This is a genomic window from Streptomyces sp. NPDC048484, assembly GCF_040651415.1.
Lineage (GTDB): Bacteria > Actinomycetota > Actinomycetes > Streptomycetales > Streptomycetaceae > Streptomyces.
In genome coordinates, this window is record NZ_JBEZJY010000006.1 from 1 (window position 1) to 115343 (window position 115343).

General features: G+C 71.0%; 96 protein-coding genes, 1 rRNA gene and 4 pseudogenes (1 of these 101 running past the window's edge). 60 read left to right on the top strand and 41 right to left on the bottom strand.

Translation table 11 applies throughout. From position 1 onward, the window contains the following. The 3 genes and pseudogenes from rrf to AB0D14_RS07570 all read left to right on the top strand — a co-directional run. Positions 1-93 (top strand): 5S ribosomal RNA (gene rrf / locus AB0D14_RS07560); the annotation flags it as partial. Between the two features lie 170 nt (positions 94-263). After that, positions 264-962, top strand: a pseudogene (locus AB0D14_RS07565) (tetratricopeptide repeat protein); the annotation flags it as partial. 750 nt (positions 963-1712) lie between these two features. Next, positions 1713-2558, top strand: a complete 846-nt coding sequence (locus AB0D14_RS07570; protein WP_362776186.1) for a hypothetical protein — start codon at positions 1713-1715, stop codon at positions 2556-2558. A gap of 99 nt (positions 2559-2657) precedes the next feature. On the opposite strand, the gene AB0D14_RS07575 is transcribed toward AB0D14_RS07570, so the two are convergent. Together AB0D14_RS07575 and AB0D14_RS07580 are read right to left on the bottom strand one after the other, a co-directional pair. Next, positions 2658-3335: a response regulator transcription factor gene (locus AB0D14_RS07575; RefSeq protein ID WP_362775828.1), complete on the bottom strand. Its 678-nt coding sequence runs from the start codon at positions 3333-3335 to the stop codon at positions 2658-2660. Continuing rightward, the gene (locus tag AB0D14_RS07580; protein ID WP_362775829.1) at positions 3332-4609 is read right to left on the bottom strand and encodes a histidine kinase; all 1278 of its coding nucleotides are present in this window, start codon (positions 4607-4609) and stop codon (positions 3332-3334) included. Before AB0D14_RS07580 ends, AB0D14_RS07575 begins: the two co-directional genes overlap by 4 nt. Positions 4610-4831: 222 nt before the next feature. Here AB0D14_RS07580 and AB0D14_RS07585 point away from each other — a divergent pair, with 222 nt between their 5' ends. Then, positions 4832-5524 carry an ABC transporter ATP-binding protein gene (locus AB0D14_RS07585; protein ID WP_362775831.1) on the top strand — a complete coding sequence of 231 codons (693 nt, stop codon included), beginning with the start codon at positions 4832-4834 and terminating at the stop codon, positions 5522-5524. Continuing rightward, positions 5521-7869 carry an FtsX-like permease family protein gene (locus tag AB0D14_RS07590; RefSeq protein ID WP_362775833.1) on the top strand — a complete coding sequence of 783 codons (2349 nt, stop codon included), beginning with the start codon at positions 5521-5523 and terminating at the stop codon, positions 7867-7869. Before AB0D14_RS07585 ends, AB0D14_RS07590 begins: the two co-directional genes overlap by 4 nt. Positions 7870-8103: 234 nt before the next feature. Here AB0D14_RS07590 and AB0D14_RS07595 read toward each other — a convergent pair whose 3' ends face one another. Further along, complete coding sequence (locus AB0D14_RS07595; protein ID WP_362775835.1) at positions 8104-9393, bottom strand: DUF1015 domain-containing protein; 1290 nt, start codon at positions 9391-9393, stop codon at positions 8104-8106. Between the two features lie 71 nt (positions 9394-9464). Here AB0D14_RS07595 and AB0D14_RS07600 point away from each other — a divergent pair, with 71 nt between their 5' ends. From AB0D14_RS07600 to AB0D14_RS07615, 4 genes are all read left to right on the top strand, one after another. Next, a complete protein-coding gene (locus AB0D14_RS07600) occupies positions 9465-10493 on the top strand; it encodes an HAD hydrolase-like protein (protein ID WP_362775836.1) in 1029 nt (342 codons plus the stop codon). 164 nt (positions 10494-10657) lie between these two features. After that, complete coding sequence (locus AB0D14_RS07605; RefSeq protein ID WP_362775838.1) at positions 10658-11701, top strand: iron chelate uptake ABC transporter family permease subunit; 1044 nt, start codon at positions 10658-10660, stop codon at positions 11699-11701. A gap of 128 nt (positions 11702-11829) precedes the next feature. After that, positions 11830-12831 (top strand): iron chelate uptake ABC transporter family permease subunit, encoded by a 1002-nt coding sequence (locus tag AB0D14_RS07610; RefSeq protein WP_362776188.1) that lies wholly within the window; start codon positions 11830-11832, stop codon positions 12829-12831. A gap of 56 nt (positions 12832-12887) precedes the next feature. Then, positions 12888-13736 (top strand): ABC transporter ATP-binding protein, encoded by an 849-nt coding sequence (locus AB0D14_RS07615; protein ID WP_362776190.1) that lies wholly within the window; start codon positions 12888-12890, stop codon positions 13734-13736. 75 nt (positions 13737-13811) lie between these two features. Here AB0D14_RS07615 and AB0D14_RS07620 read toward each other — a convergent pair whose 3' ends face one another. Then, on the bottom strand, positions 13812-14159 hold the full coding sequence (locus tag AB0D14_RS07620) for an SCP2 sterol-binding domain-containing protein (RefSeq protein WP_362775840.1): 348 nt from the start codon (positions 14157-14159) through the stop codon (positions 13812-13814). Between the two features lie 42 nt (positions 14160-14201). Here AB0D14_RS07620 and AB0D14_RS07625 point away from each other — a divergent pair, with 42 nt between their 5' ends. From AB0D14_RS07625 to AB0D14_RS07645, 5 genes are all read left to right on the top strand, one after another. Further along, positions 14202-14522, top strand: a complete 321-nt coding sequence (locus tag AB0D14_RS07625) for a hypothetical protein (RefSeq protein ID WP_362775842.1) — start codon at positions 14202-14204, stop codon at positions 14520-14522. 7 nt (positions 14523-14529) lie between these two features. Beyond that, the gene (locus AB0D14_RS07630) at positions 14530-15345 is read left to right on the top strand and encodes a TlyA family RNA methyltransferase (RefSeq protein ID WP_362775844.1); all 816 of its coding nucleotides are present in this window, start codon (positions 14530-14532) and stop codon (positions 15343-15345) included. Beyond that, entirely contained in the window at positions 15342-16247 is a 906-nt protein-coding gene (locus tag AB0D14_RS07635; protein ID WP_362775846.1) for an NAD kinase, read from the top strand. The genes AB0D14_RS07630 and AB0D14_RS07635 overlap by 4 nt, the downstream gene beginning before the upstream one ends. A 171-nt stretch (positions 16248-16418) precedes the next feature. Next, positions 16419-18170 carry a DNA repair protein RecN gene (recN, locus tag AB0D14_RS07640; RefSeq protein ID WP_362775847.1) on the top strand — a complete coding sequence of 584 codons (1752 nt, stop codon included), beginning with the start codon at positions 16419-16421 and terminating at the stop codon, positions 18168-18170. Positions 18171-18483: 313 nt separating this feature from the next. Then, positions 18484-19614: a glycosyltransferase family 4 protein gene (locus AB0D14_RS07645; RefSeq protein ID WP_362775849.1), complete on the top strand. Its 1131-nt coding sequence runs from the start codon at positions 18484-18486 to the stop codon at positions 19612-19614. A gap of 61 nt (positions 19615-19675) precedes the next feature. On the opposite strand, the gene AB0D14_RS07650 is transcribed toward AB0D14_RS07645, so the two are convergent. Together AB0D14_RS07650 and AB0D14_RS07655 are read right to left on the bottom strand one after the other, a co-directional pair. After that, positions 19676-21319, bottom strand: a complete 1644-nt coding sequence (locus AB0D14_RS07650; protein WP_362775850.1) for a PucR family transcriptional regulator — start codon at positions 21317-21319, stop codon at positions 19676-19678. A gap of 74 nt (positions 21320-21393) precedes the next feature. Next, complete coding sequence (locus AB0D14_RS07655; RefSeq protein WP_362775852.1) at positions 21394-23220, bottom strand: glycoside hydrolase family 15 protein; 1827 nt, start codon at positions 23218-23220, stop codon at positions 21394-21396. 469 nt (positions 23221-23689) lie between these two features. On the opposite strand from AB0D14_RS07655, the gene AB0D14_RS07660 reads away from it, so the two are divergent. From AB0D14_RS07660 to AB0D14_RS07710, 11 genes are all read left to right on the top strand, one after another. Next, complete coding sequence (locus AB0D14_RS07660) at positions 23690-25369, top strand: CTP synthase (protein WP_362776192.1); 1680 nt, start codon at positions 23690-23692, stop codon at positions 25367-25369. Between the two features lie 115 nt (positions 25370-25484). Further along, positions 25485-26111, top strand: coding sequence for an NUDIX hydrolase (locus tag AB0D14_RS07665; protein WP_362775854.1), 627 nt, complete (start codon positions 25485-25487; stop codon positions 26109-26111). Between the two features lie 194 nt (positions 26112-26305). Next, complete coding sequence (locus AB0D14_RS07670; RefSeq protein WP_362775855.1) at positions 26306-28387, top strand: tetratricopeptide repeat protein; 2082 nt, start codon at positions 26306-26308, stop codon at positions 28385-28387. Positions 28388-28562: 175 nt separating this feature from the next. Further along, positions 28563-29678, top strand: a complete 1116-nt coding sequence (gene ald, locus AB0D14_RS07675; protein WP_362776193.1) for an alanine dehydrogenase — start codon at positions 28563-28565, stop codon at positions 29676-29678. Between the two features lie 422 nt (positions 29679-30100). Beyond that, complete coding sequence (locus tag AB0D14_RS07680; protein ID WP_362775857.1) at positions 30101-31237, top strand: ParA family protein; 1137 nt, start codon at positions 30101-30103, stop codon at positions 31235-31237. Beyond that, positions 31222-31785, top strand: coding sequence for a hypothetical protein (locus AB0D14_RS07685; RefSeq protein ID WP_362775858.1), 564 nt, complete (start codon positions 31222-31224; stop codon positions 31783-31785). The genes AB0D14_RS07680 and AB0D14_RS07685 overlap by 16 nt, the downstream gene beginning before the upstream one ends. 18 nt (positions 31786-31803) lie before the next feature. After that, positions 31804-32862, top strand: a complete 1059-nt coding sequence (locus AB0D14_RS07690; RefSeq protein ID WP_362775860.1) for a segregation/condensation protein A — start codon at positions 31804-31806, stop codon at positions 32860-32862. Next, positions 32859-33515: an SMC-Scp complex subunit ScpB gene (scpB, locus tag AB0D14_RS07695; protein WP_362775861.1), complete on the top strand. Its 657-nt coding sequence runs from the start codon at positions 32859-32861 to the stop codon at positions 33513-33515. The genes AB0D14_RS07690 and scpB overlap by 4 nt, the downstream gene beginning before the upstream one ends. Continuing rightward, positions 33515-34867: a pseudouridine synthase gene (locus AB0D14_RS07700; RefSeq protein ID WP_362775862.1), complete on the top strand. Its 1353-nt coding sequence runs from the start codon at positions 33515-33517 to the stop codon at positions 34865-34867. The genes scpB and AB0D14_RS07700 overlap by 1 nt, the downstream gene beginning before the upstream one ends. A 249-nt stretch (positions 34868-35116) precedes the next feature. Continuing rightward, positions 35117-35947, top strand: a complete 831-nt coding sequence (locus AB0D14_RS07705) for an NUDIX domain-containing protein (protein WP_362775864.1) — start codon at positions 35117-35119, stop codon at positions 35945-35947. Continuing rightward, the gene (locus AB0D14_RS07710) at positions 35944-36963 is read left to right on the top strand and encodes an ADP-ribosylglycohydrolase family protein (protein ID WP_362775866.1); all 1020 of its coding nucleotides are present in this window, start codon (positions 35944-35946) and stop codon (positions 36961-36963) included. Before AB0D14_RS07705 ends, AB0D14_RS07710 begins: the two co-directional genes overlap by 4 nt. A gap of 63 nt (positions 36964-37026) precedes the next feature. Here the strand turns inward: AB0D14_RS07710 and AB0D14_RS07715 are convergent, their stop codons facing one another. Genes AB0D14_RS07715 through AB0D14_RS07725 form a run of 3 tightly spaced genes read right to left on the bottom strand, consistent with a single transcriptional unit; the run spans position 37027 to position 38743 of the window. Continuing rightward, positions 37027-37461 carry a Rieske (2Fe-2S) protein gene (locus AB0D14_RS07715; protein ID WP_362775867.1) on the bottom strand — a complete coding sequence of 145 codons (435 nt, stop codon included), beginning with the start codon at positions 37459-37461 and terminating at the stop codon, positions 37027-37029. Beyond that, positions 37458-38042 carry a DUF6529 family protein gene (locus AB0D14_RS07720; protein WP_362775869.1) on the bottom strand — a complete coding sequence of 195 codons (585 nt, stop codon included), beginning with the start codon at positions 38040-38042 and terminating at the stop codon, positions 37458-37460. Before AB0D14_RS07720 ends, AB0D14_RS07715 begins: the two co-directional genes overlap by 4 nt. Before the next feature lie 32 nt (positions 38043-38074). Beyond that, complete coding sequence (locus AB0D14_RS07725; RefSeq protein ID WP_362775871.1) at positions 38075-38743, bottom strand: hypothetical protein; 669 nt, start codon at positions 38741-38743, stop codon at positions 38075-38077. Positions 38744-39034: 291 nt separating this feature from the next. On the opposite strand from AB0D14_RS07725, the gene aroH reads away from it, so the two are divergent. From aroH to der, 5 genes are all read left to right on the top strand, one after another. Then, the gene (aroH, locus tag AB0D14_RS07730; RefSeq protein WP_362775872.1) at positions 39035-39397 is read left to right on the top strand and encodes a chorismate mutase; all 363 of its coding nucleotides are present in this window, start codon (positions 39035-39037) and stop codon (positions 39395-39397) included. Then, entirely contained in the window at positions 39394-40479 is a 1086-nt protein-coding gene (locus AB0D14_RS07735; protein ID WP_362775874.1) for a prephenate dehydrogenase, read from the top strand. Before aroH ends, AB0D14_RS07735 begins: the two co-directional genes overlap by 4 nt. 125 nt (positions 40480-40604) lie before the next feature. Continuing rightward, positions 40605-41300: a (d)CMP kinase gene (cmk, locus tag AB0D14_RS07740; RefSeq protein ID WP_362775875.1), complete on the top strand. Its 696-nt coding sequence runs from the start codon at positions 40605-40607 to the stop codon at positions 41298-41300. Further along, entirely contained in the window at positions 41258-41962 is a 705-nt protein-coding gene (locus tag AB0D14_RS07745; protein ID WP_362775877.1) for a lysophospholipid acyltransferase family protein, read from the top strand. The genes cmk and AB0D14_RS07745 overlap by 43 nt, the downstream gene beginning before the upstream one ends. A gap of 94 nt (positions 41963-42056) precedes the next feature. After that, entirely contained in the window at positions 42057-43523 is a 1467-nt protein-coding gene (gene der, locus AB0D14_RS07750; RefSeq protein ID WP_362775878.1) for a ribosome biogenesis GTPase Der, read from the top strand. A gap of 119 nt (positions 43524-43642) precedes the next feature. Here the strand turns inward: der and AB0D14_RS07755 are convergent, their stop codons facing one another. Both AB0D14_RS07755 and AB0D14_RS07760 read right to left on the bottom strand, forming a co-directional pair. Continuing rightward, positions 43643-44077, bottom strand: coding sequence for a hypothetical protein (locus AB0D14_RS07755; RefSeq protein ID WP_362775880.1), 435 nt, complete (start codon positions 44075-44077; stop codon positions 43643-43645). Between the two features lie 104 nt (positions 44078-44181). Next, positions 44182-44958 carry a hypothetical protein gene (locus tag AB0D14_RS07760; RefSeq protein WP_362775881.1) on the bottom strand — a complete coding sequence of 259 codons (777 nt, stop codon included), beginning with the start codon at positions 44956-44958 and terminating at the stop codon, positions 44182-44184. 573 nt (positions 44959-45531) lie between these two features. Here AB0D14_RS07760 and AB0D14_RS07765 point away from each other — a divergent pair. Continuing rightward, complete coding sequence (locus AB0D14_RS07765) at positions 45532-46152, top strand: transglycosylase family protein (RefSeq protein ID WP_362775883.1); 621 nt, start codon at positions 45532-45534, stop codon at positions 46150-46152. Positions 46153-46241: 89 nt separating this feature from the next. On the opposite strand, the gene AB0D14_RS07770 is transcribed toward AB0D14_RS07765, so the two are convergent. Then, the gene (locus AB0D14_RS07770; RefSeq protein ID WP_362776215.1) at positions 46242-46454 is read right to left on the bottom strand and encodes a hypothetical protein; all 213 of its coding nucleotides are present in this window, start codon (positions 46452-46454) and stop codon (positions 46242-46244) included. On the opposite strand from AB0D14_RS07770, the pseudogene AB0D14_RS07775 reads away from it, so the two are divergent. Then, positions 46372-46734: pseudogene (locus AB0D14_RS07775) on the top strand (transglycosylase family protein); the annotation flags it as partial. The gene AB0D14_RS07770 and the pseudogene AB0D14_RS07775 overlap by 83 nt on opposite strands. 347 nt (positions 46735-47081) lie before the next feature. Here the strand turns inward: AB0D14_RS07775 and AB0D14_RS07780 are convergent. The 3 genes from AB0D14_RS07780 to AB0D14_RS07790 are packed head-to-tail and all read right to left on the bottom strand — an operon-like array spanning position 47082 to position 51243. Beyond that, a complete protein-coding gene (locus AB0D14_RS07780; RefSeq protein WP_362775885.1) occupies positions 47082-47810 on the bottom strand; it encodes an ATP-binding cassette domain-containing protein in 729 nt (242 codons plus the stop codon). Then, complete coding sequence (locus tag AB0D14_RS07785; protein ID WP_362775886.1) at positions 47807-50647, bottom strand: branched-chain amino acid ABC transporter permease/ATP-binding protein; 2841 nt, start codon at positions 50645-50647, stop codon at positions 47807-47809. The genes AB0D14_RS07780 and AB0D14_RS07785 overlap by 4 nt, the downstream gene beginning before the upstream one ends. Then, a complete protein-coding gene (locus AB0D14_RS07790; protein ID WP_362775887.1) occupies positions 50647-51243 on the bottom strand; it encodes a hypothetical protein in 597 nt (198 codons plus the stop codon). Before AB0D14_RS07790 ends, AB0D14_RS07785 begins: the two co-directional genes overlap by 1 nt. A gap of 142 nt (positions 51244-51385) precedes the next feature. Here AB0D14_RS07790 and AB0D14_RS07795 point away from each other — a divergent pair, with 142 nt between their 5' ends. From AB0D14_RS07795 to AB0D14_RS07810, 4 genes are all read left to right on the top strand, one after another. Continuing rightward, positions 51386-51925 (top strand): hypothetical protein, encoded by a 540-nt coding sequence (locus tag AB0D14_RS07795; RefSeq protein ID WP_362775889.1) that lies wholly within the window; start codon positions 51386-51388, stop codon positions 51923-51925. Then, the gene (locus AB0D14_RS07800) at positions 51900-53204 is read left to right on the top strand and encodes an ABC transporter substrate-binding protein (protein ID WP_362775891.1); all 1305 of its coding nucleotides are present in this window, start codon (positions 51900-51902) and stop codon (positions 53202-53204) included. Before AB0D14_RS07795 ends, AB0D14_RS07800 begins: the two co-directional genes overlap by 26 nt. 143 nt (positions 53205-53347) lie before the next feature. After that, a complete protein-coding gene (locus tag AB0D14_RS07805) occupies positions 53348-54616 on the top strand; it encodes a glycosyltransferase family 4 protein (RefSeq protein ID WP_362775892.1) in 1269 nt (422 codons plus the stop codon). Continuing rightward, positions 54616-55446, top strand: a complete 831-nt coding sequence (locus AB0D14_RS07810; RefSeq protein ID WP_362776195.1) for a hypothetical protein — start codon at positions 54616-54618, stop codon at positions 55444-55446. The genes AB0D14_RS07805 and AB0D14_RS07810 overlap by 1 nt, the downstream gene beginning before the upstream one ends. Before the next feature lie 100 nt (positions 55447-55546). On the opposite strand, the gene ctaD is transcribed toward AB0D14_RS07810, so the two are convergent. Then, on the bottom strand, positions 55547-57277 hold the full coding sequence (gene ctaD, locus AB0D14_RS07815) for a cytochrome c oxidase subunit I (protein WP_362775894.1): 1731 nt from the start codon (positions 57275-57277) through the stop codon (positions 55547-55549). A 459-nt stretch (positions 57278-57736) separates the two neighbouring features. Between ctaD and AB0D14_RS07820 the strand changes: the two genes are divergently transcribed. Next, on the top strand, positions 57737-57952 hold the full coding sequence (locus AB0D14_RS07820) for an I78 family peptidase inhibitor (protein WP_362775895.1): 216 nt from the start codon (positions 57737-57739) through the stop codon (positions 57950-57952). A 72-nt stretch (positions 57953-58024) separates the two neighbouring features. On the opposite strand, the gene AB0D14_RS07825 is transcribed toward AB0D14_RS07820, so the two are convergent. Further along, positions 58025-59077: a phosphatase PAP2 family protein gene (locus AB0D14_RS07825; protein WP_362775897.1), complete on the bottom strand. Its 1053-nt coding sequence runs from the start codon at positions 59075-59077 to the stop codon at positions 58025-58027. 237 nt (positions 59078-59314) lie between these two features. Then, the gene (locus tag AB0D14_RS07830; RefSeq protein ID WP_362775899.1) at positions 59315-60484 is read right to left on the bottom strand and encodes a glycosyltransferase family 39 protein; all 1170 of its coding nucleotides are present in this window, start codon (positions 60482-60484) and stop codon (positions 59315-59317) included. Between the two features lie 260 nt (positions 60485-60744). On the opposite strand from AB0D14_RS07830, the gene AB0D14_RS07835 reads away from it, so the two are divergent. Further along, positions 60745-62370 carry an MFS transporter gene (locus AB0D14_RS07835; protein WP_362775901.1) on the top strand — a complete coding sequence of 542 codons (1626 nt, stop codon included), beginning with the start codon at positions 60745-60747 and terminating at the stop codon, positions 62368-62370. A 198-nt stretch (positions 62371-62568) separates the two neighbouring features. Continuing rightward, on the top strand, positions 62569-63741 hold the full coding sequence (locus tag AB0D14_RS07840; protein WP_362776197.1) for an acyl-CoA dehydrogenase family protein: 1173 nt from the start codon (positions 62569-62571) through the stop codon (positions 63739-63741). Between the two features lie 55 nt (positions 63742-63796). On the opposite strand, the gene AB0D14_RS07845 is transcribed toward AB0D14_RS07840, so the two are convergent. Further along, positions 63797-64240 (bottom strand): cell division protein SepF, encoded by a 444-nt coding sequence (locus AB0D14_RS07845; protein WP_107021161.1) that lies wholly within the window; start codon positions 64238-64240, stop codon positions 63797-63799. Positions 64241-64589: 349 nt separating this feature from the next. Here AB0D14_RS07845 and AB0D14_RS07850 point away from each other — a divergent pair. From AB0D14_RS07850 to AB0D14_RS07870, 5 genes and pseudogenes are all read left to right on the top strand, one after another. After that, positions 64590-65737 (top strand): annotated as a pseudogene (locus AB0D14_RS07850) (DUF5685 family protein). A gap of 738 nt (positions 65738-66475) precedes the next feature. Further along, positions 66476-66682 (top strand): annotated as a pseudogene (locus tag AB0D14_RS07855) (adenylate cyclase); the annotation flags it as partial. A gap of 165 nt (positions 66683-66847) precedes the next feature. Next, positions 66848-67909: an LLM class flavin-dependent oxidoreductase gene (locus AB0D14_RS07860; RefSeq protein ID WP_362775903.1), complete on the top strand. Its 1062-nt coding sequence runs from the start codon at positions 66848-66850 to the stop codon at positions 67907-67909. Positions 67910-67963: 54 nt separating this feature from the next. Continuing rightward, positions 67964-68749, top strand: a complete 786-nt coding sequence (locus tag AB0D14_RS07865) for a DUF1684 domain-containing protein (protein ID WP_362775905.1) — start codon at positions 67964-67966, stop codon at positions 68747-68749. 322 nt (positions 68750-69071) lie between these two features. Continuing rightward, positions 69072-69977 (top strand): S1 family peptidase, encoded by a 906-nt coding sequence (locus AB0D14_RS07870; protein WP_362775907.1) that lies wholly within the window; start codon positions 69072-69074, stop codon positions 69975-69977. Between the two features lie 100 nt (positions 69978-70077). Here AB0D14_RS07870 and AB0D14_RS07875 read toward each other — a convergent pair whose 3' ends face one another. Next, positions 70078-70959: an alpha/beta hydrolase gene (locus AB0D14_RS07875; protein ID WP_362775908.1), complete on the bottom strand. Its 882-nt coding sequence runs from the start codon at positions 70957-70959 to the stop codon at positions 70078-70080. 89 nt (positions 70960-71048) lie between these two features. Between AB0D14_RS07875 and AB0D14_RS07880 the strand changes: the two genes are divergently transcribed. Both AB0D14_RS07880 and AB0D14_RS07885 read left to right on the top strand, forming a co-directional pair. Continuing rightward, positions 71049-72089 (top strand): slipin family protein, encoded by a 1041-nt coding sequence (locus tag AB0D14_RS07880; protein WP_362775909.1) that lies wholly within the window; start codon positions 71049-71051, stop codon positions 72087-72089. A gap of 285 nt (positions 72090-72374) precedes the next feature. Beyond that, a complete protein-coding gene (locus AB0D14_RS07885; RefSeq protein WP_362775911.1) occupies positions 72375-73457 on the top strand; it encodes a S1 family peptidase in 1083 nt (360 codons plus the stop codon). Positions 73458-73600: 143 nt separating this feature from the next. Here AB0D14_RS07885 and AB0D14_RS07890 read toward each other — a convergent pair whose 3' ends face one another. Beyond that, the gene (locus AB0D14_RS07890; RefSeq protein WP_362775912.1) at positions 73601-74638 is read right to left on the bottom strand and encodes a DUF3533 domain-containing protein; all 1038 of its coding nucleotides are present in this window, start codon (positions 74636-74638) and stop codon (positions 73601-73603) included. Between the two features lie 166 nt (positions 74639-74804). Here AB0D14_RS07890 and dnaE point away from each other — a divergent pair, with 166 nt between their 5' ends. Both dnaE and AB0D14_RS07900 read left to right on the top strand, forming a co-directional pair. Then, on the top strand, positions 74805-78470 hold the full coding sequence (dnaE, locus tag AB0D14_RS07895) for a DNA polymerase III subunit alpha (protein ID WP_362775913.1): 3666 nt from the start codon (positions 74805-74807) through the stop codon (positions 78468-78470). Then, a complete protein-coding gene (locus AB0D14_RS07900; RefSeq protein WP_362775914.1) occupies positions 78467-79477 on the top strand; it encodes a hypothetical protein in 1011 nt (336 codons plus the stop codon). The genes dnaE and AB0D14_RS07900 overlap by 4 nt, the downstream gene beginning before the upstream one ends. 26 nt (positions 79478-79503) lie before the next feature. Here AB0D14_RS07900 and AB0D14_RS07905 read toward each other — a convergent pair whose 3' ends face one another. Beyond that, positions 79504-79878: a cupin domain-containing protein gene (locus AB0D14_RS07905; protein WP_362775915.1), complete on the bottom strand. Its 375-nt coding sequence runs from the start codon at positions 79876-79878 to the stop codon at positions 79504-79506. Between the two features lie 91 nt (positions 79879-79969). Here AB0D14_RS07905 and AB0D14_RS07910 point away from each other — a divergent pair, with 91 nt between their 5' ends. The 3 genes from AB0D14_RS07910 (at position 79970) to AB0D14_RS07920 (ending at position 82580) form a co-directional block, all read left to right on the top strand. Beyond that, positions 79970-80416: a MarR family winged helix-turn-helix transcriptional regulator gene (locus AB0D14_RS07910; RefSeq protein ID WP_362775916.1), complete on the top strand. Its 447-nt coding sequence runs from the start codon at positions 79970-79972 to the stop codon at positions 80414-80416. A gap of 170 nt (positions 80417-80586) precedes the next feature. Next, a complete protein-coding gene (locus AB0D14_RS07915) occupies positions 80587-81522 on the top strand; it encodes an alpha/beta fold hydrolase (protein ID WP_362775917.1) in 936 nt (311 codons plus the stop codon). A 443-nt stretch (positions 81523-81965) separates the two neighbouring features. Continuing rightward, positions 81966-82580, top strand: coding sequence for a class I SAM-dependent methyltransferase (locus AB0D14_RS07920; RefSeq protein ID WP_362775918.1), 615 nt, complete (start codon positions 81966-81968; stop codon positions 82578-82580). A 115-nt stretch (positions 82581-82695) separates the two neighbouring features. Here AB0D14_RS07920 and AB0D14_RS07925 read toward each other — a convergent pair whose 3' ends face one another. Both AB0D14_RS07925 and AB0D14_RS07930 read right to left on the bottom strand, forming a co-directional pair. After that, positions 82696-83196, bottom strand: a complete 501-nt coding sequence (locus AB0D14_RS07925; protein ID WP_362775919.1) for a DUF402 domain-containing protein — start codon at positions 83194-83196, stop codon at positions 82696-82698. Then, positions 83177-84097, bottom strand: a complete 921-nt coding sequence (locus tag AB0D14_RS07930; protein ID WP_362775920.1) for a GNAT family N-acetyltransferase — start codon at positions 84095-84097, stop codon at positions 83177-83179. Before AB0D14_RS07930 ends, AB0D14_RS07925 begins: the two co-directional genes overlap by 20 nt. A gap of 71 nt (positions 84098-84168) precedes the next feature. On the opposite strand from AB0D14_RS07930, the gene AB0D14_RS07935 reads away from it, so the two are divergent. After that, the gene (locus AB0D14_RS07935) at positions 84169-84549 is read left to right on the top strand and encodes a GntR family transcriptional regulator (RefSeq protein ID WP_362775922.1); all 381 of its coding nucleotides are present in this window, start codon (positions 84169-84171) and stop codon (positions 84547-84549) included. A 237-nt stretch (positions 84550-84786) separates the two neighbouring features. Here the strand turns inward: AB0D14_RS07935 and AB0D14_RS07940 are convergent, their stop codons facing one another. Further along, on the bottom strand, positions 84787-85545 hold the full coding sequence (locus tag AB0D14_RS07940; protein WP_362776198.1) for a helix-turn-helix domain-containing protein: 759 nt from the start codon (positions 85543-85545) through the stop codon (positions 84787-84789). Between the two features lie 162 nt (positions 85546-85707). Between AB0D14_RS07940 and AB0D14_RS07945 the strand changes: the two genes are divergently transcribed. Both AB0D14_RS07945 and AB0D14_RS07950 read left to right on the top strand, forming a co-directional pair. Next, the gene (locus tag AB0D14_RS07945; protein WP_362775924.1) at positions 85708-86568 is read left to right on the top strand and encodes an alpha/beta fold hydrolase; all 861 of its coding nucleotides are present in this window, start codon (positions 85708-85710) and stop codon (positions 86566-86568) included. Positions 86569-86847: 279 nt separating this feature from the next. Further along, positions 86848-88452, top strand: a complete 1605-nt coding sequence (locus AB0D14_RS07950) for an NAD(P)/FAD-dependent oxidoreductase (RefSeq protein WP_362775926.1) — start codon at positions 86848-86850, stop codon at positions 88450-88452. Between the two features lie 37 nt (positions 88453-88489). Here AB0D14_RS07950 and AB0D14_RS07955 read toward each other — a convergent pair whose 3' ends face one another. Further along, the gene (locus tag AB0D14_RS07955) at positions 88490-89584 is read right to left on the bottom strand and encodes a DUF5925 domain-containing protein (protein ID WP_362775928.1); all 1095 of its coding nucleotides are present in this window, start codon (positions 89582-89584) and stop codon (positions 88490-88492) included. Between the two features lie 216 nt (positions 89585-89800). Between AB0D14_RS07955 and AB0D14_RS07960 the strand changes: the two genes are divergently transcribed. After that, positions 89801-91219, top strand: coding sequence for a xylan 1,4-beta-xylosidase (locus tag AB0D14_RS07960; protein WP_362775929.1), 1419 nt, complete (start codon positions 89801-89803; stop codon positions 91217-91219). Between the two features lie 89 nt (positions 91220-91308). On the opposite strand, the gene AB0D14_RS07965 is transcribed toward AB0D14_RS07960, so the two are convergent. The 6 genes from AB0D14_RS07965 to AB0D14_RS07990 all read right to left on the bottom strand — a co-directional run bounded on the left by AB0D14_RS07965 (position 91309) and on the right by AB0D14_RS07990 (position 99779). Continuing rightward, a complete protein-coding gene (locus AB0D14_RS07965) occupies positions 91309-95214 on the bottom strand; it encodes a polysaccharide biosynthesis C-terminal domain-containing protein (RefSeq protein ID WP_362775931.1) in 3906 nt (1301 codons plus the stop codon). Further along, complete coding sequence (locus tag AB0D14_RS07970; protein WP_362775932.1) at positions 95207-96016, bottom strand: polysaccharide deacetylase family protein; 810 nt, start codon at positions 96014-96016, stop codon at positions 95207-95209. The genes AB0D14_RS07965 and AB0D14_RS07970 overlap by 8 nt, the downstream gene beginning before the upstream one ends. Then, a complete protein-coding gene (locus tag AB0D14_RS07975) occupies positions 96013-97005 on the bottom strand; it encodes a glycosyltransferase family 2 protein (protein ID WP_362775934.1) in 993 nt (330 codons plus the stop codon). The genes AB0D14_RS07970 and AB0D14_RS07975 overlap by 4 nt, the downstream gene beginning before the upstream one ends. Continuing rightward, complete coding sequence (locus tag AB0D14_RS07980; RefSeq protein ID WP_362775936.1) at positions 97002-97868, bottom strand: glycosyltransferase family 2 protein; 867 nt, start codon at positions 97866-97868, stop codon at positions 97002-97004. The genes AB0D14_RS07975 and AB0D14_RS07980 overlap by 4 nt, the downstream gene beginning before the upstream one ends. A gap of 365 nt (positions 97869-98233) precedes the next feature. Continuing rightward, entirely contained in the window at positions 98234-99328 is a 1095-nt protein-coding gene (locus AB0D14_RS07985; RefSeq protein WP_362775938.1) for a GNAT family N-acetyltransferase, read from the bottom strand. Position 99329: 1 nt separating this feature from the next. Then, on the bottom strand, positions 99330-99779 hold the full coding sequence (locus tag AB0D14_RS07990) for a hypothetical protein (protein ID WP_362775939.1): 450 nt from the start codon (positions 99777-99779) through the stop codon (positions 99330-99332). Positions 99780-100017: 238 nt separating this feature from the next. On the opposite strand from AB0D14_RS07990, the gene AB0D14_RS07995 reads away from it, so the two are divergent. Next, positions 100018-100827, top strand: coding sequence for an SGNH/GDSL hydrolase family protein (locus tag AB0D14_RS07995; RefSeq protein ID WP_362775941.1), 810 nt, complete (start codon positions 100018-100020; stop codon positions 100825-100827). On the opposite strand, the gene AB0D14_RS08000 is transcribed toward AB0D14_RS07995, so the two are convergent. The 4 genes from AB0D14_RS08000 to AB0D14_RS08015 all read right to left on the bottom strand — a co-directional run bounded on the left by AB0D14_RS08000 (position 100811) and on the right by AB0D14_RS08015 (position 107717). Continuing rightward, entirely contained in the window at positions 100811-102508 is a 1698-nt protein-coding gene (locus AB0D14_RS08000) for a serine/threonine-protein kinase (protein ID WP_362775942.1), read from the bottom strand. The two genes, AB0D14_RS07995 and AB0D14_RS08000, sit on opposite strands and share 17 nt — an antisense overlap. A 41-nt stretch (positions 102509-102549) precedes the next feature. Next, positions 102550-104277 carry a sulfite exporter TauE/SafE family protein gene (locus AB0D14_RS08005; RefSeq protein WP_362776200.1) on the bottom strand — a complete coding sequence of 576 codons (1728 nt, stop codon included), beginning with the start codon at positions 104275-104277 and terminating at the stop codon, positions 102550-102552. A 113-nt stretch (positions 104278-104390) separates the two neighbouring features. Continuing rightward, positions 104391-106016 (bottom strand): hypothetical protein, encoded by a 1626-nt coding sequence (locus AB0D14_RS08010; RefSeq protein ID WP_362775944.1) that lies wholly within the window; start codon positions 106014-106016, stop codon positions 104391-104393. Positions 106017-106175: 159 nt separating this feature from the next. Continuing rightward, positions 106176-107717, bottom strand: coding sequence for a DUF4331 domain-containing protein (locus AB0D14_RS08015; protein WP_362775945.1), 1542 nt, complete (start codon positions 107715-107717; stop codon positions 106176-106178). Positions 107718-108005: 288 nt separating this feature from the next. On the opposite strand from AB0D14_RS08015, the gene AB0D14_RS08020 reads away from it, so the two are divergent. The 3 genes from AB0D14_RS08020 to AB0D14_RS08030 all read left to right on the top strand — a co-directional run bounded on the left by AB0D14_RS08020 (position 108006) and on the right by AB0D14_RS08030 (position 109715). Then, positions 108006-108548: a sigma-70 family RNA polymerase sigma factor gene (locus AB0D14_RS08020; protein ID WP_362775947.1), complete on the top strand. Its 543-nt coding sequence runs from the start codon at positions 108006-108008 to the stop codon at positions 108546-108548. Then, positions 108545-109330, top strand: a complete 786-nt coding sequence (locus tag AB0D14_RS08025; RefSeq protein WP_362775949.1) for an anti-sigma factor — start codon at positions 108545-108547, stop codon at positions 109328-109330. The genes AB0D14_RS08020 and AB0D14_RS08025 overlap by 4 nt, the downstream gene beginning before the upstream one ends. Positions 109331-109445: 115 nt before the next feature. Further along, the gene (locus AB0D14_RS08030; RefSeq protein WP_362775951.1) at positions 109446-109715 is read left to right on the top strand and encodes a hypothetical protein; all 270 of its coding nucleotides are present in this window, start codon (positions 109446-109448) and stop codon (positions 109713-109715) included. 56 nt (positions 109716-109771) lie between these two features. On the opposite strand, the gene AB0D14_RS08035 is transcribed toward AB0D14_RS08030, so the two are convergent. The 3 genes from AB0D14_RS08035 to AB0D14_RS08045 all read right to left on the bottom strand — a co-directional run bounded on the left by AB0D14_RS08035 (position 109772) and on the right by AB0D14_RS08045 (position 112809). Beyond that, complete coding sequence (locus AB0D14_RS08035; protein WP_362775952.1) at positions 109772-110968, bottom strand: CaiB/BaiF CoA-transferase family protein; 1197 nt, start codon at positions 110966-110968, stop codon at positions 109772-109774. A gap of 75 nt (positions 110969-111043) precedes the next feature. Beyond that, positions 111044-111832, bottom strand: a complete 789-nt coding sequence (locus AB0D14_RS08040) for an ABC transporter permease (RefSeq protein WP_362775954.1) — start codon at positions 111830-111832, stop codon at positions 111044-111046. Further along, on the bottom strand, positions 111829-112809 hold the full coding sequence (locus tag AB0D14_RS08045; protein ID WP_362775955.1) for an ATP-binding cassette domain-containing protein: 981 nt from the start codon (positions 112807-112809) through the stop codon (positions 111829-111831). The genes AB0D14_RS08040 and AB0D14_RS08045 overlap by 4 nt, the downstream gene beginning before the upstream one ends. Positions 112810-112893: 84 nt before the next feature. On the opposite strand from AB0D14_RS08045, the gene AB0D14_RS08050 reads away from it, so the two are divergent. Then, on the top strand, positions 112894-113607 hold the full coding sequence (locus AB0D14_RS08050; RefSeq protein WP_362776202.1) for a TetR/AcrR family transcriptional regulator C-terminal domain-containing protein: 714 nt from the start codon (positions 112894-112896) through the stop codon (positions 113605-113607). Between the two features lie 94 nt (positions 113608-113701). Here AB0D14_RS08050 and AB0D14_RS08055 read toward each other — a convergent pair whose 3' ends face one another. Both AB0D14_RS08055 and AB0D14_RS08060 read right to left on the bottom strand, forming a co-directional pair. After that, the gene (locus AB0D14_RS08055) at positions 113702-114901 is read right to left on the bottom strand and encodes a type ISP restriction/modification enzyme (RefSeq protein ID WP_362775957.1); all 1200 of its coding nucleotides are present in this window, start codon (positions 114899-114901) and stop codon (positions 113702-113704) included. A 41-nt stretch (positions 114902-114942) separates the two neighbouring features. Then, on the bottom strand, positions 114943-115343 hold the 3' portion of the coding sequence (locus tag AB0D14_RS08060) for a GntR family transcriptional regulator (protein WP_362775959.1). It continues 349 nt past the right edge of the window; the window shows 401 of its 750 coding nt (coding positions 350-750); its start codon lies off the right edge, out of view; its stop codon occupies positions 114943-114945.

Consider the following 115343-nt stretch of genomic DNA (forward strand, 5'->3'; position numbering starts at 1 on the left):
ACGCCCGGTTACATTTCGAACCCGGAAGCTAAGCCTTACAGCGCCGATGGTACTGCAGGGGGGACCCTGTGGGAGAGTAGGACGCCGCCGAACAATCTTTGGAGGACCTCTGGTCCCAGCGACTCGCTGGGACCAGAGGTCCTTTTTTGTTTTTCCGAAGCGCGCCGGGTACCCGGCTGCGCGAGAATGACTTGCGGTACCGATGACAGGAGTCACCCATGTCCACCAACTCTCCCGACGAGCGACCGGAGCGCGATCAGCGACGCCGGGACAGTGGTGACCGCGGCGGCTACCGCGGGGGCCCGAGCCGCGACAACGACCGCGCTGGGGCCGGCCGGCGTGACGACAACCGCGGCAGTGGCGACCGTCCGGCGTTCCGTCGTGACGACGAGCGTGGTGCTCCGCGGCGTGACAACGACCGCCCCCCCTTCCGGCGTGACGACAACCGCAGTGGTGGCGGTGACCGTGGTGGGTTCCGTCGCGATGACAACCGTGGCGGCAGCAGCAGCGGCGACCGTGGCGGTTTCCGCCGTGACGACAACCGCGGCAGCGGCGGCGGTGACCGTCCGCCCTTCCGTCGTGATGACCGGCGTGATGACAATCGCAGTGGTGGAGGTCGTCCCCCGTTCCGGCGTGACGACCGTCCCAGCGGGCCGAGCCGCGACGACCGTGACCGCGGTGCCCCGCGGCGTGACAACGACCGCCCGGCGTTCCGTCGTGACGACAACCGTGGCAGCGGCGGCAGTGACCGTCCCCCCTTCCGGCGTGACGACAACCGCGGCAGTGGCGACCGTCCGGCGTTCCGTCGTGACGACGAGCGTGGTGCTCCGCGGCGTGACAACGACCGCCCCCCCTTCCGTCGCGATGACAACCGCGGCAGCGGCGGCAGTGACCGTCCCTCCTTCCGGCGTGATGACAACCGCAGTGGTGGCGGTGACCGTGGTGGGTTCCGTCGCGATGACAACCGTGGCGGCAGCAGCGGTGGCTTCCGTGGGCGCGACGACCGCAGTGGTGGCGGTGACCGTGGCGGTTTCCGCCGCGATGACAACCGTGGCAGCGGCGGTGGTGACCGTCCGTCCTTCCGTCGTGATGACCGGCGTGACGACCGTCCCAGCGGGCCGAGCCGCGACGACCGTGACCGCGGTGCCCCGCGGCGTGACAACGACCGCCCCTCCTTCCGGCGTGACGACAACCGCGGCAGTGGTGGCGGTGATCGTCCCTCCTTCCGCCGCGATGACAACCGCGGCAGTGGCGACCGTCCGGCGTTCCGTCGTGACGACGAGCGTGGTGCTCCGCGGCGTGACAACGACCGTCCGCCCTTCCGCCGTGATGACAACCGCGGCAGTGGTGGCGGTGACCGTCCTCCCTTCCGGCGTGATGACAACCGCGGCGGTGGCGGTGACCGTGGTGGGTTCCGTCGCGATGACAACCGTGGCGGCAGCAGCAGCGGCGACCGTGGCGGTTTCCGTGGGCGCGACGACCGCAGTGGTGGCGCTGACCGTGGCCGTGGCGGACCGCGCCGTGACGACAGCCGTGGTCGCCCCGGCGGCGGCGGTTTCCGTGGGCGCGACGACCGTGGTGACGACCGCCGTGGCGGTGGCGGTGGCCGCTTCCGCGAGGAGCGGGAGCGTGACCGCGAGCCGATCAAGCGGCTGCCGATCCCGGACGAGGTCACGGGCGAGGAGATCGACAAGGATGTACGGCAGGAGCTGATGAGCCTGCCGAAGGGACTTGCCGAGGAAGTCTCCAGGAACCTGGTGATGGTGGCCCGGCTCATCGACGAGGACCCCGAGAGCGCGTACGGCTACTCCAGGGTCGCGCTGCGGCTCGCGTCGCGTGTCGCCGCCGTGCGGGAAGCGGCCGGCTTCGCCGCGTACGTGAACCAGAAGTACAGCGAGGCGCTCGCCGAGTTCCGAGCCGCGCGGCGCATGACAGGCAATGTGGAGCTGTGGCCCGTGATGGCGGACTGCGAGCGCGGTCTGGGACGCCCCGAGAGGGCGCTCGAGATGGCCGGGGCTCCCGAGGTGCAGAAGCTCGACAAGGCAAGTCAGGTCGAGATGCGGCTCGTGGCTGCCGGCGCGCGGCGGGACATGGATCAGCTGGACGCGGCCATCGTCACGCTCCAGAGCCCCGAGCTGGCCTCCAACTCCGTACAGCCCTGGACCGCGCGGCTGCGTTACGCGTACGCCGACGCGTTGCTCGCGGCCGGGCGTGAGGACGAGGCACGTGAGTGGTTTGCCAAGGCCGTCGAGTCGGACAAGGACGGCAGCACGGACGCCTCCGACCGGCTCGCGGAGCTCGACGGCGTCGATTTCACGGACGCGCTCGACGAGGACGAGGACGAGGACGAGGACGAAGAGACGGACGAGCATGATGCCGGTGGCGACAGTGCTTCGGAGGTCGTGACGTCCGAAGCGCCGACCGCCGAGGTCATCGAGACCGTCAGGACCGTCGAGGTGGCCGAGGTGGCCGAGACGGGTGTGGACTCCGAGGGTGATTCCGAGGACGACGACCTTCACAAGGACGGCACCAAGGCCAAGGACGACCTGGAGGGCTGAGGCCTCTCAGGAGTCGTAGAGAGTCGCAGGAGCGCGCGGGCGGGATCCCCTGAAGGGGGTCCCGCCCGTTCGTGTCAGCGATATGTGCGAAGTCACCGGCTAGGAGCCGACTTCCGGGGCGATCAGTCCTGTCTCGTACGCGAGGACCACGGCCTGTACGCGGTCACGGAGGTCCAGCTTCGACAGGATGCGGCCGATATGCGTCTTGACCGTGGTCGGGCTGAGGAAGAGGCGCTTGGCGAGTTCGGCATTGCTGAGGCCCGTCGCGAGCAGGCGGAGCACTTCGAGCTCGCGCGGTGTCAGGCCCGACAGGTCGCGGTGCACGGTGGTGGTCCCCGGCTCCTCGCGGCGGGCGTAGCGCTCGATCAGGCGGCGGGTGATCGAGGGCGCGAGGAGGGCGTCGCCGGACTGCACCAGTCGTACGGCGGCCACCAGGTGCTCGGGGCTGACGTCCTTGAGCAGGAAGCCGCTGGCGCCGGCGGTGAGGGCGGCGTAGACGTAGTGGTCGAGGTCGTAGGTGGTCAGGATGATGACGCGGGTGCTGTCCTGGCCGTCGGCGAGGATCCGCCTGGTTGCTTCGATGCCGTCCATCTGGGGCATCCGGATATCCATGAGAACGACGTCGGGCCGCGTGCGGTGGACCGCGGCGACCGCCTCGGCTCCGTCGGCCGCTTCGGCCGTCACCTCGATGCCGTCCGCGGCCAGGATCATTCCGAAGCCCGTTCGCACCAGGGCCTGGTCGTCGGCGACGACGGCGCGCAGGCTCGGCCGGCTCATGCGATCCGCCAGGGGACACGGGCCTTGATCCGGTAGCCGCCGGCGAGGGTCGGCCCGGCCGTCAGTTCGCCGCCGTAGACCGCCAGTCGCTCGCGCAGTCCGATGAGGCCGCGGCCGTTGCCTTCCGCCGGCACGGCGTCCCGCTTGCCGCCGGTGTCGGCGATCTCGATCTCCAGCGAGTCCTCGGCGTAGTCGATCATGACGGATGCCTCGGTGCCGGGCGCGTGCTTGATCGTGTTGGTCAGCGCCTCCTGGACGACGCGATACGCCGCGAGGTCCACCCCGGGCGGCAGCGGTTCCGGCGGCAGCGTTACGGCGATACGCACCGGTGTCCCGGCGGCGCGTACCCGCTCCACCAGGGTGTCGAGCTGCCCCAGCCCGGGCTGGGGCACGAGGCCGTCGGGTCGCTCGTTGTCCGGCGCCGCGAGCAGGCCCATCACATGGCGGAGTTCGGACATGGCGGCCCGTCCTCCGGCCTCGACCGCCAGCAGCGCTGTCTTCGAGCGCTCGGGCGCCGCGTCCATCACCTTGCGTGCCGCGCCCGCCTGAATCACCATCACGCTCACATTGTGTGTCACGACGTCGTGCAACTCGGCGGCTATCCGGGAGCGTTCCTCCTCGACGGCCCGGCCTGTGGCCTCTTCCTGGGCCTGTTGCAGCTGCGAGTAGCGGTCCTGGCTCGCACTCAGCTGCCGCTGCCAGAACCGGACGAGGCTGGCCCCCACTCCGGCGATCAGCAGTACGACTGCCGGGCTCGACCAGCCCGGCAGTATGGGCTCCGTCTCCCGGAACGTGAGGCCGGCCAGCACAGCGGCGATGACCAGTCCGGCCATCGCCCGCACCCGGTAGCGGCTGTGGACGACGGCGCTGTACGCGCCGATGACGCAGGTCACCACGTTTATCCAGGAGGCGTCGTCGACCATGACCAGGGTCGCGCACATCACCACGGCGAAGGCCGCGAGCGGATACCGGCGCCGGGCCGCCAGCGGCAGCGTCGAGAGCACGACGAAGGGCCAGATCGCTGACGAGTGCTCTGCCTCCCGCACCACGATGCGGTGCCCAGGTCCCGGAGGCGAGAATGCATCCTGGTCGATCCGGACGAGCTGTCCGCCGTCGGGATAGCGCGCGGCCCAGAACAGCGCGACGCCGGTCAGCACGACGGCCAGCACCCCATCGAAGCGCACTGCCCCGGGTGACAGCGGAGCAGGTCTGGGCTCCGGGCGGAGCGCATCGCGCAGCTGCCCGATCCACCGACGCCGGTCTTCCGTCTCCATCAGCACATTGTGCGGCTCTTCCGCCCTGAGCCGCGTCCGTCTTCCTGGCCAAGGCACCGTCCCGCGGGCGTACATCGCAGGGATGACCTCGCCGCCGGGTCCTCCGCGCGGAGGACCGTATGTCGGTGCCGCGGACGACGCGCCCCAAGTGCGCTCGCCCCTACGTTCGCTGGGCCGGCTGAGACATGCGCACTCTCCCGATCGTAAGGACGGACAACTTCCATGACTCACGTGATCGAACTGGAGGGCGTGGCCAAGCGCTACGACAGCGCCGGCGCTCCCGCACTCGGACCGATCGACCTCAGTGTCGCCGAGGGCGAGGCACTCGCCGTGACCGGCCCCTCCGGCAGTGGCAAGTCCACCCTGCTCAACCTCGTCGCCGGCCTGGACAAGCCGACCGAAGGCGCCGTGACCGTGGCCGGCCGGCGGATCGACCAGCTGAGCGAACACGCCCTGGCCCGCTTCCGCCGCGAGCAGATCGGCATGGTCTTCCAGTTCTTCAATCTCCTCGACGACCTCACCGTCGCCGACAACATCCAGCTTCCCGCCCAGCTGACCGGGACGGCCAGGAAGAAGACGGCGGTCCGCGCCGGTGAGCTCATGGAGGTGCTGGGCATCTCCAAACACGCCCGCGCCTATCCGGGCCGGCTGTCCGGGGGCGAGCGCCAGCGGGTCGCGGTGGCCAGGGCGCTGGTCAACCGGCCCGCGCTGCTGCTCGCCGATGAGCCCACCGGCGCGCTCGACACCGCCTCGGGCCAGGACGTACGGGAGCTGCTGGTGGATCTGCACCGAGGCGGGCAGACCATCGTGCTGGTCACGCATGACCTGGCACTGGCGGAGGACTGCGCCGGCCGCACCATCCACCTGGTCGACGGGCACCTCGCGCTCGACACGCACGCACAGGCCGTCCGATGAGCGGCGCCCTCGGCCGGGTCGTGCGCTCCGGGGTGGGCCGACGCCGGGTGCAGACCATGGTGATCGCCATCGCCACGATGATGGCCGTGGCCTCGGCGGTGGTCGCCGGGTCGCTCATGGTCGCCGCGAACGCACCCTTCGACCACGCCTTCGCCGAGCAGCGCGGGGCGCACATCACCGCGCAGTTCGACCCGGCCGAGGTGAGTGCGGCGCACCTCAAGGAGACCGGGCAACTGGCCGGGGTCAGCGCGAGCGCGGGTCCGTATCCGACCACGACGATCCGCCCGGTGGACGAGCGGGGCGGCCGCATGACGCCGCTGACCCTGGTCGGACGGACCGGTCCGCGGAGCAAGGTGGACGATCTGAACCTGAAGTCCGGCCGCTGGGCAGAGAAGCCCGGCGAGATCGTGCTCAGCGCGTCCTTCGCCGGACCTGCCTTCGAGCCCGGCATGGTCCTGAAGGCCTCGGACGCCGCGAACAGCCCGAGCCTGACCGTCGTCGGCCTCGCCATCTCGGCCAGTAAGACCGCCGACGCCTGGACGACGCCCGCCCAGGTCAGCGCGCTGGCCTCGAAGGACAGCCCGGTGACCAGCCAGATGCTCTACCGCTTCGACTCCGCGGAGACGAAGGGGCAGATCGCCGACGGCCGCAGGCAGCTCGTCGCCGCCGTACCGTCGGGGGCGCTGGTGGGCACCCAGTCCTGGCTGGACACCAAGCGGGCCGCCGACCAGGGCGCGGCGCCGACCATTCCGTTCCTGATCGCCTTCGGTGTGCTGGGCATCATCATGTCGGTGATCATCGTCGGCAGCGTGATCAGCGGCTCGGTGGGCACCGGTCTGCGCCGGATCGGCATCCTCAAGGCCATCGGTTTCACCCCGCGCGAGGTCGTCCGGGCCTATGTGGCCCAGGCGTTGATCCCGGCCGGCGCCGGCATCGCGCTGGGCGTCGTCCTGGGCAACCTCCTCGCCATGCCACTGCTGGCGGACACCGAGTCGGTGTACGGCACCGCCTCGCTCTCCGTGGCCTGGTGGGTGGACGTCCTGGTGGTGGCCGTCACCATGCTCATCGTCGGCGTCGCGGCGCTGGTCCCCGCGCTGCGGGCCGGCCGGCTGCGTACCGTCGAGGCCATCGCGGTCGGCCGGGCGCCACGCACCGGGCGCGGCCAGTGGGCGCACCGGGCGGCGGGACGGCTGCCGCTGCCGCGGGCGGTGACGTACGGCCTCGCGAGCCCCTTCGCCCACCCGGTCCGTACGCTCGCGCTGCTCCTCGCGGTGGCCTTCGGCACGGTCGCGGCGACCTTCGCGCTGGGGCTGACCTCGTCCCTCAACGCGGTCGGCGCCGCGTCGGATCCCGAGGAGCGGGCCGATGTCACCGTAGTCGCCGGCAGGCCGGAGGGCGGCCGGCCCCCGCCCGGCGGCCGGCCGGCTCCGAACGCCGACCCGGCCGAGGTGCGCGCCGCCATCGAGGCGCAGCCCGGCACCGCTTCGTACTACGGCTTGACGCAGGCCGACGTCACCGTGCCCGGGATCTCCGGCACGGTCCGGGCCAGCTTCTACCAGGGTGAGACGGGGTCCGGCCGCTACGAGATGATCTCCGGGCGCTGGTTCGCGGCTCCGGGGGAGGCCGTGGTGCCCACCGGCTTCCTGGAGCGCACCGGCACCCGGATCGGTGACACGGTCCAGGTGACCTACGAGAAGCAGACGAAGACCCTGAAGATCGTCGGCGAGGCCTTCGACACCTCGGACGACGGCCTGCATCTCACCATGGACCTCGACACCTTCACCGGGGCCAGGTCCCAGGACTTCCTCATCCAGGTGAAGCGGGGTGTCTCCCCCGCCGAGTACGCGCAGAAGTTGGGCGCTGTGGTGCAGCCGCTGGGCGGCGATGTGATGGCCAACTCCCCCTCTGAAGGGGAGAGCATGATCCTCATCCTGAACGCGATGGCGGTGCTGCTCACCCTCATGCTGGTCTCGGTCGCGGGCCTCGGGGTGCTCAACTCCGTAGTCCTCGACACCCGGGAACGCGTCCATGACATCGGCGTCTGCAAGGCGCTCGGCATGTCCCCGCGGCAGACCGTGAGCCTCGTGCTCGCCTCGGTGGCCGGGATCGGCGTGCTCGGCGGCCTGATCGGTGTCCCGGCCGGGTACGCGCTGCACGGCTATGTGCTGCCGGTGATGGGGCACGCGGGGGGTACCGATCTGCCGCCGTCGATCCTCGAGGTGTACGAGCCCTGGCAGCTGGCCCTGCTGGGGCTGGCCGGCATCGCCATCGCGATGCTGGGCGCGATGCTCCCGGCGGGCTGGGCGGCCAAGGTCCGTACGGCCACGGCGCTGCGCACGGAGTAGCGGCTGTCAGCGCGCGAACCGCGGGGGCAGGTCCGCCATGCCCGCACGGGTCAGGTCTGCCATGCCCGCAGGGGTCAGGTCTGCCAGACCCGCAGAGGTCAGGCCGCCGAGCAGGCGCGTGCACGCGATGCCCCCGTCCGGCCCGGGTGGTCCGGACGGGGGCATCGCAAGCGGAGGGCGTCGGCGGTGTCCACGCCGGTGGAAGTCCGCCCTCGCCGCCGCCCTGGCGGCGTGTCAGAGGCCGAGCGTGCGCAGCACCAGGCCCGACGCCGGTTTCGGGCCGAAGGAGGTCGACTTGCGGGGCATCGTGACGCCCTGGCTCGCGAGGTCGCGTACGACCTCCTCGCGGACCGGTTGCATCAGGACGGCCGTGCCGCCGTCCCGCTCCGCCTTGGCGACCGTGGCAGCGGTGTCGTGGATGTACGCGATGTGCTCCGGGACGTCCGGAATCCGCCAGACATGGTCGAGGAGCGTGGCGTGCAGGACGGTGGCGTCGAGGGTGCGCCAGGCTTCCGGACGGTCCGCCGGGATCGTGCGGGCGAGGAGGCCGGGGGAGGGGCGGTCGATGAGATGGAAGGTGCCGTCGCCCGCAAGGAGGAAGGCGTTTCCGCCGGCGGCCGCTACGGAGAGGGCCGACAGGGCTTCGGGCAGGGGCTCGTCGAGGTGGCGTACGCGGAAGGACTCGCCCAGGGCGGCGAGGGCGTCGGGCACCGGGAGGCGGTGCAGGAGACGGTGGATCGCGCGGACACGGAGCGGGTGGCGCGCGGTGTCCACCAGGAGCACCAGGCCGAAGTCCCAGGGGCTGGGCGAACGGTGTTCCGCGCGTACCCGCAGGTAGGTCGCCCAGCGGTGGTGACCGTCCGCGATGAGCGCCTGACGGCACGCCAGGTCCGTGTGGACCTCGGCAAGGTCGGCCGGATCCGTGACGGCCCACAGACGATGGCTGAAGCCGTCCTCCGTAGTGGTGGAGAACAGAGGAGGGTGCTTGGCGGTGCGCTCGATGACGGCCGTCGTGCCGGAGGAGGGGCCGTCGCCCCGGTAGGTCAGCAACAGGGGTTCGAGGTTCGCCGAGGTGGCCCGCATGAGGGCCGCGCGGTCCGCGACGACGTCCGGCATGACGTCCTCGTGCGGCAGCACCACGCCCTCCGACGGCTCCGACAGGCGCAGGGCGCCGATGATGCCCCGCTGGAACATGCCCTCGTCGTCGCGCTGCTCGTAGACGTACAGGCCCGGCTCCGCGTCGGTTCTCAGGACGCCCTCGGCCGTCCATCGGTGCAGAGTGCCGGCCGCCTGTTCGTTGCGGATGTCGGGTGTGGTGGCCTGCGGCAGGATCAGCCGGACGATGTTGTACGGGTCCGCCGATTCCAGGTGGTGCAGACCGTCGGGCCGTACGACCACGTCGTACGGCGGGGATGTGACGGCGGACAGGCTGCCGACCCGGTCGGGGTCGTAGCGCAGGCCCCGGAACGGGGTGAGGTCAAGGCCCGTGCGTGCCGGTACGTCCGCGGTACCTGCAGTGTTCATTGATGCATCGTAAGTGTGTCAGTGCCATGAGAGATGATCGGGGAAAGGGATCGAACGAGGAGCGATGCGTAATGAGCCAGACCGCGAGGACGCGGCCCGGGGGCAGTGGGCGGGCCCTGAGCGAGGCGTACGACACGGCGCTGCTCGACCTGGACGGGGTGGTGTACGCGGGCGGGGAGGCCATCGCGCACGCGGTCGAGTCGCTGGGCACGGCCCACACGGGCGGGATGCGGCTGGCGTACGTCACGAACAACGCGCTGCGGACGCCCGAAAGCGTCGCGGAACACCTCACGGAGCTGGGCGTACCGACCGAGGCGCCGGATGTCATCACCTCGGCCCAGGCCGTGGCCCGGCTGATCAGCGAGCAGGTGCCCCAGGGCGCGCGCGTGCTGGTGATCGGCGGGGAGGGGCTGCGGGTCGCGTTGCGCGAGCGCGGACTGGAGCCGGTCGAGTCGGCCGACGACGAACCGGTGGCGGTCGTGCAGGGATTCGGTGGGCCGGACCTGCCGTGGGGACGCTTCGCGGAGGCCTGCTACGCCATCGCGCGCGGGGTGCCGTGGTTCGCGTCCAACACCGACCTGACGATTCCTGGTGCGCGCGGCATCGCCCCGGGCAACGGGGCCGCCGTGGAGGTCGTACGGATCGCCACGGGCGCCGAACCCCAGGTGGCGGGCAAGCCGTTGCCGCCGATGCACCGCGAGACGATCCTGCGGACCGGGGCCGAGCGACCGCTGGTGGTCGGCGACCGGCTCGACACGGACATCGAGGGCGCGTTCAACGGCGAGGTGGACTCGCTGCTCGTGCTGACCGGAGTGACCGACGGGGTGCAACTCCTCGCCGCGCCGCCGGAGCACCGGCCGACTTATGTCGACGCCGATCTGCGGGGGCTGCTGACCGGGCAGCCCGAGGTCGTCGAGGCGGGAGACGGGTTCCGGTGCGGGGGCTACACGGCCACGGCCGGTGGCGAGAGGCTGGAACTGGACGGTGAGGGCGAGCCCATGGACGGGCTGCGCGCGCTGTGTGCCGCTGCCTGGACGGCGGCCGGGGACGCTGCGTGCGAGCTGGACGGAGGCAAGGCGCTGGCCCGGCTGGGGCTTTGAAGAGCTTTGAGAGCCTGAGGAGCTTTGCGAGCCTTGGAGGGCTTTGACTGCGGGCCTTCGGCCGGGGGTCGGCTCTTTGGCGCGGGGCGCTGTGCGAGGGAGGTTGTGCAGGTCACCGCGTACGCGGATCGAGTCTGCTTGCGAGGGTAGGCTAACCTAACTACGTGTTGGTCGACAGTCCTCCCGAACCGCGCGCGGAGACCGCCCCCGCGCTCCCGACCCGACGGGCGATACGAGCCGCTGGGCTCTTCGTGTCTCTCGCCGTGCTGGCGCTGGTCGCCCTGGCGAGCATCGCGATCGGCGCGAAAGAGCTGTCCTTGGATCAGGTCTGGCACGGCCTGTTCGAGGACTCGGGCACGTACGGCGACGTCGTGGTGGGCGAGCGGCTCTCGCGTACGGTCCTCGGGCTGCTCGTCGGGGCCGCGCTCGGCCTCGCGGGGGCCGTGCTCCAGGCGCTCACCCGCAACCCGCTCGCCGACCCCGGGCTGCTCGGCATCAACGCGGGCGCGTCCGCCGCGGTCGTCACGGCGATGACCTTCTTCGGCGTCACCTCGCTGGACGGCTATGTGTGGTTCGCCTTCGCGGGCGCGGCCACCGTCGGGGCGCTGGTCTACTTCCTCGGCGGCAGCCGGGGCGCGACGCCGGTGCGGCTCGCGCTCGCCGGGACCGCCATCAGCGCCGCGCTCTACGGCTATCTGCAGGCCGTGATGGTCATGGACGACGCGGCGCTCGGCAAGATGCGCTTCTGGACGGTCGGTTCGCTGGCCTCGGCCACCAACTCCACCGTCTGGCAGGTGCTGCCGTTCCTCGCGGCCGGTACGGTCCTCGCGCTGGCGCTCGCCCGGCCGCTGAACGCCATGGCCATGGGCGACGACACCGCCCGTGCGCTCGGGGCGCATCTGAACCGCACCCGCGCGCTCTCCATGGCCGCCGCCACCGTGCTGTGCGGGGCCGCGACCGCCGCCTGCGGGCCGATCGTCTTCGTGGGGCTGATGGTCCCGCACGTCGTCCGGTCCTTCACCGGGCCCGATCTGCGCTGGATCCTGCCGTACGCCACCGTGCTGTCGCCGGTGCTGCTGCTCGGCGCCGACGTCGTCGGCCGTATGGTCGCGCGGCCCGCGGAACTCCAGGTCGGCATCGTCACCGCGATCCTCGGTGGTCCGGTCTTCATCTTTCTCGTACGACGGCGGAGGACGGCACAGCTGTGAAGGCCCTACGCAACCAGGCCCTACGCAACCAGGCCGAACCCGACCGGGCCGAACACGAGCAGGCCGACCGCGAGCAGGCGGCTCCCGGCCGGGGCTTTCGCGGGCGGACGGTCCGTACCGGCGGCGGGATTTCGGTACGCGTCGACGTCCGGGCGTTCACGGTCGTCGCCCTGCTGTTGGTGGCGGCGCTCACCGCGAGCGTCGTGCTCATCGGCTCCGGCGATTTCCCGATCCCCGCCGACGACGTCCTCAGGACGCTGTTCGGCCATGGTGACGCGGGCCAGGAGTTCATCGTCAACGAACTGCGGCTGCCGCGGGTCCTGGTGGGGCTCCTGGTCGGTGCCTCGCTCGGACTCGGCGGCGCGCTCTTCCAGGCCATCTCCCGCAATCCGCTGGGCAGTCCGGACGTGCTCGGCCTCGGGCAGGGCTCGACGGCCGGTGCGCTCGTGATGATCGTGCTGTTCTCCGGGACCGCCGAGCAGGTCACCCTCGGGGCGCTGGTCGGCGGGCTGCTGACCGGGCTCGCCATCTATGTGCTCGCCTGGAAGAGGGGCGTGCACGGATACCGGCTGATCCTGGTCGGTATCGGTGTCTCCGCGATCGTCACGGCCGTCAACGGCTATCTGATCACCAAGGCCGACCTGGTCGACGCGGCCCGCGCGATCGTCTGGATGACCGGCTCCCTCACCGGCCGTGACTGGTCCCAGGTCTGGCCGCTGCTCGGCCTGTGCGCCGTACTCGTACCCCTGGTCCTTGCCAACGGGCGCGCGCTGCGGACGCTGGAGATGGGCGATGACGTGGCGTACGCGCTCGGTGTGCGGGTGGAACGGACGCGGCTGGTGCTCATGGTGGCCGCCGTGCTGCTCACGGCGTCCGCCACCGCCGCCGCGGGCCCGGTCGGTTTCGTCGCGCTCACCGCGCCGCAGCTCGCACGGCGCCTGACCCGCTCGCCGGGACCCAATCTGGTGCCGGCGATGTGTATGGGCGCCACCCTCCTGGTCGTTGCGGACTGGGCCTCGCAGCGGGCCTTCGGGGCCGACCAGCTGCCCGTCGGCGTGGTGACCGGAGTCCTCGGCGGCGTCTATCTGCTGTGGCTCCTGGTCACCGAGCGGAAGGCGGGCCGGATATGAAAGCCGACGCCGATACCGATGCCGACGCCGATGCCGACGCCGACGGCAAGACACGTATGGGGCCGAACCACCGAAGGAGCACTGTGAACCGCCTGTCCGCCGAGGACGTCACCCTTGCCTACGACCAGCGCGTCATCGCCGAGCGGCTGTCGGTCGAGATACCGGACAACTCCTTCACGGTGATCGTCGGCCCCAACGCCTGCGGCAAGTCCACGCTGCTGCGTGCGCTGTCCCGGATGCTGAAGCCGCAGCAGGGCCGGGTGCTCCTCGACGGACACGTCATCCAGTCGATGCCGGCGAAGAAGGTGGCGAGGACGCTCGGGCTGCTCCCTCAGGCGTCGATCGCGCCCGACGGGATCACCGTGGGCGACCTCGTGGGGCGCGGCCGCTACCCGCACCAGGGGCTGCTGCGCCAGTGGTCGACCGAGGACGAGCGGGTCGTACGCGAGTCCATGACCTCGACCGGGGTCGCCGAACTCGCCGACCGGTACGTCGACGAGCTCTCCGGAGGTCAGCGCCAGCGCGTGTGGATCGCCATGGCGCTCGCCCAGCAGACCCCGCTGCTGCTGCTCGACGAGCCGACCACCTTCCTCGACATCCAGCACCAGATCGACGTACTCGACCTGTGTGCCGAACTCCACGAGGAGCAGGGCCGGACCCTGGTCGCCGTGCTGCACGATCTCAACCACGCCGCCCGGTACGCCACCCACCTGATCGCCCTGCGCGACGGGGCGGTGATCGCGGAGGGGCCCCCGGCGGACATCGTCACGGCCGGGCTGGTCGAGGAGGTCTTCGGACTGCGCTGCCAGGTCATCGACGACCCGGAGACGGGCACGCCGCTGGTGGTTCCGGCGGCGCGCAGGGCGCGTACGGCTGCCGCCCCCCTCACCGTCGCCAAGGGCTGACGGGGCCGACCGGGGCCGGCCAGGAACCGACAGGAGCTGACAGAGACAGGCCGGGGCTCGCTCGCCGGGCAGGGTTCAGAGCAGTTTTCTGAGGCGGACCAGGTCGCGCAGGCCCGCTTCGAGCTTGACCCTGCCCGAGCCCCAGGCCTTCGCGAAGTTCAGCTCACCGCCGACCATCGCGACCAGGTCGTCACCGGTCATGGTGAGCCGGATCTCGGCCTTTTCCGGTGGCGGCCCCTCGACCGTGTCGAGCACCACGATGCGGCCGTCCTGGAGACGGCCGACGAAGGTGATGTCGAGGTCGGTGATACGGCAGCTCAGTGAGCGGTCCAACGCGGTCGCGTTCCGTACGTCGCCGTTCGCGCCCGCCATGTTGTCCGAGAGTTCGTCGAGTGCGCTGCGGCACTCCTCAATCGTCGCCATCGTGATCGACGGTACCCCAGCGTCTCGCGGTAGCGTCGGGGCATGAGCGAGTCCATGACCGGCCCGGAAGCCGAATCCCGCGATACGGGGTCCTTCGGCGAGGAGGAGCCCTTCGGCGAGGAGGCGGGCGGCCCGGCGGCCCCCGCGCCGCTGTCCGCGCCCCTGTACGTGCCGCGCACGCCCACGGGCGATGCCGCGGTCGACGCCCTGCTCGACCGGCTGGCCGACGCGGACCACCTCGCCACCGACGGCCACGTGGAGGTGTACGAGGATGTACACCGGGGGCTGCGCGACGCGCTCACCGCACTCGACACCCGCCCGGGGCCTCCCACGCCCCCGGCGCCGAACAGCAACAGGAGCTGAACCGAACGTGGCAGGAGTGGCACGACGCCGCCTCGACGCCGAGCTGGTCCGACGCAAACTCGCCCGCTCGCGCGAGCACGCCGGACAGCTGATCGCCGCCGGGCGGGTCACCGTCGGCAAGAACCTCGCGACCAAGCCCGCCACCCAGGTGGAGACCGCGGCTCCCATCCTGGTCGCCCAGGACGACAACGACCCGGACTACGTCTCGCGCGGCGGCCACAAGCTCGCCGGGGCGCTTGCGGCGTTCGTACCGCTCGGTCTGGTGGTCGAGGGCCGGCGGGCTCTGGACGCCGGAGCCTCGACCGGCGGTTTCACCGATGTGCTGCTCCGCGCGGGCGCCACGCGGGTGCTCGCCGTGGACGTCGGCTACGGGCAGTTGGCGTGGTCTCTCCAAAGTGATGAACGCGTCACCGTCAAGGACCGTACGAACGTACGCGAGTTGACGTTGGAGGCGATCGATGGGGAGCCGGTGGATCTTGTTGTCGGTGACTTGTCCTTCATCCCGCTCGGCCTGGTGCTGCCCGCCCTTGTGCGGTGCGCGGCGTCCGAGGCCGACCTGGTGATGATGGTCAAGCCGCAGTTCGAGGTGGGCAGGGAACGGCTCGGGAGCGGCGGAGTCGTCCGCAGCGCCGAGTTGCGGGCCGACGCCGTGCGCGGTGTGGCCCGGCGGGCGGGGGAACTGGGGCTCGGGGTGAAGGGCGTGACGGCCAGTCCGCTGCCCGGGCCGTCGGGGAATGTCGAGTACTTTCTGTGGCTGCGTGCCGGGGCACCCGCACTGGACCCGGCCGACGTCGACCGTGCAGTGGCGGAGGGGCCGCGTTGAATGAGAGCCGATCTCGTACTGTTTTTCTGCTCGCCCACACCGGACGGCCCGCGGCCATCCGCAGTGCCGAGCTCGTCGTCGAGGGGCTCCTGCGCTCCGGACTCGGCGTACGGGTCCTGGCGGCGGAGGCGGCCGACCTGCCGCTGCCACCGACCGTGGAGCTCGTCAAGGAGGCCACTCCGGAGTGCCTCGACGGATGTGAACTGCTGATCGTCCTCGGCGGTGACGGCACGCTGCTGCGCGGCGCCGAGTTCGCCCGCGCCTCCGGCGTGCCGATGCTCGGCGTCAACCTCGGGCGCGTCGGCTTCCTCGCGGAGGCCGAGCGCGACGACCTCGACAAGGTCGTCGACCGGGTGGTGACGAGGGCGTACGAGGTCGAGGAGCGCATGACCGTCGACGTCGTCGTGCACAGCAATGGTGATGTCGTGCACACGGACTGGGCGCTCAACGAGGCCGCCGTGCAGAAGGCGGGGGCCGAGAAGCTTCTCGAAGTCGTGCTGGAGATCGACGGGCGGCCCGTGACCGGCTTCGGCTGCGACGGCATCGTCTGCGCGACGCCGACCGGGTCGACGGCGTACGCGTTCTCCGCGGGCGGTCCCGTGGTGTGGCCGGAGGTCGAGGCGCTGCTCATGGTGCCGATCAGCGCGCACGCCCTGTTCGCCAAGCCGCTGGTGACCTCGCCGAACTCGGTGCTGGCCGTGGAGATCCTTCCGCACATCCCGCCCGGGGTCCTGTGGTGCGACGGCCGCCGCACGATCGACCTGCCGCCCGGCGCCCGCGTGGAGGTCCGGCGCGGGGCGGTGCCGGTGCGGCTGGCCAGGCTGCACCACGCGTCGTTCACCGACCGGCTCGTCGCCAAGTTCGCGCTGCCGGTGGCCGGCTGGCGGGGCGCTCCGAACTGAGTGACGTTCCGGACCGAGTGACGTTCCGGACTTCGTGGCCTTCCGGACTTCGTGGAGGCGGCCGTCCCGGCCGGACGGGGTGGCCGCCGGGGAGTGACCTCGGGCAGCGTGGATACCTGGACGTTTGTGCAGGGAATGGGGCGGCGTCGCGCCGGGCAGGGGAAACCTCGTATGGTCATGTCCGTGTTGGAGGAGATGCGGATACGGTCGCTCGGAGTCATCGACGACGCGGTTGTCGAGTTGTCGCCGGGCTTCACCGCCGTGACCGGCGAGACCGGCGCGGGCAAGACGATGGTGGTCACCAGCCTTGGCCTGCTGCTGGGTGGACGTGCCGACCCGGCCCTTGTACGGATCGGGGCGAAGAACGCGGTCGTGGAGGGACGGATCTCCGTCCCCGCCGGCGCCTCGGCGGTCGTACGGGCCGAGGAGGCCGGCGCGGAACTCGACGACGGGACCCTGCTCATCAGCCGTACCGTTTCCGCCGAGGGCCGCTCACGCGCGCACCTCGGCGGGCGTTCGGTGCCTGTGGGGGTGCTCGCCGAGCTGGCCGACGAACTGGTGGCCGTGCACGGTCAGACGGACCAGCAGGGGCTGCTGAAGCTGTCCAGACAGCGGCAGGCCCTCGACCGGTACGCGGGCGACGCGGTCGCCGTGCCGCTCGACAAGTACACGGGCGCGTACCGGCGGCTGCGCGCGATCTCCACCGAGCTGGACCAGATCACCACCCGCGCGCGTGAACGTGCCCAGGAAGCCGACATGCTGCGCTTCGGGCTCGACGAGATCGCCGCGGTGGAGCCCAGGGCGGGCGAGGACGTGGAGCTCGCGACCGAGGCCGAGCGGCTCGGGCACGCGGAGGCGCTCGCGTCGGCCGCCACGGTCGCGCACGCCGCTCTCGCGGGCAATCCGGAGGACCCGGAGAGCATTGACGCCACGACGCTCGTCGCGGGCGCGCACCGGGCCCTGGAGGCCGTACGGTCCCACGACGCGGCCCTCGGCGCGCTGGCAGGCCGCATCGGGGAGATCGGAATCCTGCTGGGCGACGTTGCGGGGGAGCTGGCGGGATACGCCGACGACCTCGACGCGGATCCGCTGCGGCTCGCCGCGGTCGAGGAACGGCGCGCCGCGCTCACCGTGCTGACCCGCAAGTACGGTGAGTCCGGCGAGGGCACGGCCGCCGTGCTGACCTGGGCCGAGCAGGGAGTCGCGCGGCTCCTGGAGCTGGACGGCGACGACGACCGGATCGGCGAGCTCACCGCCGAGCGGGACGCGCTGCGGGCCGAGTTGGGCGGACTGGCGCAGGCCCTGACGGACGCCCGTACGGAGGCCGCCGAGCGCTTCGCCGCGGCCGTGACCGCCGAGCTGGCCTCGCTCGCCATGCCGCACGCGCGCGTGTCGTTCGAGATCCGGCAGACCGAGGACCCGGAGGGTGTGGAGGTCGGCGGGCGTCCGGTCTCGTACGGGCCCACCGGCGCGGACGAGGTCGAACTGCTCCTCGCCCCGCACCCGGGGGCACCGCCGCGCCCGATCGCCAAGAGCGCGTCCGGCGGTGAACTGTCGCGGGTCATGCTCGCGGTCGAGGTCGTCTTCGCGGGTACGGATCCCGTGCCCACGTATCTCTTCGACGAGGTCGACGCCGGTGTCGGTGGCAAGGCGGCCGTCGAGGTCGGCCGGCGGCTCGCGCGGCTCGCCAGGACCGCGCAGGTCGTCGTCGTCACCCACCTGCCCCAGGTGGCCGCCTTCGCCGACCGGCAGTTGCTGGTGGAGAAGACCAGCGACGGATCGGTCACCCGCTCCGGTGTGAAGGTCCTGGAGGGCGAGGAGCGCATCCGTGAACTGTCCCGGATGCTGGCCGGCCAGGAGGACTCGGAGACGGCACGGGCCCACGCGGAGGAACTGCTGGCGACGGCCCGGGCGGACGGGTAGGGCGGATCTGCCGGGTCGCACGGTCGTCGGGGTGTGCGCCGGGCGGGTGGAGGGGCGTGCAAGGGGCGTGAACAGGGGCTTGCCCGTGGCGACACCCGCCCCGGGCTGCCCGCGAACATCGCTTGGCTCTCACTCGTGTGAGTGAGAGCCCGCATCCCGCCCGCACACCCTCCGTCGCAGTGGTCCCTCGGTGGTCGGCAACTCCGCCCCGCCCTGGCATCCTTGGAAGGAGGACGAGCGGTCCACCCCCACTGCCCGTTCCTTCTGTACTTTCTTCGTGACCGCCCGACCCCGAACCAGGAGCCCCGGCCACGTGAGCAGCCACTCACCGCACGGACAGTCGCCGCTGCGTACCGTCCAGGTGCTCGGCGGCGGCAGTGCGGGCAGCTGTGCCCATGTCCGGTCGCTGACCTCAGGGCTGGTCGCACGGGGCGTGCGGGTCACCGTGTGCGCCCCCACCGCGGCCGACCACACGTACGACTTCACCGGCGTCGGCGCCGACCACGTGCCTGTGCCGAGGCGCAACGACCCGGCCTCGGTGGCCGCGTTGCGGGCGGCCTGCGCGGACGCGGACCTGGTGCACGCGCACGGTCTGCACGCCGCACTGCGGGCCGCGCTCGCGCTCAGCGGACGGGGTGTCCCGCTCGTCGTCACCTGGCACACCCCTCCGTCCGCCGAGGGGGCGCGGGCGCGTCTGCTGCGCGTACTGGAGCGGCGTGTGGCGAAGGCCGCGTCGGTGGTCCTCGGATCCTCGTCCGACCTCGTGGACCGGGCCCGCAGCCGGGGCGCGCGGGACGCGCGGCTCGCCGCGGTCGCGCTGCCGGCCCGGCGCCGGCCCGTCGGCGCCGGTGAGGACGCCGACCGGCTGCGGCCCAAGGCGCGCGCCGAACTCGGCGCGATCGACCGGCCGCTGCTGATGGCGGTGGGCTCCCTCGACCGGCACCGGGGGTACGACACGCTGCTGGACGCCACGCGCGCGTGGCGGGGGCTCGTCCCGGTGCCTCTCCTCGTGATCGCCGGAGAGGGGCCGCTGCGTGGCGAACTCCAGCGGCGTATCGAGAGCGAAGGGCTGCCGGTGCGTCTCGTCGGCCGGCGGGACGACATCGGGGAGCTGCTCGGTGCCGCCGATCTCGCCCTGCTGCCCGGCAGCCCGGAATCCCGCTCCGTGCTCGCCCAGGAGGCCCTGCACGCGCGCGTGCCCCTGGTCGCGGCCGCCACCGGGGGCGTCCCCGAACTCGTCGGTGACGCGGCCGAGGTCGTACCGTACGGCGACTCCCGAGCGCTCGCCGAAGCCGTCGTCGGCCTGCTCGCCGACCCTGACCGGTGTGAGCGGCTGAAGGACAGGGGAACGCGCCAGGCGGCCACCTGGCCGACCGAGGACGAGACGGTGGCCCAGGTCCTCAGCGTGTACGACGAACTGACCAGGCCCCTGCCGCTTCCGTAGGCCCGAGGGCCGGGCGCGGCAGGTCACGGGACGAGTGGCACGTCACGGGGCGAATACCCGGTCACGGGACGAGTCTGCGGGCCCGCAGCGCGAGGCTCAGCGCCAGCACCGTCTGCGGATCGTCGAGGTCCGTCCCGAGCAGCTCCCCGATCCGAGCGAGCCGGTTGTAGAGCGTCTGCCGGTTGAGGTGCAGCTCGCGTGCGGTCTCCGCCTTGCGGCCCGCGTGCGCCAGATACGTCTCCAGGGTGGGCAGCAGCGGCGGCCTGGAGCGGTTGTCGTGGTCGCGGAGTGGGCCGATCGCGCGGTCCACGAAAGCGGCCAGGTCCGGATGGTCCCGCAGGCGCCACAGCAGCAGGTCGATGTCCAGGCGCCGTGCGTCGTACCAGGGCCGGTCGGACAGGCCCTGGGCGGCCGTGGCCGTCTCGGCAGCATGCCGAAGGCCCGCCGACGCGGCCGCCCAGCCGCCCGCCATGCCGACCACCACGACCGGCGGCTGCGCTCCCGGCCGCTGCATTCCCGCCCGCTCCACGCCTGCCCGCAGCGCCGCGGCGACCCGGTCCGCGACCGCCGGCCGTTCGGACTCGGCGCGCAGCCCCACCAGCAGCGGTACCCGGCCCTCCACGGGGCGTACGCCCAGCAGGACCGGTACGCCCACCGAGGCCAGCTCCTCGGCGACCGCCCGTGCCAGCACGGCCCAGCCGCCGCCGGGGGACAGCCCGTCGGCGAGGCGCATGACGACCGGCAGCAGCGGATGCCCGCCGGGCTTGAAGCCGAGGACACGGGCCTGCGCGGGCGCGTCCTCGGCCGCGACACGGCCCTCGGCGAGGTCGGTGAGGAAGTCGCCGCGGCCGCGGGCCGCCAGCTCCTCCTCCTGGCGATCCTGCATCAGGACCACGGCGACGACACCCGCCGCCCGGTCCGCCGCGATCCGGTGCACGGGAGCGAGCGGGGTGTTCACGGGGAGGATGACGAGCCGGGCCCGGACGGATCCGGGGCTGCCGTCCGGACCGCCGCCGGGTACGTCCACGAGGACCGAACCGGCGGGCGGACCGTCCTTGTGCCGGCCGCGCAGCCCCTCCCACACCTGGAGCGGGTCGGCGTTCGCGGGGCCGGTCCCGGCGGCGTAAAGGAGCTGTCCGTCCGGGGTCTCCAGGAAGACCGGGTTGCCGCTGAAGTCGGCCAGGATGCCGAGGACCTGCGGGATGCCGCCTCCGCCGAGCAGGGCCCGGGTGCAGCGCCGGTGCACCTCCTCGGCGCGCTGGAGCAGTGCGTAGTGGCCGTTGACGATCTCGGTGTGCACTTCCTCCGTGACCGTCACGAACGCCACCTCACGGTGCAGCTGCACCAGCGGCAGACCGGCCGCGCGGGCCGTCTCCACGAGCGCGGCGGGCAGCCTCGTGAAGCGCGGCCCCAACTCCACGACCAGGGCCGCGATGCCGCGCTCGGCGAGGGTGCGGACGAACGCGCGCTGGTCGGCGGGGCGGGTGCCAAGACCGTATCCGGTGGTCAGGAGCAGTTCGCCGCCCTTGAGCAGCGAGGCGATGTTCGGCACCTCGCCCGCGTGCACCCAGCGCACGGTACGGCCCAGCCGGTCGGCGCCCGCCAGGATCTCCGGCAGGCCGCCGCGCAGCCCGGGCAGCTCCAGGGCACGCTGCACGGTGATCCCGCCACCGGGCGTGTCCGGCCTGTCGATACGGCTGTCCATGACCGGACGCTACCTCGTCCGTCACCTGCCGTGACGCGCTCGACAGGCCGCGCGAGGGCGCCCCGCGCGCAGCCTCAGCCGCCGTACGCCCCGGACGCCGTCAGGCGCAGGGCCGTGTCGATCAGCGGCACGTGGCTGAACGCCTGCGGGAAGTTGCCGACCTGGCGCTGCAGAACCGGGTCCCACTCCTCCGCGAGGAGACCCAGGTCGTTGCGCAGGGCCAGCAGCTTCTCGAAGAGCTTGCGGGCCTCGTCCACCCGGCCGATCATCGCGAGGTCGTCCGCCATCCAGAACGAGCAGGCCAGGAACGCGCCCTCGTCGCCCGCCAGGCCGTCCACGCCCGCGTCCTCACCGGAGGTGGGGTAGCGCAGGATGAAGCCGTCCGTGGTGGACAGCTCGCGCTGGATGGCCTCGATCGTGCCGATCACGCGCTTGTCGTCCGGAGGCAGGAAGCCCATCTGCGGGATCAGCAGCAGCGAGGCGTCCAGCTCCTTCGAGCCGTACGACTGCGTGAAGGTGTTGCGCTCCTTGTCGTACCCCTTCTCACACACGTCCCGGTGGATGTCGTCGCGCAGCTCGCGCCACTTCTCCAGCGGGCCGTCCGCGTCCCCGGACTCGATGAGCTTGATCGTGCGGTCGACGGCGACCCAGGCCATCACCTTCGAGTGGACGAAGTGGCGGCGCGGGCCGCGCACCTCCCAGATCCCCTCGTCCGGCTCGTCCCAGTGGTCCTCCAGGTAGCGGATCAGCTTGAGCTGGAGGAGCGAGGCGTAGTCGTTGCGCGCCAGGCCCGTCATGTGGGCCAGGTGCAGGGCCTCGGTCACCTCGCCGTACACGTCCAGCTGGAGCTGGTTCGCGGCGCCGTTCCCGACGCGTACGGGGCCGGAGTTCTCGTATCCCGGCAGCCAGTCGAGCTCCGCCTCGCCCAGCTCGCGCTCGCCCGCGATGCCGTACATGATCTGCAGGTTCTCGGGGTCGCCCGCGACCGCGCGCAGCAGCCACTCGCGCCAGGCGCGTGCCTCCTCGCGGTAGCCGGTGCGCAGCAGCGACGACAGCGTGATCGCCGCGTCACGCAGCCACGTGTAGCGGTAGTCCCAGTTGCGGACCCCGCCGATCTCCTCCGGGAGGGAGGTGGTGGGGGCGGCCACGATGCCGCCCGTCGGCCCGTACGTGAGCGCCTTCAGCGTGATCAGCGAGCGGACCACGGCCTCGCGGTACGGCCCGTGGTAGGTGCACTGCGCCACCCAGTCGCGCCAGAACTCCTCGGTGGCGTCCAGGGACTGCTCCGGCTCGGGGAGCGCGGGCGGCTGTTTGTGAGAAGGCTCCCAGGAAATGGTGAACGCGATCCGCTCACCCGGCGCGACCGTGAAGTCCGAGTACGTCGTGAGGGCCTTGCCGTAGGTCTCGCACTCGGTGTCGAACCACACGGAGTCGGGCCCGGCGACGGCCACGGTCCGCCCCTCGTGCTTGTGCACCCACGGCACCACACGCCCGTATGAGAAGCGCATCCGCAGCGCGGAGCGCATCGGGACGCGGCCCGTGACGCCCTCCACGATCCGGATCAGCTGGGGAGCGCCGTCACGCGGGGGCATGAAATCGGTCACGCGGACCGTGCCGCGTGAGGTGTCCCACTCGGATTCGAGGATCAGCGAGTCTCCGCGGTAGTGGCGGCGGACCGCCGTCGGCGGTTCGGCGTCGGCGGCGTGCGCGGGACCCAGCCGCCAGAACCCGTGCTCCTCCGTGCCGAGCAGTCCCGCGAAGACGGCGTGGGAGTCGAAGCGGGGGAGGCACAGCCAGTCCACCGTGCCGTCCCTGCAGACCAGCGCGGCCGTCTGCATGTCTCCGATAAGTGCGTAGTCTTCGATGCGCCCGGCCACGTGCAACTCCAGTCGAACGGCCACGTCGCCCCTGGGGGCGGTCGCGCTTGCGGTCAGAGGATCATTGGTAAAGCGTCGTTGCGGGACGTCAGTTGTCGCGTGTCACGCATGTCAATGGTTGCAGCGAATGTCTTCGCGAGGCGAATTGACGAGCACTTGGTCCAGGAATACCGGCGGGGTGGTGCCGTTTGCCGGCCTGGCTCGGCAACGAGTGTTGGAGCAGGATACGACGCACGCTGATGATCCGCGCGCCCCTCCCGGCAACCCGTCTGAGCCGAACGAGTGAGCACGAGTGTGGTGCGTGTCGACCCGTGTGCGGAGCGTGGCCGGAAGCGGCCTCGTCGCGTCGCTGATACCCTGGTAGCCCGTGGACCGGTGGACGCTCCAGCAGGAAAAGGGGCCCCCGAACCGCAGCGACGGCGCCTCCGGAATCCTCCGGGCCGGGCAGCCGTACCGCAACTGAGACCGCGACCACGGGAGCCCCCTCTTGGCCATGCCGCCCGCTGCTTTCCGAAGCAGCACCGCCACGACGACCAAGCACCTTTTCGTCACCGGGGGTGTCGCCTCCTCCCTCGGTAAGGGCCTGACCGCCTCCAGCCTGGGCGCGCTGCTCAAGGCACGGGGTCTGCGGGTCACCATGCAGAAGCTCGACCCCTATCTGAACGTCGACCCCGGCACGATGAACCCCTTCCAGCACGGTGAGGTGTTCGTCACCAACGACGGGGCCGAGACCGACCTCGACATCGGTCACTACGAGCGCTTCCTCGACGTCGATCTGGACGGCTCGGCCAACGTGACCACCGGGCAGGTCTACTCCACGGTCATCGCCAAGGAGCGGCGCGGCGAATACCTCGGCGACACCGTGCAGGTCATCCCCCACATCACGAACGAGATCAAGCACCGTATCCGCCGTATGGCCACCGACGACGTCGACGTCGTCATCACGGAGGTCGGCGGCACGGTCGGCGACATCGAGTCGCTGCCGTTCCTGGAGACCGTCCGTCAGGTGCGTCACGAGGTCGGCCGCGACAACGTGTTCGTCGTTCACATCTCGCTCCTCCCGTACATCGGCCCCTCCGGGGAGCTGAAGACGAAGCCGACCCAGCACTCGGTTGCGGCATTGCGCAACATCGGTATTCAGCCGGACGCGATCGTGCTGCGCGCCGACCGCGAGGTGCCCACCGCGATCAAGCGCAAGATCTCGCTGATGTGCGACGTCGACGAGGCGGCCGTGGTCGCCTGCCCCGACGCCCGCTCGATCTACGACATCCCGAAGGTCCTGCACACCGAGGGCCTCGACGCGTACGTGGTCCGCAAGCTGGACCTGCCGTTCCGCGACGTGGACTGGACGACCTGGGACGACCTGCTCGACCGCGTCCACCGCCCGCTGCACGAGATCAACCTCGCACTGGTCGGCAAGTACATCGACCTGCCCGACGCCTATCTGTCGGTCACCGAGGCCCTGCGCGCCGGCGGTTTCGCCAACAAGGCCCGGGTGAAGATCAAGTGGGTCGCCTCGGACGACTGCAAGACCCCCGCGGGAGCCGCCGAGCAGCTCGGTGACGTCGACGCGATCTGCATCCCCGGCGGCTTCGGCGACCGCGGCGTGTCCGGCAAGGTCGGCGCCATCCAGTACGCCCGGGAGAACACCATCCCGCTGCTCGGCCTGTGCCTGGGCCTGCAGTGCATCGTGATCGAGGCCGCGCGCAACCTCGCGGGCATCGCCGACGCCAACTCGACCGAGTTCGACCCCGCCACCGGCCACCCGGTCATCTCCACCATGGCCGAGCAGCTGGACATCGTCGCGGGCGACGGCGACATGGGCGGCACGATGCGCCTCGGCATGTATCCCGCCAAGCTCGCCGAGGGTTCCCTCGTGCGCGAGGTCTACGACGGCAAGGAGTACGTCGAGGAGCGGCACCGCCACCGCTACGAGGTGAACAACTCCTACCGCGCCGAGCTGGAGAAGAAGGCCGGTCTGCAGTTCTCCGGCACCTCCCCGGACGGCAAGCTCGTGGAGTACCTGGAGTACCCGCGCGACATCCACCCGTTCCTGGTCGCGACCCAGGCGCACCCCGAGCTCCGCTCGCGCCCGACCCGGCCGCACCCGCTCTTCGCGGGCCTGGTCAAGGCGGCTGTCGCGCGGCAGGAAGAAGCGCGCAAGGCCAAGTAGTACGAGGGTTGTACGGTGGCCGGGGTACGCGTCTTTTGGGGCGCGTGCCCCGGTTTTCGCCGTGTGGGTATCTCTGTTGCGGCGCAGGTTCGTGCGTGTGGGAGGACAAGTCGACATGACCATCAAGGACACTGCCGAGGAATGGGAGGTCAGGACGACCGGGACCCCGTTCGTGGGCAACAAGACCTCCGTACGCACCGACGACGTGGTCATGCCCGACGGATCGGTCGTCCGCCGCGACTACCAGGTGCACCCCGGTTCGGTGGCCGTCCTCGCCCTCGACGACGAGGGCCGTGCCCTGGTCATCCGCCAGTACCGGCACCCCGTGCGCCACAAGCTCTGGGAGATCCCGGCCGGCCTGCTCGACATCCCGGGCGAGAACCCGCTGCACGCCGCGCAGCGCGAGCTCTACGAAGAGGCCCACGTCAAGGCCGGGGACTGGCGCGTGCTCACCGACGTGTACACCACGCCCGGCGGCTGCGACGAAGCCGTCCGTGTCTTCCTCGCCCGTGATCTCTCCGAGGCCGAGGGGCAGCGCTTCGAGGTCGAGGACGAGGAGGCCGACATGGAGCTCTCCCGCGTCCCGGTCGACGAACTCGTACGGGGTGTTCTCGCGGGCGAGCTGCACAACAACTGCCTCGTCGTGGGCGTCCTCGCGCTGACCGCCGCCCGTAACGGCGAAGGCCTGGACGCCCTGCGCCCCGCCGAGGCCCCGTGGCCCGCGCGTCCGTTCGAGGCGTGACCCACTTCCGACCCACCCCGGGCCCACTCCCGTGCGCGCAGTCGGCCCACTGATGTGACGATCGCCTGATCCGATCGGGGGATGTGCCCGCCGCGCTCCGCACGGATCGTCGCAGAGCGTGAACTAGGCTCTGAAAACGCCCCGTCCGGAGTCCCGGCGGGCTTGCGCGCGCAGTGGGACGGGAGTGTGGCCCCGTGACGGACCAGGCGGTGGACGCCGGTGGCACGACGGTGTCGGACGAAGGGCGGCGCCCGGCTGCCGAGTCCGCTCCCACGGAAAGTCAGTTCCTCGGCCGCACAAGAGAGTTGAAGGAACTCCGCGCCGACATCGAGCGTGCCGGGCTCGACACCCTCGCCGGGCGGAAAGCGCCACGCGCGCGCGTGCTGCTCATCGCCGGCAGGCCCGGATCCGGGCGCACCGCACTCGCCGAGGAACTCGTACGGCAGGTAGCTGACAGTTACCCGGACGGTGTCCTGCGGGCCCGGCTCGCCGAACCCGACGGCACGCCCGTACCGACCGAACGCACCGCCCGTGACCTGCTCACCGCGCTCGAACTGGCCGCCCCGGCCGGAGCGGACGAGGACGACCTCTCCGAGCGGCTGCGCGAGGCGCTCGCCACCCGCCGGACAGTGCTCCTGCTCGACGACGTGGCGGACGCCGGACAGGTGGACGCGCTCCTCCCACAGACGCCCGACTGCCTCGTCGTCGCCGTCTCCGGCGGGCCCCTGACCGGGATCCCGGACGTCCGCCCCTGCACTCTCGGCGGCATGGACACCAAGTCCGCCCTCGATCTCCTCGACCGGTACACCGGCTCCGTACGCATCACCGTGGACCCGCGTGCCGCGGAAGGACTCGTGGAGCTCTGCGCGAACCAGCCCGCGGCGCTCGTCCTCGCCGGAGCCTGGCTGGCCCACCGTCCCAAGTCGGCCGTCGCCGACCTCGCCAAACAACTGCGCACCGACGCTGACGACGGCCCGATCCTGGAGCGGGTCTTCCGGCTCACGTACGCCGCCCTGCCGTCGGCCGCCGCGCGGATACTGCGACTTCTCTCGCTCGCCCCCGCGGGGCTCGTGGATCCGCACACCGCGTCCGCGCTCGCCGGCTGCTCGGTCGGCTCCGCCCGCACCGCCCTGGACGACTTCACCCGGCTCGGTCTCGTACGGACCGTGGAATCGCCGCTTCCGCAGTACGAGGTGCCCGGCTGTCTGCTGCCGCTGCTGCGCTCGCTCACCGGTGCCGAGGACCGTCCGGCCGAGCTCCAGCTGGCCCGCGCCCGAATGCTGGAGCGGACCGTGCGGCTCCTGGCCTCCTGCCGGGCGATCACCGAGACCGACAGCTCGCCCGCCCGCGAGAAACTCGCCGGGATGCCCCGCGCGCTGCGTTTTCCGAACCCCCGCGCGGCCGCCGACTGGCTGCGCATCCGACAGCCCGCGCTGCTGGCCGCCGCCCGGCTCGCGGTCGCCGACGGGGAGCTGGACACCCTGGCCCGCCGCCTCATGGCCGCGCTGATCAGAGCGATGGTCGCCCATGTCGGTACGCAGGCCGCGGCGCCCGAGCTGTACGGCATCCACCGGCTCGTCCTGGACGTCGCCGAGCGCCGGAACCTGCCCCGCGAGAAGGCCGCGGCGCTGCTGAACCTCGGCGACCTGGACGCCCAGACCGGCCGTACGACGGACGCGCTGGCCCGCTACCGGGCGGCTCTGGACGCCGGGCGCGAGGCGAACGACCCGTACGCGTCCGGCCGCGCGATGGAATCCGTGGGCGGCGCCCACCAGGAGCTCGGGGACTACGACCGGGCCGCCGACTGGTACGGGCGGGCGCTCGCCCAGCGGCTCGCCCGCGACGAACGCGCCGACGCGGCCCGGCTGCACGGCCGGATCGCGGCCGCGCACACCTACGCGGGCCGCTACGGCGAGGCGCTGCGCAACTGGCGCTCCGCGGTCACCGGGCACCGCAGGACCGGTGACGTGGCGGGCCAGGCAAGGGCGTTGAGCGAGATGGCGCGGGTGCAGGAGTACGCGGGCCGGCCGGAGGAGTCCCTCGCCACCTGCCACGAGGCGGTCGAGTGGGCGCGCCGCGCCGACGACGTCCGGTTGCAGGCCGCGCTGCAGCTCCGGCTCGCCGACACGCTCGACCGGCTGGGAGACCCCACGGCTGCCCGGGTGCACCGGTCCGCGGCCGAAGGAATGCTGGGTGACGAGCTCCCGGAGAGCGCATCAACCAGGGAACGAGACCGCAACACCTGCGAAATCCGCAGTGCATCTGAAGAAGATTGATGCATTGAAAGGCTAGACAGAGAGAATCCCTTCATTAGACTGGCTCCGCCGCGTCCTTTCGTGGTGATTCCCGGTGTGCTCCCGTGCCTCTGGGTATGTCAGGCATCGTCATGTCTTGCGCTGCCTGCCCCAGATCCCCTCTGCATCCCTTCTGAGCCAAGGAACCGTGATCGACGTGAAGGTCGGCATCCCCCGCGAGGTCAAGAACAACGAGTTCCGGGTGGCCATCACCCCCGCCGGCGTGCACGAGCTGGTGCGCCACGGCCACCAGGTCCTCATCGAGCGGCACGCCGGCGTCGGCTCCTCGATCACGGACGACGAGTTCGTCGCCGCCGGGGCGCGGATCATCGCCACCGCCGATGAGGTCTGGGCCACCGCCGACCTGCTGCTGAAGGTCAAGGAGCCCATCGCCGAGGAGTACCACCGCCTCCGCAAGGACCAGACGCTCTTCACCTACCTGCACCTGGCCGCGTCCCAGGAGTGCACGGACGCGCTCCTGGAGTCCGGCACCACGGCGATCGCATACGAAACGGTCGAGCTGCCCGGCCGCGGGCTGCCGCTGCTCGCCCCGATGTCCGAGGTCGCGGGCCGCCTCGCCCCGCAGGTCGGTGCCTACCACCTGATGCGCGCCAACGGCGGCCGCGGCGTCCTGCCCGGCGGCGTCCCGGGCGTACTGGCCGGCCGGGCCGTGGTCATCGGCGGCGGGGTCTCCGGCTGGAACGCGGCGCAGATCGCCATCGGCATGGGCTTCCACGTGACCCTGCTCGACCGCGACATCAACAAGCTCAAGGAAGCCGACAGGCTGTTCGGCACGAAGATCCAGACCGTCGTCTCCAACGCCTTCGAACTCGAGAAGGCCTGCCTCGGGGCGGACCTCGTCATCGGCGCCGTGCTCATCCCCGGCGCGAAGGCCCCGAAGCTGGTCACCAACGAGCTCGTTTCACGAATGAAGCCTGGAAGTGTCCTTGTCGACATCGCGATCGACCAGGGTGGCTGCTTCGAGGACGCACGTCCGACCACCCACGCGGAGCCGACCTTCCCGGTCCACAACTCGGTCTTCTACTGCGTCGCCAACATGCCGGGCGCGGTGCCCAACACGTCGACGTACGCGCTCACCAACGCCACGCTGCCGTACATCGTGGAACTCGCGAACCGCGGCTGGGTCGAGGCGCTGCGCCGTGATCCCGCGCTCGCCAAGGGCCTCAACACCCATGACGGCAAGGTCGTCCACCGTGAGGTCGCGGAGGCCCACGGCCTGGAGCGCGCCGAGCTGGAGACCCTGCTCGGCTGACCTCCGGCCCGGTTCGTCCCGGCTCGTGGGCCGACTTCTCCACCGACAAAAGGCGATACGTCAACACAGGTCGTCAACAACGCGCGTACGGCCGGACCTTGCTCCGCGAGGGCCGGCCGGATGTGTGTCGAGTCACTTTGCGAGACTCGTTCAACTCGCCTCGAACGTAACCCTTGAACCGTTTCGCACACCCTTGAAACCTGCCGTGCGACGCCCTTACGCCCTTGACAGGGGGGTGTTCCGTCGCCGACACATCGAGCCGGGTCCGGCGGATTGTGTTGCTGCGGAGCGGTGACACGCCATAGAGTCGCCAACCGTCGGCATGTTGCCACGCTGACCTATCTAGAAGTTTCCTGGTCACCAAGGAGGTAAGACGACTTGTGAATGAGTCGACATTTACTCCCGGGGGTGGTCAACCAGGAATGCCTGCGCAAGGCTCAAGGCCCACGGGGCTCGAGGCTGTCGGCTCCGTTGCTGTGCGCACCTTCGCAGCCCACCAGAGTCACCACCCCTCGCGGACGACTCAGCCCGCACACCAGAGCATGGATGGCCATCACGTGAACGCCATGGCCGGCAACGGAAGTGGCGAGAACCGCACCCACTTCGCCGACTACGACGACCTGCCCGAGGGGCACTTCTACGACCCCGATGCCGAGTACGAGCCCGATCCGGAGTACGCGGCCACGCTCGCGCCCGACGCGGCGCGTCAGCGCCGTGAGCGCGTCGGCCCGACCGGGCGCACGCTGCCGTACTTCCCGATCCCGGGCCCGCTGACCGATCACGGCCCCGCGAAGATCATCGCGATGTGCAACCAGAAGGGCGGCGTCGGCAAGACGACGTCGACCATCAACCTGGGTGCCGCGCTCGCGGAGTACGGACGCCGGGTCCTGCTCGTCGACTTCGACCCGCAGGGCGCGCTGTCCGTGGGCCTCGGCGTCAACCCGATGGAGCTCGACCTCACGGTCTACAACCTGCTCATGGAGCGGGGCATGGCGGCCGACGAGGTGCTCCTGAAGACCGCGGTTCCGAACATGGACCTGCTGCCCAGCAACATCGACCTGTCCGCCGCCGAGGTTCAGCTGGTGAGCGAGGTCGCCCGCGAGTCCACTCTGCAGCGTGCCCTGAAGCCGCTGATGGCCGACTACGACTACATCGTGATCGACTGTCAGCCCTCACTGGGCCTGCTCACCGTGAACGCGCTGACGGCCGCTCACAAGGTGATAGTGCCACTGGAGTGCGAGTTCTTCGCGCTGCGCGGTGTCGCGCTGCTCACCGAGACCATCGAGAAGGTCCAGGAGCGGCTCAACCCCGAGCTGGAGCTCGACGGCATCCTCGCCACGATGTACGACTCGCGGACCGTGCACAGCCGTGAGGTGCTCGCGCGCGTGGTCGAGGCGTTCGACGATCACGTCTACCACACGGTGATCGGCCGTACCGTCCGCTTCCCGGAGACCACCGTCGCCGGTGAGCCGATCACGACGTACGCCTCCAACTCCGTAGGCGCCGCCGCCTACCGTCAGCTCGCCAGGGAGGTGCTCGCCCGGTGTCACGCCGAGTGAGTCTGCCGGGGGCCGACGAACTGTTCCGTACGACCGGGGGAATGGCACTTCAGTCGTCGAGCCCCAGGCGTCAGGCCAACGGCGAGGCGCGGGTGCCCGCTCCGGCGGGCGAGAGCGACCCCGCCGCCGGGGAGGACGCGCCGCAGTCGGTGCCCGTGCGGGGCGGCGACGGTGAGGGCGACGAACACGTCGCGGCCGACGCCGGCTCCGCCGACGGGGAGTCCCGCAGCCGGGGCGCCGTCACGGCGGACCCTTCCGGGCGACGTCAGGGGCCGCAGGAAGGTTCTGCCGGGGCGCAGTCCCGCAAGCGCGGACGGGCCCCCGGGCGGCGGCCCAGCGGGCGCGAGCGGCACGACGAGAAGATCACGGTGTACGTGTCCGCCGAGGAGCTCATCGACCTGGAGCATGCCCGGCTGGTGCTCCGCGGGGAGCACGGGCTCGCGGTCGACCGCGGTCGGATCGTGCGTGAGGCGGTCGCCGTGGTCCTCGCGGATCTCGAATCCCGCGGGGACGCGAGCATTCTCGTACGACGGCTGCGCGGGCGGTAGGGGTAGCCTGCGACGGCTATGACCTCGAACGACGTCCCCGTTTCTGGCTCTGTCCCGGCCTCTGTCCCCGCCTCCGGCGGGTCCGGTGGCCGGCGGCGTGTGCTGGGGCGGGGTCCCGGGGGTGAGGCCCCGCCCGAGCCTGTGGCCGGGGCTCTGCCGCCTGCGGAGACCGAACCGGTCGCCTCAGTGGCCGAACCGGTTGCCGCCGAGGCCGACGGCCCGGGGGACGACGGACCCGGGGACCACGGCCCGGGGGACGACGGCCCCGGGGACGGGGTCTTCAAAGTCCGGCTCCCGAACTTCGAGGGGCCCTTCGACCTGCTGCTCCAGCTGATCTCCAAGCACAAAATGGATGTCACCGAAGTGGCTCTGTCCAAGGTCACCGATGAGTTCATGGCGCACATCCGGGCCATGGGACCGGACTGGGACCTCGATCAGACGACCGAGTTCCTGGTCGTCGCGGCGACGCTGCTCGATCTGAAGGCCGCCCGGCTGCTGCCCTCCGCCGAGGTCGAGGACGAGGCCGACCTGGCGCTCCTGGAGGCCCGCGACCTGCTCTTCGCCCGGCTGCTGCAGTACCGCGCGTACAAGCAGATCGCCGACATCTTCAACCGCCGCCTCGACGACGAGGCGCGGCGTTACCCCCGTACCGTCGGGCTGGAGGCGCACCACGCCGAGCTGCTGCCCGAAGTCGTCATCAGCATCGGGGCGGAAGGATTCGCCAGGCTGGCCGTGAAGGCGATGCAGCCGAAGCCGAAGCCCCAGATATACGTGGACCACATCCACGCGCCGCTCGTGAGCGTGCAGGAGCAGGCCGCGATCATGGTGGCGCGGCTGCGGGAACTCGGCGAGGCCAGTTTCCGCGTGCTCGTCGAGGGCATCGACGACACCCTCACCGTCGTGGCGCGTTTCCTGGCCCTTCTGGAGCTCTACCGGGAGAAGGCGGTCTCTCTGGACCAGGAGGAGGCTCTGGGGGACCTGGTGGTGCGCTGGACGGGCGGGGAGGGTGATGCGCAGCCGACGGTGACGGACGAATTCGACAGGCCGCCCGAGCCGGTCAAGGAGGAGAAGGTGTGATCGAGGACACCACCGAGGCCCCGGCAGGGGAACGCGGAGTTGCGGATCTCGACCTCCGGCCCGCGCTGGAGGCCGTCCTCATGGTCGTGGACGAGCCCGCGACCGAGGAGCACCTCGCGAAGATCCTGGAGCGGCCCAGGCGGCAGATCGCGGACGCGCTCCGCGCGCTGGCCGACGAGTACACCGTCCAGGGACGCGGCTTCGAGCTGCGGATCGTCGCCGGTGGCTGGCGGTTCTACAGCCGGCCGGCGTACGCGGCGGCCGTCGAGCGGTTCGTCCTGGACGGACAGCACGCCCGGCTCACGCAGGCGGCGCTGGAGACCCTCGCCGTGGTCGCGTACCGTCAGCCGGTCAGCCGTTCCCGGGTTTCGGCGGTCCGCGGAGTGAACTGTGACGGCGTGATGCGCACCCTCCTCCAGAGGGGTCTGGTCCAGGAGGCGGGCGCGGAACCCGAAACAGGTGCGATCCTGTACAGGACGACGAACTACTTCCTGGAGCGAATGGGCCTGCGCGGCCTGGACGAGCTCCCGGAGCTCGCGCCCTTCCTTCCGGAGGCGGACGCGATCGAGGCAGAGACGCTGGAAGGGGTCCCGTCGTTCGATCCGGATGCGCCGGACCCAGATGCAGACGACACGACGACGACGGAACTTTGATGCGAAGCAGTGGCAGTGGCAGCGGCAGGAACAGCGGCGGGCGCGGCAACCCCCGCGGGACCGGCGGGGGCGGTAGCTCTCGCGGCTCCGGCGGCGGAGGCGGCAACCCCCGCAGCTCCGGCGGCGGGGGCGGTAGCTCTCGCGGCTCCGGCGGCGGAGGCGGCAACCCCCGCAGCTCCGGCAGCGGTGGCGGTAACCCTCGCGGGTCCGGTGGCGGTGGCGGTGGCTCTCGTGGCTCCGGTGGCGGTGGCCCCCGCAGCTCCGGCAGCGGTGGCGGTGGCCCCCGTACCTCCGGCAGCGGATACAACTCACGGGGGACCGCCGGCAGCGGCTCCCAGCAGAACGGCGCGGGAGGGCCCGACGACAGGCCGAAGCGCCCCAGCAAGCCCCGCCCCGAGGAGCGCCGCTACGACGTAGGCCCCGGCGCCACCCACGAGGGTGCGAAGTCCGGGCGCGGCAGCTCCGCCCGTGGCGGTGCCAAGGGCGGCCCCAAGCAGGGCCAGCAGCGCGGTGGCCGGACCGAGAACGCGCGCTCCCGTGAGTACGAGACGCGTACCGAGGAGCGCAACAGGGACCGGTACGCGGGCAAGCCCGACGTCAAGACGGTCAAGACCTTCCCGGGTGCCGAGCAGGAGGGGGAGCGCCTGCAGAAGGTGCTCGCCCGCGCGGGCTACGGTTCGCGTCGTTCCTGCGAGGAGCTGGTCGAGCAGTCCCGCGTCGAGGTCAACGGCGAGATCGTCGTGGAACAGGGCATGCGCGTCGACCCGGAGAGCGACGAGATCAGGGTCGACGGGCTGACGGTGGCCACGCAGTCGTACCAGTTCTTCGTGCTCAACAAGCCCGCCGGTGTCGTGTCCACCATGGAGGACAACGAGGGCCGTCAGTGCCTCGGCGACTACGTGACGAACCGCGAGACGCGGCTCTTCCACGTGGGACGGCTCGACACCGAGACCGAGGGCATCATCCTGCTCACCAACCACGGTGAGCTGTCGCACCGCCTGACCCACCCCAAGTACGGCGTGAAGAAGGTCTACCTCGCGCACATCGTGGGCCCGATCCCGCGCGACCTGGGCAAGCAGCTCAAGGACGGCATCCAGCTGGAGGACGGGTACGCGAAGGCGGACCACTTCAGGGTCGTCGAGCAGACCGGCAAGAACTACATGGTCGAGGTGACGCTGCACGAGGGCCGCAAGCACATCGTGCGGCGCATGCTCGCCGAGGCCGGGTTCCCGGTCGACAAGCTCGTGCGCGTGTCCTTCGGGCCGATCGCCCTCGGCGACCAGAAGTCGGGCTGGCTGCGGCGGCTGTCCAACACCGAGGTCGGGATGCTGATGGCGGAGGTCGGCCTCTAGTGCCGCGGCCCTAGGCATCACTGCCCTCCTCAGTGCGGCATCGGCCGGTTCCGGGACTTCCCGGGGCCGGCCGATTCGTGTTCGGGGGCTTGTGGACGTGCGGTCCGTAATTTATAGTCGTTCTGACCATTAAGGGAACGCCCTCGCCGGGCGCGGCCGATGGAGCAGGGCCCACGGGGGTGGTCCCGGTCCTCGTCCGTCGCCCGGCGAGGTGCGCCGACGGCCTTCGAGGCCACACGAGGAGGGGGCATGGAGGGCTACGACAAGCACGCCTTCGAGCCCTTCGCCGTCACCGTCGATCTCGCGGTGTTCACGGTCCGGGCGGGCGTACTCCAGGCGCTGCTGATCGAGCGCGGACAGGAGCCGTACGCGGGCTGCTGGGCGCTGCCCGGGGGATTCGTGCTGCCCGAGGAGTCCGCCGGGACGGCCGCGCGGCGCGAACTGGCCGAGGAGACCGGTCTGTCGGACGTCTCCGGGCTGCACCTGGAGCAGTTGCGTACATACAGCGAGCCGGACCGCGATCCCCGGATGCGGGTGGTCTCCGTGGCGTACACCGCGCTGCTGCCGGACGCTCCCGAGCCACGCGGCGGCGGGGACGCGGCGAGCGCGCGCTGGCTGCCGTACGACGGACTCGGCCCGCTCGCCTTCGACCACGGCCGGATCCTCGCCGACGCCCATGAACGGGTCGGCGCGAAGCTGGAGTACACCTGCCTCGGCTCGGCGTTCTGCCCTCCGGAGTTCACGCTCGGGGAACTCCAGCAGGTCTACGAGACGGTGTGGGGGACCGCGCTCGACCGCCCGAACTTCCGCCGCAAGGTCCTCGCCACACCCGGATTCGTCGAACCGGTGCCGGGCGCGGCACGGCTGACCGGGGGCCGGGGGAAGCCCGCCGCGCTGTATCGGGCCGGGGTCGCCACCGTGTTGCATCCGCCGCTGCTGCGATCCGCGCAGGGATCGCCCGCCGCAGGGGCCGTCCCTTCTCCCGCTACCGCTGAATCGCCGTCCGCGCCGCCGTCCGTACAGGCGTCCGCGCCGTCGTCCTCGTCTTCGTCTTCGTCTTCGGAAGGACGATCCTCATGACCACGACCGTAAGGAAGCAGGCCGCCACCGGCGCGCTGGTCGGGCTCGCCCTCGGGGACGCGCTCGGCTTCCCGACCGAGTTCAACGACGTGCCGTCGATCCTCGCCACGTTCGGTCCCTGGCGGGAGCTGGAGCTGCCGGATCCCGCGTACGTCACCGACGACACGCAGATGACGCTGGCGCTGGCGCGGGGCCTGCGCACAGCCATGGACCGGGGGCTGCTCGGGCCGAAGCAGCTGGAGCGGCCCGTACGCGAGGAGTTCGTGGACTGGTACCGGTCACCGGAGAACAACCGTGCCCCCGGCCGCACCTGCCTCGTCGCCTGCGAGCAGCTGGAGCGCGAGGACCTGCCCTGGCAGGACGCCAGCCAGGTGGGTTCGAAGGGCTGCGGCGCCAACATGCGCGTGGCGCCCCTCGGTCTCGTCCCGGGGCTCAGCGACGAACAGTGTGCGGGCGCGGCGCAGTTGCAGGCCGCTCTCACCCACGGCCACCCGACGGCGCTGGCCGCCTCCGACCTCACCGCGCACGCGGTACGGCTGCTCGCGCAGGGCGCCGAGCCGACGGGCCTTGTCGGGCTGCTGCGGTCGTACGCGTACGAGAACCGGACGCGCTACCACGACCGCTGGCTCGGCGATCTGTGGACCCGTGCCCAGGACCCGACGCCGACGCACTTCATCTCGCGGGGCTGGGACGAGTGCCTGGGGGCCCTGGAAAGGCTCCAGCAGGCCCTGCGGTCGCCGTCGCCCGAGACGGACCCGTGTCTGGCCACCGGCGCCGGATGGATCGCCGAGGAGGCTCTCGCCACCGGCCTGCTGTGTTTTCTGCTCTTCGTGGACGAGCCGGTGACGGCCCTGCGCCGCGCCGCCTGTACCTCCGGTGACTCGGACTCGATCGCCTGTCTGGCCGGCGCCTTCGCGGGGGCGTACCTCGGCGCCGACGCATGGCCTGTGGAGTGGGCCGACAGGATCGAGTACCAGGGCGACCTGATGGCGTTCGGCGCGCTCTGGGACGACTGACCGGCCGGCCCGCCGCGTGAGGTGAGACGGTGGTCGGCGGGGCGGGTGGCCGGGCGGGGCGGGTCAGGCGAGGCTGATCGAGTCTCCCGTGACCTTGATCTGCCTCGCCGGAAGCGGCTTCGGTGCCGGCCCGTCGGCCACCGAGCCGTCGGCGACGCGGAACTTGCTGCCGTGGCACTTGCAGTCGATCGTGCCGTCCGAGACCTTTGCGACGATGCAGCCCCGGTGGGTGCAGACCGCCGAGAAGGCCTTGAAGTCGCCCTTCTCCGGCTGGGTGACGACGACCTTCTCGTCCTTGAAGATCTTGCCGCCGCCGACCGGTACGTCACCGGTCTTCGTGAGCTTCTTGCCGGCGGGGGCCGCGGAGGGGGTCTCCTCCGCGTCGCCCCCGCCGTTCTCGTCCCCGTACTTGCTGCAGCCCAGGAGCAGCGCGCCCATCGCGCCCGTCGCGAGCACCGTGCGCCGCCGCGGCGAATGGCTGGTCAGGGGGTCCGTCATGTCGTCACTCCGAAGGTGCGGAAGAACCAGAGGGCGGAGGTCAGCCAGATCACCGTGAGGGCGGAGAAGACGAGCCCGCCGACGATGGGCAGTACCCAGCCGGGCAGTCGCTCCGTGCGGAGCAGCAGCATTTTGGCACTGAATGCACCGAAAAAGAAGCAACCCAGGAGTGAGTGCCACAAGACGCGTGGTTCGTATGTCTGGTAGCCCAGCGCGTACAGGCAGTGCACCGCGACAGGTACCGCCACAAGGAACGCGATCCGGCCCGACCAGCGGTGCAGTACTCCGGACCAGCTCGGGCCCGGCAGTCGCCCGTACAGCATGAGCGCGGAGACGAGCTGCAGGACCGCGAAGCCCACCGCGACGGTGGCCAGCCACGACTTCACCGCGCTCGTGCTGCTGAAGCCCGCCAGGTTGAAGGCGGTGCCCTCCGGGTCGTGCATGTTTCCGTAGACGCCGAGACCGACCGCGACCGCGCTCGCGAGCAGGGCGGGCACGAGGTAGCGGGCGGCCCCCGGGCCCCGCGGGGCGGGGCCGGGGGAGGGGAAGTTCTGGGTGGCGGCGTTCGGATCCACGGTCATGGTCGGCTCCCTGCGGTCACCGGGTCATGGGGTCACGGGGTCACGGGGCTGGCGGTGAGCTGCTTTCCGTCGACCGTCACGGCGCCGGAATCCGGGTCGATACGGGGCGCGGGCCCGGCCTTGCCGTCGCGCTTGAGGATGCCGACCTGGCTGTCGTCCTGCAGCAGGATCCAGCCGCCGTCGATCTTGGTGTCGGCCACGGTGTCGGTGGCGCGGTACAGCGCGGAGGGCTTCAGGGACTTGTCGGCCGTGAAGCCGTACTTCCGCTGTCCCATGTCGACCTTGCCGCTGATCCGTTTGCCCGCCAGCTCGCCGGTGAGGACCTGGCCCTCCTCGCCCTTGAGGCGCATGCTGCCGTCGGCCTCGACGTCGCCCTTCAGCCACGACTCCTGGTCCCGGCCGTCGCAGAAGTACGCGACCGCCTTGCCGTCGCGCAGGCTCACCGCGACCGCGGAGGAGTCGTCATCGGTCCGGCCCGCGTAGTCGCCGTTCGGCACGGCGGACTTCGACGGGCTGGGCGACGGCGACGGCTTGCCCGGCGTGGCCGTCGCCGTGGGCGCCGGGCTCGCCGACACGGCGTCGGCCGGCGAGTCGCTCCCGGTCGACTTGCTGCGCGTCCCCGTCGTCGCGTTGAGCGACAGCATGAACAGGGCGAGCAGCAGTCCCGCGAGGAGCGTGAAAAGTGGTCCGGAACGCTTCATCGAGCCTCCCCCGAGGCGTGGCGCGGACAGCCTCACCATGCAAGCGGACACGTGGCCCCTGCGTCCAGAGGCGTACAGGAGCGACTTCGCGGAAATTATTGGGTTTTTATGCCGTACGTCACAACTTCGCTTCAAGTCGCCAGAAGCAATGATTCGAGTGACATCGGCATGGTTCGGGGCCGGGAGTCCCCGGTGGTCATCTCGTCAGGCGGGCGGCGCGCGTCGGGCGGCCGGGGGCTGGCTACGCTGGACGCAGCACAGCCGATACGTAGATCAGCGAGGAGCATCACCGTGGCGGTACGAGCGGTCCGGGGCGCCGTCCAACTGGAGCGGGACGAAGCCGGGCACATGGATGAGCAGGTCAGCGAGCTGCTCACCGCCGTCCTGGAGCGGAACGGGCTGACCAACGACGAGCTGATCAGTATCTGGTTCACGGCGACCCCCGACCTGCACAGCGACTTCCCGGCGGCCGCGGCGCGCAAGCTCGGCATCGTCGACGTGCCGCTGATCTGCGCGCAGGAGCTGGACATCGAAGGGGCGATGCCCCGGGTCGTACGGGTCCTCGCGCACATCGAGACCGACCTGCCGCGCGCCGACGTCGCGCACGTCTACCTGGGTGCCGCGGGCGCGTTGCGCAAGGACATCGCCCAGTGAGGGCCGCACTGGTCATCGGCACCGGCCTCATCGGGACGTCGGCCGCGCTGGCCCTGGCGGGGCGCGGTGTCACCGTGTACCTCTCCGACCACGACCCGGAGCAGGCCCGTACGGCGGCCGCGCTCGGTGCCGGCACGGACGAGGAGCCCTCGGGGCCCGTCGACCTCGCGATCGTCGCGGCGCCGCCCGCGCACGTGGCCGCGGCGCTCGCCGCCGCCATGCGGGGCGGGGTCGCGCGCGGCTATCTCGACGTGGCCAGCGTCAAGGGCGGGCCGCGCCGCGAACTCGAGTCGCTGGGGCTCGACCTGTCCGCGTACATCGGGTCGCACCCCATGGCGGGCCGCGAGAAGTCGGGCCCCCTGGCCGCCACCGGTGACCTCTTCGAGGGGCGCCCCTGGGTGCTGACACCGACCCGGGACACGGACACCGAGGTGCTCAACCTCGCGCTGGAACTCGTCTCGCACTGCAGGGCGGTCCCGGTGGTGATGGACGCCGACGCCCACGACCGTGCGGTCGCGCTCGTCTCGCACATGCCGCACCTGGTGTCCAGCATGGTCGCCGCGCGCCTGGAGAACGCCGAGGAAACGGCCGTACGCCTCTGTGGCCAGGGCATCCGTGATGTGACCCGGATCGCCGCGTCCGACCCGCGGATGTGGATCGACATCCTCTCCGCGAACCCCGGGCCGGTCGCCGACCTCCTCGCGGACGTCTCCGCCGATCTGGACGAGACCGTTCAGGCCCTGCGTGCCCTCCAGTCCTCCGACGAGGCCAAGCGCCGGGCGGGCACCACCGGCATCGAGGACGTCCTGCGCCGCGGCAACGCCGGCCAGATCCGCGTCCCCGGCAAGCACGGCACCGCACCCACCACGTACGAGAGCGTCGTCGTCCTCATCGACGACCAGCCGGGCCAGCTGGCCCGCATCTTCGCCGACGCGGGCCGCGCGGGCGTCAACATCGAGGACGTACGCATCGAGCACGCGACCGGTCAGCAGGTCGGGCTGATGGAGCTGATGGTGAAGCCGACGGCGGCGCCGGTGCTGACAGCGGCGCTCCGGGAGCGGGGCTGGGCGATCCGGCAGTAGGGCCTGTCAGTGAACGGGGTGCCGCGGGGTCCGTAAGCCGGGGCCCGCGGAGCCAGTAACCTTGTTCGGGGCGCGATCGTGCCCGAACCAGCCCAGCACCCCGTACCAGGAAGGTGTCCGCACCCGTGGAATCCACCGCCGCCCGGACCGCTCCGGCCGTGATTGTCGCCATCGACGGTCCCTCCGGCACGGGCAAGTCGAGCACCTCGAAGGCCGTCGCCGCACAGCTCGGCCTGAGCTACCTGGACACGGGAGCCCAGTACCGGGCGATCACCTGGTGGATGGTGACCAACGGCATCGACGTCGCCGACCCCTCCTCGATCGCGGCCGCGGCAGGCAAGCCCGACATCGTGTCCGGTACGGACCCGGCGGCGCCGGCGATCACGGTCGACGGCACGGATGTCGCGGGCCCCATCCGCACCCAGGAGGTCACCTCGAAGGTCAGCGCGGTCAGCGCCGTCCCCGAGGTCCGCTCCCGGATCACCGAGCTGCAGCGTTCGATCGCCTCGGAGGCCGGGCACGGCATCGTCGTCGAGGGCCGGGACATCGGCACGACCGTGCTGCCGGACGCCGACCTCAAGATCTTCCTCACCGCCTCGCCGGAGGCCCGCGCCGCCCGCCGCAGCGGCGAGCTCAAGGGCGCCGACGTCAAGACCACCCGCGAGGCCCTGATCAAGCGGGACGTGGCCGACTCCACCCGCAAGACCTCGCCGCTCGCGAAGGCGGACGACGCGGTCGAGGTGGACACCTCCGACCTCACGCTCCAGCAGGTCATCGAGTGTGTCGTCACGCTCGTCGAGGAGAAGCGGGCCGCGAAGTGAGCGAAGCCCCACAAGCCACACAGGTCCCGTCCGCCCGGCGGGCCGACATCGGCCGCCGTATCGGCGTCGGCCTGATGTACGGACTGTGGAAGCCGCGCGTCCTGGGCGCCTGGAAGGTCCCCGCGACCGGCCCGGTGATCCTCGCCATCAACCACTCCCACATCTTCGACGGCCCGATCGTCATGGGCGTGGCACCCCGGCCGACGCACTTCCTGATCAAGAAAGAGGCGTTCGTCGGCCCGCTCGACCCCTTCCTTCTCGCCGTCGGGCAGGTGAAGGTGGACCGTTCGGTCGCCGACCGCACCGCGATCACGCAGGCGCTGGGCATCCTGGCCAACGGCGGCGTCCTCGGGATCTTCCCCGAGGGCACCCGCGGCGAGGGCGATTTCGCCTCGCTGCGCGGCGGGCTCTCCTACTTCGCCGTCCGCGGCGGAGCCCCGATCGTGCCGGTCGCCGTCCTGGGAAGCACAGAGCGGCGCGGACGGTTGATAAAGGGGCTGCCTCCGCTGCGGAGCCGGGTCGACGTCGTCTTCGGCGACCCCTTCGAGGCGGGCGACGGCAGCGGACGGCGTACGCGCAAGGCGCTCGACGAGGCCACCGTACGCATCCAGAAGCAGCTCACCGCCCACCTGGAGAACGCCAGGCGTCTCACGGGACGCTAGGAGCACGACCGGCCGCCTCCAGCGACACTTGAGTAGTGGACCACCCGACACTGGGCGTTCCACCGACCACCACGATGAACGAGGTACGGACTTCATGAACGACCAGATCCAGCCCGACGGCTCGGAGCACGAGCACGGGGCACTTGGCTCTGCCGAGTACGCGGAGTTCATGGAGCTCGCCGCGGAAGAGGGCTTCGACGCCGACGACATCGAGGGCGCGATCGACGAGGCGGGCCACGGCCCGCTCCCGGTCCTCGCCGTCGTCGGCCGCCCGAATGTCGGCAAGTCGACCCTGGTGAACCGCATCATCGGCCGCCGCGAGGCCGTCGTCGAGGACAAGCCGGGCGTCACCCGTGACCGCGTCACCTACGAGGCCGAGTGGGCGGGCCGCCGCTTCAAGCTCGTCGACACCGGCGGCTGGGAGCAGGACGTCCTCGGCATCGACGCGTCCGTGGCCGCGCAGGCCGAGTTCGCGATCGAGGCGGCCGACGCGGTCGTCTTCGTCGTCGACGCCAAGGTCGGAGCCACCGACACCGACGAGGCGGTCGTCCGTCTGCTGCGCAAGGCCGGCAAGCCCGTCGTCCTGTGCGCCAACAAGGTCGACGGCCTGAGCGGCGAGGCCGACGCCTCGTACCTCTGGTCCCTGGGCCTCGGTGAGCCGCACCCCGTCTCCGCGCTGCACGGCCGCGGCACCGGCGACATGCTGGACGCCGTCCTGGAGGCGCTGCCCGAGGCACCGGCGCAGACCTTCGGCATCGCGGTCGGCGGCCCCCGCCGTATCGCGCTCATCGGCCGCCCGAACGTCGGCAAGTCGTCGCTCCTGAACAAGGTGGCGGGCGAGGACCGCGTGGTCGTCAACGAGGTCGCGGGCACCACCCGCGACCCGGTCGACGAACTCATCGAGCTCGGCGGTGTCACCTGGAAGTTCGTCGACACGGCCGGTATCCGCAAGCGGGTCCACCTCCAGCAGGGCGCCGACTACTACGCCTCGCTGCGCACCGCCGCCGCCGTCGAGAAGGCGGAGGTCGCGGTCATTCTGCTGGACGCCAGCGAGAACATCAGCGTCCAGGACCAGCGCATCGTGACGATGGCCGTCGAGTCGGGCCGCGCGATCGTCCTCGCCTTCAACAAGTGGGACACCCTCGACGAGGAGCGCCGCTACTACCTGGAGCGGGAGATCGACACCGAACTCCTCCAGGTGGCGTGGGCGCCGCGGGTCAACGTCTCGGCGCGTACGGGCCGTCACATGGAGAAGCTGGTCCCGGCGATCGAGGCCGCGCTGGCGGGCTGGGAGGCACGTGTCCCGACGGGCCGCCTGAACGCCTTCCTGGGCGAGCTGGTCGCCGGCCACCCGCACCCGATCCGCGGCGGCAAGCAGCCGCGCATCCTCTTCGGCACGCAGGCGGGCACCAAGCCCCCGCGCTTCGTGCTCTTCTCCTCGGGCTTCATCGAGCACGGCTACCGCCGCTTCGTGGAGCGCCGGCTGCGCGAGGAGTTCGGCTTCGAGGGGACGCCGATCCATATCTCGGTGCGGGTGCGCGAGAAGCGCGGCAAGAAGTAGCCGAAGAAGGATCCGAAGACGGAGCCGTCTTCGGATCCGAGGGAGTAGCCGCACGGGCGGTGTTGTACGGACACGGGTGAGGGCCCCTGCATGATGCAGGGGCCCTCACCCGTTCCGCGTCAGCGTTCCCTGCGCGGCCCCGGTGGCAGCGCCGCGGGGAACAGGCCGGTGGCGTGCTGCCGTGCCACCGGCTGCCAGACGGAGGTGGCCGTCTGGCTCTCGTGCGGGGACGCGTGCCCCGTCTGGTGCTGTCCGGCGACGTGCCGCATGCCGTACACGGTCGGTGTGTACGAACCCGAGCCGTACGAACTGCTGCTGAGCAGCCCCGAGCTGTGGGAGCCCAGATTGTGCGGGCCGACCCCGAAGGCCGTGAAGCCGAACTCCTCCTCGCCGCTGCGGTCGCCCGGCAGGGCCCGGAAGGTCCTGAGGTACTCCGCGTAGAGCGCGTCGTAGATCGGGGTGGCCGAAGAGCTGCCCGTGCTGTCCTGAGCCGGCCGCATGGCCGGGATCGGGGACGTGTAGGGCAGGCGGCGGGGGGCGTCGTAGATGTGCACGTATGTGCCAACGACGCCGTCGCTCTTCGGATGCGGCCGGAAGTCCGCTTTCGCAGGTCACAGGGAGTGCGCCCGGCGTCCGCGGGGGGCGGAACCGTCCGTGCTCAGGTGCCGGCCAGGGGCATCGCGCTCGCCACCAGCTGACCGTTCGACGCGGCCTTGTCGAGGGCGTCACGCAGCAGGTCCTCGCGGGGCTGACGGCCGATCGAGCCGACCGGGGCCGCGAACAGCAGCACCTGCTGGTGCTTGTTGGCGGCCGCCCGCCAGCTGTCGGTGACCTGGAGCGGCTGGTGGGCCTGCCACCAGGCGACGGGCGAGCCGCCACCGGTACCGGGCTGCAGGACCGCGTGCAGCTGGCCCATGGCGAGCAGCACGGACCAGCCGTGCAGCACGGGCGGGACCTCGGTGAGGTGGCTGACCGGCATGAATCCCTGCTCGATGAGGAGCGGCAGGAAGTCGTCGCCGCCGCCTCCCGCCGTGCCCGGCCGGGCGATGCGCCCGGTCGGTTCGACGACGAGCGCGGGGTGCAGCTCGCCGCCGAGCAGTACGAGTCCGCTGGTGACGCCGAGGACGGCCTGCTCGGGCAGGGCCTCGGAGGGGCGCTCGTCCCCGGTGATGGACCGGACGGCGCCCTGCAGCTGCTCCTCGGTCACCTGGACGACCTGCGAGGGCAGGCAGGTGGCGTGGGCGAACGCGAGTACGGCGGTCTCGTCGCCGATGAACAGGACGGTGCTGGTCCGCTCCTGTTCGGAGTCGCCCTGGGTGCGGCAGGACGTGCAGTCGTAACTGCCCGGGGCGTTCTCTCCGGCGAGCAGCCGGTCGGCTTCTTCGTCGCCGATCTCGGCGCGTACGTCGTCGCTGACGTCGAGCATGCGCGGCACGGGTGGCTCCTCGGGATGCGGTGCGTGTTGTGGCCGGGGGCTCCCGGTCCGTGAACCGGATGGGTTCCCGGTTCATGAAGAAGACAACGGAGGATCTGTGGCGGGAGTCACGCCCCGGAGCGAACGGAATCGAACCATCCTGCGCACAGGGTGAACCCGGCGGCGGAATCGGTCACTCCATGCCAACTCCTTTTATTTCCAACCAAGTTGGTCCGGTGAGGTGAGTCACAGATCACCAGGGTCGATGGTCGACAAATCAGGAAATCAACGAATGAAGTGGGTGTCTCAAATTCGACGATACCTGCGGTAACGGTGAACTGGCCTGGAACGACGACGAGTTGGTTGATACCGGGCCCCCCGGCTCTCTACATTGCTCCGCCGTGTGCACCGAGCACCACTCGGGTACGTCCGCCGGCCGCACAGCCGAACCAGCCAGAAGAGTCACCAGCATCACCAGCACCATCAGCGCCATCAGCGCCACCTCCGGCGGACGGGGCGGAGCGGGGCCACCGCGTTGGACGCGGGAGTTCCGTACCGCCTCGGGGGACCCCGGGTCCTTCGAGAGGGAAATACATGTCCGAATGTGCCGACAACACCCGTAAGGCTCGTACGACCGCGGTTCTCGCCGGGGCGGCGTTGCTCGCCCCGCTCGGGCTGCTCGCCGCGAACGGCAACGCCGCAGCGGCGGACAGCGGGGTGTGGGACCGCATCGCCCAGTGCGAGAGCGGCGGCAACTGGCACATCAACACCGGAAACGGCTACTACGGAGGACTCCAGTTCTCCGCCGGCACCTGGCGCGCGTACGGCGGTTCGGTCTACGCGTCCACTGCCGACAGGGCCTCCAGGGCACAGCAGATCGCTGTCGCCTCCAAGGTGCAGCACGCGCAAGGGTGGGGGGCCTGGCCCAGCTGCTCGGCCCGCGCGGGCGCGTCCGGCAGCGCTCCCGCGGCTTCCTCGCCCGGGGCCGCCACCACCAAGGCCGCCCCGTCGAAGCCGGCGAAGACGCCGGAACGTTCGACGGGCCACACCGGACGCGGCTCGTCCCGCGGCGACTACACCGTCCGAGGCGGTGACACGCTGAGCGGCATCGCGTCGCGGCACGGGACCACCTGGCAGCGCGTCTACGCCGCCAACAGGGCTGTCATCGGCGGGGACCCCGACGCCATCGTCCCCGGGCAGCGGCTGAAGCTCTGACCCGCGAGCCGGGGCCCCGCCGGGTCGGCCGACCGGGTGGGGCCCCACCGGCCTCCTGCGCGGCTGATCCGGGTAGCGCCGGGGCCCGCCTAGCGTGGCCCGATGTCGATCAAGCGCATGCGGTACCCGGCTGTCGTCGTCGCCGTTCTGGCCCTGCTCGCCCCCGTGGAGGCGGTCGCGGCGCCACCGCCTTCGGTGTCCGGCCCCGCGGCGGCCCAGGTGTCGTACGACTGTGCGAAGGACCGGTGGCCGTGGGGCTGCCTCGCGAAGTGCGAGAGCAACGGCCGCTGGAAGACGAACACCGGGAACGGCTTCTACGGAGGGCTGCAGTTCTGGCAGCCCACCTGGCGGGCGTTCGGTGGCCTGGCCTACGCGCCGCGGGCGGATCTGGCCACACGGAACGAGCAGATCAGGGTCGCGGAGCAAGTGGTGCGCGTCCAGGGCTTCAAGGCGTGGCCCGCCTGCGCCAAGAAGTACCGGCTCACGGGGCGGGCACATGTGGTGGAGCCGGGGGAGACCCTCGCGTCGATCGCCCGCCGGTACCGCGTCAAGGGTGGATGGAAGGCGCTCTACGAGCTCAACCGACAGATGGTCGGCCGGTATCCGGACCGACTGAATCCCGGCACGCTGCTGCGGCTGCCTAAGGGGGCGGGTCCGGGAGGGCCGCTCACTCCGCAGACCGGGAACGGGGGCACGACCGCGCCCGCCCAGAACCGGCCGGTCCGGCCGGCCCCCTCGGTCCTGCCGAGCCCTTCGGTTCCGCCAACCCCCTCCGTTCCGCCGGTCCCCTCGGTTCCGCCGGTCCCGACAGTCCCGCCAACCCCCTCGGTTCCGCCGATCCCCTCGGTTCCGCCGACCCCGACGGCCCCGCCAGTTCCCTCGACCTCGACGGCCCGCTCGACCGCGGTCGGCCCCGTCAGCCTCTTCGGCTATGTCGGTCTCGTCGGCTCCGCCGGCCCTGGAGCGTCCGCCGCCGCCGCCGAGGCCGACGTCTCCGCCGCCTCGCCGCTGAACACGACCGCGCCGCGTCGGAGTTCGTACACGATCGTCGTCCCGGAGCGCAGGCCGGGCGGCAGCCGCTGTTCGGCCACGATCACACCGGCGTCGAGGCCGCTCAGCAGCTCGTACGTGCGGGCCGCGATCACCGGGGACATGCCCTGCGAGGGCTCGTCGACGAGCACCACGCGCGCGCGTGCCAGCAGGGCGCGGGAGAGGGCGAGCATGCGCTGCTCCCCGCCGGAGAGCGTGCCCGCTCTTCGGGGCAGCAGGGCGCCCAGCCGGGGGTAGGCGTCGAGGGCGGCCGCGAAGGGCCTGCCGGAGGCCGCGAGTTCGAGGTTCTCGCGGACGGTGAGCGAGCCGAAGACCGCACGTCGGTCCGGGACGAGGCACAGACCCAGGCGGGCCCGTTCGTACGCGGGCAGTCGCGTGACGTCGGTGCCGTCCCAGACCACGGCCCCCTGGGACAGGGGCACGGTCCCGGCGAGGGCGCGCAGCGCGGTCGTGCGGCCCGAGCCGTTGCGGCCGAGCAGAACGGTGACGCCGGGGGCGGGCGCGTGGAGGGTGACGCCGTGCAGGGCCTCCAGCGGGCCGTAGCGCACGCGCGCGTGGCGCAGTGAGACACCGGTCGGGCTCAAAGGGGTGCCGACAGCGCCGCTCATCGGTCGACCACCGTACTGGGTCCTTGGAGGCCTTGGAGTACGCGGTCGGCGGGGCCGGAGGCGACGACGCGGCCCGCGGTCATGACGTGCACGGTGTCGGCGAGGTCGGCCACCAGGTCGAGATCGTGCTCGACGACGAGCAGAGCGGTGCCGTCGGCCGCCAGGGCCCGCAACACGCGGGTCAACGCGGTCACTTCGCCCGTGTCGAGCCCGGCCGCGGGCTCGTCGAGCAGCAGGACCCGCGGGCTTCCCGCGAGGGCCCGGGCCAGTTCGACACGGCGCAGGGTCCCGGTGGGCAGGCCCACCGCCGGGAGCGCCCGTACCGCCCCGTCGAGTCCGAACAGCCGCAGGGCCCGCTCCACCGCGTCCGCGTCCACGACCCGCCCCTGCTCGGCGCCCACGCGTACGTTCTCGGCCACGGTCAGGGTCGGGAAGACGGCCAGTTGCTGGAACGTGCGGGCGATGCCGAGCCGTGTCCGTGCGTGGGCGGGCAGCCGGGTGATGTCCCGTTCCCCGAGCGCGACCCTCCCCGACACAGGACGCACGGTTCCGGCGAGACAGTGGAACAGCGTGCTCTTTCCGGCCCCGTTCGGCCCGACCACCGCGGTGATCCGGCCCGGCGGGAGATCGAGGTCGACACCGTCCAGGGCGGTGAACCCGTCGTAGCCGGCGCGCAGGGCCCGGGCGCGCAGGACAGGACGGTCGGGCACCCCACGAGCGGTCCGGGGACGCAGGGGGAGCGGTGCCGTGCGCCGGCCGGTGTCGGTTCGCTCCGCCGTGCCGGAGACCCACGGATGACCGGACCCGTCGGCGGCGGCCGCGGGTGGTGGCACCGTACGCCTCACCAGCGGGCGACCGCCGGTACGCAGGCTCGCGGTGTCCGTGCCGACGGACGTTCCCGCCGCGGTCGATCCCGGAGCGGTGGCCCGCACCGCGGCCACCCCCGCCGAGGCCGCCACCCGAGGCGTGCCGGAGTCCTGGACCGCCGCGCGCAGCCGCCGCCTCACCGCGCTGCCCAGCGGGGTCAAAGTCGCCTCCCGGCGCGGCCGCAGCCGCCCGGCCGCCAGCCGCAGGGCCTCGTACGGGCCGCCGGGGAAGCGGCCCACGAGGACCGCGAGGAGTCCGACCGCCGCCGCCGCGACCCCGCCCCGGGTGCCCGCGTCCAGACCGACCAGGAGAGCCGCCGCGAGGAGCGCGCCCAGGACGCTGTCGGCACCGAGCACCACGATCGCGGCGAACCACAGCAGTCCGCGGACCGGGTCGTACGCCGCCGGGTCGAAGGCGCGCAGGCCCATGCCGAGCATGCCGCCGCCCAGCGCGGCCAGCGCGGCACCCGCCACGAAGGCCGTCAGCTTGAGCGCCGGGACGCGGACGCCCGCCGCCGACGCGCCCGCCTCGTGGTCCCGCATCGCGGCCAGGGCCCGCCCCGTACGCCCCCGGCGCAGCGCGTGGGCGGCCGGCAGCGCGCCCGCGAGCAGCACCAGTTCGAGTACGTAGTACGCGCGGTCGCCCTCGAATCCCGCCGGCCGCCCCAGGGCCAGGCCCGACGTCGCGTACGGCTGGGCGAAGACGAAGCGGCTGACGCCCACGCCCACCGCGAAGGTCGCGAGGGCGAGGGCCAGGCCGTGGCGGCCGATGGCGGGCCAGCCGGTCAGCAGGCCCAGCGGGGCCACCAGCAGCACGGCGGCCAGGAGCGCGACCAGTTCCGGCAGTTCGGGCAGGCCCGGGAAGCGTCCCGCGGCCAGCAGCGCCGTGAAGAGGGCGCCCAGACCCGCGTACGCGGCCTGGCCCAGCGAGATCTGCCCACTGCGACCCGTCACGACGACCAGGGACAGGAGAACGACGCCCAGCGCCGGCACCTGGACGGACGTGTGCAGGTCCGAGCCCGCGAAGCCCAGGGGCAGCAGGAACAGGACCACGGCGACGATCCACGCTCCCGGCGGGGTCGCCACCCGGGCCGTCGCCGTGCGCGGAAGGGCGTCCCGGGCGCCGATCCCCGGGAGCACCAACGCGGCGACCAGCAGGGCGACGACGAAGAGGTTCGCGCCCACCGCCTGGAGAAGTGGTTCCAGCCGGCCCGTCGGGTGCAGCCGGGTCAACTGGCTCTGGGCGACCCCGATGCCCAGGGCCACCACCACGGCCACCGGCAGACTGCGCATCCGGGCGGCCACCGCGACCGCCATCACCTCCATCACCAGCAGCGGCAGGCCGTACGGGTCCAGGCGTACGTACGGAGCCAGCAGCACCCCCGTCAGGCCCGCGGTGAAGGAGCCGAACGCCCAGCCCGCCGCGGCCACCCGGTCCGCGTCGACGCCGCCCAGCGCGGCGAGCGAGCGGTCGTCGACGACGGCCCGCAGCTCCCGGCCGAAGCGCGTCCAGCGGATCACCGCACCCACCCCGGCGGCCAGGACCAGCGTCACCGCCAGCTGGCCCCAGGGGTCCGCGGAGACGAGCGCCGGCGTGTCCGAGCGTGCGCCGGGGCCCCACACGAGCGCCGCCCCGCCGACGAGCAGGACGAATACGCCGATGGACGCGACGAGGGTCTGCGCGGGATCGCCGCCCAGGACGGACAGGGGCCGGAAGACGAATCGTTCCAGCGCCACGCCGATCGCCGGGGCGACCACGAGCAGCGTGAGCGGTGCGGCGAGCGCGAGCGGCCAGTCCCACTCGACGGTGAGCTGGCGCAGCAGGTAGGCGCAGACCATCGCGATCGCGCCGTGCGCGAAGTTGAGCACTCCGGTCGCCCGGTGGGTGACGACCAGCCCGATCCCGGTGAGCGCGGCCGCGCTGCCCACGGAGAGACCGGCGAGCGTGAGGTCGTACGTCAGCGACGCCATCAGCCGGCCGTCCCGGGCGACGGACCGGACGACGCCCCGGGTGACGGACCGGACGACGGGTCGTCCGAGGGGCGGTCCGACGGGTCGTCCGGGGAGCCGGCCGAGGCGGTGGGTTCACAGATCGGGCAGGGGTCGAGGTCCCCGCCCGCGAGGACCCGCGAGTCGACCGGCAGGGCCTGCGGCTTCCCGGTGACGAGCGGGCAGTCCGACCGGTGCCACAGGGTGCCGCCCGGCACCATCAGCAGGTCCCCGCTGACGGCCACCGGTGCGGCGGCCGCCTGTCCGGCGACGGTCCCGTCGGCGTCGGCGGGACCGGCCGCCACCAGAAGCCCGTACAACTCCTCGACGCGGGCCCCCGCGAGAGCGTTCCTGCCGTGGGTGAGGAGGATCGCGCCGGCGATGATCAGGGCCGCTCCCGGCACCGTGCAGGACGCGAGATACGGCAACTGCCGTTCCGCGTACCGCTCGCCGGAGATCCCGTACCAGCCCAGGACGCACAGCACCGCGCCCGCGGCGAGCGCGGCCCACCCGGCCCACAGGACGGGAGCTGATCCGGCCGGGGATGTGACACAGGCTCTCAGTCGAGCAGTCCGCATGGGGGGCTCCACATGATGTGTCCGGCTGTATGCGTGCGGCTGTCTTCCAAGTCCGCCGACGGACAAGCACTATGCCTTCTGGAAGCTGACCCTGAAAGCTCCGGGCGCACATGGCCCGGACCGACACCCGGTGGTGAGCCAGATGGTTCTCGGGAGCGATCTCAGGCGGGGAACGGGCCGGGGGCTGGTGGTGGCGGTTCTCGTCCTCGCCCCGGCTCTCACGGCGTGCGGCGACGACAGCGGCGGTGACGACACGAATCCGCCCTCGGCCTCCGCGGAGCGGCCCACGACGGCCGAGCCGAGTCCGAGCGCGAGCGCGCCGGACGACCCGGCGGCGGCCGGGAAGGAGATCAAGAAGAACTGGAAGAAGTTCTTCGACCCCGCGGTCCCCACGAAGGACAAACAGGCCGTCCTGGAGAACGGCGACGCGATGGGCCAGGTACTGAAGGGCTTCAGCGGTGACAAGCGCGGCGGGCAGGTGGAGGCGACGGTCGGCAAGGTCGCCTTCACCTCGCCGACCGAGGCGAACGTCACGTACACGCTCACCCTGAAGGGCGCCACGGTCATGCCGGACGCCGCCGGGACCGCCGTCGAGCAGAACGACACGTGGAAGGTGTCCGTCAAGACGCTGTGCGGTCTTGTCACTCTGAGCGGCAATGCGTCGCCGGGCCCGGGTTGCTGAATCCGCTGTCGCAGGCTTGTCGGGCTTGCTGCTCCTGGTGGGCACGGCCTGCGGCAGCCGCCTCCCGGAGAGCGACTTCGGGGACCGGCCGGACCGGGCGCCCACCCGCGGCGCCGCGGAGCCGATCCGGGTGGGCGTCATCACGAGCGCCACGAGTCCGGTCGGCGGCAACGCCTTCACCGGACCGCGCGACGGCGCGAAGGCCTACTTCGACGCCCTGAACGCGCGCGGCGGCATCGACGGACGCAGGGTCGAGGTCCGTATGTGCGACGACGGCGGCAGCGGAGTCGGCAACAACGAGTGCGTGCACCGGCTCGTCGACGAGGACAAGGTGGTGGCCCTCGTCGCCACGACGGCCCTCGACTACGCGGGGGCCTCCCGGGTGGCACGCGCGCGCGTGCCCGACATCGGCGGGCAGCCCATCGGCGCGGCCTACGACACGTATCCGCACCTCTACGGGATCTACGGCAGCCTCGCCCCGCGGAACGGAGAGCCCGGCTGGGACGGCAAGTTGTACGGCGGCACCGAGATCTACCGCTGGTTCAAGCGGGAGCAGGGCGCCCGTACGGCGGCCGTCGTCTCGTACAACCAGTCCGCGTCGGCGGCGTACGCCCGGCTCGTCACCCGGGGCCTGAAGGCCGAGGGCTACAAGGTCGTCACCGAGCAGGTCGACTTCGCGCTGCCCAACTTCCGCGCGGTGGCGGCAGACCTGAAGGAGCAGGGCGCCGACCTCGTCTTCGACGCCATCGACACCTACGGCAACGCGCAACTGTGCAAGGCGATGGACGACGTCGGCGCCGAGGTCCTCGCCAAGGTCACCAACGTGCAGAACTGGACGTCCACGGTCCGCGAGGACTACAAGGACGCGCCGCGCTGCCGCAACGCCCTGTGGGCGACCGGCGCGAGCCGTAACTACGACGACACGGCCACGGGCCACGACGCCGTACGGGAGTTCCGGGACGGTACGAAGGCCCTGAAGACCCGCTCCCAGTGGCAGCTGGAGGGCTGGGCCGCCGCGATGTGGTTCACGGACGCGGCCCGGTCCTGTGCCGGAAAGGGCGTCACGCGCGCGTGTGTCGACCGTTTCATGACCGCGGGAAAGCCGTACACCGCCGAGGGCCTGCTGCTGCCGGTCCGGTTCGAGCACCTGTCCGAGCCGCCGAGGACGCGCAGGGCCTGCCTGTCGGTGGCCCGCTGGGAGGACGCCCGGGGATGGGTGAGCCAGGGGGACATGAACGACGAGTGCCAGGACGTTCCGCAGCTCTCCTACGAGCCCTGATGCGCACCGGCGCCGAAAGGTTCCCCGACATGGTTACCAATGGCGCAACTGTTGGGCCACAGAGTGATAAGTGAACCCAACCTTCCCCTCCGGTCCCGGGTCTAACCCTCTGGTAGCTGGATGAGCCGGAGATACGGGGACGCATGCAGATTTCTTTCCTGATACACAACGCCTACGGAATCGGCGGGACGATCCGGACGACGTACAACCTTGCGAACACCCTTGCCGAGCAGCACGATGTCGAGATCGTCTCCGTCCTCCGCCACCGCGACGAGCCGGTCTTCGCGCGGAATCCGCGCGTGCGCCTGCGCCACCTCGTCGACGTACGAAAGGGCGGCCCCGGATACGAGGGCGACGACCCCGAGCATCTCGCGCCGGCCCGGGTCTTCCCGAAGGGAGAGCTCCGCTACGACCAGTACAGCGCCCTGACCGACCGCCGTATCGCGGAGCACCTTTCGACGGTCGACGCCGATGTCGTGGTCGGCACCCGCCCCGGCCTGAACGTGCATCTGGCCCGCGAGACCAGGCGTGGCCCGATCCGCGTCGGCCAGGAGCACCTCACTCTCGACAGCCACTCCGTCCGGCTGCGCACGGAACTGCGCGGCGCCTATCCCCGGCTCAACGCGGTCATCACGACCACGGAGGCGGACGCCGGCGCGTACCGCACGAAGATGCGGCTGCCCGGTGTGCATGTCGAGGGTGTGCCCAACTCGGTGCCCGCGCCCGGCATAGAGCCCGCGGACGGCTCCGGCAAATGGGTCGTCGCGGCGGGACGGCTCGCCCCGGTCAAGCGGTACGACCTGCTGATCAAGGCCTTCGACCTGGTGCGCGCCCAGCGGCCCGACTGGCGCCTGAGGATCTACGGCAGTGGAAAGCAGAAGGACAAGCTGCGCCACCTCATCGACGAACGCGGCCTCTACAACCACGTGTTGCTGATGGGAGCGGCTCACCCCATCGAGCCGGAGTGGGCCAAGGGCTCCATCGCCGCCGTCACCTCCAGTCTCGAGTCCTTCGGTATGACCATCGTCGAGGCCATGCGCTGCGGCCTGCCCGTCGTCTCCACCGACTGCCCGCACGGCCCGGGGGAGATCATCGACAACGGCGTGGACGGGCGCCTGGTGCAGGTCGGAGACGTCCAGGCCATCGCCGGGGGTCTGCTCGAACTCATCAACGACGACGCGCTGCGCCGCAAGATGGCGGAAGCGGCGCTCAAGGACTCCGAGCGTTTCGATCCGTCGCGGATCGCCGAGCGCTACGAGTCGATCTTCGACGGTCTCGTCTCGCGCGGCGGCAACTCGAAGGTGGGCCGTGTGCGGGGCTCGCTGCACCGCACCAGGGGGGCGCTGCTCGGTGGCGCGTATGCCGTTCGGGATGCCGGATTGACCGTACTCGGGAAGGAGCGTTCCGCGTGATGACTCCGGTTCCACAGACCGCACCCCGGCCCACCGACGAGGACGCCGCCATGTCTCTGCGCGCCGACTGTGTCGCCGACTCCGCGGGCGGGCTCACCTTCGACATGCCCGAGCCGGGGGAGACCGGTGACACGCACCTCGTGCTGCGGCACCGCGACGGCGTCCAGGAGGTCCGGCTGCCGCTCGCCCCGGCCGCCGACGGCCGCCTGCGCGCCGCGCTGCCCAGCGGTGTCGAATTGCCCGAGGGCCGCTGGGACGCCTTCGCGCAGACCGCCGGTGGTGATCCGCAGCGCCTGACGCCCGGCCTCAACGACCTGCGTTCACTCGTCGACCGGGTGCCGAGCGGCGCCCGCGGACATGTCGCCGTCCGCATCCCGTACCCGACCAAGCACGGCAACCTCTCGGTCCGCAGCTGGCTGCGTGCCCCGCACGCGGAGGCCGGCGAACTGCACATAGGAGAGGGTGGCGAGCTGGGCGTCGACGGCCAGGTGTACGGGGTCACGCTCACCCCGGACGCGTACGCCGAGCTGACCGGTCGCGAGGAGGCGGAATCCCGGCGGGCCGAGGTCCACCGGGACGGCGCGGAGTTCCGCTTCTCCGTGGCCTGCACCGGGCTGCCCGAGGGGATCTGGGATCTGTGGCTGCGCCCGGCGGGGGAGACCGGGCCGCGGGTACGGATCGCACGGCTGCTCGACGACATCGCCGACAAGAAGACCATCTACACGTACCCGAAGGTCACATGGGAGACGGAGTACGGCCCGGTGGAGGCCGGGCCGTACTACACGAGCGACAACAACCTCTCGGTGTCCGTCAGCGCGGTGACTGCCTAGCGGCCTTGTTCCAGTGGCTCTGTCTCCAGGGCCTTGCGGACAGCAGCTGTCCGCAGGGCCCTGGCACGCTCGGGCGCTTGGTGGAGACCTCGGCACGGCTTCAGGACTGCTCGGGACCGGCTGTCGGACGCTCTTGGCCGAAGCGGAGCTGCGGACTCTCCTCCTGGCCGGAGCGGGTCTGGGGCGGCGTGATCGCCGCGAGCTGCGGATGGTGCAGGTCGAACGCCGGCGACTCGGAGCGGATCCGGGGAAGCGTGGTGAAGTTGTGCCGCGGCGGCGGGCACGAGGTCGCCCACTCCAGCGAGCGGCCGAAGCCCCAGGGGTCGTCGACGTCGACCTTCTCGCCGTACCTGGACGTCCTCCAGACGTTGTAGAGGAACGGCAGCGTCGACATGCCCAGCAGGAACGCGCCGATCGACGAGAGGGTGTTGAGCGCGGTGAACCCGTCGGCCGCCAGATAGTCGGCGTAGCGGCGCGGCATGCCCTCCGCGCCCAGCCAGTGCTGCACCAGGAACGTGGTGTGGAAGCCGACGAAGAGCGTCCAGAAGTGGATCTTGCCGAGCCGTTCGTCGAGCATCTTCCCGGTGAACTTCGGCCACCAGAAGTAGAAGCCGCCGAAGGTCGCGAAGACGACGGTGCCGAACACCACGTAGTGGAAGTGCGCCACCACGAAGTACGTGTCCGTGACGTGGAAGTCCAGCGGCGGCGAGGCCAGGATCACCCCCGTCAGACCGCCGAACAGGAACGACACCAGGAAGCCCGTCGCCCAGAGCATGGGTGTCTCGAAGGACAGCGACCCCTTGAGCATCGTGCCGGTCCAGTTGAAGAACTTCACCCCGGTCGGCACGGCGATCAGGAACGACACGAACGAGAAGAACGGCAGCAGCACGGCGCCCGTCGCGAACATGTGATGGGCCCACACGACCACGGACAGACCGGTGATGGCCATCGTGGCGCCGACCAGCGTCAGATAGCCGAAGATCGGCTTCCTGCTGAACACCGGGATGATCTCCGTGATGATCCCGAAGAACGGCAGCGCGATGATGTAGACCTCGGGATGCCCGAAGAACCAGAAGAGGTGCTGCCACAGCAGCGCCCCGCCGTTGGCCGAGGCGAAGACCTGTGAGCCGAACCGCCGGTCCGCCTCCAGGACCAGGAGCGCCGCGGCGAGCACCGGGAACGCCATCAGGACCAGGATCGACGTGAACAGCGTGTTCCAGGTGAAGATCGGCATCCGGAACATCGTCATGCCGGGCGCGCGCATCCCGATGATGGTCGTCAGGAAGTTCACCGCGCCGAGGATCGTGCCGAAGCCGGCCAGCGCGAGACCCATGATCCACATGTCGGCGCCGATCCCGGGCGACCGTTCCATGCTGTTCAGCGGCGCGTAGGCGAACCAGCCGAAGTTCGCGGGCCCGTCGGGCACCAGCAGCGAACTCAGCACGATCAGCCCGCCGAAGAGGAACAGCCAGTAGGACAGCATGTTCAGCCGGGGGAAGGCGACGTCGGGCGCGCCGATCTGCAGCGGCATGATCTCGTTGGCGAAACCGGCGAAGGTCGGCGTCGCGAAGAGCAGCAGCATGATCGTGCCGTGCATCGTGAACATCTGGTTGAACTGGTTGTTGTCGAGCAGCTGCAGACCGGGGCGGGCCAGCTCGGCGCGCATCAGCAGGGCCATCACGCCGCCGACCAGGAAGAACGCGAACGACGTGATCAGATAGAGGTGGCCGATCTTCTTGTGGTCGGTCGTGGTCAGCCAGTCCACGACCAGCCGCCCCGGCCGCTTCACCTGCGCGGACCGTACCGCCGCTCGTGCGGTGTCCGTCCCCATCGTTGCCCCCTCGCTCGTCGCGTCCCGGGCCTCCTGAAGATCACGTCATGACGCTCACGCCATGAAGCCCACGCCATGAAGCCCACGCCATGCAGCACCCGGCGTGAAGCACCCGCCATGATGCTCGCGAGCACCGCGCTCCGACAGGGGGCGTACCCGGTTTCTGTGCTTGAAGCAGGTAATTCCCGCCGCGGGCCAACTTCCGTGTGGCGCCGCGGAATCGGAAAGAAAAAGGCGCGGACGCGCGCTCGGCACCCCGCTTTTCCCCGGGTATTCCGGGCCGCGGACAAGACGGTCCAGGACGCTTCAGAATTACGTTCGAAGGCGGGCGGAGCACGTACGGAACCGCCCGAACGGGTGTCGTTGTCCTGTGACAGAAGCGTGACCGGAGGGGGACCGGTTACGGATGGTGGCGGGCTCGGGGTTCCCCGTCCGCATCGCGGCGCCTAACGTGGCGGCATGGCACCGATTCCCACTCCTCCCGCAGAGCCCGCCGACACTCCGGACACGTACGTCGGACTGGAGGCGGACGGCGCCGAGCGGCAGGCCCGCGCACGTGGCTGGTCCACCGTACGGTCGTTGCCGCCGGGCGCGATCATCACGATGGAGTACCTCGTGGGCCGGCTGAACTTCGAGGTCGCCGACGGTCGTGTGACGCGCTGCTGGAAGGGCTGACCGCCCCCGCGTGGGTGCGTACCGGTACCGCCGTTCCGGGGGTACCTCCCGCGCGTTGAGCTGTGGGGGAGCTCAGCCGCCCGTCAGGGGGCGGGCCGAAGCGGTGCCACGTGTCACTCGGTCCGACTGCGGCGGCCGGCGACTGCCGATGGGCGTGACCGGGGTGCGCTCCGAGCGGGCGAGGTGCGGGCCCGGCGCGAGGTAACCCGGCGGCCTGGGCGGCCGGGCGGCGGCCACCGGCTCGCGCACGGCGGGCTCCTGATCGCCGGCCGGGCCGGGGGAGAGCGCCCCGGGGGCCTCCACCGGGGCGACCGGAACCGCGGCAGGAACCGAGGCCGGGGTCGGGGCCGGGGCCTTCGTACGGCGGCGACGGTCGAGCAAGGTGTCGCGCAGGTCGAAGACCAGGGCCTCCGCACGCGCGATCAGCGGCTCGAACCAGGGCAGCCCCAGCAGGATCAGCAGCCCCGCGACCCAGCCGAGCACCACATCGCTCAGCCAGTGCGTACCCAGGTACACGGTGGTCAGGCCGACACCGAGGGAGACCACGGCGGAGAAGGCCGACAGCCAGCGGCGGGCGCGCGGCGTCGAGGCCAGGTAGGCGAGGATGCCCCAGGTCACGACGGCGTTGGCGGTGTGACCCGAAGGGAATATGTCGCCGCCCAGCCACATCTCGTTCGAGCCGACGCCGGTCGCGTAGTGCGGACCGAGGCGGCCCATGCTGATCTTGGCGGCGCCCACCGTGAGGTTCAGCAGCAGCAGTGAGGCGCCCAGCGTGAGCAGCGGGCGAAGGGTGTGCTGCCGCCAGGAACGCCAGCCCAGCCAGGCCGCGATCATCACGGCGGTGGGGCCCCGCTGGCCCAGCACCACGTAGTAGTCGAGGAACGCGTGGATCTCCGGCCACTGCTGGTACGGCCGGAAGAACATGACCTGCCAGTCGAGCCGGACCAGCCACGAGGTGACCACGATGGCCCACACGATGGCCGCGTAGAAGGCGAGCGTGGACGCGAAGAGGACCACTCGGTGCCGGCTCATCCTGGGCACGTCGATGTGGGCCGGTCGTTCCGGCTCACGGTCCAGCCGGGCGAAGACCCGGTCCAGACGAGTCAGCTTTCGTTCGGTACGCACTCAATCGACGTTACAGCGAGTGAGGTGTGTTGCAGGCCGAAGCACCCTCTTTGTGATGACGATGTGATGTGGGATTGCTCTCAGACGGTGGTTTATTGCCATGGATTATGGAATCCCCCGTCCGCTCTTCCTTCAATTCGATTGATCATTCTGGGGCGGAGTTTTATGGCACTTATTAATTCGTTCACCGAATGCTCGCGTGCCCTTCTCCCGGCGCTCACCGGCAACCGAGCGTGATCACGGCGGACCCGAGCCGTTCAGCCAGTAGGCGCCGTACGCCGCCGACGCCACCGCCACACACCCGAGCACCCACGCCGACCTGGACGTTCGCAGCCCGGCCAGGGCCAGGGCGAGGGGCAGGAGCAGGGGGAAAGCGGGCAGCAGAAGGCGTGGTTTCGAGCCGAAATAGCTCGACGCGCACAGGGCGAGGACGGTGACGGCCCCCGCGTACACCAGGAGCGGCAACGGCTGCCGCTGCCGTACGCAGGCCACGTACAGCCGAATGAGCAGACCGACGCCGATGATGAGACCGATCCCGGCCAGGGCCGACGGGAACGAGGTGAACTTGTCGGCGACGAACCGGGCGAAGGCGTAGCCGCCGTCGAAGCCGTTGCGCCAACCCGCCTGGACGTCGAGATAGCCCAGTGGGCCGCCACCCGTGCGACGACCGACCCACAGGACGTAGCCGGCCGCACCGAGGGGCGCGATCAGCATCGCCAGGGCGCGCCGCCATCTGGGGGCGCCGTCCCGCGCCGGCCCGCTCCGCTCCCCTACGAAAGAGGCGATGGCCGTCACCCATATGGCCGCAACGACCGCCGCGCCCACCGGTCGGGTCAGTCCGGCCAGTGCGGCGAGCAGGCCCGCGGTCAGCCAGCGGCCGGTCAGGACCGCGTACAGCGACCAGGCCGCGAGCGCCGTGAACAGCGACTCGCTGTACGCCATCGACTGCACGATCCCGACGGGCAGGACGGCCCACACCAGCACGGTGCAGACCCCGGCCCTCGATCCGTACACGTGGTCCGCGACCGCGAAGATCCCCCAGGCCGCCGCGAGCGAGGCGACCGTGCTCACCAGCAGGCCCGCGTCCGCGTACGACAGCGGGGACACCGCCGACACCGCCCGTTCCAGCCAGGGCAGCAGGGGGAAGAAGGCGAGGTTCGAGTGCACGTCGCCGTTCGGCAGGCGCACCTCATAGCCGTAGCCCAGTTCGGCGACCCTGGTGTACCAGAGGGAGTCCCAGCGGGCCGAGAGCAGCTGGTGGGGGCTCTCGTCCCGGGTGGCGCTCCACACCGCGAGCGCCACCAGGCCCAGCGCACGCACCGCCGCGTACCCGAGGAGAGCGGGTGCGGCGCGGTGCCAGGACGGCCCCGGACGGGGTGGCGCGACGGGCGTTGCGAGATCGGTCACGGGCCCGATTATCGAGGGCCCTCGGGGCCGTGCGTCCCGGCGGGGGCGCGCTCGGACACCGGGGAGCGTGGCGCACGCCACACAGGCGCCAGGAGAACGTGAGAGGTCCGCCACCCGACGCCGACGGGAACTCGCGTACTCTGGCCGCTCACTCGCCTTTGTTGCGTGGGCCGGGACACCGCTCCTCCCGAGCCGCAGCCGCAGGGAGTCCCCACCCAGCGGATCCGCCGAACGCGAGGGAACATCTGGGAGGTACGTACATGTCCGGGACGACCACGGCCGCCGCGCGTCGCCGTCGGGAGACCGGGGCCGGTGCAAACCGCTGGGTCGTCCTTGTGGTGCTGTGTGTCAGCCTGCTCCTGGTCGCCGTCGACGCCACCGTGCTCCATGTCGCGGTTCCCGCCGTCACCGAGGACCTCACACCCGGCGCGATAGAGCTGCTCTGGATCGTCGACATCTACCCGCTCGTCTGCGCCTCGCTGCTGATCCTCTTCGGCACACTGGGCGACCGGATCGGCCGCAGACGGGTCCTCCTCCTCGGATACGCCCTCTTCGGCGTCGCGTCCGCCGTCGCGGCGGTCGCCGACAGCGCGGAGATGCTGATCGCGGCGCGCGCCCTGCTCGGCGTCGGCGGCGCGATGATCATGCCCGCGACGCTCTCCATCCTGCGGCAGGTCTTCCCCGACCGGCGTGAGCGAGCGTTCGCGATCGGCGTCTGGAGCGCCGTCGCCGCGGTGGGCGCGGCCGTCGGTCCGCTCCTCGGCGGGTTCCTCCTTGAGCACTTCTGGTGGGGCTCGGTCTTCCTCATCAACATCCCGCTGATGCTCGTCAGCCTTCCCGTCGGACGGCTGCTGCTTCCCGAGTCGACGGGTGAGCGCGACGGGCCGTGGGACGTCGTCGGCGCGCTGATGGCCGCGGCCGGGCTCTTCGGCGTCGTCCTCGGCGTGAAACGGCTCGGCGGCGGAGAGGCCCCGCTGAGCGTTTTCACCGCGGTGCCGCTGATGGCGGGTGCCGGACTCCTCGTCGCCTTCGTACGACGCCAGCGGCGGCGCTGGCATCCGCTGATCGACCTGAAGATGTTCTCGCGGCCCGCCTTCAGTACCTCCGTCGGATGCATCGTGCTGGCGATGCTCGCGCTGGTCGGGCTCGAACTGATCGCCGCGCAGTATCTCCAGCTGGTGCTGGAGCTCTCCCCGCTGGAGACCGGGCTGCGACTGGTGCCGCTGACCATCGCCGCGATGGCCGCGGGCCTGGTCGGGGCGAAGATGCTGCAGCGCTTCGGGCCGCGGACCATGGTCTGTGCCGGGTTCTGTCTCACCGCCGCCGCGGTCGTCACGCTGACGGCGATGGGAACCGAGGACAACGCTCCACTGCTGCTGACCGGGTTCGTGATGCTCGGCTTCGGGCTTGAGGTCACGCTCTTCGGCGCGTACGAGTCGATGCTGAGCGAGGCGCCGCCGGAGCAGGCCGGCGGGGCGGCGGCGATCGGTGAGACGTCGTACCAGCTCGGGGCGGGTATCGGGATCGCGCTCCTCGGGAGTGTGATGAACGCGGCGTACGCGCCCGGACTCGCCACCGTTCCCGGGGTGCCCGCCGGGGAGTCCGCTGCGGCGAGGCATTCCCTGGGGGAGGCGTACGAGGTCGCCGACCGGCTTGGCGGAGGGCCGGGAGACGCCTTGCGGGAGGCGGCTCGGCACGCGTTCGTGCAGGGACTCCACATGACGTTGCTGGTGAGTGCGGGGCTGCTGTTGCTGGGGGCGCTGCTGGCGCTGCGGTTGCCCCGGGCGATGGAGTGTGCGGAGCCCTCGACGGGGTCCGCGGCGGGGTCAGCGGCCGGGGTGCCCGGGCCTCGGGAGGCGTCGGGGGCGCCTGTGCGGGCCCGCTGACGGCCGGTTGCCGGGCCTGGTCGTCGCGGTCCCGCTGTTGGCGGCTGCGGGTCCGTGATACGGCCCTGGACGTGCGTCACGCTGCAGTCGTAACGTCGGGCTTGCCCTTGGTTAACAGTGCTAGTTTTCCGTCGGAGGCCTCCAGTGCCCGCTTCCCCTTCCTCCCCTTCCTCCCCTTCCTCTTCCGCTTCCTCGAAGCTGCCGCCGTTCGATCCCGCTGATCCGCTCGGTGTCGACGACCTGTTGAGCGTGGAGGATCTGGCCGTCCGGGACACCGTGCGGGCCTGGGCGGCGGATCGGGTGCTGCCCCATGTCGCCGAGTGGTACGAGAAGGGGGAGCTGCCGGAGATCCGGGAGCTGGCGCGGGAACTGGGCGGCATCGGTGCCCTCGGCATGTCGCTCGACGGGTACGGGTGCGCGGGAGCCTCCGCCGTGCAGTACGGCCTCGCTTGTCTGGAGCTGGAGGCCGCCGACTCCGGGATCCGCTCGCTCGTCTCCGTGCAGGGGTCGCTCGCGATGTACGCGATCCACCGGTTCGGGAGTGAGGAGCAGAAGCAGACCTGGCTGCCGCGGATGGCTTCAGGCGAGGTCATCGGCTGCTTCGGGCTGACCGAGCCCGACCACGGCTCCGACCCCGGCGCCATGCGGACGTACGCCAAGCGGGACGGCGGGGACTGGGTCCTCACCGGGCGCAAGATGTGGATCACCAACGGTTCCGTGGCGGGCGTGGCCGTCGTGTGGGCGCAGACCGACGACGGGATCCGCGGGTTCGTCGTGCCGACCGACCGCCCCGGGTTCTCCGCGCCGGAGATCAAGCACAAGTGGTCACTGCGGGCGTCGGTCACCAGCGAGCTGGTGCTCGACGAGGTGCGGCTGCCCGCCGATGCCGTACTGCCCGAGGTCACCGGCCTCAAGGGGCCGCTCAGCTGTCTGTCCCACGCGCGGTACGGGATCGTGTGGGGTTCGATGGGCGCCGCGCGGGCGAGTTTCGAGGTGGCGGTGGAGTACGCGAAGACGCGTGAGCAGTTCGGACGGCCCATCGGCGGGTTCCAGCTCACCCAGGCCAAGCTCGCCGACATGGCGGTCGAACTGCACAAGGGGATTCTGCTGGCCCACCACCTGGGCCGGCGGATGGACGCGGGACGGCTCCGTCCCGAGCAGGTCAGTTTCGGCAAGCTCAACAATGTACGAGAAGCGATCGACATCTGCCGTACGGCACGGACGATCCTCGGCGCCAACGGGATCTCGCTCGAATACCCCGTGATGCGCCACGCGACGAACCTCGAGTCGGTGCTGACCTACGAGGGCACCGTCGAGATGCACCAGCTGGTACTGGGCAAGGCGCTCACCGGTCTCGACGCGTTCCGGTAGGACGTTTCCCACCGCGCGCGGCGCCGAGAGGCCGGTCCGGTGAGCATGCCTTGCCTCAGCTCTGGTTGAAGAAGCCGTCCACGCGACGGGCGGCGGGTTCCCCGCTGACGATCTCGGTGTCGGCGGGGGTCAGCAGGAAAACCCGGTTCGACACGCGCTCGATCGAGCCGCGCAGGCCGAAGATCAGGCCGGCCGCGAAGTCGACGACGCGCTTGGCGTCGGCCGCCTCCATGGCCGTGAGGTTCATGATGACGGGAACGCCGTCGCGGAAGAGTTCACCGATGCCACGGGCGTCCCGGAAACTGTCCGGGGTGACCGTGCCGATCCGTCGGCCCTTCTCCTCAGCGGCTTCCGATGCCACCTTGACCCGCGGGTCCGTGACCCAGACCTCCCGGCTCCCGGTCTCGGATCCTTCGGCGTAGTCGTCGTCGTAGTAACGCTCGTCATCGTTGTCGTCGACGAGGCCAAGCCAGGCACTCGCCTTGCGCACCGATCCCATGGACGCCTCCTCTCACAGCGGTCTTTCTTCTTTCCGCATCCCCATGGTCGTCCATGATGCGGATGTCGCGCCAAGGGGATAGACGCCGCGCGGGGGTTTCGTGACGGTACTGGTGCACAGCGAATACGTCGAGAGGCCGCGTACCCCAAGGGTCGTGAGGTACACCGCTGCTGACTGAGAGTGAAATATGATTTCTCGCGGCGGACGGGTGACGACTGGTGCGTCCGGGTGAACGGAGCGGTCGATACGATGCCGCAGCTCAACGTCGTACACACCACGGGGGATCGTCGTGTTCGGAATCGTCAGGCCCTGCCGTCATCGGCTCGGGGAGAACCTCACCTCCCAATGGATGGCGCATTTGTGCGGGCTTTGCCTCGCGTTGCGTGGGGATCACGGGCAGTTCGCACGGGTCGTCACGAACTACGACGGCCTGCTGATATCCGTTCTGACGGAGGCTCAGGTCGCGCCCGGAGAAGAGCGGCGGCGCACGGCGGGGCCTTGTCCATTGCGTGGAATGCGAAGCGCGTCGGTCGCTCAGGGTGAGGGCGCGCGGCTCGCCGCCGCCGTTTCGCTGGTGCTCGCCTCGGCGAAGATGCGCGATCATATGGCCGACGGGGACGGACTGCTGGCGCGTCGGCCGGTGGCGCTCGCCGCCGGACGGGTCGCCGCGAACTGGGGCCGGGCGGGCGCCAGGACCGGCTCCGCCGTCGGGTTCGACACCGCCGTACTGGTCGACGCGGTGGACCGGCAGGTGGGCATCGAGGCGCTTGCCGGGCCCGGCACCTCGCTGCTGACCGTCACCGAGCCGACCGAGACCGCGACCGCCGCGGCCTTCGCGCACACCGCGGTGTTGGCCGGCCGGCCCGGCAACGCGGAGCCGCTCGCCGAGGCCGGCCGGCTCTTCGGGCGCCTCGCCCACCTGCTGGACGCCGTGGAGGACAGGGAGGCCGACGCCGCGGCGGGGGCCTGGAATCCGCTGACCGCCACCGGGGCGTCCCTGCCGGAGGCCCGGCGCCTGGCCGATGACGCGCTGCACGGGATACGGCTCGCGCTGCGCGATGTCGAGTTCACTGACGCGAAGCTGGCGCACGTACTGCTCGCCCACGAGCTGCGGAACTCGGTGGACCGGGCGTTCGGCACCACGTCCTGCTCGCACGGAGCCGAGCGGCACGACGCCGAGCGACACGGTCCCGAACCGCACGGCGCCGAGCTGTACGGGCCGCCGCCGGGCAACCCCTACGCGCCGTCCGGACCCGGCGGTCCGCCCCGCCGCCCGAGCCGCCGCGCCGCGACCGGCGCGGACTCCTCGCGGGCTGCGCCGTGTGGATGGGCCTGGCCTGTACGTGCCAGATGTGCTGCGGCGAGTACCGCGACCCCTGGTCCGGGGAGCAGAAGCCGGGCCACTGCCGGAGCTGTGCCAACTGCGACGGCTGCTGTGATTGCTGTGAAGGTTGCGACTGCTGCTGTGACGGTTGCGGATGCGATTGCAGTTGCTGACAGCTCACGCCGGGCGTCCAGTGGTCAGTGACCAGCGATTGACAGTGGCGGAGCGTCAGTTTTTGATCTCCGACGGTGAGGCCGCAGGAGCGCGAGGGGAGGGGTGCGCGTGTGAAGGCGTGGAGACAGGTGGAGACAGATGCAGGCAGGCGGAGACAGCTGCGGAAATCGCTGAAGGCGCCCGCCCTCGAAGAGCTCGGGCGCGCAGTGGGTCAGCTCAACAGGACGAGGACCACACTCGACCGAAGTCGATGTGGGAGCGCGTGACCAGCCACTGCTGCGAATGCATGCGCATGAGTTGAACAGGTATTCGTTTGCTCGTCAACTGACTTGAGACGCGCCGCTCACAGTGTGGACAGCCTTGACAGGCGGGGGAAATGCCCCCGTAGTCTCGACGGACGGTCCTGCTGAGGGGCTCGGCCGTGCATGCCGTACGACGCCCTCGGGCGTCCGGTGTGACCTGCGTGACCTGTGTGAAGGCGTCACCCGTGTTCGACCCGACGCATCACGGAGCCTTCGCATGTCCTCGCACACCCTCATCAGGGGAATCACCCGAGAATCATCAGCCGCACAGTGGCCGGCCCTTCGCGTGTGCGAGGTGGGGTCCCGGTGAGGCCGTCGCTCGTCATCGTGGGAGCGGGGCCGAGAGGGGCCGGGCTCCTGGAGCGGGTTGCCGCCAACGCGCCCGAGGTGTACGCCGGTTCGGGACTCGCAGGTCCGGGCGTCGGCGTGCATCTCGTGGACCCCGCCGACGGGCGCGTCCTCGACCGGTCGGGCACCCCGCACCCACGGCGCTTCGCGCTCGGGCCGCACACGGACGCCCGGGGTTCCGGCGCGTTTTCCCGGCCGCGTACCGGAGGGCCCGCCTTCCGGCAGAACTACGCCACCGCGCGTGCCGTGCCCGCCTTCCTGCGCGACCTCTCCTGTCGCACCGCCGCCGCGTAACCGCAGTCGCGCAGCGCATCCCGCACGGCGCATCACACGCCCCGATTCCGGCTTTCCTCTCATCTTCCTTCCCTCCCACCCCATCTTCCTTCCCTCCCGCTCTTCCCTTTCGGCCGAGGACTCCATGTCGCTGACCAGTGATCCACCCTCAGAAAGGTTCTCCTCATGAGCGCACCGAACGGCCGGGGGCTTCTGCACCTGGCCGCAGCAGTCGACCAGGAGGCGGCTCATGACGCGTCCGTCCACGTGGAGTTGACGCGGCTCGCGGAGCGTGGCGGGTTCGACTTCGTGACGCTGGGCGACGCCTTCGCGCGGCCCGGGCTCGACGCGCTCGCCGTGCTGGCGCGGGTCGCGCCCGCGACGAGACGTATCGGTCTGGTGCCGAGCGTGACCACCACGCACACCGAGCCGTTCCAGGTCCAGGCTGCCGTGGCGACCCTCGACCGGGTGAGCCGCGGCCGGGTCGGCTGGTGTATCGACGTGTCGACCACCGAGGGGGAGGCCCGCCTCTTCGGCCGTCGGCACGCCGCGCTCGCCGATGCCCTGTGGCACGAGGCGGGACAGGCCGCTGACCCGGCCGCCCGGCTGTGGGACAGCGGGGAGGACGACGCCGGGACACGCGACGGGTCGACAGACCGCTTCATCGACCACGACAGGCCGCGCCATGTCGACTTCGAGGGGGACACCTTCTCCGTACGCGGCCCGTCGACCGCGCCCGGGCCACCGCAGGGGCACCCTGTGCGGGTCGTCGACGCCACGGACCGGCGTGCCCGTGCGGCCGCGGCACGGTATGCGGACGTGGCGCTGGTCCAAGGCACGAACCCGGCACAAGTCGGCGCGGTACGAGCCGAGTTGCACGCCTCTGCGCTCGCGCACGGCCGGAACCCGGACGAACTGCGTGTCCTGGCGGCCCTCACCGTCGATCTCGGTGGCGGCGAGTGCGCGGCGGAGCCGGGCCACGGCGGGGGTGGCCCCCGGCAGAGCGCGCGGGGCCCGCTGTACCGGGGCGGTCCCGTCGACCTCGCCGAACTGATCGCCGCCTGGCACGAGACCGGTGCCGCCGACGGCTTCCACCTCGCCCCCGTCGAGCCCGGCCGTGACCTGGAACGCCTGGTCAACGGCACGGTCGCACTGCTTCAGCACCGCGGGCTCTTCCGCACCTTCTACCCGGGCAGCACCCTCCGCGAGCACCTGGGGCTGGCCCGGCCCGCGCATCGGTACGCGTGACCATCGGTACGCGTGACAGCGTGAACAGGGGAAACGTGTGGAAGGGCTGATCACATGACGACGGACGCATCCGAGGACTGGAAGCACTGGCACGAGCACCGCACCGAGACGGTGTCCGCGCCCTACGGCCCGCTCGCGCTCAGCGGTACGCACTGGGTCGATGATCACCCGAAGGGGCGACTTCCGGACATGCCCGGGCGGTGGACCGTGGACGGCGGCGCGGTCCTGCTGACGGCCGAGGAGTCCGACGGCGTGCTCGTGGACGGGCGGCCCCTGGCGGGCGAGGTCCGGCTCGGAGCACACCTCGGTCCGGCCGGCGAGGCCCGCGTCGCGCACGGCGGGCGCCGGTTCGTCGTCCTCGTACGCGAGGGCATCTGGGGCGTACGCGATTTCGACCCCGCCTCCCCGGCCCGGCAGGCGTTCCGTGGCATCGAGGCCACCCCGTACGATCCACGCTGGTCGGTACCGGGGCGCTGCACGCCGTACCGGGAGAGCCGCACCGTACGCGTGGGGAACGCCGACGGTCGTGAGCGGGGACTCGGGCTCGGTGGCGAACTCGCCTTCACGCTGGACGGGCAGGACCACACACTGCAGGTGACGGTCCAGGAGGACGGCTCGCTGTGGGCTGTTTTCGGCGACGCCACGAGCGGGCGCGGCAGTTACCGCTTCCGGTTCCTGCGACCGGCGGCGCCCGACGCGCAGGGGCGCACGACAGTGGACTTCAACCGGGCCCTGCTTCCGCCGTGCGCATTCGCGGACCACTTCATCTGCCCATTTCCGCCGCCGGGGAATACTCTGGGCGCTGAGATCGCGGCCGGAGAGCGCAATCTGCTCCGGTAGTCCGCACTGGTTAATCAACAATGGCCAATCCGCACGGGTCAATCCGCACAGGCCAGTCACCACGGGCCAATCCGCACCTGTCAATCCGCAGGGAACCTCACGCATCGGCGCCTAAAAGATCAATTCCCGTAGGACATGCGCAAGTTGAACGCCGCACGGCCGAAAGGCGCCCTTGCGTCTTTTGGGTGGGCGGCCGAATATTCCCCCCAGCGCCTTGTCAGGGGCACGGCGTATCCGGAATCCGGACATGCTGCCTCTGACGTGCGCCTCACGGGCCCCGACCCCACGCGGGCCCCCGACTTCCCTTTGGAGGGAACGAGCAGTGAGGACCAAGCGCACCACCCCCCGTAGTGGCATAGCGAGACGGACCCGGCTGATCGCCGTGACCACCGGACTCGTGGCCGCGGCCGCGTTCACCGTCCCCTCGGCGAACGCGAGCGACGCGACGACGTTCAGCACGTCCCAGCTGAAGAGCGCCAACTCCTCGGTCCTCAAGGCCGATGTGCCGGGTACCGCCTGGGCGACCGACGCCAAGACCGGCAAGGTCGTGGTCACGGTCGACAGCACCGTCTCCAAGGCGGAGATCGCGAAGATCAAGCGGGCCGCGGGCACCAACGCCGACGCCCTGCAGATCAAGAGCACGCCGGGCAAGATCAACAAGCTGATCAAGGGTGGCGACGCCATCTATGCGAGTAGCTGGCGCTGCTCCCTCGGCTTCAACGTCAAGAACAGCGCGGGAGCCGACTACTTCGTGACCGCCGGTCACTGCACCGACGGCGCCGGCACCTGGTGGTCGAACTCCGGGCACACCACCACCCTCGGCCCGACGGCCGGATCCAGCTTCCCGACCAACGACTACGGGCTGGTGCGCTACTCCAACACCACGATCGCCAAGGCGGGCACCGCCGGCAGCGTGGACATCACCAGGGCCGCCACCCCGGCCGTGGGCACCAACGTCATGCGCACCGGTTCCACCACCGGTACGCATACCGGACGTGTCACAGCCCTCAACGCGACCGTCAACTACGGTGGCGGCGACGTCGTCTACGGCATGATCCAGACCAATGTCTGTGCCGAGCCCGGCGACTCCGGCGGTTCGATGTACGGCAGCAACGGTGTCGCCTACGGTCTGACCTCCGGCGGCAGCGGCAACTGCACCTCCGGCGGCACGACGTTCTTCCAGCCGGTCACCGAGGCACTGAGCGCCTACGGCGTCCACGTGTTCTGACCGGTACGCGCCAGAGCGACACCGGCGCGGCCTGACCTGCAGCCAGCAGCAGACGAGCCCCCGCACACCGTTCGCGGTGCGGGGGCTCGTCTGCTGCCGCTCAGGTGTCCGCCCGTGGTGTCGCGCACAGCCAGTCCAGTACGTCCGGGAGGGCCTCCAGCGCCGAGAAGTGGCCGCCCTTCGGGTCCAGGACCGGGCGGGCGCGGGGGATGTGCCGGGCCAGCCACTCGAAATGGCTCACCGGGGAGAAGGCGTCCTCGGCGCCGTGCCACAGCAGCACGGGGCGGGTGATGCGTGCCGGGTCGAAGCCCCAGTGGCTCAGCAGCGCGAGGCTGTCGTCGAGCCACCCGTACGCCGAGGTGCGCAGTGCCTCACGGTAGTTGCGCAACAGCATGTCGCTCATGGCCGGGGTGGAGATGATCCGCCGGTCGGAGTCGGTGAGGCCGTCCCGGATCGACACGAGGAGCTGGGCCGGGTCCGCCCGGATCGCGGCGGCTCGGGCCGCGAGCCGCTCCGCGAAGTCCACGGGGTCGGTCAGCGCCCGCGTGTACTCCTCGACGCTGGACTCCGCCATCCCCTCGAACCAGTTCAGCCCCTCGGCGGCGGGCGGCGCGAGGCTCACCATCGCGGCGGCCCGCCGCACCCGGGTCGGCAGCAGCGCCGCGCAGGCCAGCGCGTGCGGGGCGCCGCCCGACCGGCCAAGGACCGCGAACCGGCCGAGCCCGAGTGCGTCGGCCAGCGCGGCCACGTCCCGCGCCGCCTGCGCCACCCGGCGTCCGGGGCCACGGTCGGAATCCCCGTACCCGGGGCGGTCGTACGCGATGAACCGCACTCCGGGGCGTGCCTCGATCATGCCGTGCGGCACCGCCCCGAGCCGGCAGCCCGGTGTGCCGTGCAGCAGCACCACCGGCGTGCCGCCCGGGTCGCCCCACTCCTCGAACGCCAGTCGCCGTCCGTCCCGCATCCGTATCCCGCTCGGCACCTCTGTCCTCCATCTCCCGTTCGCCTCCGCGCCGGAGTTACCGTCGAAGTACACACCTTTTGCGCCCGATACGGACCCTGGGGGTCGTCATGGTCGAGGAGCTGGTCGCGGCGGGAGCAGCGCTCGCGTCCGTTGGAGCGGTGTACGCGATGTCCGCGGCCCGAGTCGTCAAACAATACGAGCGGGGAGTGGTGCTCCGGCTCGGGAAGCTGCGATCCGGGGTGCGGGGTCCGGGATTCACCATGATCGTGCCCTTCGTGGACCGGCTCCAGAAGGTCAACATGCAGATTGTGACGATGCCGGTGCCCGGGCAGGAGGGGATCACCCGGGACAACGTCACGGTCAGGGTGGACGCCGTCGTCTACTTCAAGGTGGTGTCCGCCGCCGACGCGGTCATCCAGGTCGAGGACTACCGGTTCGCGGTCTCGCAGATGGCGCAGACGTCGCTGCGCTCGATCATCGGCAAGAGCGAGCTGGACGATCTGCTCTCCAACCGCGAGAAGCTGAACCAGGGACTGGAGCTGATGATCGACAGTCCGGCCGTGGAGTGGGGCGTCTCCATCGACCGTGTCGAGATCAAGGACGTGTCGCTGCCGGAGACGATGAAGCGGTCCATGGCGCGCCAGGCGGAGGCCGACCGTGAGCGGCGGGCCCGGGTCATCAACGCGGACGCCGAACTGCAGGCCTCCAAGAAGCTGGCGGAAGCCGCCGGAGTGATGTCGGAGCAGCCCGCCGCGCTCCAGTTGCGGCTGCTGCAGACCGTGGTGGCGGTCGCGGCCGAGAAGAACTCCACGCTCGTGCTGCCCTTCCCGGTCGAGCTGCTGAGGTTCCTGGAGCGGTCGCAGCAGCCCCAGCAGCAACCTCAGCCCCAGCAGCAGCCCCAGCCGCAGGTGGCGGCTCCCGTGCCTCAGGCGTATCAGGCTTATCAGGCGCATCAGGAGCACCAGCCGTCGGCTGAGAAGCAGCAGTCGCTGCCCGGGTCCCAGCAGCCGTCCGGCCCGTCTCAGGAGCCGTCGGTCCAGGCGCAACAGCTGCTGGCTCAGTGGCAGCAATCGATGCAGGAGCAACTCCCGCCCGTCGAGGCGCCGTTGGATCCGGACTTCGGAGGGTCGAAATCCGGACAGGACTAGACCTCACAGAGTGCCGCTGGTTACTCGCTCGTAGTGTTTGCAGTGGGGACCGACGTGGTGTGACGGTGGCTTGTCAACGCGCGTAAACCATGTGGGGGCGCGCGGTGATTGTAGTGTGCGCGTCCTGAAGTCGACCTTGTGTGCCCCTGTGCGGCATCGGGATAGTGGGCGGTGTCCGTTGGCATGGACGCGGCTTTTTTTATGAGTCGTCGCCAATGTCGTACGACCTTTCGGTCGCGATGGCCCCACAACCACCGCGTCCGACCCCCCACAGGAGGACACAAGTTGAATCACCGACGCATACCCAAGCGGCGGGCCACGGCGGTAGGTGCGGGCATCGCCGCACTGATTGCCGGCGGCGTCACCTTGCAGAGTGCGAACGCGAGTGAGAGCTCCCCCACTCCTGAGCTCAGGACCCTCTCGGTCACGGCGGCCGGAAAGCTCGCCTCGACGCTCGGCAAGGACCTCGGCGGTGACGCGGCGGGAACGTATTACGACGCGAAGGCCAAGAGCCTCGTCGTGAACGTCCTCGACAAGACGGCGGCCGACACCGTCGAGGCGGCCGGCGCCAAGGCGAGAATCGTCGAGAACTCCCTCGGCGAGCTGAAGAGCGCCCGTACGACGCTGAAGCAGGACGCGACCATCCCCGGCACCTCGTGGGCGGTCGACCCGGCGACGAACAAGGTCGTCGTCACCGCGGACCGTACGGTCACCGGTGCCGAACTGACCAAGCTGACCAAGGTCGTCGACGGGCTCGGCGGCACGTCCGAACTCAAGCGGACGAAGGGAGAGTTCAAGACCTTCGTCGCCGGCGGTGACGCCATCACCGGTGGCAGCGGGCGCTGCTCGCTCGGCTTCAACGTGGTCAAGGGCGGCGAGCCGTTCTTCCTCACCGCCGGGCACTGCACCGAGGGGATCACCAACTGGTCCGACTCCTCCGGCACCGAGATCGGCGAGAACGCCGACTCCAGCTTCCCCGACAACGACTACGGCCTGGTGAAGTACACCGCGGACGTGGACCACCCGAGCGAGGTGAACCTCTACAACGGTTCCGCGCAGCAGATCTCGGGTGCGGCGGAGGCGACCGTCGGTATGAAGGTCACCCGCAGCGGGTCCACCACCCAGGTGCACGACGGTTCGGTCACCGGTCTTGACGCCACCGTGAACTACGGCAGCGGCGACATCGTCAACGGACTCATCCAGACCGACGTCTGCGCGGAGCCGGGTGACAGCGGCGGGTCGCTGTTCTCGGGGAGCAGCGCGATCGGACTCACGTCCGGTGGCAGCGGTGACTGCACCTCCGGTGGGGAGACGTTCTTCCAGCCGGTGACCGAGGCGTTGTCCGCGACGGGTACCGAGATCGGCTGACGGCTCCGCCGTTCGCCGTTTCGCCGAGTACGCGCGAGCCCCGTTCCCACCGGCCTGGTGGGGGCGGGGTTCTCGCGTTGTGGGGAGGGTGTTGTGGGGAGGGTGCGGGTGGGCGGGGGCTGGTCGCGCAGTTCCCCGCGCCCCTAAAGAGTGCCGGGCTGAGCCTGTCTGCGGCGTGAGCCCGCGGCCAGGGTGATGATGGTTCCCGCGGCTGCCCAGGCCGAGAGGACCAGCAGGGAGACGGTCACGTCGTTGCCCTTGAAGTACGCGATCGAGCGGGCCGCCCAGGTGCCGGCGCCCGGGGGCAGGGCGGGGCCGATCGTCTTCCAGAACGGCGGCAGCATCGGGGGCGGGAGGGCGCCGCCCGCGCTCGGATTGCCCAGGATCACCACCAGCAGTACGGCCACTCCGATGCCGACGATCCCGAAGACGCACTGGAGCGCGAGGGTGGCGGCGCCCACCGCGAAGGTGATGAGCGCACCGAGTCCCCAGAGGGCCGCCACACTCCCGGGCAGGGCTCCCAGGACCGGCCCGACGATGACCGCCCCGCCGAGTCCGCCGGCGATCGCGACCAGGGCCATGGCGGCGAGCCGGATCACCGCGCGCCGGGGATCGGCCGGCCGGGCACCCGCGCTGATCGCCAGCGCCGACGCGCACAGATAGCCGCCCACGCACCAGCCGACGACCAGATAGAAGGGGGTGAGCCCGTTGGCGTCCTGTGCGTCGGCAGGCATCACGTCGACGGTCCGTACCGTGCGTCCTTCCTTCTTCTCCAGTTCGGTGGTGAGGGAGGCCAGCGCGTTGGACAGGGTCTTGCCGCCGCCTGAGGCGATCAGCAGGGTGTCGGTGGTGCCGTGCGGGTCGATCAGCAGGGCGCCGTCGATGTCGCGGTTCGCGATCTGCTCGCGTGCCGTCGCCTCGTCGGCGAGCGTGCGGGGATCCAGGGGCTTGCCGGGCAGCTGTTCGAGCCGGGCGGTCGTCTGCTCGGCGGCGGTGCCCGGCGCGACCACTCCGAACGCCACGTCCTTCGGCTTCGGATGGTGCAGCGCCCCCACATAGGAGGCGATGAAGAGCAGCTGCAGGGCGACCACGCCGATGACGAGCAGTGTGGCCCGCGGGGTGACCGCGTCCTTCACCTCGTCGATGAAGGACCTGGGTGGGGCCTCTGCTGTCCGTGTCATGTCCCCACGGTCCGAGTCGCACGGTGTTTGCGCAGGTGGGACGGGCCCGAACGGATGTCGCACAGATGTTCGAGTCATGGTCTATGGTGGAGGTGAGGGACTTGGGAACTGATGTTCGATGGAATGTTCGAGGGCTTGCACAGAGCCCCTGGTGGTGGAGGTGCGCGTGCCCGGCTTCACGCATCTGCACACCGCTTCCGGGTTCTCCCTGCGGTACGGGGCCTCCCACCCGGAGCGTCTTGCCGAGCGCGCCTCCGGGCGGGGCATGGACGCGCTGGCGCTCACCGACCGGAACACCGTCGCGGGCGCGGTCCGCTTCGCCAAGGCTTGCGCCGCGCAGGGTGTGCGCCCACTGTTCGGGGTCGACCTCGCGGTCGAGGAGCCCGTCGGGGAGCGGCCTGCCGGCAGGCCCGTACGGCCCGTCCACGAGGAGCGGCGCCGGACTCCCGTGCGGGGTGGTGCCTTCATCGATGAGTCGACACCCCGGGTGACCTTCCTGGCCCGGGACGGTGCGAGAGGCTGGGCCGATCTCTGCAGAATCGTTACTGCGGCGCATGCGGGAGAGGGGCAGCCGCTGCTGTCCCGGGCGGAGAACCACGCCGAAGGACTGACCGTGCTGCTCGGTCCGGCCTCCGACGTCGGCCGCGCGCTCGCCGCCGGACGCCCCGACCGGGCCGCGAAACTGCTCGCGCCCTGGCGGGAGGTGTACGGCGACGCCCTGCGCCTCGAAGCGGTCTGGCACGGACGCGAGGGCACCGGACCCGGCTCCCTGCGGCTGGCTGCCCGTACCGTCGGCTTCGCCGCCGAGCAGCGGGTGCGCCCGGTGCTCGCCAACGCCGTCCGGTACGCCGACCCTGGCATGGGCCCGGTCGCCGACGTACTGGACGCCGCCCGTCTGCTGGTCCCCGTCGACCCCCGCAAGGAGCTGGACAGCGGCGAGGCCTGGCTCAAGGGTGCGGATGCCATGCTCGTCGCCGCCGAACGTGTCGTCGAGGCCGCCGGCTACCGCCGCGACACCGCCCACCGGCTGCTCGAACAGACCCGGGCCACCGCCGCCGAGTGCCTGGTCGACCCGGAGGACGACCTCGGGATCGGCGGCGTGCACTTCCCCGAGGCGCGCCTCGTCGGCGCCGGGCGCCGCACCGCGCAGCGCGTACTGGCCTCACGGGCGGCGGCGGGGATGGTGCGGCACGGTTACGACCGTTCCGCCCAGGCGCGTGACTACTGGGAGCGGATGCACCACGAGCTGGGCATCATCGCCCACCACCACTTCGCCTCCTACTTCCTGACGGTCTCTCAAGTCGTGGACGACGTGAGGGGGATGGGTATCCGGGTCGCCGCACGCGGCTCCGGGGCGGGCTCGCTCGTCAACCACCTCCTCGGCATCGCGCACGCCGACCCCGTCGAACACGGGCTGCTGATGGAACGCTTCCTGTCCAAGCGCCGCCCGGTCCTGCCCGACATCGACATCGACGTGGAGTCCGCGCGCCGCATCGAGGTCTACCGCGCGATCATCGGCCGGTTCGGCACCGAGCGGGTCGCGACCGTGGCGATGCCCGAGACGTATCGCGTACGGCATGCCGTACGGGATGTCGGCGCCGCGCTCTCCATGGACCCGGCGGACATCGACCGGATCGCCAAGTCCTTCCCGCACATCCGCGCCCGTGACGCCCGCGCGGCGCTGGAGGAACTGCCCGAACTCCGGCCCCTGGCACGGGAGATCCGGCAGGAGGGGGCGAAGTACGGAAGGCTGTGGGAACTGGTGGAGGCGTTGGACGCCCTGCCGCGCGGAGTCGCCATGCACCCGTGCGGGGTCCTCCTCTCCGATGCCTCGCTCCTCGCCCGTACACCGGTCGTGCCGACCAGCGGCGAAGGACTCCCCATGTCGCAGTTCGACAAGGAGGACGTCGAGGACCTCGGGCTGCTCAAGCTCGACGTGCTGGGTGTGCGGATGCAGTCCGCGATGGCGCACGCGGTGGCCGAGGTCGAGCGGACGACGGGGGACCGGATCGACCTGGACGCCGTGGGGGAGGGCGACCCGGCGACGTACCGGCTCATCCGGTCCGCCGAGACGCTGGGCTGCTTCCAGATCGAGTCGCCGGGGCAGCGGGACCTGGTCGGCAGGCTGCAGCCCGCGACCTTCCACGACCTCGTCGTCGACATCTCGCTCTTCCGCCCCGGACCGGTCGCGGCCGACATGGTGCGGCCGTTCATCGAGGCGCGGCACGGCCGGGCGCCGGCCCGCTACCCGCACCCGGATCTGGAGGAGGCGCTGAGGAGCACGTACGGGGTCGTGGTCTTCCACGAGCAGATCATCGACATCGTCGCCATCATGACCGGCTGCGGGCGCGCCGAGGCGGACCGGGTGCGGCGCGGGCTGTCCGACGCCGAGTCGCAGGGGCGGATCCGCCTCTGGTTCGCGCAGCACGCGGCCGCGCGGGGATACGACGCGGAGGCGATCGCCCGTACCTGGGAGATCGTCGAGGCCTTCGGGTCGTACGGCTTCTGCAAGGCGCACGCGGTCGCTTTCGCCGTGCCGACCTACCAGTCGGCGTGGCTGAAGGCGCATCATCCGGCCGCCTTCTACGCGGGGCTGCTCACCCACGATCCCGGGATGTACCCGAAGCGACTGCTGCTCGCGGACGCGCGACGGCGGGGGGTGCCGATCCTGCCGTTGGACGTGAACAGGTCGGCGGTCGCACACGGTATCGAACTGGTGTCTGAATCGGAGAGTCCGAGGGAGGCCGAGGACGCGGGAAGCGCAGGAAGCGGGGGAAGCAGGGGAACCGGGGGAACCGGGGGAGCCGGGGGAGCCGGGGGAGCCGGGGAAGGCTCCCGGAGTGCCGGGAAGGTCTGGGGTGTTCGGCTCGCGCTCTGCGATGTGCACGGCATCAGCGAGGGCGAGGCGGCGCGGATCGAGAAAGGGCAGCCGTACGCCTCGTTGCTCGACTTCTGGGAACGTGCCCGGCCGAGCCGCCCGCTGGCCGGACGGCTCGCCCAGGTGGGCGCGTTGGACGCCTTCGGCGCCAACCGCCGTGATCTGCAACTGCACCTGACCGAGCTGCACCGGGGCGCGCGCGGCGGTCGCGGAGCCCAACTCCCGCTGGCGGGAGGGCAGGAGACCGCGTCGGCCGGACTGCCCGACCTCTCCTCGGCGGAGCGGCTCAGCGCCGAACTGGGCGTGCTCTCCATGGACGCCTCACGCAACCTGATGGACGATCACCGGACGTTCCTGGACGAGCTGGGCGTCGTCACGGCACGCCGGCTGCGGGCGGCCCGGCACGGCGAGACGGTCCTGGTCGCGGGCGCCAAGGCGGCAACCCAGACACCGCCGATCCGCTCCGGCAAGCGGGTCATCTTCACCACCCTGGACGACGGTACGGGCCTGCTCGACCTCGCCTTCTTCGACGACTCCCACGACGCGTGCGCGCACACCGTCTTCCACTCCTGGCTCCTGCTCGTGCGCGGGGTGGTGCAGCGGCGCGGCCCGCGCAGCCTCAGCGTGGTCGGGGCGGCCGCCTGGAACCTCGCCGACCTGGTGGAACTGCGGCACGAGGAAGGGCTGGACGGAGTGGCGCTGAGACTTGCCGAGCCGCAGGGAGAGCCTGGGACCGGGACCGGGACCGGGACCGGGACCGGGAGCGGGAGCGGGAGCGCGGCCGAGACCGGGAGCGCGGCCGGTTCCCGGGGCGCGGGAGATCCGACGGGAGGCCGCCGGATCCAGCTGTCCACGGGATACGAAATGCATCCGTGGGCGGATCTGCGTCCGGCGGGCGCAGGGCCCGCGAGCGTAAGGAAGTTGTGGCACCAGAGTCCGGGGAGTGCGGGATGACCATCCTCTGCGTACGTTTCCAGCTGTCGCCGATGCACGAGGCCGCCCTGCCCGGGCTCCTCGGCACATTGGAGGAGTTCACCCCCGTCGTCGAGGCGCTGCCGCCCGACGGGGCGCTGGCGGATCTGCGGGGCGCCGAGCGGTACTTCCGGCGGGACGTCGTGGAACTGGCCGCGCTGATACGGGTACGGGCGCTCGCCTGGCACGGCGTCGACTGCGCGATCGGGGCAGGGCCCGGCCCGATGTTCGCGCGGATGGCGCTGCGGGAGGCCGCCCCCGGGGAGACCCGGGTGGTTCCCGGCGAACCCGGCGCCCTCACGGAGTTCCTGGAGGAGCGGCCGGTGCGGGCGCTGCCCGGAGTCGGTACCGCCACCGCCCGCACCCTGTGCGAGTACGGCCTGGACAGCATCGGCAAGGTGGCCGCCGCGCCGCTGTCCACGCTGCAACGGCTCACCGGCGCCCGTACCGGCCGTGAACTGCACGAGATGGCACAGGGCATCGACCGCGGCCGGGTCGTACCGAACGCCGTCTCCCGGTCACTCGCCGCGGAACGGCCCTTCCCACGCGACGAGTTGGACCCCGAGCGGCATCGGCGCGCGCTGCTCTCCGCCGCCGGGGAGCTGGGCTCACGGCTGCGTGCCCTGGAGAAGGTGTGCCGCACGCTCACCCTGACCGTCCGCTACGCCGACCTCTCCCGCTCTCGAACAGGCTCCAGCGGGGGGACCCCCGTCACGACGACCCGCAGTCGTACGCTCGCCGAGCCGACCGCCCACTCCGCGGCGCTCACCGACGCCGCGTACCGCATGTACGAGGCGCTCGGTCTGCAGCGGGCCCGGGTCCGCGGTGTCGCCCTGCGTGCCGAGGGTCTCGACCCCGCCGAGCAGGCCTCCTATCAGCTCACCTTTGATCCGGTGGATGAGAAGGCGCGTCGCATCGAGGAGGTGGCGGACCGGGTGCGGGCGAAGTTCGGGCCGCGGGCGGTGATGCCGGGCGCGTTGGCGGCGTAGCTGCCCCGCACCCCTGACGGGGCAGGTCAGTTTGCCCACGGCGGGGCGATGGTCGTGCCGTCCGCCAGCTTCGCCCGGAGGCCGATCGATGTGGTGACCCAGGAGATCGCGGTCTCCTCGGTCGGGTTCTCCACGGCGAGTGTCGCGCCGCGGCCGACGATCACCGTGTCGCCCGCGGCGATCCGTTCGGTCCGGCCGTCGAGCGTCATCAGCAGTTCCCCGGCGAGGAGATGGAAGATCTCCTCCCGGTTGACGGTGTGCGCGGGCCCCTTCGTGCCCGCGGGGATCTCGCCCCGCCAGGCACACAGTTCCCTGCTCCCGCTGAGGGGAGTGGCGTACGAGACGAAGCGGGCGCCATGGATTTCGTGGGTGACGGCTTCGGACGAGCGGACTACGGGCACGGCTGCCTCCAGCGACAGATGGTCAAGCTACTTGACCAGATATCATAGTCAAGCAGCTTGACCAATTCGTCAAGGGTGTTTCAATGTATGCGTGCAGAACTCCGAGGCCATGGGCCTTTCCGTCGCCCTGCTCGCCGTCGCCGGTGAGCTCACGCAGCGCATCAACGACGGTGTCGTCGCCCGTGGATTCGAGGGGCTGCGACCCGCGCACGGTTTCGCCTTCGCCCGGATCGCGCCGGGTGGCGCGACGGTCACCGAACTGGCCGCCCACCTGGGCGTCACCAAGCAGGCCGCGAGTCAACTTGTCGACGAGATCGTCCGCAAGGGGTACGCGGAGCGCCGACCGCACCCCGGTGACGCGCGCGCCCGGCTGATCGTGCTGACCGAGCGGGGCCGGGAGTGCACGCGGGCGGCCGAGGAGGCGGCCGCGGAGGCTGTTCGGCCCTGGGTCGAACTGATCGGCGAGGATGAAGCTCGGGCGTTGCGTGACCGTTTGCTGCGCATTGCGCCCTATGGTCCCATCAGGCCCGCCTGGTGACGGTTCCACGACACGTGTCAGTGCTCCCGGCTATCACTGGAAGTTTTTACTGACACACAACTTCCCACCCTTACTACTCGCCCGTAACTTGAAAAAAGAACAGCATCCTCGTGATCCGGATCACAGGGCGTACGCCTCGTCACTCCCTTGAGCCGCAAGGAGATCACTCGATGCTGCCCTGGAAACACCTGCTCAGACCCCTGTCCGCGCTGCTGTTGACCGCCGCGGTCACCGTCGTCCCCGCCGCCACCTCTACCGCTACTGCTGCCACCGCGACTGCCACTGCGACTGCCGCTGCCGCTGCCGCTGTCGCCGGCGCCGAGGCCGACCGGGCCGAAGCCGCGACCGGCAGTGGCTGGAACGACTACTCCTGCGAACCGTCCGCCGCCCACCCGCGCCCGGTCGTCCTCGTCCACGGCACCTTCGCCAACTCCGTCGACAACTGGCTGGGCCTCGCGCCCTACCTGGTGAACCGCGGCTACTGCGTATACGCACTCGACTACGGTCAGCTCCCCGGCGTACCGCTCATCCACGGCCTCGGCCCCATCGACAAGTCGGCGGAGCAGCTGAAGACCTTCGTCGACAAGGTGCTCGCGGCGACCGGAGCGGCCGAGGCGGACCTCGTCGGCCACTCGCAGGGCGGTCTGATGCCCCGCCACTACCTGAAGTTCCTGGGCGGAGCCGCCAAGGTGAACGCCCTCGTCGGTATCGCCCCCGACAACCACGGCACCACCCTGAACGGACTGGCCAAGCTGCTCCCGTACTTCCCCGGAGCGGACGACATGCTGTCCAAGGCCGCTCCGGCCCTCGCCGACCAGGTGGCCGGCTCCGCCTTCCTGACCAAGCTCAACGCGGGCGGCGACACCGTGCCGGGTGTCCGCTACACGGTCATCGCCACCAGGTACGACGAGGTCGTCACGCCGTACCGCTCGCAGTTCCTCGACGGCCCGAACGTACGCAACGTCCTGATCCAGGACCGGTGCGTGCTCGACTTCTCCGAGCACGCACAACTCGGGCTCACCGACCGGATCGCCTTCCACGAGGTGGCGAACGCCCTGGACCCGACCCACGCCACCGCGGCCACCTGCCTGTCGGCAATCGGCTAGGACCTGTCCCTGTGACCGGCTCCACTGCCGCAAGCGGCTTGCACCCTGACAGCCCCTACGCGAGCGGCTCGCAGGTGTCGGCCGGTTCGACCGGCCGGTTCATCCGTCCGGCCACCAGGTGCGAAGGACGTCCCTCCGGACCTCCGGACGCTCGGCCGGGCGCTGGTCGGCCTCTTCCCGCACTCGGCGGGAGCCCGATTTCTTCAGGGGCTTCTGCACGGTTGTTCGGCGCATAAGGGGCCTCCCTTGCGGCTACCGGGTTCCGCGTTCTCACGAAAGCAGACCGTTTCCGGGAGGGTGACTCATCGGTGGCCGCCTGTCAGTGGCGACTGTCACGTTTCACCTGTGAGTCCATATGCCGGACAGCCTGTCGTCGCCGGGCGAACGGCGTGGCCCGGACCGGGCGTCGGTCCGTTGTCAGTGGCGGGTGTCACTCTGGGCACATGACGAGTAACAGCCCTGGTGAAGAACGGTCCGGCGTCGACTGGGACACGGAGTCCGCCACGTTCGACGACGAGCCGGACCACGGACTGCGGGACCCCGCCGTGCGAGAGGCGTGGGCGGCCAGACTGCGAGGCTGGCTGCCCCGCGATCCGGTCGACGTGCTCGACCTCGGCTGCGGCACGGGCAGCCTGTCACTTCTCGCGTCCGAGGCGCGGCACCGGGTCACCGGGGTCGACCTCTCGCCCCGCATGGTCGAGCTGGCCCGCGCCAAACTGGCCGGACGTGACGCCGCGTTCCTCGTCGGGGACGCGGTCGCCCCGCCCGTCGGGGAGCAGCGGTTCGACGTGGTCCTCGTCCGCCATGTGCTGTGGACGCTGTCCGATCCCGGCCGCGTCCTGCGGCACTGGCGCGGGCTGCTGCGCCCCGGTGGACGATTCGTCCTTGTCGAGGGCGTCTGGGGGACGGTGAGCCCGGCCGGCTTGCCCGCCGACCGGCTGACCGGCCTGCTCACCCCCCTCGCACAGGACGTGCGCGTGGAGCGGCTGTCGGACGACCCTGTGCTGTGGGGCCGGGAGGTGGAGGACGAGCGCTACGCGGTGATCGCCGTGCTGTGAGTGAGGGAGCCAGACCGGTGGGCCGGGTCAGCAGGCGGGGGTCAGCGTGCGAGGCCGGCTGGTCGGATCAGCAGGCCGGGGTCAGCGTGCCAGGCGGGCGGGTCGGGTCGGCGTGCTAGGTCAGCAGCGCCTCGAAGTCGCCTTCGCGCGCCACGAGTTCGAGTTCGTCCAGGGCGGCCCGAGCGGCGGACGCGGCCCGCGCGTCGGTGGTCTCCAGGCCGCTCGCCGCGAACTCGTCCTCGTCCAGGCGCAGTACGGTCCTGCCGTCGGCGGAGCGCCACAGGTCCAGGTCGAGGTCCTCGCAGACCACCTCGCCCGCGTCGACGACGGCCGGGCGGGCGATGTCGCAGTACCAGCCCTTCAGCGCCCCCTCCTCGTCCCGGACCTCCTTCACCGAGTACCAGCGGTCGCGCCAGTAGTGCTCGGTGAAGACGTCGCCCGGCTCGAAGCGTACGAAGCCGAAGTCGCGGACACCGGCACCCGCCCAGGCCGCGCGGACCGTGACATGCGTCCCGTCGTCGCGGAGCAGTTCCGCCGGGTAGCGGATCTTCGTACGGCCCGCCTTGACCAGAACGACGTCCAGGACCCACCGGACCTCACCCGAGTTCGCGGACATGCTGTACCTCGGTGGCGCAGATCTCGTAACCGAACCATTTGTTGATCGCCAGCATCGGCTCGTTGCCCGAGTCGTTGCCCGTGAACGCCTCCGTGAAGCCGGCTGCGCGGGCGCTGTGCAGGGAGTCGCTCTTGGCCAGCTTGGCGAGGCCCCGTCCGCGATGGGCGCGGGCGGTGCCGGTCATCACGGTGCCGTAGCGGGTGCCGCCGTCGGTACGGGCGGCACTGAACGCGGCGGGGCGGCCGTCGACGACCGCGACGGAGGTCAGCTCATGGCTGAGGAGCGGGTGATGCCAGGTCTCCTTCAGCCACGCCTCGAAGTCGGTGAACTCGTGGGCGATGTCGCTCGGCTCGTCCATGAGCGTCTCCGCGTCCAGCTCGAAGAGGGGACGCGGGTCGTCCGCGAAGTCCGCCGCCGTACGCAGTTCGACATCCGCGGGTGGCTCCCGGCGCGGTGGCAGAGGGCTGTTCGACAGGTCGAGGCGGAGGAAGTGCGCGGAACGGCTCGCGCGGTAGCCGCGCTGCCCGGCGAAGGCCCGGGTCGCGGGCTCGTCGAGGACCCAGGCGAAGAGCTTCGTCGCGGGCACCTCGGCGAGACGCTCCTCGGCGGTCCGCACGAGCAGGGAGCCGGCGCCACGGCCCCGGCGCTCCGGGTGTACGTACACGTTCAGATAGCCCTGGCCCGCCTGCGGGCTGTCGTACACGATGCCGGTCTGGGCCGTGCCGATGAGCTCGCCGTCCTCCTCCGCGACCAGCAGCCGGAAGTGCGCGTCGGGGTGGGCATGCGCGACGTCGTGGAGGATGGACTCCGGGGTGGAGAGCATGAAAGGGAGCGCCAGATGCCGGACGTGGGCGAAGCCCCCGGCGTCCTGGGCGCGGAAGTCGCGGACGAGCACAGTCATGGAAGCGCACGCTACGCGCGGCGTGTGGCAGGGCGCCTCTCATTTTCCGGCCGGTGCGGGACAATCACCGGGTGACATTGAAGATCGACATCGATGACGAGGCGGGGGTCGCGCCCTACGAGCAGGTGCGCGCCCAGATTTCCGAGCAGGCGAGGGCCGGGGCGCTGCCGGTGGGGTACCGGCTGCCGACCGTGCGGGGGTTGGCCGAGGAGCTGGGCCTCGCCGCCAACACGGTCGCCAAGGCGTACCGGGCGCTTGAGGCGGACGGGGTCATCGAGACGCGGGGGCGCAACGGCACGGTGGTCGCCGCCGCGGGCTCGGCGGCTGATCGGGAAGCCGCGTCGGACGCGCAGGCCTACGCCGATCGCGTACGACGCCTCGGGCTGTCCGAGGCCGCGGCACTCGCAGCGGTCCGGGACGCACTGCGCGCGGCCTACGGGGAGTCTCGCTGACTGCTGACTGCTGACTGCTGACTGCTGACTGCTGGCGGCTGACGGCGGACACGGCCTTCGCTGAGCGGCTTCGGCCCGGCTACCCCGTGAGGCGGCACGGATCTTGCTTTTGCGGGGGCCCGGTCACGAATCCTCAGCAGGGAGGGGCGGCGAGCCGGCCGGCGGCGAGGGGCCTTCGTAGCGGACCTCATGGACGCGCTCGGCGGACTTCCAGTCGTGCCGGTGCGCTGGTAACGGTCAGGGGATCGGCCATGCGCGGCCGTCCACTGTCAGGAACGGCTCGCCCGACACGGTCGCGGGGGTTGTGCCGGTGAACGCCATGACGTCCCGATGTAGATGGGACTGGTCGTAGTAGCCGCCGTTCGCCGCGACCTGGGCTGCGTCTTCACCTGTGACCAGACGGTGCACGGCATGGTCGAAGCGGACCAGCTTCGCGGCACTTTTCGGTGGAATGCCGATGTACGAGTGGAACCGGGACCACAGGCGCTTGCGGCTCCATCCGAGTTCGGCCGCCAGGCGGTCTATCCGGACGCGGCCCCTGCCGACGACGATCCGGTTCCAGGCCCAGGCGACCGCCGGGTCCACCGGCGACCGTGCCTCAAGCCGGCGGGCGAGCAACGCGTCCGTGAACGCGAAGCGGTCCTCCCACGAGGAGAGTTCGCTCAGTCGCTCGCGAATCCGTGACGCCTCCTTGCCCCACAGGTCGTCGAGAGACACCAGGGAACCGGCCAGATCGGCCGGACAGACGCCCAGAACCGCGCCCGCGACCACGGGGGAGAGGCGTACCTGCACGCACTCGACATGTTCGCCCCACGCCCGAACCCCGCCTCCGGAGCCGAACCCGGGCCCGGCGACGAGACTTCCCCGATGTCGCCGCCCCGCGTCATCCTCCACAGTGGACGGGCTCGCCCCGAACTCCAGGATCAGCATCACGGCTGGGTGCGGAACCATCCGCAGGCCACCGACGGGCGGGCCGGGGACCCGGAACCCGGCCATGTCGACACCAGCCACCCGGCTGGGCCACTGCGGACGTGCGACGTCCCACCCAGCGGGATCGTCGCGGTCACTCGTGGTGGACCCCATCACCGAATGCTACGCGGGCCGAGGAGGGAACATTTGTCCAAGCCGGAGGTGCGCACGGGCGGTGACAGTGGACTCATGACTCCTCCCGACAGGCCCTCTCCGACAGGCACTTCTCATAGGAACGGCGACGCCGGCACCACCGAGAACTCGATCCTCAGCCTGGAGCATGGCGACATCCACGTGCGCCAGGACGGCCCTCGCGACGCGCCCGTGCTCCTGCTCATCCATGGATCCGGCGCCTCGAGCAGTTCGTGGGACGCGCTGGTGCCGTTGCTGACCACGCTTCATCACGTCGTCCGGATCGACCTGCCGGGGCACGGCCGCTCGGCCGAACCGGGCGGCGGCGACTACGCGCCCCCCGAGCAGGGGCGCAGGGTCGGCACGGCGCTGGACCGGCTCGGTGTCGAGCACGCCATAGTCGTCGGGCACTCCAGCGGTGGCTATGCCGCCACCGCTCTCGCCGAGCAACGACCCGACCTGGTGACCGCGCTCGTGCTCATCAACACCGGCCCCAGCATGGATGCCTTCATCGCGCCGGGGCCCACCGGGATCGACCCCGCGCAGTGGCCACCGACCGACGAGCAGATCCGTCGGTTCGCGAGCACCGGATTCCGCGCGGGCTACCAGGTCCCACAAGAACTCGTCGACGAACTGCGCGGCATGACCTACCACGCGCTCACCGCGGCGATGCAGGCGTCCATCGCCTATCTGAACCAGCGTGCGCTCCCGGATCGGCTGGTGGCCGTCGGTAAGCCGTTGCAGGTGATCTTCGGCGACCAGGACCGCAGATGGCGGCCCTCGTCCGCGGTCGACTACCGCGTCGTCCCGGGCGCGGAAGTCGACATGCTGCCCGGTGCCGGACACACACCCATCCTGGAGGATCCGCCGCGGACCGCCGCGCTTCTCCTGCCCTTCGCCGGGGTCCACACCGCCTGATACGGGGTGTGCGGCCGTGGGCCAGGTCAGGTCAGGTCAGGTCAGGTCAGGGTGAGGACGCGGGGGCCGGACAGTTCGTCCCTCGTCGTCGTGGCCGGTAGCCGAGCACAGGAGAACAAGCCGACCTCCCGCTCCCGGCGAGATCACTCCTATGAGGTATCTACCGGTCATACCGCCATGACCCGTCCCCGGCCGACCCTACGATCAGTCGCCCTGAGCGAGTGATGGGGAGGCTTCGGCATCAGCGCTGGAACACCCACGAGGCAGGCAGGAGCGCCGGTGGCCGACGACAGCAACGACAACCACCACAACCACCGTGACGAAGCCGAAGCCGAAGCCGAAGCCGAAGCCGAAGCCGAAGCCGAAGCCGAAGCCGAAGCCGAAGCCGAAGTCGTCGTCATCGGGGCCGGTCTCTCCGGTGTGGCCGCCGTGATCGCGCTGCGCCGGGCCGGCTTCGACGACGTCGTAGTACTGGAGAAGTCCGCTCGCCTCGGCGGTACCTGGCGCGACAACACCTATCCGGGATGCGGCTGCGACGTCCCGTCGGTGCTGTACGAATACTCCTTCGCACCCCACTCGTGGAGCCGAGGCTTCGCCGACCGGTCCGAGATTCTCGACTACCTCGACACCACCGCGGCAACACACGGAGTGGACACGGCGATCCACTACGACACCGAAGTGCTGAACATCCGCTGGCAGCCGCAAGCGCGCCACTGGAACCTGCGCACGACGTCGGGCACGTACAAAGCCCGCGCCGTGATCGTCGCCACCGGCCCCTGGCACCGACCTCGCCATCCCGACATCCCCGGCCTCGACGCCTTCCCAGGCCCCGTCTTTCACTCCGCCCGCTGGGACCACGAAGTCGACCTGACCGGACGGAGCGTGGCGGTGGTGGGGACCGGAGCCTCCACCGTCCAGTTTCTGCCCGAGATCCAGCCCGAGGCGGCTCATGTCGACGTTTTCCAGAGCACCCCGCAGTGGGTGCTCCCGAAACCTGATTACCCCATCCCCGCGCGCCTGCACCGCTTCTTCGCACACCACCCGGCAGCGCGCCGCGCCCTGCGCGGCCTGCACCACTGGATCCAGGAAGCCGTCGGCCTGCCGCTGCGCCACCCCCGCCTGCTGCGGCCGTTGGAAGCCCTGGCCCGCTTCCATCTGCGTACCTCGGTACGCGACCGCGCCCTGCGCCGGGCCCTTACTCCTGACTACCGGTTCGGCGGTCGCCGCCTGATCACTTCCGGCACCTACTACGCCACCCTCGGCCGGCCGAACGTGCGACTGCACCCCACCCGTGTATCCGCCGTGGAGGGCTCCGACGTCATCGGCGCCGACGGCACCCGCACCCGCGCCGACGTCATCGTGCTGGCGACGGGCTACCACATCGGTGACATCCCCTTCGCCCGCGATCTGCACGGCACCGACGGCACACTGGCCCGGACCTGGGCCGACAACCGCCGCTCCTACCTGGGCACCAGCGTCAGCGGATACCCGAACCTCTTCTTGCTCATCGGGCCGAATCTGCTCAGCGGCACCACCGCCGTGCCCACCGTTCTCGAAGCCCAACTCCGTTACGTCACCACCGCCCTCAACCACCTGCGCAGCAGCGGTTCGTCCGCACTCGATGTCAAACCGGAGGCCGAAGCAGCCCACCAGCGGGCCCTTCACAAGGCACTGGGCAACACCGTGTACAACTCCGCCGGCGGTACGGGCTACTACTTCGGCCTCCCCGGCATCAACACCTTCTGCTGGCCCTGGTCGACCGCGAAGCTCGTCAAACAGCTGCACGCCTTCGACCCGGACGTCTACACCTGGACCCTGCCACTGCCGACCCAGGCCGGAGCCGAGACCGAAGCGCGGTGTCAGCTCACCAACACCGGTGAATGACGCAGCTCGGCGGCTTCCACGCACCTACCTACGCGTATTACAAGTACAGCCCCGCGTCCGCGCCCTCCCGTTGGCCCGGCACCGAGGTCGGCGTGGTGCCCCGGCGCAGGGCGTACAACTCGGCCAGGGTCGCGCCGTCGCGGCCCAGGCCCTCCTCCGTGCCGAGCCACGCCGTGGATTCCCGGCGGGTGAGAGGGCCGACCTCGATACGGGCGAGGCAGCGGCCGGGTCGGACCACCGCGGGGTGGAGGCGCTCCAGGTCCTCGTTGGTGGTCACGCCCACCAGGACGTTGCGGCCCTGGCCCAGCAGCCCGTCCGTGAGGTTGAGCAGGCGGGAGAGCGCCTGCCCCGCCGTGTGCTTGGCCTCGCCGCGGATCAGTTCGTCGCAGTCCTCAAGGAGGAGCAGCCGCCAACGCCCCTTCCCCGTGCCGTCCTCCTCGCCGATGGCGATGTCCATCAGATAACCGACGTCGGAGAACAGCCGCTCGGGGTCCAGGACGCAGTCCACCTGGCACCAGTCCCGCCATGAGCGCGCCAGCGTACGGAGCGCCGACGTCTTGCCCGTGCCCGGCGGGCCGTGCAGCAACAGCAGACGTCCCGCGATGCCCTCCGGCGTCGTCTTCATCAGGCCGTCCATCGCGTCCGCCACCGGCGCCGTGTAGTTGGCGCGCACGTCGTCCCACGTACCCGCCGAGATCTGCCGGGTCGTGCGGTGCGGGCCGCGCCGCGGCGACACGTACCAGAACCCCATGGTCACGTTCTCCGGCTGCGGTTCGGGCTCGTCGGCCGCGCCGTCGGTGGCCTGGCCGAGGACTTTCTCGGCGAGCTCCGCGCTGGTCGCGGTGACCGTCACGTCGGCGCCGCGGTTCCAGCGCGAGACGAGCATCGTCCAGCCCTCGCCCTCAGCGAGGGTCGCGCTGCGGTCGTCGTCGCGGGTGGACCGCAACACGTGGGCATCGGGCGGGAGAAGAGAGGCACCGGACCGTACGCGGTCGATGTTCGCCGCGTGCGAGTGCGGCTGCTCGCCCGTCGCGAAGCGGCCGAGGAACAGCGCGTCGACGACGTCCGACGGTGAGTCGCTGTCGTCGACGTTGAGCCGGATCGGCAGAGCGTCGTGCGGGTTGGCAGACATGCCGCCATGATCCGGCACCGGGACGTCCCGTGCATCCGGTTTCCGCGTTGAGTCCCCGGACAGGACCGGACAGGCCCTGGCGTCGGTTCTGCCTCCACCTCCCGGTGTATCTCCGCCGGGTACCTCCCCGCCGTGCGTATCCCCTCCGCCCTGTTACACGGCTGTGCAGTACGGAACCTGTTCCCCCGCCGACGCCCGCGGTTACTGTTGTCCTTGATGGGACGTCATGAGTGGAATTCGGGGGCTCGGCGGTGGCGCTTCACCGCTCTGCTCGGTGTGGGCGTGGCCGCCCTGGCCCTGGTGCTGACCCTGATCCACACACTGCCCGGCGATGCCGGAGGCGCGGTGGGCACCACCCGCGACGGCGACAGGGTGCACGGCACACCGTCCGTTCCCGCAGCGACGAAACCGCAGGTGGGCTGGGGCTTCACCCACACCCAGTTCAGCGCCGACGAAGGCAGCGCGGCCGCCACGAAGCGGGTGGAGCAACGCCTCGGTGACGGGTCGCCGCCGCAGATCCAGCACATCATGGGCTGGGGTGCGGACAACCCCGAGCCGGTCAAGGGACGGTACGACTTCGAGGACATGGACCGCCGGATCGACTTCGTCCGCGAGACGGGCGGCACCCCGGTCGTCACGCTGTGCTGCGCACCGGACTGGATGAAGGGCGGCACATCAGGCTCCGGGAAGACCGACTGGAGCCAGAAGGCCCTGGAGACGGCCCCGGACCGCGCCCACTACAAGGACTACGCCGCACTCGCCGCGACCGTCGCCAAGCGCTATCCGGACGTACGCCACTTCATCGTGTGGAACGAGTTCAAGGGTTTCTGGAACGACGCCGAGGCCCGCTGGGACTACGAGGGCTACACCGAGCTGTACAACCTCGTCTACAAGGCGCTCAAGAAGGTCGACGAGGACATCGAGGTCGGCGGGCCCTATCTGGTGATGGACAGCCTCGACCCACGCCAGCAGGAAGACGCCTCGGCGACGCTCAAGGGCCGTTGGGGCGCGATGGACCAGCGGATCCTCGACGCCTTCGACTACTGGAACAAGAACAAGGCGGGCGCGGACTTCGTCGTCGTGGACGGGGCCAGTTACACGGAGGACGACGACCTGCTGCCGGACGAGTTCGCGGCGACCGAGAAGTTCACGGCCGTGAGCCGGTGGGTCAGGGAGCAGACCGGGGACCTGCCCCTGTGGTGGGCCGAGTACTACGTGGAGCCCGCCGACAGCAACGACAACCGCGACGGCTGGACCGAATCCCATCGCGTCGCCGTCCACGCCTCCGGGCTGATCGCGATGGCCCGCGGCGGTACGACCTCCGCCTTCTACTGGAATCCGGAGACGGAGAAGGGCACCGGTTGCGCCGGCTGTCTGTGGACGCCGACCGATCGGGCCTCCGGCGGGAAGGCGCTGCCGATGCTCGGCCTGCTGTCCCGCTTCGGCGAGGAGTTTGCGCCCGGTACGGAGTACGAGCCGGTCTCTGTCGCCGAGGACGACAAGGCCAATGTGCGGGTTCTCGCCGATGACAAGGCTGTTCTCGTGGTGAACACCCTTGACCGGAAGATCAGCGCGAAGATCGACGGGAAGCGGTTCGAGATGGGGGCGTACGCCGTCAAGTGGCTCGACCGCTGAACCGCTTGACCGCGTACGTGGAAGCCACCACCTCAAGCCATGGCCGCCGCCTCAAGCCAGGGCCACCACCTCAAGCCATGGCCACCACCTCAAGCCATCGTCAGGAACCTCTGCACCAGCGAAGCCAGCAGCACCGCCAGCAGCGGCAGTGAGAACCAGAAACTGCTCTGCAGCCACTGCAGTTGCCGCACGCTCGGGCGGACGGCGACCCGGATCACCTCGCGGGCCGTGAGCAGGACGAGCAGGGCGATCGCCGCGAGCCCTCCGACGACCGACCAGGATGTCCAGGTCACCTGGGGCCCGATCGGGCCGGGGTCGGCCTTCGGGACCCTGCCCTCGGACTGTTCGCGCAAGGTGTACATGGACACGTCGTCGTTGACGAAGACCTTGCGGAGCTCCTGCCGGTCGTCCAGGTTGCGGATGAGGCGGTCGTCCCAGGTCTTGGAGTAGCCGATGTCCAGCTGGAGGTAGGTCACCTGGCTGCGGTTGATCATGAGGAACGAGTTCGGGCCCGCTTCCTTCAGCGCCTTGACCAGGCTCGACACCAGCACGGGGTCGGCGGGTGCGAGCGTCGGTACGTAGTTCACCTTCTCCATGTCCCGGGCGCCCCACGGCATCGCGGGCGTCACGTTGTTCACCGTGTCGTCGCTCATCCACAGCAGCCGGGCGGTCGGCTCGTCGTGGGCGTACACGTATTCCATGGCGGCGACCTCGCCCGGCCTGATCCGTTCGAACGGCTCGTTGCCCCAGCGGGCCACCAGGAAGCCGCTCATCAGGACGAGGCCCGCCATCAGGGCGGCGAGCGGTGCGAGGCTCACCCGGTCCTGGTCCCGCTCCTTCGCGGTGACTCCGGTCCGCGGGAAGAGCGCGAGGCCGGCGAGCAGGCCCGCGCCCGGCAGGGCGAACATGAAGACCCGCAGCGCCATTTCGCCGCCGTACGACTGCATGCCGAAACCGAGGAACGGGACGAAGGTGAGGACGAGCAGCGACCGCTCGCGGTACTTGTGGTCGCGCCGTCGCCACCAGCCCCAGCAGGCCAGCGCCATCACACCGCCGGCCAGCGCCACGCGCGCGTAGAGGACGAGCTTGTGGGTCGAACTGCCCCCGCCGATCCGGCCGGAGACCGACGACGACACATTGCTGCCGACCCCGCCGACCCCGCCGAACAGCTCGTCGAAGTGCCCCGACCAGTACGGCTCGGCGAGGAAACCGATCCACACGCTGACCACGACGGCGAACAGGATCGGCAGGCCCCGGAGTTCGGAGCGGCCGGCCAGGACGAGGACCGCGAGGACACCCAGCATCACGAACGGCGTCAGCTGGTGGGCCGGCACGGTCGCCACGAACAGGCCGATCAGCACCATGAGCAGTACGGCCCGTTGGCGCCGGTCGGTCGGCTCGACCTCCAGCTCGCCGGGCCGTGCCTTCGTCCACAGCACCCGCGGCGCCCGGAACCACACCAGGAGGATTGCCACGAAGACGAGGTAGAGCAGGTAGGTGAAGCCCTGCGGAGAGAAGTAGTCCTGGCCGACCCAGCCGCTGAGCGCGAAGATCCAGATGCCGGTCCACCGGGCGCGCCAGCTCGCGCGCATATGGCGGGCCAGCAGGAACAGCGGTGCCAGGTAGAGGAGTTGCATGGCTGTCGGCCACCAGCGGATGACCTCGGTGAGGTCGTCGACCCCACAGGCCTTGGAGATGAACGTGGCCGCCGCGAAGAAGCCCGGCCAGCTCCAGCGTGCGTCGAGGTCGGGCACGGCCGACCCGGTGCGGTCGATGTAGTCGATGAACCCGAGGTGCTGCCAGGCCGTCGCGAACCGCGGTTCGGTCTCGATCACCGCGGGCAACGCGTGCAGCGACACCACCGTGGCCAGCAGGGTGACCAGGAGCAGGCCCTTGTGCTCGCGGCCCAGCCAGAGCAGCGAGGCGAACACCGTCACCAGCAGCCCGGCCCCGACCAGCGTCGGCGTCGGCAGGACGGAGATCAGGCCTAGCCCGCCCATCCGGTCGAGATCGCGCTCCCCGAGCCCGGACGCCGGCACCCAGTACAGGACGAGCGCGGCCGTGAGCAGACAGCCGAGCAGCATCCCGAGCCGGGTCGGCCGCAGCCGCTCCCACCAGGACTCCGGCAGGGCCGACTGTCCGGGCCCGTCCGCCTCCCGTGCTGCTCCGGCGGCTCCGGACGCGCTTTTTTCGCGTACGCCCTCCGGTGTGTCCTGCGACTCCTCGGTGGCCCCGCCGATCGGCGACTCGAACGGTGCGTCCACCTCGATCTCGGACGGGCTGAGGGAGGTCTCCGAGCCCGGTTCGCGTTTCTCGACGGGCAGGCCCACCTCCACGCGGGACGCGGGCAGTTGAGGAGGAGCCTTCAGCGCCCAGGTGGGCCGGTGGTCCGGCCGGGGCCGCGAGGCGCGGCTCGGCCGGTCGACCGCGGGTGCCCCGGTGGGCGGTGTTCCCGGCCCCGGCCGTACGTCCGGCCGCCGCTCCAGGTGGTCGAAGTCGAGCTGAACGCCGAGCGCCAGGGTGTCCGGGTCGAGCCGCTGCGCCCAGGACGGCCCGTGCCCCTTCTCCAGCTCGGCCCGCTGTGGCGCGGGCACCTCGCGGGCGCCCAGGTCGGCCAGGTCCCCGTCGGGCGCCGCGTCCCGCACAACGACCTCGGGCGGCGCGGTCCTGACGATCCGGTACAGCTTGGGAGCGGCGAGCGTCACGATCACCGCGAGGCTGGAGATCTCCGCGACGCCCGCGCCGGTCAGCCCCATCCGGGGCAGCAGGATCAGCGTGAGGCCGAGCACCAGCAGGCACAACAGGCCCTGCAGCCAGGCGAGTCCGCTGGTGCGGCTCTGGGCGCGCAGCACCGCGAAGTACGTCTCCATGACGACCCGCAGCACCGCCCCGACCGCGAACCAGCGCAGCAGCGGCGTCGCCGCGTCCGCGTACGCCTGGCCGAACACGCCGAGGATCCAGGGCGCTCCGAAGAACAGCACCCCGGCCACCGGCAGCATGATCCGCGCCATCCGGCGCAGGGCCGCCCGGGTGTTCGCCGCGAGCTGCGCCGGATCGTGCGAGCCCTCGACGGTCAGCGAGGCGCCCATGTTGATGGCGAGCAGGTTGACCGTGCCGCCGATGGTGGTGGTGATGTAGAAGTACGCGTTGTCGGCCGAGCTGACCTGCGAGGCGACGATCACCGGGACGAGGTAGACGACGGCGAGCGAGAACAGCGAGCCGGTGTAGTCACCGGCGAGGAACCGTCCGATCTCCTTCGTGGTGGGCGGCTCGGCGGCGTCCGCGGTCGCCTTCACATGCCGGGGCACCAGGCGGCGGAACACCAGCCAGCCCAGGGGCAGTACGGACACCGCGATGGCCGCGACCCACGACACGAAGACGCCCATGGTCGGGATCGCCGCGGCGAACGCCACGAGCAGCGCCAGCTTCACGGCCGAGAACACGGTGTTGCCGACGGGCACCCACAGCGCGCTCCGCAGCCCGGTCAGCACCCCGTCCTGCAGCGTCAGCACGGACCAGGCGACGACCGCCAGGATGAAGCCGATCCCGTTCAGGGGCCCGTGCAGGAAACGGTACGAGGGGCCCCAGAGGTTCAGAGTGAGCAGGAAGACGACCGCGGCCAGCGCCACGACCACCGAACTGCCCATGTAGGTACGGAGGATGAGCCGCCCGGCGCCCCGTCCGGCCACCGGTATGAACCGGGCCAGGGCGCCCGTCAGCGTCACCGCGGTGAGGCCCGCGAGGAACTTCATCGCGGCGATCGCGGCGGAGCCCTGGCCGACCGCCGACTCGGAGTAGTAGCGGGCGGCGACCAGCCAGAAACTGAGCCCCAGAACGGCGGAGATGCCGGTGTTGAGCATCAGGGCATAGGCGTTGCGGAACAGCTGGCTGCCACCGGACGACGGGCCGAGCCGGGGCAGGCGGAGGCGGCGCCCGGACTGCTCGGGTGGATCGGGCGTGGGAGTGTCGGCCTGAGCCGTGGTCGTGTCAGACACGGGAACGGATGGCCTTCCGGCGAACCTGTCGTGCTCTGCGGACCATGGAGTACCCCTTGGTGAGGGCACGGTCCCTGGCGAAGGTACGGGTGATCGCGCGGCCCTCGACGAGCCGCTCGAACTCCTCGATCCCGGTGCCGCGGCGCACGGTGACCCGCCGCAGCGCGTACGGTCCCTGGCGGCGACGCGCGAGAGCGTTGCCCACGGCGAGCGACTGGGTGAAGCCCGCCTCGCGCACGGTCCGGCGCACCCGGCGGCTGGAGTAGCCGTACGGATACGCGAACGACGCGGGGCGTGCGCCCAGTTCGTCGGTGACGATCTCCCGGCACCGCAGCAGCTCGGACCAGAGTGCGTCGTCGGACAGCTGGTCCAGCTGCGGATGCGTATGGCTGTGGCCGCCGATCTCGACGCCCGAGGCCGCGAGTTCGCGCACCTGGTCCCAGTCGAGCATCTCGTCGAGACCGCCCCCGGTGTCGTACTCCCCGCGCAGCCAGCCGGTGGACACGAACAGCGTGGCCGCGAAACCGTGCCGGGAGAGCACGGGCAGGGCATGCCGGTGCACACCCTCGTAGCCGTCGTCGAAGGTGATCAGTACGGGTCGCTCGGGCAGCGGCCCCGAGGCACGCCAGCTCCTGGCCAGCTGAGCGGTGTCGACCGGAGTGAAGCCCGCTCCGCTCAGGAGCGCCATCTGTTCGTAGAACGCCTCGGGCGTCACGGACAGCGCGCGAGTGGCGTCGTTCGGCGCCGTGGCCACCGCGTGGTACATGAGGATCGGCACGCGTGGCTCGCGTGATCCACTCATCGTTCGGCCCCCTCGCTCCGCACGACCGGGGCCGAGAACGCAGCCCCACTCCTGCGCGCCCGGACGCTCCCGACCACATACCCTCCCACCGCCGTCGCCACTCCGGCGACGATGGCGGCGGCCCGGCCCGCGCCGCCGGGGCGGGCGAGCAGGGCGTCGCGCAGTCCGCGCGCGATTCCGGCGGGCAGTACCCGCGTGGTGTAGCGCCGCTCGGACTCAAGGCCCTTCCCCGCGCCGACACTCCGGGCGACCAGGGCCTTCGACAGACCTTCGGCGTACGTACGCGTGCGGAAGTAGGCGAAGTGCTCGCGTACCTCCGGCACCCGGTGGTGGATCACCGCCCGGTCGTCGATCAGCAGCACCGCGTCCGGCCGGGCGCGGGTGAGACGGATGCACAGCTCCGTCTCCTCGCAGCCCAGTGGCCGCTTGTCGCCGTCGCGTCCGATACCGGTCGCGAAGCCGCCCGCCGCGTCGAAGGCCGTACGGCGGAACGAGGCGTTGCCGCCGAGTACGTTGCGCACCCGGACCCGGCCGGCAGGCAGGCCCTTGTACGTGCAGCCCACGACCCAGTCGAACTCCGCCGGGAACCAGACAGGCCGGCGGCCCGACGCCCAGATCGGCATCGTCCGGCCGCCGACGGCCATCACCCGCGGATCCCCGTACCCCTCGGCGAAGTGGAGGAGCCAGTCGCGCTCGGCCACCGCGTCGTCGTCGAGGAAGGCGATGACGTCGCCCCGGGAGGCGGCGATGCCGGTGTTGCGGCCCGCGGACAGGCCACGGGGGCCCGCGTTGGCGAGCACCCGCACCTCCTGTGTCTCCTTGTACTCCCTGGAGAGCCGGTCCAGGAGCGCCTGGTTGTGGTCCACGGCCAGGAGCGTCTCCAGTGCGGGCCGGGACTGCGCCCGCACCGAGGAGACCGCCGCGAGGATGTCCTCCCAGCGGTCCTCGGTGTAGACACAGATGACCACGGAGATGTCCGGAGTACTCAAGACGCCTCTCCTGTACGGGAGTTGAGCGCCACGGCGTGCGGTCTGCGGCGCAGTGACCGCCGGTTGGAGCGCTCCTTGAGGATCACCTTGAGCACCCGGATCCCGTCCCGCACGGCCCGCAGGTTGCTCGCGCCGTGGATCCGCAGGTACTCGTGGCTCGGTATCTCCTGGACCTTCAGCCCCGCCTTGACCACCCGGATGTTCATCAGGGTCTCCACCTCGAAGCCCGTGCAGTCGAGGTCGATCTTGTCCAGGCAGTGCCGCCAGAAGGCGTTGTACCCGTAGCAGAGGTCGGTGTAGCGCGCGCCGAACTTGCGGTTGACGACTGTGCACAACGCCCAGTTGCCGAGCTTGCGGATCGGCGTCATGTCGTCCGTGCCGCCGCCGTTGGCGAACCGCGAGCCCTTAGCGAAGTCCGCGCCGGAGACCAGCGCGGAGACGTAACTGACGATCTCGTGACCGTCGGCCGAGCCGTCCGCGTCGACCATCACGATGATGTCGCCGGTGCACGCCGCGAAACCGGTGATCAGGGCGTCGCCCTTGCCTTTGCCGAGTTGCTCGACGACCTTGACGTCAGGCCACAGCTCGCGGGCCACCTGCACGGTGTCGTCGGTGGAATTTCCGTCGACGAGAACCACTTCGTGTATCCACTGCGGAAGCGACTTGAAGACGTACGGGAGATTCTCCGCCTCGTTCATGGCGGGAATCACGACGCTCACCGGAGGCGCTATGGCCAGGTGAGTCGATATGAATCGGTACTTGCCGGCTGTGATCTGATCTTGAGCTTGAACTTGAGCTTGATCCTGTACCTGCTCTTTGATCTGTTCTTGGCCCGAAACCGCCGGGCGCAGAAAAGAAGTCATGAGTCTGGTCCCTCTCGTCCGGTGGACCGCCCACCCCCGGGCGGTCCGGCATTTGTCCGGTTCGAAAGGGGGGTTTCTCACTTACGGCATGCCGAAATAGATCTCCGTTCACGCCGTGTGAGCTGGCAGAACTGGCCGACTGTCTGGGTCGGTCGCGCGGCACGACTCGGCACAACTGCTGTCACCGAGCACGGCACCCCCCTACCGCGCCCCACGCCGGCCCCTCGTCGCGATCTTGAGCCCTCCCCTAGATCGCATGTGCACCGATGGGCCGATGCGGGTGGATGTACGACGGTATTGATGATTGTGACGATATGGCAAGGCCTGAAACGAAGGCCTCATGTTTTCGTCGGTTTGGCTGTTACCTAACGACTCGAACGGATTTTCCCCATCCGTTTGAGCATTTTGTCGGCCGGCTCGAACAACTCCGGCCGCGACAGCACCGTGTTCCTCAGTGCCCGGACGGGGGCGCGTCGCGCCCGGTGTCCGAGCGCCACGGGATGGCGGCGCGCAACCCACCCTTCGGACACGGTGAGTTCCCGTGTCTTGAGGGAGTCCTTGTAATCCTTCTGGCCCCGGCCCAGATCCAGATAGGCGATGCCGTCGGCGGCTGCCGCCTCGGCCATACGCACATGCAGGATGAGACCGGGGGAGTAGGTTCCGAATGCCGGGTCGTACGCGGGGAACCAGCACGCCAGCACGCGTTCCGAGCGCAGTCCGAAGTGCGCGGCGATCGGCTCGCCGCCCGCGTAGAGCACCGACAGGAGCCCGGCGAACGTCTCGGAACGGCTGTGGAAGAGCTGATGCGCCAGCCGTGAGATCCAGTCCTGCGCGAAGCGGTCGACGCGCCCGGTCCTGCGGTACTGCGCCGACTTCCACCGCATCAGCGTGCGCAGCGCCTCGGGGTCGCGTTCATCGTGCACGTACCGTACGTCCGCGTGGTCGCGGCCCAGCCTGCGCTCCTTGGCGAGCGTGGTCCGGGTGAACTTCGGGGCCTGGGTGCGCAGGTGGCTCAGATAGGCCTCGTACCCCTGGTCGACGTCGATGACCGGGGACGGGAAGGTGCCGCGGGCTCCTGCCTCGAACGGCGCCTGGCCCTGCGCCAGGTGGTCGAACTCCCACACGGCGAGTCCGCAGGCCCGCAGCAGTTCGCGTGCGTCCCAGGTGAAGCCCGGCCGGTGGACCAGGCCCTGGCAGTCCGAGATGCTCAGGCCGACGGCTCTGCCGACGCCCGAGGCGGTCGTCTGGAACGGGAAGAACGCCGCGGGCTCGCCGTTCTCCCTGACGACGGCGATCCGCACACCACGGCGGCAGCGGCCCACGGCGAGTGCGAACTCCGGTGACAGGAACGGGTTCGCGAGTTCGGGCGTGCCCTGCAGGTGGGCCTTGGACTGAAGAGCTGTCCATGCCGACCGGTCGGCAGAGGTCAGGTCGCCGGGACGGTACACGCCGATGTCCATGTCAGGAAGCCCGTCTTCTCACCGTACGGCCGCGCAGCCGCCGTACCAGGACCAGCAGGAGAATGAGGGAACTGAGCGCGGCCACGGCCGCGATTCCGCCAGGGGCCGACCACCGGTGCACCGCGAGCATGCCCTGGGCGACCAGGAGATTGACGGCTACCGCGGCCGACAGCGACGCCAGGACGCGGCCGAACGGTTCCAGGCCTCGCAGTGCGGCTGCGACGGCGGTTCCGGGCGCGGCCAGCAGGAAGAAGAGCGTGAACGGAGCGCGCAGGGGCGAGTCCACGTCGACGAGCGCCAGTACGGCGCCGATGCCCGCGATCGTGGTGGCCGCCCCCGCGAGCAGTGGCAGCAGATCCCTCCCCGGACCCTGCCACGACCGCTCGTCACCACCCGATGTGGACGGGTCTGATGCATTTGATGGAGATGACTTGATACCTATGGTCTGCATGGGCGACTTGCCCCCTGAAGCGCCGGATGCCGGGCTTCAATGTCGCGCAGCTGTCCGGGGGCAGTCAAGACGTGGGCGCCTTTCCCTCACTCGGTTGTCATGTGCATGAAACCGAACAAGCGGTGAACGGAGGGGGGAGGTCACGGTAGGTCCGCAAAGGTCTTGGCATGGACACTTCCTGTCGACACGCGTAGCTGGTACGAAAGTTACGGCAGAGATCGTGCTAAAGGGAGGTTCCATGAGACGTTCCCGACTTACGGCATACGTGACCTCGCTCTTGCTCGCCACCGCCTTCGCGCTCACCGGTGCGACGACGGCCCAGGCGTCCCAACAAGCCGCCGCCACGGGCTATGTGGCCCTCGGCGACTCCTACTCCTCCGGCGTCGGCGCGGGCAGCTACCTCAGCTCCAGCGGCGACTGCAAGCGCAGCACGAAGGCCTACCCCTACCTCTGGGCGGCCGCCCACTCACCCTCGTCGTTCGACTTCACGGCCTGCTCGGGCGCTCGTACGGGTGATGTTCTGGCGAATCAGCTGGGCCCGCTCGGCTCCGGCACCGGCCTCGTCTCGATCTCGATCGGCGGCAACGACGCGGGCTTCCTCGACGTCATGACGACCTGTGTCCTGCAGTCCGACAGCGCCTGTGTGGCCCGCGTCAACACGGCGAAGGCGTACGTCGACTCGACGCTCCCCGGCAAACTCGATTCGGTCTACTCGGCGATCAGCGCCAAGGCTCCGGCGGCCCAGGTGGTCGTCCTGGGCTACCCCCGCTTCTACAAGCTGAGCGGCAGCTGCCTGGCCGGTCTCTCCGAGACGGAACGGGCCGCCATCAACGGCGCCGCCGACTACCTGGACAGCGCCATCGCCAAGCGTGCCGCCGACCACGGCTTCACCTTCGGCGACGTACGCTCCACCTTCACGGGCCATGAGATCTGCTCGGGCAGCGCCTGGCTGCACAGCATCAACCTGCTGAACATCAGCGAGTCCTACCACCCGACCGCGTCCGGCCAGTCGGGTGGTTACCTGCCCGTCCTCACCGCCGCAGCCTGACCGCTCCGTTCGGGGAGGACGCCCGAGAGGAAGCGGAGGCGGAGGCCCCGTCCGTCGGGGTCTCCGTCCGGCAGGTGACCGAGAAGGCCACCGAGTTCGACTTCGTCCGCTGCGGGCTGCGGACCTCCACGCCGATCTTGTTCTCGTACGTCCCGGACGCGTCGTACGTTGTCACGACGACCGAGTTCTGTCCGGTCTTCCCGCCGCCCGCCGGGAACGAGAGGGTCTTCCAGCCCGGGTCGGACACCTCGCCGGTCTCCGTCACCCAGCGGTACTCCACGTCCGCCGGTACGACACCCACGGTGAAGGTCGCCGTGAAGGTGGGAGCCTCCGCGTCGGGCGGCGGGCAGGCGCCGGTGTAGCCGGTGTGCGAGCCCGAGACCGTCACCCGCACGGACTGGGTGGGCGCGGGCGTCGTCTGCCCGCCACCGGTGGTCGACCCGCTGCCGTCCGTTTTGCTCGTGCCCGAGCTCCCCGTCGGGGATCCGCTGTCGGTATCGCCCCCGCCGGTACCTCCGTTGGCACTGTCGTCGCCGCCCGTCGAACCGCCGGTCGTCCCGCCGTCGGAGCTGTCGGTGCCGTTGCCTCCGTCGTCGCGGTTGACCAGGACGTAGGTCAGGCCCGCGATCGAGAGGACGAGAGCGGCCAGGCCCGCGATCACCACGATCATGGCGCGCCGGGGGTGAGCGGGCCCCGAGGTCGTTGTCGTGGCGGTGGGGGTCTGCCGCGGGCCGGGGGCGGAGGGTGTGTACGCGGGGACGGGGGCCGGCCGGGTCGCGGCCGGCTGGGGGAGTGCCGCGACCGTCGGCGAGTAGGGCGCGGTCCCCGTACGGGGCGTGCCGCCGGCCGCGATGATCCGCAGGTCCTGTTCGGCGTCCGCCGCCGACATCCGCTCCGCCGGGTCCTTGCGCAGCAGGCCCTCGATGACCGGCGCGAGCGGTCCCGCCCGGAGCGGAGCCGGCAACTCCTCGTCGACGACCGCGCGCAGGGTGCTGAGCGGGGTGTTCTGGCGGAACGGGGAGTTGCCCTCGACAGCCGCGTAGAGGAGCACGCCGAGTGACCACAGATCGGACTCGGGCCCCGGCGTACGGCCGAGCGCCCGCTCCGGGGCGAGGAACTCGGGCGAGCCGATCACCTCACCGGTCATGGTGAGCGCCGAGCTGCCCTCGACCGTGGCGATACCGAAGTCGGTGAGTACGACACGGCCGTCGTTCGAGATCAGGACGTTGCCGGGCTTCACGTCCCGGTGCAGGACCCCCGCCTCGTGCGCGGCCCGCAGGGCGGAGAGCACCTCCGCGCCGATGTCGGCGGTGTGCTGCGGGGTCAACGGGCCCTCGGCGTCCAGAAGATCGGAGAGCGCGATCCCGCGGATCAGCTCCATCACGATCCACGGGCGGCCGTCCTCCATGGCCACGTCGTAGACCGTCACCACATTGCGGTTCGAGACCCGGGCCGCCGCCCACGCCTCACGCTCCAGACGGGCGTACATCCGCTCGACGTCAGGTCCCGGCAGCCCGCCCGGGGCCCGCACCTCCTTGACGGCGACCTCGCGGTGCAGCACCTCGTCGCGGGCACGCCACACCGTCCCCATCCCGCCCTCGCCCAGCGGAGAGAGAAGACGGTAGCGACCCGCGATCACACGCTCACTACCCGGTTCTTCGGACACGGGCGCCCCCCCCATCAGCATCCGCTGGCATCCGCACGATTCTGAACAAAAGTAGCTCAACCGAGTGCGGTTGCGGCCCCCTTGAACACCAATCCGACCCCAAGGGCTACGACGACGAACGCGGACCCCAGCGGCACGGTCCTGCGCACCAGCGCGGTCACCGGACTGTCGGCCCAGCGCGAGCGGGTCGCCAGCACGTGGCTCACCCCGCTGCCCAGCTTGACCACGGCGACCCCGGCCGCCGTGAGCGTCAGGGCGAGTCCGAGGCCGAACGCGAGGACGAGCAGGAGCCCGAACCAGGCCTTGCCGAGCGAGGCGGCGCCCACCAGGACGACGACGGCCGAGGGGCTCGGCACCAGACCACCGGCGAAGCCGAGGAGGATCGTGCCGCGCAGGGTCGGCGCGATCTCATGGGTGTGGGTGAAGCCGCCATGGGTGTGGGTGTGGGTGTTGCCCCTGGGACGTCCGGCGCCGGAACGCTTGGACGCGTGGGAATGGCCGTCACCGTGTCCGTGCGTGGGCGTTTCCAGGAGCGCCGACGCGTGGCCGCGCCCGGCGGGCCGGGCCTCGGCGTCGGCGTGGGAGTGCGCGAGAACGAGCTGGCGCTCGTGGGCGGCGGCATGCACGTGGGTGTCGCCGTGCGCGTTCTCATGGCTGTGGCCGTCGCCGTGCTCGTGGGTATGGCCGTGCTCGTGACCATGCGCGTGGGTGTGGCCGTGGTCGTGCGTATGGCCGTCTTCGTGATCGTGCGTGTGATCGTGATCGTGTTCGTGCGCCGGAGCGGGCGAGTGCGCCGGGCCCCGGTTCCGCCAGGCTCGTCGTACGAGTGTGGTGCCGGCCGCCGTCACGAGGACGCCGCTCGCGACACCCAGCCACGTCACCACGGAGGGCGCCGCCGCCGAGCCGGCGGTGACCAGGAGGCCCAGCGCCGCCACCCCGAGGGTGTGGGTGATGGTCACCGACGCCGCCAGGGGCAGGACGTCACGCAGGCCCGCCCGGCCGCCGCGCGCCGCGGCCGTCGCGGCCATCAGCGTCTTGCCGTGACCCGGCGCGAGCGCGTGCATCGCGCCGAGCAGGACCGCGATGGCCAGGGCCAGCAGTGCGAAACCGAAGGTCAGGTCCTGGCGGGACACCAGGTCGTCCAACGCGCGGGTGAAGCGGTCGGCGCCACGGGGCAGTACGGATGAGGCGGGCGCGTCGGAGTTCTCCTCGACGAGCGCGGGTCCACCCGGCCGCAGGCGCAGCGCGGCGGTCGCCGTGTCCGCCGGCGACGACAGCAGCTTGGCGGGGTACTTGGTCAGTTCACCGGAAAGGGACTTCTCGGGTACGTCGGAGGAGGTGAGGGTCGTCCGGTCACCGCGGGCCGTGACCTCGCGCCAGCCGGGCCCGTCGTCCACGGAGGCGCGAAAGCGCAGCGACAGGTTCCCGTCCGGCAGCGGGGCCGTCCAACGGCACTCCACCCGGAGGGTTTTGAGGCCGGCCTGTCCGGGCCGCACCCGGGCACGGCTCTCGCCGACGGTCAGGGCGGCAGCCTTCCCGCCCACCGTCACCCGGCTCTTACCGGCCGCCGTCTCGCACCGCTGTCGGGCCCAACTGCCCATGCCCGCCTTGTCGATGGCGGGCTGAGCCTGGGTCGCCGGGATCTCCGCCAGGTCCTCCACGTGGAGGACCCGCAGCTTTCCGGGAGCGACGACGAGACCGTCGTACCGGTTGACGGTGAAGTTGCCGAGCGGATGCGCCGAGGCCGTCCCGGAGGGGATCAGCACCAGTGCGCAGGCGGCCATGAGCACGGCCACGCAGGACCCGAACGTGCGACGGCGCACGGACGCCTTTCGGTCGGCGAGGGACGCCTTTCGGGCGGCGAGGCGGGAGCGGAGGCCGCGTACGGCGAAGGCGCTCACTGGGCACCGCCCAGCGCCGTCAGTGTCTTCTCGGCCACCTTCGCGCCCACCGGCGAGAAGCCCGGGTTGAGCTTCAGCGCCGACGACAGGCCGGCGCGGGCCTCCTTCTTGTGGCCCGTGGCGCGTTCGATCATGCCGCGGTGGTAGAGGAACGTCGCGTCGCGGTAGCCGGTCGCCGTGGCGCGGCGGGCGTAGGGCAGGGCTTCGTCGTCGCGGCCGTTGACGTGCAGGGCCCAGGCGAGCGCGTCCGCGGTGTGGACGGTCTCCCGGCGCTCCCACTCGGCACGGGCTGCGCGCAGGGCGGCCTTGCGGTCGCCGTGCTCCGCCGCGGCGAGGGCGGTGTCCAGGTCGGCGTTGACACCGTTCGCGCGGGCCAGCGCCGTCCAGGCGTTGACCAGGGCGTACTGGTCGCGGGCCTTCGCCCGGTCCTCCTCGCCGTCACGTGCCTCGTACAGCTCGCCCAGCACCACCAGCGGGCCCGGCAGCGGAAAGCGTCCCACGACCTCTTCCATCCCGAGGATCGCGGCCGCCCGGTCCCCGTTCGCCGCCTGCGCCCGGGCCCGTCCCTCCAGCGCCGGCAGATAGGCCGCGTCGGCCCGCAGAGCCCGCTCGTAGTACTTCAGCGCCGTCCCGTACTCGCCCTCGCGCCAGGAGAGCTGGCCCAGCGACGAGGCCACGTAGGCGACGTCGCCGGGCGCGGTGGCCCCGGCCAGCGCCTGCTCCAGGACGCGGCGCGCCGTACGGACGTCGCCGCGCAGCTCGTGTACGTAGGCGTACCGGGTGAAGACCGGCACGCCCGGGCGGCGGGAGTCGGCCTCGTCGGCGGCCTTCGACGCCTCCTTGTACCGGCCCAGTTCGACCAGGGCGTCGATACGGATGGACAGCGCGCGCTCGCTGAACGCGTTCTCGTCCAGGGCCTTGTCCGCGTACCGCAGCGCCTCGGGGAACTCGTGCCGGGCCGCGGCCAGCGCCGCCCGGCCCGCGAGCGCCGGATCGTTGTCGGGGCTCAGCTTCAGCGACCGCTCCAGCGCGCGCTGCGCCTGCGGATAGCGGGACGGGTCGCCGCCGGTGCGGGCCTGCTCGACGTAGGCGATGCCCAGCGTGGCCCATCCGCCCGAGTCCTTGGGCTGCGCCTTGAGGTGGGACTGCAGCGCGGAGATGCTCGACGCCAGGCTGCCGCCGGCCAGCAGCTCGGGAGCGAGCCCGGGCACGGACGACACCGTGGACGTACCGCCGTCGTCCCTGTTGCCCAGCACCACGGCACCCGCGGTCATCGCGACGGCGAGAGCGACGGCGCAGGCCGTGAGATGCAGCACCCGGAGCCGCCCGGACTCCCGGCGCCCACCGGGAACGCGCTGTCCGGTCCCGACCGTGCCGGCCGTCGCGGCCACGTCAGCCGTCTCAGCGACATCGGCTGTCCCGACCGTTTCAACCGTTTCAACCGTTTCAACCGGTCCAGCCGGTTCGACGGTTTCAGGCGTCTCAGCCATCTCAGCTGTCTCAGCCGGCTCGGGAGTCCCGGGTGCCTCGGGTGCTGCGGCAGCGTCGGTCGCGTCGGCAGCGTCGGCCGTGTCGTCGGCGAGATCCCTCTCCTGCGCGTCGTCGTTGCTACGCGGGGACATTGCGCTCTCCTCAATCGCCATGGTGGAAAAGGTGGTTCACGTAGTGGGTGTTGCGGTGCAGCGGTGCAGCGGTGCAGCGGTGCAGCGGTATTGCGGGTGGCGCGGCCCGCGCGCCGTGGGGGACGGATACGCACGGACCGCGCCAGTCAGAGGTGCGGCTCAGTAGGCCCGGCGACGGCCGCGCCACCACAGCACGCCCGTGCCGACGAGCAGGAACCCTGCCGCGCCCGAAGCCGCCGAGACGGTGATCAGCGTGGTGTCGTCCATACCGCCCGTGCCGGTCGTGCCGCCCGCGGGCTGCAGCGCGTCACCGAGCTGGTTGCGGACGTCGTTGGTGCCGGTCGTGCCCTTGGCCAGCGGTCCGCGCGAACCGGAGGTCGGCAGAGCGACGTACGGGAACGCCTTCTCGAACTTCTGGTCGTTCTTGTCGACCGCGTCACCCAGGTCGTTCTTGGCGCCGAGCAGTTCGCCCTCGACGACCTGCAGCGCGATGTCCAGCACGTCGTCACCCAGACGACGGCCGTTCGGGAAGCCCGCGTTGTCGCCGTCCAGCACACCGAGACGCTTCTCCTTGGCGGCCGGCTTGGTCGAGGTGTTGAGGCGCAGCATCTCCGAAGGCGTGACGTGCGGCGGCTGGTTGAGGCCCTCGACGCCCTTCAGGAACACGTCGACCAGGTCGTTACGGGGCTCGTCGGGTGCGTCGATCTTGTAGATCGCCTCGATGAGCTTCGGCAGCTCGGGCTCGGTGACGTTCTTCAGGAAGTCGCCGTCGTTCCAGGGCGAGGACGCGTTGAACTTGTCCTTGTCCTTGATCGGGTTGACGACCTCGTTCACGAGCGGCATGCCGAGGCGCGAGACCTGCCGGTACTCACCGCTGGCGCTCCTGCGCTGCGTCGTCGACCAGATGCCCACGATCGGCTGCTCGGCCGACTCCTGGATCACGTCGTTCGGCAGCTGCAGGGCAACGGAGTTGACGTTGTACTCCTTCAGCGTGTCATTGCCGACCTCGGACAGGTTCCCGCCGTACAGCAGGTCGAAGACGCGCAGGTCGAGGAAGAACGGGTCGTCGGCCTGACCGGCGAACGTCGTCGCCCCGCCCGGGAGTTCGTGCACCGCCTGGGAACGGAGCTTGGCGTAGTCCGGCATGGACGCCTTGCCGACGTTCGACGGCGCGACCGGCACGTCGTCCGCGTACTTCGTCTTCTTGACCAGGTGCTGGTCCTTGAGCTGCAGCAGGTCGATGTCGTAGGTCTGCGTGATGTTGAGGTCCGGGTCGTCGAGGCTCTCGACCGGGCCCGTGTTGTACAGGAAGGTCTTGTCGTTCTTGACGTGCGTCTTGAACGTGTAGCGGAAGACCAGGTCGCCCTGCGCGTCACCGTTGTTGTCGATGTGCAGGTCGTACTGGGCGTCCTCGGCGAACGTGAAGAAGTTCGGGCCGCCGGCCGGTTCCTCGAACGGGATCCAGTTCGCGACGAGGGTCGTCGTGTCCGCCTTGTCGGGGCTGGCGAACGCGTACACGTCCGTGTTGTCGAACTGCGGCTGCCCCGAGATGAGCGGAGCCTCCCGGTGGCTGGAGGCGCTCGCCGTCCCGGGTGCGAGCGCGGTCACGCCGGCTGCCGCGAGCCCGCCGGTGGCCAGCGCACCGCAGACAAGGGTCACGAGGCTCCTGCGCCCCACGAACCCACTGGTGAAAGGTGTCATGCCGTCCGTCCTCTGTCCCAAAGCTGTGTCCCGGCGGTGATGTCGGCCGGAGCGACCTCTCGAGTGGTCGCTCCCGCGCTCGTACCGCGTCGGTCGGTGTTGCCTGATGCACGCCATTCGGAGCCGGGGGAGATAAGGATTGGTTCGGGATTCACCCGCGTTTTCGAGCGGCTGATCCGTAACCCCATCCGACGGCGTTCCTGCGCCGAATACGTGAGGACGGGACAGACCGTTCAAGGTCGGTCGGGACAGACCGTTCAAGGTCGGTGTCGGTGAAGGGGGAAACGGGTGGAGGCGGACGAACTCCTGGTGCGCGTGGCCGGAGGGGACCAGAAAGCCTTCGAGGATCTGTACGCCCTCGTGTCCGGGCCGGTCTTCGGGCTGGTACGCCGGGTGGTGCGGGACCCGGCCCAGTCGGAGGAGGTGGCGCAGGAGGTGCTCCTCGAACTCTGGCGCTCCGCGGCGCGCTACGACCCCGGCCGGGGCAGCGCACTCGCCTGGGTCCTGACCCTCGCGCACCGCAGGGCGGTCGACCGGGTCCGCAGCGCCCGCGCCGCCTCGGAGCGCGAACTGCGCATGGCCCGGCGGGCGAACGGCCCCGCCTTCGACCATGTGGCCGAGGAGGTCGAGGCCGGTCTCGAACGGGAATGGGTACGCCGCTGCCTGGACCGGCTCACCGCCCTGCAGCGCCAGTCCGTCACCCTCGCCTACTACGACGGCTACACGTACCGTGAAGTGGCCGAACGGCTCTCGCTGCCGCTCGGCACGGTCAAAACACGTATGCGCGACGGACTCACGCGGCTGCGCGACTGCCTGGGAGGTGTCGCATGACCAGCATCTTCCGGCAGGGCGAACTGCACTCGCTGGCCGCCCCGTACGCCCTCGACGCGCTGGAGCCCCATGAGCACAAACGATTCGAGAAGCACCTGAAGCGCTGCGGCAGCTGCGCCGCCGAGGTGCGCGCCCTGCGTGAGGACGCGGTCCGCCTCGCCTGGTCCACGGCCGCCCCGGCCCCCGCCGCGATGCGCGACCGGGTCCTCATGGCCGTACGGACGACCCCTCAGGAGCAGACCCGCGCGCAGCCGCAGGCACGCACCCGTGCGGAACGCCCGGTGTCGCGCGCCCGTCGTTCGCCCTTCTCGCCCTTCCTCATGCCGCTCGCCTCCACCACGGCGGCCGCCGCCCTCGTCGTCGCCGCGCTCTTCGGCACACAGGCGGCCCGCACGCAGGACCAGCTGAACGAGGAGAGGGCGCAGGCACGTGAGATCGCCCACGTTCTCGCGGCGCCGGACGCCCGCTCGGGCGCCGGACGGGACGCGAACGGCCAGGGCATCGGCGTCGTCGCGTCCGCCTCGCAGCACACCGCCGTGGTGACCTCCGCCGGTCTCGCCACACCTTCGAACGAGAGGGTCAACCAGCTGTGGCTCATGCGACCGGAGGGGAAACCGCGTTCCCTGGGACTTCTCGACGGCGACACGCCCTTGGTCGCCACCGGACTGAACCCGGACGCGACCTCACTCGCTGTCACCGTCGAGCCGCAGGGCGGATCTCCGCAGCCCACCACCGCACCGGTTGTCCAACTCGCCCTGGAATCACTCGGATTCGGAGAGTAATTGCCAACGCCCGTTCTGGGTAGGTGAATCCCGTGCCCGGGATACGCGAGTGTGTCGAGGGAGCGATAGGGTTAACCTGCCCGGGCCGGGTGCCCTCGTATGGGTGGGGAGTGACATGGAACAGATAACAGTGCGTGGCAGGGCGCGAGTCCCTGCGATCACGTGTGGAAGCAGCGCGACCAGTTCGCGCCTCGACCGTCATCTCTCGGTGATGGGTGGCCCCGCCATCCCTCAGCGGGAATCGGCCGAGGCGACGTCACTGATGCGCGAGCTCACCGCACGTGACACCACGCACGACCGCACGGGCAGGGGCGCGCGAGTGAGGCGGGTCTCGCTCTTCGCACCGCTTCGCCGGTTGAGCCGTTCCCTGTTCGGCGGCCGCTGACCGGCGGCCCCGGTCGCTGACAGGCGGCCGAATCCGAGCAGAACCCCGACCCGCGCTCAGGCGGACACACCGTCCCGGTGCAGCGCTGCGATCTCATCGTCCGTCATCCCCACGGCACGCAGCAGCGCCCCGGTGTGTTCCCCGAGTGCGGGTACGGGCCCCATCTTCGCCGCGTCCCCGCCCGGCAGCGTGATCGGCGGCAGCAGAGCCCTCAGAGGCCCGACCGGTGACTCCACTTCCCGCCACCGGTCCCTCGCCGCCAGCTGAGGATGCTCCGCCACTTCCCGTACGTCCCTCAGCAGCGCGCAGGCGATTTCGGCCGTCTCCAGACGCGCCACCGCCTCCTGTGAGCTGAGCGCCACCAGTGCCCCGCCGACCAGTTCGTCGGTACGCTCCCGGTTCTCGACCCGCGCCGCATTCGTCGCGTAGGCGGGATCGTGCGCCAGATCCGGCCGCCCCAGCACCTGTTCGGCGAGCCGGCGCCACTCCCGGTCGTTCTGCACCGACAGCAGCACCCTCCCGCCGTCGCCCGTCGGATAGCCGTCGTACGGGGCGATGACGGCGTGCGCGAGACCCGTACGCGCCGGAGGAGTTCCTCCGTGCATCGCATGGTGCAGGGGATGCCCCATCCACTCCGTCAGCGCGTCGAGCATCGACACCTCCACCGGTCCGCCGCGTCCCGTGGTCCCGCGCCGCACCAGCGCCGCGAGCACCCCCGAGAACGCGTACATCGCCGCCGCGATGTCGGCCGCCGGAATGCCCGCCTTGACCGGCTGCCCGGCCGTCCCCGTCACGGACACAAGACCCGCCTCGCACTGCACGAGCATGTCGTACGCGCGCTTGCCGGCGTAGGGCCCCGAGGCCCCGTAACCCGAGATGTCCACCGAGATCAGCCGCGGGTGCGCCGCGCACAGCGTGGCCGCGTCCAGGCCGAGCCGCGCGGCCGCACCCTGCGCGAGGTTCTGCACGAAGACGTCGGCGCCGGCCACGAGGCGGCGCACCACGTCGAGCCCGCGCGGGTCCTTCAGATCGAGGGCGATGGACTCCTTGCCGCGGTTGCACCACACGAAGTGCGAGGCGAGACCGGCGGCCGCGGTGTCGTAGTCACGCGCGAAGTCGCCACCGTCGAGACGCTCGACCTTGATGACCCGGGCCCCGAGATCGGCGAGCTGCCGGGTGGCGAAGGGGGCGGCGACGGCCTGTTCGACGGCGACGACGGTGATGCCCTCCAGGGGCAGGGGAAGCGGCTCCATGCGAGGGATCATGACCCGTGCGCAGCGGCTTTGTCATGCAGGGGCCGGGCATGCGCAGGGGCTGCGAGCGAAGGTTCAGCGTCCGCCGTTCGCGTACCGGCGGACGGCGAGCGGCATGAACACCGCGATGAGGACCGCGCACCAGGCCAGCGACCCCGCGACGGGGTGCGTCACCGGCCAGGCGCCGTCGGCCGCGACCGGCGCGTTCCCGAACAGCTCCCGCAGAGCCGCGGTCACCGCGCTGATCGGATTCCACTCGGCGACCGTGCGCAGCCAGCCCGGCAGATTGTCCGTCGGAATGTACGCGTTGGACAGCAGCGGCAGGATGAACGTCGCGCCGCCGAGTTGTCCGGCCGCCTCCTCGCTGCGCGAGGCGAGCCCCAGCAGGATCCCGACCCAGGTGGTCGCGAACCGGAAGAGCAGCAACAGCCCCAGGGCGGCGGCCGCTTCGAGCGCGGAGCCCTCGATCCGCCAGCCCACCGCGAGCCCCACGAGCAGGAGCGGCACCGTGCCCGCGGCGGTGACGACGAGGTCGGCGGCGGCCTGTCCGAGCGGCACGGCGGCCCTGCTCATCGGCAGCGTACGGAAGCGGTCCGTCACACCCCGGTGTGAGTCCTGGGCCGCCTGGAACATGCCCGTCATGATGCCGTTGGCCGCCGTCGCGACCAGCAGCCCCGGTACGAGGAAGGCCCGGTACTCCTGGCCGGGCATCGCGAGCGCGCTGCCGAAGACGTAGCCGAAGAACAGCAGCATCGTGATGGGCATGGTCTGGGTGAGGATCAGCAGTCCCGGGTTGTGCCGGATCCGCCGCAGCTGGCGGCCCAGCATCGCCGTTCCGTCGTACGCCAAGGCCAACGTGCTCATGTCACAAGCTCCTTGCCGTCGGACGGGCCATCGGTCACGCCGTCGGTCAGGCCGTCGGTGAGACGGAGGAAGACGTCGTCGAGGGTCGGCGGCCGCAGGCTCACGTCGAGCAACGGCACACCGGCGGCGTCGAGTTCGCGTACGAGTCGCGGAAGGGTGAGCGTCGGGTCGGTGGTGACCACGCCGACGGCACGCCGTTCCTGGTCGAAGTCCGGTGCGGAGCCGGTCAGCTGGTCCAGCACGGCCGCCGCGCCCGCCATGGCGTCCGCGTGGGCGACGACCGCCTCCGCGTACGAGCCGATGAGCGACTTGAGTTCGGCGGGCGTTCCCGAGTGCGAGGCCCGGCCCCGGTCCACGAGCACTATGTCGTCGGCGAGCTGGTCCGCCTCCTCCAGGTACTGGGTGGTGAGGAGGACGGTGGTGCCCTCGGACTTCAGGGCGCGCACGGTCTCCCAGATCTGGTTGCGGCTGTGCGGGTCGAGTCCCGTCGTCGGCTCGTCGAGGAACAGCACCGCGGGCCGGGTGATCAGGCTGGCGGCCAGGTCGAGGCGGCGTCGCATACCGCCCGAGTAGGTGGACGCGAGCCGGTTCGCCGCGCCGGTGAGCTCGAAGCGGTCGAGCAGTTCCTCGGCCCGGGCGGCCGCCCTCGGCAGGCGCCGCAGCTTCGCGAACAGCCGCAGGTTCTCCCGGCCCGTGAGGTCGCCGTCGACCGAGGCGTACTGCCCGGCGACGCCGATCGCGCGGCGCACGGCGTCCGGCTCCCGTACGAGATCGTGTCCCGCGACCCGGGCGGACCCGGCGTCGGGGCGCAGCAGGGTGGTGAGCAGCCGTACCGCCGTGGTCTTTCCCGCGCCGTTGGGGCCCAGCAGTCCGCAGACGGTTCCCTCGGCCACCGCGAGATCCAGCCCCTGAAGGGCGTGGACGTCCCCGAAGCGCTTCTCCAGACCCTCACTAAGTACACCGTACGTAGTAGTCATGGATTGACCATAGCGCATTACGTACGCTGTACGTAACTAGGATGGGAGTATCAGGATCCACCGATGGCAGGACTGGCGACACCGATGGCAGGACGTGCCGACGTACCCGAAGTGATCTGGGCCCGACCCGAGCGGACGGGGCGGGGGCCGCGGCCAGCGTTCACCCGGGCCGACATCGCGGCCGCGGCTGTGCGGATCGCGGACGCGCAGGGGCTGGACGCTGTTTCGATGCGACACGTCGCGGCCGAGCTGGGCTGCGGGACGATGTCGCTCTACAACTACGTGCCGCGCAAGGAGGACCTGTCCGAGCTGATGGTGGACGCCGTCGGCGCCGAGCATGAGCTGTGGGAGCCGGCGGGGGACTGGCGTGCCGACATGCTCCGGGTCGCGCATCAGACCCGCAGGCTCATGCACCGGCATCCCTGGCTGCCGGCTCTGATGTCACCGGTGTACGGCTTCAGCCCCCACGCCCTGAGGTACCTGGAGCACTGCCTCTCCTGCCTGGACTCCTTCGACGGCACGTACGGCACGAAGTTCGAGCTGGTCGCGATGATCAACGGCGTGGTGACGGCGTACGTCGGGAACGAGCTGGCCACGGCTGAGCGGGCACGGGCGCTGCCGTGGTCGGAGGAGCAGGAGAACGCGGTGCGGGGCGCCTATCTGGGGAGCCAGGTGGCGAGCGGGGCGTATCCGCGGATGGCGGCGGCGTTCATGGAGGACTCGGGGCCGATCGATCTGGAGGGGGTGTTCCAGCGGGCGCTTGAGCGGGTGCTCGACGGGTTCGACCCGTCTCGCTGAAAGCCCCGACGACAGGGGAGGGGCTGTTTGCGGGTGCGGGTGCGGGTGCGGGTGCGTTGTGGCTGGTCGCGCCGTTCCCCGCGCCCCTGCCGGGTCAGAGCAGGGCGAACTGGCCCTCCGGGCCCTCCTCGGGGTGGTCCAGGACTGAGGCTGGGTGGCGGGTGGAGTCGGGGGGCGGGAGTACGCCCGCCTTGCGCAGGGCGGTTGTGGTGAGAGGGGACCGCATCGTCAACTCGGCTTGCTGCGGGCGTAGTTCGGACAGCAGGGTCAGCACCGTGACTGTTTCCAGCAGTTCCGATGTCCAGGTCTGGGGCCAGGTGGTGGGGCGGACGGCCTCCAGTGTGCCGGGCTCGGGGCGGGTGATCCGGGCGCTGAACCACTGTTCCAGGACACGGACACCGCCGACCTCGAAGTCCCAGGCGGCAGGGGGCACGGGGGAGATGCGGCCCTCGTCGAGGTGGAGGGTCTCCTCGTCGCGGTCGTAGCGCGGTTCGAGGGGGAAGGGCGGGAGCGGGGCTCGTACGTAGGGGCGGCGGCCGCCGGGGAGCTTGGGGCGCTCGCCGTCGCGGCGCATCAGCCACAGCATGCGGTGACCCAACTCGGTTCCGCGCGACCACAGTTCGGGGTCGGACGTGAGGGGAACGACGGGTCCGTCCGGCCCCGGTCCGGTGACCGCGACCGTCCAGGCGAGGACGTCGAGCGGGGTGGGGGCGTGCCCGAGGCGCTCGGCCAGGAGGTTCAGCAGGCCCGGTGCCAGATTCGGTTCGAGGCCGCCGGGGCGCCGGTACAGGGGGCGGATACGGCCGGGGCGGGCCGAGGCGATGGTCTTCGGCCGGGGCGGGACCACTGGCAGGACGGACGCGATCAGGAGGGGCGGGCCGCCGGGGGCGGGTGTCTGCTCGACTGTGAACGCCTGGTGTTCGTCCGCGACCCGCCAGAGCTCCGGCCGTGCCGCGTCGATCAGCCGGTGGTCGGGGATCAGCCACTGCTCGTCGAACGGCCCGACCATGACCCGTACCGGCTCCGCGCAGGGGCCCGACGCGCGCGCCAGTCGGCCCGTTCCGGAGGACTGGCCGGGCAACTGCGTCACCGCCGAGTGCGGGGTCCGCGCGCGCGTGGCGCCGAACAACGCCTCGCGGTCCGGCCCCTCGGCCTTCACGAGGGCGTCCCACCGCGCTTTCAGGGACGCCGCATCGGGCGCCGCCGGCCACGCCCGGCCCAGCCGGGGAGGTGCGACGGACCACGGCATGAGGTCCGCGAGCAGCGGAGCGTCGTCGTGCGTCACGCTCGGCATCGTACGACGTGGGCCTTGGCCGGCGGCCGGGCCCCGCACGGTCAGTGGGCGTCGAGGGTGACCGTGAACGAGAAACGGTCGCCCCGATAGTGGATACGGGCCACGTCCAGCGCCCGGCCGTCCTCGCCGTGCACGACGCCCGTGTAGTGCAGGATCGGGCTGAGCAGCGGGACCTGGAGCAGTCTGGCGGTCTCCGGGTCGGCGAGCCGTGCCTCCACGGTGTCGGTGATCTGGCCGATTCGCGCCCCCACGACATCCCGCAGGACCTTGGTCATGGGCCAGCGGACCAGGTCCTCGGGGTCGAACAGGTCCGCGAGCTCCGGCCGGACGTAGTTGCGCGCGTGGTTGTTCGGTTCACCGGTCTTCTCGTCGCTGCGCAGCCGGTGGTACGTCGCCACCTCCGCCAGGTCGGGGAAGTGCTCGGAGAGTTCGCCCGACACGG

Coding starts and splice junctions, on each gene's coding strand:
- AB0D14_RS07930 (WP_362775920.1), bottom strand. CDS start 84,097: ATGACTGTGCTCGTCCGCGACTTCCGCGCCCAGGACGCCGGGGGCTTC.
- AB0D14_RS07790 (WP_362775887.1), bottom strand. CDS start 51,243: ATGCGGACTGCTCGACTGAGAGCCTGTGTCACATCCCCGGCCGGATCA.
- AB0D14_RS08045 (WP_362775955.1), bottom strand. CDS start 112,809: ATGACTACTACGTACGGTGTACTTAGTGAGGGTCTGGAGAAGCGCTTC.
- AB0D14_RS08055 (WP_362775957.1), bottom strand. CDS start 114,901: ATGCCGAGCGTGACGCACGACGACGCTCCGCTGCTCGCGGACCTCATG.
- AB0D14_RS08035 (WP_362775952.1), bottom strand. CDS start 110,968: ATGGAGCCGCTTCCCCTGCCCCTGGAGGGCATCACCGTCGTCGCCGTC.
- AB0D14_RS08015 (WP_362775945.1), bottom strand. CDS start 107,717: ATGACACCTTTCACCAGTGGGTTCGTGGGGCGCAGGAGCCTCGTGACC.
- AB0D14_RS07575 (WP_362775828.1), bottom strand. CDS start 3,335: ATGAGCCGGCCGAGCCTGCGCGCCGTCGTCGCCGACGACCAGGCCCTG.
- AB0D14_RS07970 (WP_362775932.1), bottom strand. CDS start 96,016: ATGAGTGGATCACGCGAGCCACGCGTGCCGATCCTCATGTACCACGCG.
- AB0D14_RS07915 (WP_362775917.1), top strand. CDS start 80,587: ATGCTGCCCTGGAAACACCTGCTCAGACCCCTGTCCGCGCTGCTGTTG.
- AB0D14_RS08050 (WP_362776202.1), top strand. CDS start 112,894: ATGGCAGGACGTGCCGACGTACCCGAAGTGATCTGGGCCCGACCCGAG.
- AB0D14_RS07600 (WP_362775836.1), top strand. CDS start 9,465: ATGAGCCAGACCGCGAGGACGCGGCCCGGGGGCAGTGGGCGGGCCCTG.
- AB0D14_RS07845 (WP_107021161.1), bottom strand. CDS start 64,240: ATGGGATCGGTGCGCAAGGCGAGTGCCTGGCTTGGCCTCGTCGACGAC.
- AB0D14_RS07710 (WP_362775866.1), top strand. CDS start 35,944: ATGACCACGACCGTAAGGAAGCAGGCCGCCACCGGCGCGCTGGTCGGG.
- recN (WP_362775847.1), top strand. CDS start 16,419: ATGGTCATGTCCGTGTTGGAGGAGATGCGGATACGGTCGCTCGGAGTC.
- AB0D14_RS07865 (WP_362775905.1), top strand. CDS start 67,964: ATGACGACGGACGCATCCGAGGACTGGAAGCACTGGCACGAGCACCGC.
- ctaD (WP_362775894.1), bottom strand. CDS start 57,277: ATGGGGACGGACACCGCACGAGCGGCGGTACGGTCCGCGCAGGTGAAG.
- AB0D14_RS08005 (WP_362776200.1), bottom strand. CDS start 104,277: ATGGCCGCCTGCGCACTGGTGCTGATCCCCTCCGGGACGGCCTCGGCG.
- AB0D14_RS07715 (WP_362775867.1), bottom strand. CDS start 37,461: ATGACGGACCCCCTGACCAGCCATTCGCCGCGGCGGCGCACGGTGCTC.
- AB0D14_RS07785 (WP_362775886.1), bottom strand. CDS start 50,647: ATGGCGTCGCTGACGTACGACCTCACGCTCGCCGGTCTCTCCGTGGGC.
- AB0D14_RS07690 (WP_362775860.1), top strand. CDS start 31,804: ATGACCTCGAACGACGTCCCCGTTTCTGGCTCTGTCCCGGCCTCTGTC.
- AB0D14_RS07780 (WP_362775885.1), bottom strand. CDS start 47,810: ATGAGCGGCGCTGTCGGCACCCCTTTGAGCCCGACCGGTGTCTCACTG.
- AB0D14_RS07805 (WP_362775892.1), top strand. CDS start 53,348: ATGCAGATTTCTTTCCTGATACACAACGCCTACGGAATCGGCGGGACG.
- AB0D14_RS07820 (WP_362775895.1), top strand. CDS start 57,737: ATGGCACCGATTCCCACTCCTCCCGCAGAGCCCGCCGACACTCCGGAC.
- AB0D14_RS08010 (WP_362775944.1), bottom strand. CDS start 106,016: ATGTCCCCGCGTAGCAACGACGACGCGCAGGAGAGGGATCTCGCCGAC.
- AB0D14_RS07665 (WP_362775854.1), top strand. CDS start 25,485: ATGACCATCAAGGACACTGCCGAGGAATGGGAGGTCAGGACGACCGGG.
- AB0D14_RS07765 (WP_362775883.1), top strand. CDS start 45,532: ATGTCCGAATGTGCCGACAACACCCGTAAGGCTCGTACGACCGCGGTT.
- AB0D14_RS07920 (WP_362775918.1), top strand. CDS start 81,966: ATGACGAGTAACAGCCCTGGTGAAGAACGGTCCGGCGTCGACTGGGAC.
- AB0D14_RS07595 (WP_362775835.1), bottom strand. CDS start 9,393: ATGAACACTGCAGGTACCGCGGACGTACCGGCACGCACGGGCCTTGAC.
- AB0D14_RS07570 (WP_362776186.1), top strand. CDS start 1,713: ATGAGCCTGCCGAAGGGACTTGCCGAGGAAGTCTCCAGGAACCTGGTG.
- AB0D14_RS08025 (WP_362775949.1), top strand. CDS start 108,545: ATGACCAGCATCTTCCGGCAGGGCGAACTGCACTCGCTGGCCGCCCCG.
- AB0D14_RS07660 (WP_362776192.1), top strand. CDS start 23,690: ATGCCGCCCGCTGCTTTCCGAAGCAGCACCGCCACGACGACCAAGCAC.
- AB0D14_RS07835 (WP_362775901.1), top strand. CDS start 60,745: ATGTCCGGGACGACCACGGCCGCCGCGCGTCGCCGTCGGGAGACCGGG.
- der (WP_362775878.1), top strand. CDS start 42,057: ATGAACGACCAGATCCAGCCCGACGGCTCGGAGCACGAGCACGGGGCA.
- AB0D14_RS07990 (WP_362775939.1), bottom strand. CDS start 99,779: ATGCAGACCATAGGTATCAAGTCATCTCCATCAAATGCATCAGACCCG.
- AB0D14_RS07615 (WP_362776190.1), top strand. CDS start 12,888: ATGGGGCCGAACCACCGAAGGAGCACTGTGAACCGCCTGTCCGCCGAG.
- AB0D14_RS07860 (WP_362775903.1), top strand. CDS start 66,848: ATGAGCGCACCGAACGGCCGGGGGCTTCTGCACCTGGCCGCAGCAGTC.
- AB0D14_RS08000 (WP_362775942.1), bottom strand. CDS start 102,508: ATGGGGGGGGCGCCCGTGTCCGAAGAACCGGGTAGTGAGCGTGTGATC.
- AB0D14_RS07650 (WP_362775850.1), bottom strand. CDS start 21,319: ATGGACAGCCGTATCGACAGGCCGGACACGCCCGGTGGCGGGATCACC.
- AB0D14_RS07925 (WP_362775919.1), bottom strand. CDS start 83,196: ATGTCCGCGAACTCGGGTGAGGTCCGGTGGGTCCTGGACGTCGTTCTG.
- AB0D14_RS07880 (WP_362775909.1), top strand. CDS start 71,049: ATGGTCGAGGAGCTGGTCGCGGCGGGAGCAGCGCTCGCGTCCGTTGGA.
- AB0D14_RS07590 (WP_362775833.1), top strand. CDS start 5,521: ATGAGCGGCGCCCTCGGCCGGGTCGTGCGCTCCGGGGTGGGCCGACGC.
- AB0D14_RS07955 (WP_362775928.1), bottom strand. CDS start 89,584: ATGTCTGCCAACCCGCACGACGCTCTGCCGATCCGGCTCAACGTCGAC.
- AB0D14_RS07580 (WP_362775829.1), bottom strand. CDS start 4,609: ATGGAGACGGAAGACCGGCGTCGGTGGATCGGGCAGCTGCGCGATGCG.
- AB0D14_RS07945 (WP_362775924.1), top strand. CDS start 85,708: ATGACTCCTCCCGACAGGCCCTCTCCGACAGGCACTTCTCATAGGAAC.
- AB0D14_RS07980 (WP_362775936.1), bottom strand. CDS start 97,868: ATGACTTCTTTTCTGCGCCCGGCGGTTTCGGGCCAAGAACAGATCAAA.
- AB0D14_RS07985 (WP_362775938.1), bottom strand. CDS start 99,328: ATGGACATCGGCGTGTACCGTCCCGGCGACCTGACCTCTGCCGACCGG.
- AB0D14_RS07625 (WP_362775842.1), top strand. CDS start 14,202: ATGAGCGAGTCCATGACCGGCCCGGAAGCCGAATCCCGCGATACGGGG.
- AB0D14_RS07995 (WP_362775941.1), top strand. CDS start 100,018: ATGAGACGTTCCCGACTTACGGCATACGTGACCTCGCTCTTGCTCGCC.
- AB0D14_RS07960 (WP_362775929.1), top strand. CDS start 89,801: ATGGGACGTCATGAGTGGAATTCGGGGGCTCGGCGGTGGCGCTTCACC.
- AB0D14_RS07890 (WP_362775912.1), bottom strand. CDS start 74,638: ATGACACGGACAGCAGAGGCCCCACCCAGGTCCTTCATCGACGAGGTG.
- AB0D14_RS07900 (WP_362775914.1), top strand. CDS start 78,467: ATGACCATCCTCTGCGTACGTTTCCAGCTGTCGCCGATGCACGAGGCC.
- AB0D14_RS07720 (WP_362775869.1), bottom strand. CDS start 38,042: ATGACCGTGGATCCGAACGCCGCCACCCAGAACTTCCCCTCCCCCGGC.
- AB0D14_RS07585 (WP_362775831.1), top strand. CDS start 4,832: ATGACTCACGTGATCGAACTGGAGGGCGTGGCCAAGCGCTACGACAGC.
- AB0D14_RS08040 (WP_362775954.1), bottom strand. CDS start 111,832: ATGAGCACGTTGGCCTTGGCGTACGACGGAACGGCGATGCTGGGCCGC.
- AB0D14_RS07795 (WP_362775889.1), top strand. CDS start 51,386: ATGGTTCTCGGGAGCGATCTCAGGCGGGGAACGGGCCGGGGGCTGGTG.
- AB0D14_RS07680 (WP_362775857.1), top strand. CDS start 30,101: ATGCCTGCGCAAGGCTCAAGGCCCACGGGGCTCGAGGCTGTCGGCTCC.
- AB0D14_RS07800 (WP_362775891.1), top strand. CDS start 51,900: ATGCGTCGCCGGGCCCGGGTTGCTGAATCCGCTGTCGCAGGCTTGTCG.
- AB0D14_RS07705 (WP_362775864.1), top strand. CDS start 35,117: ATGGAGGGCTACGACAAGCACGCCTTCGAGCCCTTCGCCGTCACCGTC.
- AB0D14_RS07940 (WP_362776198.1), bottom strand. CDS start 85,545: ATGGCCGGGTTCCGGGTCCCCGGCCCGCCCGTCGGTGGCCTGCGGATG.
- AB0D14_RS07725 (WP_362775871.1), bottom strand. CDS start 38,743: ATGAAGCGTTCCGGACCACTTTTCACGCTCCTCGCGGGACTGCTGCTC.
- AB0D14_RS07700 (WP_362775862.1), top strand. CDS start 33,515: ATGCGAAGCAGTGGCAGTGGCAGCGGCAGGAACAGCGGCGGGCGCGGC.
- AB0D14_RS07620 (WP_362775840.1), bottom strand. CDS start 14,159: ATGGCGACGATTGAGGAGTGCCGCAGCGCACTCGACGAACTCTCGGAC.
- AB0D14_RS07810 (WP_362776195.1), top strand. CDS start 54,616: ATGACTCCGGTTCCACAGACCGCACCCCGGCCCACCGACGAGGACGCC.
- AB0D14_RS08030 (WP_362775951.1), top strand. CDS start 109,446: ATGGAACAGATAACAGTGCGTGGCAGGGCGCGAGTCCCTGCGATCACG.